This is a genomic window from Staphylococcus saccharolyticus, assembly GCF_900458815.1.
GTDB lineage: Bacteria > Bacillota > Bacilli > Staphylococcales > Staphylococcaceae > Staphylococcus > Staphylococcus saccharolyticus.
Window position 1 is genome coordinate 403699 of sequence record NZ_UHDZ01000001.1, and the last position, 115343, is coordinate 519041.

Genomic DNA, 115343 nt, shown 5'->3' on the forward strand with positions numbered 1-115343 from the left:
TTTTTTCATTAAACTATTCTCTAAATTTAAAACGATGACGACTTATATGCTTTATACTATTCAATTTATTATATTACATAGGAGAGTAGGTTCTTTTTCCATTATTCTACTTATCTTACATCTTATATTAGTTATCTTTTTTGTAGTTATTTTTCTTAATTCGTGGCGACATGCACATTTTTCAACGTCTGTAGAATGGAAGGGACGTTCGTTTAAAATAAATTAAAACTGAATGTCTATTTAAAGAGAGGGGTATAACATGGTGGCTATTAAAGAAAGCTTTGACTACTGTCAACAAATCATGAAAAAACATTCAAAAAGCTTTTCTTATGCATTTGATTTCTTGCCTGAACAAGAACGGAAGGCAGTGTGGGTGATTTATTCTGCGTGTCGTATTATCGATGATAGTATTGATGTTTATGAAAATCCACAAATGCTAAAAGATACTTACGATGATATTTTATTAGTAGAGAATGCTTCAGACCATGATTGCTTAGAGTTTAACAGTAATCAACATATTATGGCCGCATTGGTACACGTATCGAAGCACTTTCAAGTAGGGTATCAATCTTTTTACAATCTCATTAACACAGTATATCAAGACCAAAATTTTGAAATATTCGATACAGATGATGCATTGTTTGATTACTGTTATGGCGTAGCAGGAACAGTTGGTGAATTATTAACTCCGATACTTGCGAGTACTCCAAACGACAAAACATATCATGTTGCTCGTACATTAAGTGAAGCGTTACAACTTACAAATATCTTACGTGATGTGGGAGAAGACTTTGAAAACGGTAGAATTTATTTTAGTCGTAATCATTTAGAAGATTTTAATGTCTCGATTGAGTATCAATATCATGAAGGTGTGGCTCATAATTATATAGAATTGTGGGAAGATTACGCCACGATAGCAGAGAACCATTGTGAAAGTGCGCTTTCGCATATAGATGTCTTTAATAAAGAAGCACAACCCATTGTAGAATTGGCTGCAATTATCTACAGGGAAATTCTTAATGAAGTTCGACAAGCATCTTATACATTGCATCGACGTGTATATGTATCGAAGTTTAATAAAGCCAAGTTGTATAAGTCAATTAAAAAGAAATATCAATTATAGGTGGAATGCTAAATGGATATTGCTATTATAGGAGCAGGGGTTACTGGTTTAGCGTCAGCGGCAAGGCTTGCTTCACAAGGAAATCATGTCACAATTTTTGAAAAGAATAATTGACTAGGTGGACGGTATGAGTCAACTTAAGAAAGATGGCTTTACATTTGATATGGGTCCTTCAATTGTAATGATTCCAGAAGTTTACAAGGCTGTATTTGAGGATTGTGGTAAAAATTTTGAAAAATGAACCAGCTTCGATATATTTATGATGTTTATTTTGGAAAGAATGATAAAATGCGTGTACCTATGGATTTAGCTGAATTACAACAAATTCTTGAAAGTATAGAGCTTGGTACTACGCACGGATTTATGTCGTTTCTAACGGATGTGTACAAACATTATGAAATAACACGTTATTATTTTTTAGAAAGAACTTACAGAAAGCCTTCTGATTTTTTTAATTTCACTTCACTTATTCAAGGCGCGAAATTAAAGACGTTAAATAACGCTGATTATTTAATAGATAGTTATGTAGATAACGAACGAATACAGAAATTATTAGCATTTCAAATGTTGTATATTGGCATTAATCCAAAACGTGGACCGTCGCTTTGTTCAATTATTCCTATGATTGAAATGATGTTTGGGGTGCATTTCATTAAGGGAGGCATGTATGGTATGACACAAGGACTTGCTGACTTAAATAAAGATTTAGGTGTCGATATACACTTAAATTCAACTATTGATGAAATCATTATTGATCCTAAATATAAACGTGCAGATGGCATCAAAGTTAATGGTCTTGTACATCGATTTGATAAAGTGCTATGTACAGCTGATTTTCCATATGCTGCAGAGCGATTAATGCCAGCACATGCACCTATTAAGAAATATAAACCGCATAAAATTGAACAGTTAGACTATTCTTGTTCTGCATTTTTAATGTATGTTGGAATTGATAAAGATGTGACCAACGAGATGATGCTCCATAATGTTATTTTTTCTCAACATTTTAGACGAAATATAGATGAAATTTTTGGCGGTAAATTTTCTGAAGATCCATCTATTTATATTTATGTACCTGCAGTGGGAAATCGAAATTTAGCTCCAGAAGGGTAAACAGGATTATATGTACTTATGCCTACGCCTGAACTAAAGACAGGTCAAATGAATTGGAAAGATCAAGCAATTATTGACAAGGTAAAACGTACGATTTATCAGCAAATGGAAACAATTAATGCGCTTGAAAATGTAGAAGAACATGTGATATCTGAAACGTTATTTACCCCCATTGATTTTGAAAAGGAGTATAATGCTAAATTTGGTACAGCTTTTGGTTTAATGCCTACATTAGCACAAAGCAATTATTATAGACCTCCAAATGTTTCGCGGGATTATAAAGATTTATACTTTGCTGGTGCAAGTACGCACCCTGGAGCGGGCGTGCCGATTGTATTAACAAGTGCTAAAATCACAGCAAATGAGATTTTAAAAGATATTAGAGATGGAATTTAATCATTAATATGATGTTAGAGGAAGAAAGTGATTTTAAGGAATGGTAGCGTTTTAGTTGTATCATTTCTTAAGCATCATTCTCATATTTTGCGGTAATTATTTCAGAATATTAGCAATATTGACATAATTCAACGCATTGATAAAATGGTAGTTAACAAGATTATAATGCTGAGTTGGAGGGGAGTATGATGATTTCTGATAGACTTGCAGCAATTCCAGATAGTTATTTTGGTAAGATGATGGGGCGTAAGGTAGAACATGGACCATTGCCATTGATTAATATGGCTGTCGGAATTCCAGATGGAGAAACACCACAGGGCATCATTAATCATTTTGCTGAAGCACTTCGTTTACCTGAGAATCAAAAGTATGGAGCTTTTAATGGTAAAGCATCGTTTAAGGAAGCAATTGTGAATTTCTATCAAAGACATTATGGTGTTGTATTAGACAAAGATGAAGAAGTGTGTATTTTATATGGAACTAAAAATGGTTTAGTAGCATTATCTACTTGTATCGTTAATCCAGGTGAAAATGTTCTTTTGCCAGATCCAGGTTATATAGATTATTTAGCAGGTGTCATGTTAGCCGATGCAAATCCAATCTCTTTGCAACTTCATCTGCCTGATTATTTACCAGATTGGAATGCTGTAGATACCCAAATTTTAAAAAATACAAAGTTAATTTACTTAACATATCCTAATAATCCAACTGGTTCTACGGCAACTCAAGATGTATTCGGTGATGCAATTAAAAGATTTAAAAGGAACTCAAACTAAAATTGTTCATGACTTTGCCTAAGAGCGTTTGGTTTTGATTCAAAAAATCCAAGTATTCTCGCTTCAAAGAATGGAAAAGATGTTGCTATAGAGATATTTTCTTTATCTAAGGGATACAATATGTCAGGTTTTCGTGTTGGTTTTGCAGTTGGAAATAAAGGTATGATTCAAGCACTGAAAAATTATCAAACGCATACAAATGCAGGAATGTTTGGTGCAGTACAAGATGCTGCTACTTTTGCACTTAATCATTATGATGACTTTTTAGAACAACAAAATGATACCTTTAAGCAAAGACGAAATACTTTTGAAGCGAAGCTTGCTAAAGCCAATTTATCTTATATTCATTCAAAGGGTGGTATTTATTCATGGTTACAAACACCGACTGGGTTTGATAGTGAATCATTTGAACAATTTTTATTAAAGGAAAAGTCTATTTTAGTTGCGCCTGGTATACCTTTTGGTGAGAACGGTAAGGATTATGTCAGAATATCACTGGCTTTAGAGGACAAACAGCTTGAAGAAGCAGCACAAAGATTAATAGAACTTAAATATTTATATCAGGAGAAATGTGGTTTAGAAGGATATATAAGTTATGACTAAAATTAAATTAATGAGTGTCAGAGAAGAAGATTTACCTTATATTGAGGCTTGGGCACAACAACATCAGGTGGAAGATGACTTCTCTCGCGAGCAATTGACTGAAAACTACGTAGAGTCAGTTAAAGATTGTGATGGATTATCATTATCACAAACGCTACCCATTTCCGAGGAAATTTATAAGAAGTTAGAAAGTTACGGCATTAAACAAATAGCTCAAAGAAGTGCTGGATTTGATGATTTTGATTTAGATCTTGCTACATAATACAATATAATCATCTCTAATGTACCTTCATATTCTCCACGCAGTATTGCAGAATTTAAAGTTACCCAAGCTATCAATGTACTGAGAAATTATAATAGTATACGACGTAAGATGCGATTATATGATTTTAGATGGGAACCGTCAATTCTATCCCAATCACTCAGTGATTTGAAAGTTGCTGTTATAGGAACTGGTCATACTTGGAAGTATAATTGCACAAATTTTATCGGAAGGATATCGCTGTGATGTTGTTGCATATGATCCCTTTCCAAATGAGGTTATCAAGTTATATGTGACAAATCGATATTGCAAGAAGCTATTAGCGATGCTGATATTGTAACGATACATATACCAGCAACAAAGTATAATCATCACCTATTTGATGATAACGTGTTTAAAAGTTTTAAAAGTGGAGTTATATTTGTGAATTGTGCTAGAGGACGTTTAGTTGATACAAAAGCGTTACTTTCAGCAATAGACCAAAGAGGCAAAAATATTAATGATCCATACTTGGATGCTTTGATTGAGAGAGACGATGCTATTTTTACACCTCACATAGCTTTTATACAGAAGTGGCAGTTCGAAAATTAATTTATGATGGCCCTTGATGCTACATTAGAAGTTATAAAGACAGGGATATGAGATTAAGAGTAAATTAAAAAAGGCATAAAGCTTAACGATGATATCTGCTAAGCTTTATGCCTTTTTATTCATTTATTTTACATCATAACCTTGATCTTCGATGGCTTCTTTCATGCGTTCAATATTGGCTTTTGAGTCATTATACTCTACACGTACATTATTTTTAGCTAAATTAACTTCCGCACTTGAAACGCCGTTTAATTTAGCTAATGCTGATTCCACCGCATTTTTACAATGTTCACAACTCATTCCTTCAACTTGAATGATTTCTTGTGTCATATTTATTCACCCCTTCGTTAACAACGTTTAACTTTTTTAAAGTTTTAAATAATAATTTTTAGAAAATTACTATTTTTGTAAAATTTAAAATACAATAATGTTACCTATAATTTCATCTTTTTAAGTCTTAATGCATTTGTAACAACACTAACTGAACTTAAAGCCATAGCTAAACCAGCAATCCAAGGTGCTAGTAAACCACATGCAGCAATAGGAATACCTGCTACATTGTAGCCGAAAGCCCAAAATAAGTTTTGACGAATATTCCTTATAGTAGCTTTACTTGCTTTAATGGCTTTAGGTAGAAGTAGTAAATCGCCACCTAGAATAGTGATATCAGCTACTTCAATAGCAACCTCTGTACCTGTCCCGATAGCAATACCAATATTAGCTTTAACAAGAGCAGGTGCATCATTGATACCATCTCCAACCATAGCGACGTTGTTACCGTCGTTTTGTAATCGAGATATTTGTTCTGCTTTTTGTTCAGGTAACACTTCTGCAATGACACGGTTAATACCTACTTGTTGAGCAATTGCTTGGGCTGTCCGTTTATTATCACCAGTAAGCATCACTACATTTATATTCATGTCATGCAACGCTCTGATTGCGTTTTTCGCAGAGTCTTTAACAGTATCTGCAACTGCAATGACGCCTTTAAGCACACCATCAACGGCTGTCATCATTGCTGTTTGACCTTGTTGTTCATAATGATTTAACTTTTCATCTAAGTCTGTATTCACGGTAACATGTAAGTCATGCATTAGCTTTCTATTTCCAATTAAGACTTGTTGTTGTTGAATCATTGCTGCTATACCACGCCCTGGTATAGCATTAAATGAATCATTATCTAGTAAAGTAAGGTTTTTTGATTGGGCATAAGATACAATCGCTTCCGCCAGTGGATGTTCTGATGCTTTCTCAGCACTTGCTAAAAGTTGTAGCGTATTCTGATCACCTACATAATCTATAACGATAGGTTTCCCATTAGTGATGGTTCCAGTTTTATCAAACACGATAGTATCAATTTGATGTGTACGTTCTACATATTCTCCACCTTTAAAAAGTATGCCATTTTCAGCAGCACGCCCTGTACCAACCATGATTGAGGTTGGTGTAGCTAACCCTAGTGCACAAGGACATGCAATCACTAATACAGAAATTGCAGCAATTAGTGCAGGTTCGAATTGACTAGGATACACAAACATAATCCAAATTAAAAATGTGAATAATGCGATTACCACTACAATGGGAACAAAATATCCGGAAATAATATCGGCTAAACGTTGAATCGGTGCTTTAGAACTTTGCGCTTCCTCGACGACTTTTATGATATTAGATAATGCTGTATCATTACCGACTTTGGTAGCTTTCATAGTTATAGAGCCATTTTTATTGAGTGTTGAACCGATAAGGGTACTTCCAACACTTTTTTCAACAGGAATAGATTCGCCAGTTAACATAGATTCATCTATAGAAGTCTCTCCTTTAAAAACTTCACCATCTACTGGAATCTTTTCTCCAGGTTTAATAATTAAGTAATCACCTAATTTGACATGATTTAGTGGGACCATTATTTCTTGATTGTCTTTCAGTAAGCGTGCTTCTTTAGCTTGTAAACTCAATAATTCTCCAAGTGCATTTGTTGTTTGAGATTTTGCACGTGCTTCTAAATACTTACCGAAGAGGATTAATGTAATTAAAATTGCACTTGTTTCAAAATAAAGGTGTGGTTGATGCACACGATGTATTAACCACAAAATCAGCTCATAAATACTATAAAAGTATGCTGCGCTTGTTCCGACAGCGACTAGAACGTCCATGTTTGCAGAACCATTACGCAAATTCTTAAAAGCACCTACGTAAAATTGCCATCCAATTAGAAATTGGACAGCCGTTGGTAAGCTTAACTGTACCCATGGGTTCACTAATATAGCAGGAACATTTACAGGTAATAAATGTACGAACATTACAAATAGCGACGGTGCTGATAATATTGCAGAAATAATTAATTTCGTACGCTTATGTTTAAGCTCATGTTCTTTGCGCGACGTTTGATTGTCATTGTCTGACTTAAGTTCAGCATCGTAGCCTAATTTTTGAATGCGCTGAATTACTTCATCAGTAGTAAGATCACTCGGATAAAATTCTACAAGTGCTTGTTCAGTAGTTAAATTGACTGTAGCTTGTTGAACGCCATGCAGTTTATTTAAAACTTTTTCAATACGATTGGAACATGCCGCACATGTCATTCCTGTGATATCTAATGTTGTAGTTTTAGTTGTCATGCCGTTCACCTCCATTTCTTTTCACATGTTCAATGTACCCCCTGTAGGTATATATGTCAATTGCTTTGTTTATGTCATTGAAAATTAAAAAGGAGTGAGACAGAATTCATATCGAATTCATTGCCTCACCCCGGTAACGAACCCTAACTTGCTTTGTCTATTGAATTTCTGGATGAAATTCTCTTTATTAGGGCTCCCAGATTCACACCTAGTCTATATTAAAGAAATTGAGTAGACAATCATGAACGTCAATGGATGGAAAAATGTTGATCATTGGATTAATAGCTTACTTTGAATATTTGGATAGATTGTTACATCAATTTCGGATTATAAAAGAATGTTAAGAAAGATTTAAAAAAAGTCAGAAGGATTTAATTTTTCTAAATCAATATTTTTTAAATTATTAAAATCAAAATTTGTAATGTCTTGTACAAGCTGACCAGTTTTAGCATGATTATAATAATAACTTGCTTCATTTAAGATGTCGTGGCCTTGGAACGTTTTGATAAGGCCTAAAATAATAAGTGTCACATTCCTTGAGTATCTTTTTCATCAATGAAAGACTCCTTTATCTATTGGATAAATACAGTATACGTAATTTAAAATAAAAAACATGCGTCCATAGTACCGAAAATTTATTGTTCTATAGAAGTACTAGGATTTTTAATCCGTTAAAGAAGTTCTGTTTACTATGAAAGCTAGTACTTCTTATTTAAATGGTAAAGCATTTAAGTTCCGAAAGAAAAAGATAAAGTCTACTGTGAAACCCTTTTGATTGTTTGATTTATAACTTTTACGGGAATTTTAACTTAAAACAAGAGGATAGGTGATATAAAGTGACTTTATTAGATTTTCATAAAAAAATAAAAGGTTATACTCAAAATAGACAACCAGGTATCGAGGCAGAGATGAATACAAAACCAGTTGCAGAATTAGAGGAATATAAAGCTGCTGGTAAATTAGAAGGCAAAGTAGCGGTAATAACTGGGGGAGATTCTGACATTGGACGTGCTGTTGCAATTTTATATGCTAAAGAAGGGGCAAATGTTGCGATTGGATATTATGACGAACATCAAGATGCGCAAGACACAGTGAAACGTCTTCAAGAAATTGGCGTTAAAGCTAAATCTTATGCTCATGATTTGAAAGATGCCAAACAATCTCAAAAGTTAATTAGCGATGTAGTAAATGACTTTGGTACATTGAATATTTTAGTAAATAATGGTGGAGTACAATTCCCAAGAGATCACTTTGAAGATATTACACCTGAACAAGTGAAAGAAACATTTATGACAAATATTTTCGGTATGATGTTCTTATCTCAAGCAGCGGTTCCATATTTATCTGAAGGGGATACAATTATTAATACTACTAGTGTTACAGCTTATAGAGGTTCTGGACATCTCATTGATTATTCTGCTACAAAAGGAGCAATTGTGTCATTTACACGTTCACTTGCCACAACATTAATGGAAAAAAGTATTAGCGTTAATGCTGTAGCACCTGGGCCAATTTATACAACATTAATCCCTGCTAGCTTTGATGAACAATAGGTTGAGTATCAAGGAGGAGAAACACCAATGGGGCGACGTGGTCAACCAGCTGAACTAGCACCATCGTATGTCTTTTTAGCAACACATGCGGATAGTTCTTATGTAACTGGGCAGGTCGTTCATGTTAATGGTGGAGATTTTATAACTTCATAATACATGTTAATATCGCTACTCAGAGATTTATCAAAGACGCTCTGAGTAACTTTTTTATCCATAAATCAAAAAATTAAGAAATAGAGGGAAAATAATGACTGAAAAAGAGAAAATGTTAGCACATGAATGGTTTGATGCAAATTTTGATGAAGAATTAAAAAGTAATCGATTAAAAGCTAAAGATTTATGTTTCGCCTATAACTATACTCGTCCAAGTGAAAAAGCAACAAGACAAAAAATTTTAACTGAGTTATTTGGTTATCAAATCACTAATGTGAGTATTTCTATACCTCTCGATACTGATTATGGTTGGAATGTTAAATTTGGAAAAAATGTATCTTTAAATACTAATTGTTATTTAATGGATGGTGGAGGTATTCAATTTGGAGATGATGTCTTTGTCGGTCCTAATTGTGGCTTTTATACTGCAACACATCCTTTAGATTATGAAACGCGTAATAAAGGATTAGAATTAGCAGAACCTATAGTAGTGGGAAGTAATACTTGTTTTGGTGGACATGTTTCAGTGTTTTCAGGAGTAACAATCGTTGAAGGTAGTGTGATTGGCGCGGGGAGTGTAGTAACTAAAGATATCCCGCCGAACAGTTTAGCAGTTGGTAATTCATGTAAGGTAATTAGACAATTAAACAAAGAATAATTTCAAAAAGAAAACAGTCATTTATAGATTTTAGTAAGAAGAAAATAAATGTTTTAAGAGTTATAGTTTTAACACTTTAATGAAAGCGATTGCAAAAACTAGAAGCTACATAGTAAAATGAAACAAAGGTTATGACAAATACTTATGATTAGTATGTTGGTTATTCACTGAAAGACTTGGTCATACCTCAATAAACAAAGGATGCTAGAAATTTTAATAATTCGTAGGGGGTAATTAACAATGGTAGTACCTTTTAAGAATGAACCTGGTATTGATTTTTCAGTACAAACAAACGTTAATCAATTCAATAGTGAATTAAAGAAAGTAAAAGCACAATTTGGGCAAGACATACCATTAGTTATTAATGGAGAGAAAGTTTATAAAGACGATAAATTTGAATCAATTAATCCTGAAGATACATCTCAATTGATTGCGAAAGTATCTAAAGCCACAAAAGAGGATGTGGAAGAAGCATTTAAAGTAACTAATGAAGCCTATCAATCATGGAAGAAGTGGTATCATAAAGATCGTGCTGAATTGATGTTACGTGTCGCAGCAATCATTCGTCGACGTAAGGAATAAATTTCTGCTGTGATGGTCTATGAAGCTGGTAAACCATGGAATGAAGCGGTTGGCGATGCTGCTGAAGGTATTTGACTTTATCGAATATTATGCACGTTCGATGATGGAATTAGCTGATGGTAAATCTGTGCTAGATCGTGAAGGAGAACATAATAGATACTTCTATAAACCAATCGGTACAGGTGTTACAGTTCCTCCATGGAACTTCCCATTTGCAATTATGGCTGGAACTACTTTAGCACCTGTAGTAGCAGGTAATACCGTACTATTAAAGCCAGCTGAAGATACAGTATTAACAGCATATAAATTAATTGAAATTCTTGAAGAAGCAGGCTTATCTAAAGGTGTAGTTAACTTTATTCCTGGAGATCCTAAAGAAATTGGAGATTACTTAGTCGACCATAAAAATACACACTTTATTACATTTACTGGGTCTCGTGCTACTGATACACGCATTTATGAACGTAGTGCAGTTGTTCAAGAAGGTCAACAGTTCTTAAAACGTGTCATTGCTGAAATGGGTGGTAAAGATGCCATCGTTGTTGATGAGAACGTTGATAAAGATTTAGCAGCTGAAGCAATTGTAAAGTCTGTATTTGGATTTTCAGGTCAAAAGTGTTCAGCATGCTCTCGCGCAATCATTCATAAAGATGTGCACAGTGAAATTCTTGAAAAAGCTGTAAAATTAACTAAAGATTTGACTTTAGGTAATACAGTAAACAATACGTTCATGGGACCAGTAATTAATCAAAAGCAATTTGATAAAATTAAAAATTATATCGAAATTGGTAAAGAAGAAGGTAAGTTAGAGCAAGGTGGAGGAACTGATGACTCTACAGGTTACTTTGTTGAACCGACAATTTTTTCAGGTCTTAAGTCAACAGACCGTATTATGCAAGAAGAGATTTTTGGACCGGTAGTAGGTTTTATTAAAGTAAATGACTTCGATGAAGCAATAGCAATAGAAGTAGCAAATGATACTGACTATGGATTAACAGGTGCAGTAATTACAAACAACCGTAAACACTGGATTAAAGCTGTTAATGAATTCGATGTAGGTAATTTATACTTAAATCGTGGTTGTACAGCAGCAGTGGTAGGTTATCACCCATTTGGTGGGTTCAAGATGTCTGGTACGGATGCTAAAACAGGTAGCACTGATTATCTACTTAATTTCTTAGAACAAAAAGTTGTTTCTGAAATGTTTTAGTTTGAATTTCAAGTATTTCTTACTTGAAGCGTTTTGTCAATGCTTAGATAATGTCGTTGCAATGAATTAAGCCTGAGACACAAATTATTGTTTCAGGCATTTTTATGTATATTCAATAGATAACTGAATTGAAAATACACTTATATCAAGCATTTTTTAACTATGGTAAGACCCCAACAAAGAGAATTTCATATAGAAATTCAACAGACAAAGCAAGTTGGGGTTACACTTGTACGGGACAACGAATTCTATCCTACTACCCAAATTCTAACGGCTTTTTTCAGTTTAAAGCTTATGCATACCTCATAATATAATAGGTAAGATATTCAGGATTTGAACAATCTTCTGTGTGAATAGGTATATATTATTATATTAACTTTCGTTATTTTAAATTCTCTCATTATATATACTCATTTATCTAAATTATTTTCATTACATATGAGTTTGATAAATGATTAAGAAAATCTAAAAATTTAAACAGTTCACAAAATAGACATAATCAATCTTGTTTAGTTATTGTAAAACGAAGAAGATAGTAATATTCTTTTCTTAAATGATAATGGTTATTAATTAGAAGTAGAAAGTGTGAATATATTGATTAGTATTAACAATGGGGAAAAAAATAAAAAGTATAGAGTTAAGCATATAGGTATTACTAATAAAAATATGTTATATCGTTTAGGAGCATTTGGTTTAAACATTGGAAGTGAAATTAGTATCAAACAAAAATGTTTGTTAAATGGTCCAAGTGTCGTTGAGGTGAATGGACAGTATCTCAGTTTGCGACAAAGTGATGCACGACTCATAGCATTAGAGGAGTAGTATTATGACTGAAAGTTACTGTATTTTAGGGAATCCTAATGTAGGTAAGACATCTTTATTTAACGCTTTAACTGGTTCCTATGAGTATATTGGAAACTGGAGTGGGGTTACAGTTGAAAAGAAAATAGGAAAATTAAAGGAAAACATTGGTGACTTAGTTGATTTACCAGGAATATATGATTTGTCACCTATCTCTAAAGATGAAACTGTCGTTACAGATTATTTAATGTCAATCCCTTTTACAGGCATGATTAATATTATTGATGCGTGTCAATTGAAAAGAAATTTAAATCTTACTATACAACTTCTGGAACTAAATCGACCAATGATAATTGGGTTAAATATGATTGATGTAGCTACACAAAGAGGTATTAAAATTAGACACGATGTATTAATGAGAAAGTTAAAGGTACCTATGTTTCCAATTGTGGCGAGAAAAGCGAAAGGTACAAACCTTTTACTTGGTGAATTAAAATTTTTAAAACCTCAAGAACGTCAATTATTCAAAATCAATTATGGCCTGAAAATTGAAGAAGCAATTAAACAAATGAGTACCATCATTGAGCAACATGAAAGTTTTCCTTCTGAAAGATTACGTTTTATAGCTATACAATATTTATTGGATAATGTTCAAATATATCAAGAGCTTAATACTATAACATTGGAGCAATTAGAACCTATTAAAAATGGATTAAACAATGGTTCAGACCAAACTATACGTCAGCAAATCGAAGCGATACGTAATGATTATATCGATCGTTTATTAGAGGGAGTCGTAGAATACCCCGAAGAGGACAAGCAATTTTTTACTTCGAAAGTGGACAGATTATTATTAAATAAATATTTAGGCATCCCAATTTTCTTAGGTATTATGTGGCTGATTTTTCAAACGACATTTACTTGGGTCGGAACGCCATTATCAGATCAATTAGACGCATTCTTTAGCGGACCATTATCTGATTGGGTAAAAACGGGGATGAATGCACTGCATGTTATGCTATTTCTTCAAGATTTAATTACTGATGGAATTATAGCAGGCGTAGGTTCAGTACTTGTTTTTGTACCACAGATTGTCGTACTATTTTTCTTTATTTCTTTACTAGAAGACTCAGGTTATATGGCTAGAATAGCTGTGCTGATGGATAAAACGATGGAGTCTATCGGTTTAAGTGGTAAGTCTTTTATACCTATGATAATAGGATTTGGATGTAATGTACCAAGTATTATGGCAGCGCGGAGTATTGAAAATGAAAAAGAACGGCTCATTACTATTTTGATTGCACCTTTTATGTCATGTTCAGCACGTTTACCTGTATATGCGCTTTTCGTAGGTGCATTTTTCTCAGCTTATCAATCTCTAGTTGTTCTTAGCTTATATGTTTTAGGTATTATTGTCGCACTATTAGTAAGTACAATATTAAATAAATTAATTTTGAAGGACGATCAATCAGTCTTTATTGTTGAGTTACCTACTTATCGAGTGCCTTCTTTTAAAACATTGTGGCGTAGTACTTGGGAAAAAGCGAAAGGATTTGTAAAAAAAGCAGGGACATTTATTTTTGGTGGATCAGTTGTGATTTGGACCCTTACTTATATTGGTCCTCATGGTGTCAATGTGAAGATTGATCAAAGTTTTATGCACATGATAGGGCAAGGATTTGCGCATCTTATTGCTCCATTAGGGTTTGGATCTTGGCAAGCAGGTGCTACGTTAATTCCTGGATTCTTAGCTAAAGAGGTTATCATTAGTTCAATGGCAATTTTGTATTCCTCTAGTGAGAATGGTTTAGCACACGTGATTCAACAACAATTTACACCATTATCAGCATATGCATTTATGATATTTATTTTACTTTATGTTCCATGTATTTCTACAGTGGCGACAATTCGTAAAGAAACAAGTTCATGGAAATGGACGTTAATTGCCGTTGTTTATCCTATCTTAACGGCGTATGTATTAACATTAGTATTTTATCAAGCAAGTCAATTATTTATATAAAGGATGAATAGATATGTTCATATTAGTGAATACAATATTATTTATGGCTATTTTTGGTTACACAGCTATGACATTAGTTAAGTTTTTCAAACGTTCAAAACAAGGTAAATGTGGGGGATGTAAAACAGGTTGTGATTGCAATACAATCCCAACTTCAAATAAGAATCAATTAAATATTCCACATATTAAATCATAGATATTAAGTAGTAACATTAAATCTCTTTATTTACGAAAGTATTTTGTGAGATAAAGAGGTTTATTTATTAAGGAGACATTGAGGTATTATTAATTTTTGAAAATAATGATTAAAAATTTTAAAAGGTGATATATTATATGTATTATGTCAAAGTATGATACAAAGATTATTTTAATGGAGGTTCGGACTTATGAAGGGAAGCAAAAAATTAGATAGCTTATTAGATGATAATAATAAAAAACTGAAAAAATTATTCAAATATGATAAAAAAGAAGCATTATCTTTTACTAAAGAAGACAGAGAAAAAGTCAAAGATAAATTTGGGGTTTATGTTATCTTTGATGGTAAAAAACCAGTATTCGTAGGTCAAACTGGCGGTTATTCTGCGACTTACAAACCAATTAAAAAGGATTTATTTACAAAATTAGGTCAATATAACGCACACTCAGATGCTGGTACAACAAAATTTAGAAAAGGTTATGCACAAAGTAAAGAATTAAATTTGGATAATTTAAAAAGATCACTGCGTTAGAACACGGTTTAACTTTCCAATATATTAAAGTAAAAGATGAGCCTGCATTTATCAATATTTTAGAAATTTTAGCTTTAGAATATGCTAAGGCTAAAGGATATGTACTTTATAATTTTGAATAATTAATCAAAATATAATAATGTTGTAATTCCTCTTATAGGACCCATTAATGTGTATTCATTATATAACGCATTAATTGGTTTTTTCTTGAGAAAGAGGTGGTTGAAGTTATAAGATGTTTCCAAGGAGATGAGATAAGCATGTATCAAACGATATATGAATCACCACTAGGTGCATTGCAATTAATAACCCAAGATGGCGTATCATTATCACATATTTTATATCCCAATCAACATATGGAGAATATAAGTTCTTATAATCAACTTGCTATTTTTAAAGATACCAGATACTGGTTAGATGAATATTTTAAAGGTCATCAACCATCTATTAACTTTGCTATATCACCAACAGGAAGTGAGTTTCAACGTACTGTATGGCGAGAGCTAGAACATATAGATTATGGGGAACTTAAAACATATGGGGATATTGCCAAACGTGTAGGTAACGTTCTAGGTAAACCTAAGATGTCAGCCCAAGCTGTTGGGGGCGCAGTTGGCAGTAACCCAATCTCTATTATTATCCCTTGCCATCGTGTTGTTGGTAAAGATGGAAGTTTAACTGGTTACGGCGGAACAGTTGATAATAAAATCAAATTGCTAGAACTTGAGAAAGTCGATATGACGCATTTGTATAGGCCTAAAAAGAGCACTAAGCCATAGATAAGTATGCTTTAACCATTTATCATGGTATCTTAATCAATCTGTAGTCAGAAATAGTAAGACTAAATTTATAAATTGTGTCATTTGAGTTGCGATGCTTATTGTGTTTAAATGATATCTCATTCATTTGTATTTAATAAAATTTATAAAATCAAATGTAATAATCAGTATTGAATATAAAATAAAACCTGAGACATCAAGCATTGTCTCAGGAATTTTTTACATATTGGCAGGCGAAGACTAAATTGAAAATTCGCTTATATCAAGCTTTTTCAACTGAGCCCAACAAAGAGAATTTCACACAGAAATTCAACACACAAGGCAAGTTGGGATTCGAGGCCGGGTTGGAACAACGAATTCAATATGAATGCTGTTTCACTACCACTATGTTAGGAATGAAATACAATTTAGTTTTATGATGATTATTTAGCAATATGATATTTACGAATGTTATCATTAATTTCTTTTAAATAGAAGATATCTTTATCCTCTGCAGATTGCTCAAGTTCATGATTGAATTCTAAGTTATCAAAACGTTCAAAGAAACTTTCATACTCATCTACTGAAACTTCTATACGATTGTTCAATAATGATTGATGACTTTCAATATCTAAATGATCTTTGAAACCGTCTACTAATGTGGCACTAAAGAATTCACCTACTGAACCTGAACCGTAACTAAAGAGACCAATAGTTTGACCTTCTTTAAGATCTCGAGTTTCAAGTAATGAGATAAGACTTAAGTATAGAGAACCTGTGTATATGTTGCCCACATAACGATTATAATAAACAGCATCTTGGTAGCTTGATTTAAGACGTTTTTGAGTTGTGTCATCGGCATAATCAATGATTGAGTCTAAAGCTTTTTGACCCATCTTTGTGAAAGGGACGTGGAAACATAATGATTCGAAGTCAGCAAGAGATTTATCTTGACGACGCGCATATTCATTCCAACTTTCTTGGAATGATTTAATATAAGCATCTTTAGACAGTGCACCAGCAACTAGAGGATATTTATGACCAGTTGGACGCCAGAAATCGTAAACATCTTCTGTACATGCCACAGCATCATCATTAAGTTTTAAAATACTAGGCTCATGTGAAATAATCATTGCTACAGCACCAGCACCTTGAGTAGGTTCACCACCTGAGTTGATGCCATAACGTGCAGTATCACTTGCAATCACAAGTACTTTTTCGTTAGGATGTTGTGCGAGGTAATCTTTAGCAAGTTGTATAGCAGGAGTTGCTGCATAACAAGCTTCTTTCATTTCGAAACATCTTGCAAATGGTTGAATGCCTAAAAGGTTGTGAATTTGCACTGCTGCTGCTTTTGCGTTATCAATTGCAGATTCAGTTGCTACAATTACCATACCAATATTCTTTTTATCTTCTTCTGTTATAATATCTTTAGCAGCATTTGCTCCCATAGATACAATATCCTGGTGGACTGGACTGACAGCCATTTCTGTCTGACCAATGCCAATTAAAAATTTATTTGGATCAACATGGCGCGCTTCAGCTAATTTGGCCATATCTACATAATATTTGGGCACATAAAAGTTGATTTTATCGATACCTATATTCATATGATGTTACATCCTTTCTATTTTAGAAGTAGCACTAGTATCATACCAGAGAAAAATCATTTTATACAATGAAATATAACAGAATCTTTAACTAAAGTATATAAGTTGTGTAAGCGATTCACGCAACATTTTGCAAAGTTAAGTTAATAATTTATGCAACATAAATTGAAATATAAATCTAAGGATGATTAGAGCAATTTAAAATAAATATAGTTACGTATAAAAGGAGTTTATCAATGAAAAGTTTAGATAAGGGTTTTAGACATTTAGCCCGAAAGGATAAGTTAAAGAAACTTGTTGATTACGGTTGGTTAAAAACAGATAACTATGATGTACTACTTAACCAACCACTTATCAATGAAGAAGTAGCAATTAGTCTAATTGAAAACGTAATTGGTCAAGGTTCATTACCGGTGGGATTATTACCTAGAATTATTGTAGATGATAAAGAGTATGTTGTACCAATGATGGTGGAAGAACCTTCAGTTGTTGCAGCAGCAAGTTATGGTGCTAAACTGGTAAATCAAAGTGGAGGGTTTAAGACAGTTTCGAGCGAGAGGCTTATGATAGGTCAGATTGTCTTTGACGAAGTGAATGATACGGAGCAATTGGCTTTAAATATTGAACAACTAGAGTCAAACATTCATAAAATCGCTGATGCTGCTTATCCATCTATAAAAGCACGAGGTGGTGGCTATCGTCGAATTGAAATTGATACTTTCCCTGAACAGCATTTATTATCTTTAAAAATTTATGTTGATACGAAAGATGCTATGGGTGCTAATATGTTAAACACTATTTTAGAAGTTATCACAGCACACCTAAAAATTGAGTTTCCACATTATAATGTCTTAATGAGTATTTTATCTAATCACGCGACAGCATCAGTTGTCAAAGTACAAGGTGAAATAGACGTTAAGGATTTAAATAGAGGAGAAAGGAGTGGCGAGGAAGTTGCATATCGCATGGAACGAGCTTCAGTGCTTGCACAAATAGATATTCATCGTGCAGCGACTCATAATAAAGGGGTAATGAATGGTATACATTCAGTAGTGCTCGCGACAGGTAATGATACTCGAGGTGCTGAGGCAAGTGCACACGCCTATGCGAGTCGAGATGGTCATTATAGAGGTATTGCAACTTGGAACTATGATAAAGCAAGAGGTAAATTAGTAGGGACGATTGAAGTGCCAATGACATTAGCTATCGTTGGAGGTGGTACAAATGTATTACCAATCGCAAAGGCGTCTCTTGATCTTTTAAATGTTGAGAGTGCTCAAGAACTTGGCCATGTAGTGGCAGCTGTAGGTCTAGCTCAAAACTTCTCCGCATGTCGTGCATTAGTATCTGAAGGTATCCAACAAGGTCATATGAGTTTACAATATAAATCATTGGCAATTGTTGTAGGTGCACAAGGCGAAGAAATTGAACAAGTAGCGGATGCAATTAAACATGAAACACAAGCTAACACAGCAAAAGCTAAAGAAATTTTAGAAAATATTCGCCATTCATAACTAAAAAACCATCAAACGGGTATATCCAGTTATACGAAACAAAATAGGATTAACCTGTTTGATGGTTTTTATTATTACATTAATAAATGTAGTTATAGTTGTGAGCAGATGATTTACTTAAGACACGAGTGCCATAACCTAATGGCACATTATAGTTATATTCAGAAACTTTAATGCTTCCACTTTTATATACTTTTTCGACGATGGCAACATGACCATAGTAACCTGAAGTAGATTGCATGATTGCATATTTTTTTGGTCTATGACCTGTTTTATAACCAGTGCGACGTGCTTTATAATACCAATTTTTGGCGTTGCCCCATTGATTAGATACAGGTTTTCCTAATTGAACACGACGTTTAAATGCCCACCAAGTACACTGTTTTTTATTATAGTAATTGTATGAAGCAGCATGTGATACGTGTGTTTGTTCTAAAGTTTGATATGTTAAAGTTCCAGTGAACATAATTACAGTAGCGATAATCATACGTGATAATAATTTTTTAAGTTCCATTTCTTTCTCCCAAAAAATTTATTTTTTAATAACCGTATTTATAATAATCTTTAAAAATACGTAATACAACATAAGAAATGGATTAAAAAACTAAATGTAACGTCACTGAAATATTTACATAGATTTTGTAATATAGTTAATATTGTATAAAACTTATAAATAAAAAATGACGCCCGAATGGACGCCGTACGAGATGATAAACTCCATGTATATAAGTATGCGTTAATGTTAAAATCATGTAATAACACTAATTTATACGTTGGTGAATTGGTTGAAAACGGATAGTGCGCGTTTAATACTCGCTACTTGTATGTTTTCAGGACATGGATGATTTCGAAAATATGTCAATATTTCATTTTGGCTCTTCACTTCTCTAGGAAAATTGATATCTTGATTAATCCAAGCAACCAATTCACCTAATGGTGTGTCATCACCAAGGAAATTTTGCATAAATTCGTAAAAGCTCACTCTCTCACCTCAAAATTTTTATGAGCTGAAAATTATTGTAACATATTTTCAATTTTTAAAATACTTGTAAATGCAGAAAAAATAAATTATATTCTAAAAATTTATTAATCGTAAAAAGGTCAATCTTATTGTATAATTAAATATACTTTAACGATAACTATGACACAAATTGGGAGGGATATGCATGGATATTAAACATATGAAATACTTTGTTGAGGTTGTAAAACAAGGTGGTATGACAAATGCTTCTAAGTCTTTGTATATAGCACAACCTACAATTAGTAAAGCAATTAAAGATATTGAAGCAGAAATGGCTGTCTCTTTATTCGATCGAAGTAAAAGAAATTTAGTTCTTACGGATGCTGGGAAAATCTTTTTTAATAAGTGTAAAGAAATTATTGCACTTTATGGTAATTTACCTACCGAAATCAATAGTCTTTACGGTTTAGAAACGGGTCATATTAACATTAGTATGTCAGCAGTGATGAGTATGAGTAAATTTATAGGAGTATTAGGTGATTTCCATAAACTTTATCCAAATATTACGTATAACCTTATTGAGAGTGGCGGTAAAACAACAGAAAACCTTATTTTAAATGATGAAGTTGATATAGGTGTGACTACATTGCCTGTCGACCATCAGCAATTTGAATGTATATCATTAAATAAAGAAGAACTTATTGTTGTTTTAAACCAGGAGCATCCACTTGCAAAAAAATCTTCTGTTAAAATGGAAGAATTGGCCGATGAAAACTTCATTTTATTCAATGAAGATTTTTATCTTAATGATAAAATTATTGAAAATGCCAAAAATGCTGGTTTCGTTCCCAATATGGTATCTCAAATTTCGCAATGGAACGTTATTGAGAACCTCATCAGTAATCAATTAGGTGTGTCTATATTGCCAACTACTATTGCACAATTATTAAATGAAGATGTGAAAATCGTGCGTTTAGAGAACACACACACAACGTGGGAGCTTGGAGTGGTTTGGAAAAAAGATAAACGTCTTAGTTATGCTACGAATAAATGGATAGAGTTTCTTAAAGAAAGATTATTTAAAGAACAATAAGATTTAAGAAACTGATTGATAAAGTTAACTGAAAAAACTCTTTTCGGGTTTATAACTTCCCATTTTTTAGCTTTCGGATAAAGCATCTTTAGATTGTGCTAAGTTTAAATAATTTTTCAAAAAGTTTAACATGTAGTTAAAATAGTTTGTGTAAACTGTTGATTGTCTGATGACGATTAACAGTTTTTTTAGTTTAAATTGTTAACGTTTACATAGATATAAGTAATAGAAAATATTCTGAATAAATATTTTTAATATATAATAGCGAAAATTATAATGGAAAGTATAACTGAAAAAATTAGTAACAATTTGGACACATTTTCTAGAAAGGGATGATGTTGATGGAGAAAGTTAAATTTATAATCAAACTCATACTTCAACTTGCACTTATTATGCTAATCACTTTTATAGGTACAGAAGTGCAGAAGATACTACACATCCCATTAGCGGGGAGCATTGTTGGTTTAATTCTATTCTTCCTACTTTTACAGTTTAAGATTATTCCAGAAAAATGGATTAATGTTGGTGCAGACTTCTTACTTAAAACAATGGTATTTTTCTTTATTCCATCTGTTGTAGGAATCATGGATGTCGTTTCTAATATCACTTTAAATTACATTCTATTTTTTATTGTCATTATTATAGGTACATGCTTAGTTGCACTATCATCTGGATTTATTGCTGAAAAAATGGTAGGAAAAAGTAATTCTAATAAAGGAACTGATCAATCATGAACGAATATTTACAAGCAGTTCTAATGATTTTATTAACAGTCGTACTATATTATGTTTCTAAGAAACTTCAAGATAAATATAACAATCCACTATTAAATCCAGCGCTTATTGCTTCGGTTGGAATTATTATCGTTTTATTGGTTTGCGGAGTCAGTTATAAGGGGTATATGAAAGGTGGCACTTGGATTAATCACGTATTAAACGCGACTGTCGTATGTCTTGCATATCCTTTATATGAGAATAAAAAGAAAATAAAGAAATATCTCTCTGTAATTTTTGCAAGCGTGTTGACTGGTGTAGTACTTAATTTTGTGTTAGTATTTACAACGTTGAAAATCTTTGGTTATTCTAAAGACACGATTGTTACCCTGTTACCAAGATCAATTACAGCAGCAGTAGGAATAGAAGTTTCTCAAAAATTGGGAGGAACAGACACAATTACTGTGCTCTTTATCATAACTACAGGATTGATCGGCAGTATTCTAGGTTCTATGCTTTTACGTATGGGAGGATTTAAATCTTCTATTGCGAGGGGACTAACTTATGGGAACGCGTCTCACGCTTTTGGTACTGCTAAAGCATTAGAACTAGATATAGAATCAGGAGCGTTTAGTTCAATTGGTATGATTTTAACAGCAGTGATTAGCTCTGTCCTTATACCAATACTGATTTTATTGTTTTACTAAAGGGAAAGATTTACTCATATTAATAGAAAGGGAGGCTATTTGTTAAAATGGCACAAATTAAAGCAAACGAAGCATTAGTTAAAGCACTACAAGCTTGGGATATCGATCATTTATATGGTATTCCTGGTGACTCAGTAGATGCTGTTGTTGATAGCTTACGTACTGTAAGAGATCAATTTAAGTTTTATCATGTACGTCACGAAGAAGTGGCAAGTTTAGCTGCTGCTAGTTATACTAAGATGACAGGTAAAATTGGGGTTGCATTAAGTATCGGAGGTCCTGGTATTGTACACTTATTAAATGGTATGTATGATGCTAAAATGGATAATGTTCCTCAACTTATCATTGCTGGTCAAACAAATAGTACTTTATTAGGCATTAAATTCTTCCAAGAAACGAATATATCTAAAATGGTTGATGATGTAGCTGTATATCGCCACCAAGTTCAAAAAGGTGATAATGTATTTGAAATTACTAATGAAGCTATTCGTACTGCATATGAGAAAAAAGGTGTCTCAGTAATCATTTGTCCAAATGATTTATTAACTCAAAAAATTAAAGACACTACAAAACGTGCAGTAGATACAACTAAACCAAAACCAGCTTCACCTAAGTTCAAAAGTATTAAAAAAGCAGCTAAATTAATCGATAAAGCTAAGAAGCCAGTAATGCTAATTGGTTTAGGTACACAAAATGCTAAAGATGAATTGCGTGAATTTATTGAAGCGGCTAAAATTCCAGTTATTCACACGTTACCAGCAAAAACAATCTTACCAGATGATCATCCTTATAATATTGGTAATCTAGGTAAAATTGGTACTAAGACATCTTACCAAACAATTCAAGATGCGGATCTGTTAATTATGGCAGGTACAAACTACCCTTATGTCAACTATTTACCTAAGAAGAATATTAAAGCTATCCAAATGGATACTAATGAAGAAAATATTGGTGCACGTTTTAAAATCAATGTTGGCATTTTGGGAGATAGTAAAGTTGCCTTCCATCAACTAACTGAAAATATTAAACATGTAGCGAAACGTCCATTCTTAGATAAAACGTTAGAACGTAAAGCTGTTTGGGATAAATGGATGACACAAGATTTAAATAATAATAAATCACCATTACGTCCAGAACGTTTGATGAAAGCAATCAATGATAACTTGAAAGATGACGCTATTATCTCTGCAGATGTAGGTACATCTACAGTTTGGTCTACACGCTATCTTAACCTTTCAGTTAATAATAAGTTTATTATTTCAAGCTGGTTAGGTACAATGGGCTGTGGTTTACCAGGTGCAATGGCAGCTAAAATTGCATATCCTAAACGTCAGGCTGTGGCAATCACAGGTGACGGTGCATTCCAAATGGTAATGCAAGATTTCGCAACAGCTGTACAATATGATTTACCAATGACCATCTTTGTGTTAAATAATAAACAGTTATCATTCATTAAATATGAACAACAAGCCGCTGGTGAATTAGAATACGCAATTGATTTCTCTGATATGGATCACGCTAAATTCGCTGAAGCTGTTGGTGGTAAAGGTTATGTTGTTAGAGACGCTAGTCGTCTAGATGACATTGTTGAAGAAGCTATGGCTCAAGATGTACCAACAATTGTAGATGTACATGTAGATCCAAACGCTGCACCATTACCAGGTAAAATCGTTAATGAAGAAGCATTTGGCTATAGTAAATGGGCTTATAGATCAATCACTGAAGATAAAAATTTAGACTTTGATCAGATCCCACCAATCTCTGTAGCTGCAAAACGCTTCTTATAATAGGTGCTTTCTTTAAGAATTCGATTAAAATGTCGAGTTCTTTTTTGAAATTGTTCTTGTAAACGCTTTATTAAACATGTATACTATATGTGAATCAAATAGATTGCGTGTTACTGATTATGCAGGCATGAGCAAATAAGAATTACCAATCTTTCTTGTAATGAAAGCAGTGGTCTTATTTGTTCATGTCTTTTTCTATAACAACATGCATGAATTTTAGTTAGAGAGGATTGAATTGATATGTTTAAGAAGCTATTTGGTCAATTGCAACGTATTGGTAAAGCATTGATGTTACCCGTTGCGATTTTACCAGCAGCTGGTTTACTTTTAGCAATTGGGACAGCTTTCCAAGGTGAATCGTTGCAGCATTATTTACCATTTATTAAAAATGATGTCGTTCAACAAGTCGCTAACATGATGACAGGTGCAGGTGGAATTATCTTTGATAACTTACCTATCATCTTTGCATTAGGTGTAGCAATAGGACTTGCTGGTGGGGATGGCGTTGCAGCAATTGCAGCTTTTGTCGGCTTTATTATTTTAAATAAAACGATGGGAGCATTTTTACACGTAACTCCTGGACAATTATCAGATCCATCTAAGGGATATGCTAAAGTTCTTGGTATATCGACACTACAAACTGGTGTCTTTGGCGGTATTATTATCGGGGCTCTCGCCGCCTGGTGTTATAACAAGTTTTACAACATTTCTCTACCATCATACTTAGGTTTTTTCGCAGGTAAACGATTTGTACCGATTATGATGGCGACAACTTCGTTCATTTTAGCTTTCCCGATGGCAATCATCTGGCCATTTATTCAAAATGGATTAAATGCATTTAGTGAAGGATTATTAGACTCTAATACAGGTTTAGCGGTATTTTCATTCGGCTTTATTAAACGTCTATTAATACCATTTGGCTTACATCATATTTTCCATGCACCATTCTGGTTTGAGTTTGGTTCTTGGAAAAGTGCAGCAGGAGAAATTATTCGTGGTGACCAACGTATCTTTATCGAACAAATACGTGAAGGTGCACATTTAACATCTGGTAAATTCATGCAAGGTGAGTTTCCTGTCATGATGTTCGGTTTACCTGCAGCAGCATTAGCAATTTATCATACTGCTAAACCTGAAAATAAAAAAGTAGTTGCGGGTTTAATGCTTTCTGCAGCATTAACATCATTTTTAACTGGTATTACTGAACCTTTAGAATTCTCATTTTTATTCGTAGCACCATTACTATTCTTTATCCACGCTATACTTGATGGTTTATCATTCTTAACATTGTATTTATTGCATGTACATCTAGGTTATACTTTCTCAGGTGGATTCATAGATTATGTCCTATTGGGTATTTTACCGAATAAGACATCATGGTGGCTGGTCATTCCAGTAGGTTTAGTTTACGCGGTAATCTATTACTTTGCTTTCAGATACCTTATTGTTAAATTTAACTTTAAGACTCCAGGACGTGAAGATAAGCAGGCGACAGTTACCAACACGTCTGCGAGTCAATTACCATTCGATGTGTTAAAAGCAATGGGCGGCAAAGAAAATATCAAACATTTAGATGCATGTATTACACGCTTAAGAGTGGAAGTGAATGAAAAATCTAAAGTAGATGTCGCAGGACTTAAAGCTTTAGGTGCTTCAGGAGTACTTGAAGTTGGAAATAATATGCAAGCCATCTTTGGACCTAAATCTGATCAAATTAAGCATGATATGGCTAAAATTATGAGTGGTGAAATAACTAAACCAAGCGAAACAACCGTTACTGAAGAAACTTCAGATGCGCCTGTACATGTTGAAGATATTATTGAAACTGAAATCTACGCACCAGGTACTGGAGAAATTATTCCACTATCAGATGTTCCAGATAAAGTATTTTCTGAAAAAATGATAGGTGATGGTGTAGGATTTATACCTGAAACTGGTGAAATCGTAGCACCATTTGATGGTACAGTTAAAACGATATTCCCAACTAAACATGCTATTGGTTTAGAATCAGATACGGGAGTCGAAGTTTTAATTCATATTGGTATTGATACAGTTAAACTAAATGGGGAAGGTTTCGAAAGTTTAGTTAATGCTGATGAACCTGTAACCCAAGGTCAACCATTAATGAAGGTTGATTTAGCTTACTTGAAAGAGAACGCTCCAAGTGTAATTACCCCAGTCATTATTACAAATCTAGGAGATAAAATTTTAACGATTGAAGATGTTAAACAAGTGGATCTTGAAAAATCTATTATGAAAATTAAATAACGATTTAAATCAAAGCATTTAAATTAATCTTGAATGGAGATGTTTATTAGTGATGGTAAATTATCTCCATTTTTATTATACATATGAGATTTTGTTGTGAAAGAAGATGACTGTTGAGTTGACAATAAAGTTAATTATCGGCAATGTTGATGTTAGAATAAATATCTTAGAGTAGGAGGGGCAATGAGGTAATATGGATAACTTGAAGCAAGATAAACGTTCTAGAAGAAGGGCTAAAGGTAACAAATTTTTAAATATATTGATGTTTATCGGTATGATTGTATTGATACAAATACCCCTTGCCATTTCACTTTTAGCATTGTCTTTTTCAACTCAATTAAGGAACTTAACAACCATTGCGGTAAGTATGTTGATATTAGGGATAGTATTATTAATTATTTGGCTCGTTAGAGGTTACTATTTAAATCATACATATGAAGATCCACATCAAAGAATAAGAGGTAAAGATATTTTAATTAATATAGGGTTTTTCTTATTAGCAACTGCTTTTAGTATTGGGGGTAGTATTTTAATGCTCACATTTACTGGAAGTGATAGTACTGCAAATGAGAAGAATATTGATGAAAGCTTAAGTGTATTCATGCAAAAAGATCATTTACCACATATCTCAATCGCTATCACAGTTGTTTTAATGATATGCGTTATTGGACCTTATCTTGAGGAGCTACTCTTCCGAGGTATATTTAAAGAAACCTTATTTATGAAATGCCGATTCTGGTTACCATTGATTCTTTCGTCTCTGGTTTTTAGTTCTCAACATTTATCAACAAATATTTTTTCATATGCATTATACTTTTTCATGGGATGTGCATTATATCTAGCTTATGATAGGAGACGGAATATTAAAGATAGTATGATGGTTCATATGCTCAACAACTCTGTTTCAACACTTCCGGTATTTATAGGATATTTGTGGTTATATTTTAGATAATATATTTAAATATTAAATATGAAGACCTGATTGGAAGACAATAGTCTTTTCAATCAGGTCATTTTTTATATTAAACTGTAATATCGTTTTCGATGATTAATTTGATGGCCTTGTGATCCGTAGCATTTCTAAATAAATCATAAGCATTTTCTATGTCGCTTAGTTTACTATAATGTGTAACGAGCTGTTCAGGTTGGATGATTTTACTTTTAAGTGCTTCAAGTAACTCTTCAGTTGTATTAGCAGACACTAAACCAGTAGTTACATTAATGTTTTTAATCCATAGTTTGTCGATATCAAATTGCACTGGTAATCCATGTACACCAACATTTGCAATGGTACCATCTACACCGATTAAGTTTTGACATAAATCAAATGTTTGCGGAATACCTACAGCTTCAATTGCAACATCGACACCGCGATGATTTAATTCTTTGACTTTTTGGATGGCTACTTCAGGATTTTTAGAATTAACAACATGTGTTGCTCCAAGTTCTTTGGCATTTTTTAGGCGATTATTATCTAAATCAATCATAATAATTTTTGAAGGTGAATAAAATTGAGCTGTTAATAACGCCGCTAAACCAACTGGACCAGCACCTACGATGGCAACAGTACATCCAGGTTTAACTTTACCTTTCAATACTCCAATTTCATAACCAGTTGGAAGTATATCTGACAGCATCACAAGGGCATCATCTTGTAAGCTAGATGGAGCGTGATATAAGGAATTATCGGCAAATGGTACTTTTACATACTCTGCTTGTGTTCCATTAATGAGGTGACCTAATATCCAACCGCCACCGTTTTCACAGTGTGCATAAATACCTTTTTTACAATAATAGCATTTGCCACATGATGAGATACAAGATACGATAACTTTGTCACCAACTTTAAAATTATTGACGTTATCACCAACTTCTTCTACAATACCGATACCCTCATGACCTAAAGTTGTGTGTTCTTTAACTTCTGGAGTGTCACCTTTAATAATGTGTAAATCTGTGCCACATATTGTTGTTTTAACCATTCGAATGACGACATCTGTACTATCAACAATTGTTGGTTTCTCTTTGTCCGTTAATTGAGCATAACCAGGCTTTAAATATTCATAAGCTTTCATATCAATACCTCCGTAACACATTGTGATTTATTTAGCAATAATTATATCACGTTTTCTTCCTGACAGATTAATTTTATTTATGACAGAAATTGAAACTTTTTAAGAAAATTTTACACGATAAGTAGAGTTATTATTTGACATTCAATATCATATAGAAAATGGTTAACTTTTATCAAACACTAGTTTTTCAAATATAAACAAAATAGGATATGATTAAAGTAATTAAACTCATATTTTATTGAATCATTGAATAGATAAAGAATGGTGGGTGATGGTAATGTATGAAAATATTCAAAGTATTGAACAATATCATGATTTTATTAACTCTAATCTATTAACAGTTATACATGTAATGAGGAATCATTGTAGTGTATGTCACGCGGTATTACCTCAAATACAAGATTTATTGGAGGAATACCCTAAAGTGAAATTTGGTGTGATTAATCAATCAGAATTAAAAGATATTGCTGGGGAACTTTGCATTTTTACTGTGCCGGTTGAATTAATATTTATGAATGGTAAAGAAATGCATCGACAAGGTCGATTTATTGATATGCAAACATTTGAACATCAACTTAATAAGATGTATGGTGTAGTTGAATAAATTAAAAATTTTTTATTCATTGGGCTGTTTGATTATTCATGTTATGATTAACGACGCACCATTATCTTAAATTGCATACGATATGCTTATAGATGAAGGAGGCTCAAATGAATAACAAACAAAGAAAAGAACATTTCATTAATATACTTTTATGTCTCGTTGGTACACTTATTATTGCTATAGGAGTGAATAGTTTCGTCATACCTGGTAACTTAGGCGAAGGTGGTTCTATCGGTCTTTCTTTAATCTTGAATTATACATTAGGTATTTCACCTATACTTAGTTCCTTCATCATTAATGCGATTTTGATTGCTGTAGGTTGGAAATTTTTAAGTCGAACAACAGCAATTTATACCACTATTATAATTATTGCAAATTCAATCTTTCTTGATTTAACAAAATCATTTGGATTAGGTATTCATGATAATTTTATTAGTTCAATATTTGCTGGGCTTATACTAGGAATTGGCTCTGGTTTAGTTCTTACCGCACAAAGTACAGTGGGGTGGGTGGTACATCAGTGATTGCTCGCATTATGGGTAAATATAATGAAATTAAGACATCTCAAGCGTTACTTATTTTAGATGCAGTGATTGTATTATCTTTCTTACTCGTTCTACCTATTACAAATGTACTTTACACAATCGTTATGCTTTTCATTATCGAAAAGGCAATGTCACTTGTAGTAGAAGGTTTTAATCCTAAAAAGGCAGTTACAGTTATTTCCAAACATAATAAGGAAATCAGTTCAGATATTTACGAGATGACAGGTAGAGGGGCTACGCTACTCAGTGGTAAAGGTGTATATCAAAAAAGTAATACTGAAATTCTTTATGCAGTTGTTTCTCAAAGTCAGATTAGAGCTGTAAAAAAATTGTAAATTCTCATGATGAACATGTCTTTCTTGTTATTCATGATGTCCGTGATGTTTTAGGTAAAGGCTTTATAAATATTAAGTAAATGAAAATATTTAAGCCGATGATTCTATGTTTAGTGCATGATGGGTTAAATTAGATACTAAACGAGGAGATTGGTAAAATCATGTTTAAAAAGTTAGCAGCAATTTTAGGCTCTACGATCTTTGGAACAGTTTTGTTTGCGAAAAGTAAAAGAGAAAAGAAGCTATAAAAGTTTTTTACAGGAAAAAATGATTAGAATGTCGAGTATGAAAAAGACATTTGAAAATGTTGAAGATGCCAAGGTAGCATTGGAGGAAACAAAATACCAAACGGCTGATAAATATAACGGCACGACTTATGAATTTAGTCATAAAGTTAAAATTAGAGATTATTATGGCTCACTTGTATATGTTGTTAATGATCAAGGCCTACCAGATCAATGCACAGTTCTCTATATCCATGGTGGTGCATGGTTCCAAGATCCTCTAAATTATCACTTTGAATATACCGATTTATTGGCTGATACGCTAAACGCTAAAGTTGTGATGCCGATTTATCCTAAAGTACCTCACAGAGATTATCGTACTACATTTGAGTTATTATCTAAAATTTATAATCGTTTACTAACTCAAGTGGACGATGCAAAGCAATTAGTTATTATGGGAGATTCAGCAGGTGGTCAAATTGCATTAGCATTTGCCCAAAAATTACAAAAAGAGCAGGTATCTCAACCAGGTCATATCGTTCTTATTTCACCTGTACTAGATGCAACTTTTGATAATTCTGAAGCAAGAAAATATGAAAAAGAAGATCCGATACTAGGAATAGAAGGAAGCAAATACTTTGTTAAACTTTGGGCTGGTGATTTACCATTAGATGATTATAAAATGTCGCCCATTAACGGTAATCTTGAAGGGTTAGGCCATATCACGATGACAATTGGAACAAAAGAAACATTATATCCAGATGTAGTTAAATTTTCACATATGCTTAATGAAAAGGGAATTAAGCATGAATTCATACTTGGTTATAGTCTGTTTCATATTTATCCTATATTCCCTATACCAGAGCGCAACGTTTCTTAGAGCAACTTAAACGAATTATTGAAGGGTAAAGTATCCATTTGAACATGAACCTTAAAATAAAGCATAGATGAATTTAATAACCATCACTATCATAAAAAAATGCGGATTCTTGTTATCAATACTCTTGATAACTCGAATTCGCATCTTTTATATAATCATCATTTTGATTTTTAGTTTTATTTAAATCTACGGCTTTATAGTTTGAATTTGCAAAAGAGTGGGAATGAGAAGAATTTGATTTTGCATCACTCGATGATGTTGTTACATCTTCATCACTGTTTCTTGAGGTGTTATTAATATAAGAATGATCGCTATCTAAAACTGAGTTACTCATATCTTTACCTTGTAAGCTACCTACAAGAATAAATGCTAAGTAACAACTACAAACAGCTAAAATAATTGCAAGATAGATGCCAACAGCGAGCTTAACTGATTTCTCCATCTATATCCTCCTAAGGTCGTAGTATCTTACATCTTTAATTTAACATCCCTTCTTTAATCTAATGTAAATTGAGGGTAAAATTCTTATTACTTTACAAAATGTATATAATTTCAGTTAAGACACCCACAATTTATTATTCAAATACAGATTTTAGGTAAATAAAAAGTGTTACATATAAGCAATTAATTTACATAAATTTACATTATTTTAATATCCAATTAAAATATTTAAAACTGAGTCAATACCAAAATGATAGTCTACTACTAGTTAGAGGAAGATAATTTTTGCAATAAATTTTGATAAATTGTATAGATATTATTGATTGTTGATTAAATTTTCATTTAGAATTTAGTTATATTCCAATGTTTTGATTTTTTATAAACGTTCATTCAATTAATTGGAAATGTTAATGATAGATTACTGACAATTTAATAATACATAAGAAAAGAGAGGTAAGACGGATTGATTCTCATTATGGTGTGTGTCGTGTTGATTCTCTGGCTAGGAATTAAAGAAAAAAATCGTCATGCGAATCGACTAAAGAAAATCCCTTTGCGAATTAACATTAATGGAATTCGAGGGAAATCGACAATTACTCGAATGGCTTTTAGTGTTCTTCGTGAAGATCATTATAAAGTAATTGGTAAAACGACAGGAACCGATGCAAGAATGATGTACTGGTTCACTGAAAAAGAATATCCGGTTATTAGAAAACCTCAAGGTGCTAATATCGGTGAACAGCGTGATATTATTCGAAAGGTTGTTAAGCAAAAGGCAAACGCACTTGTTAATGAGTGTATGGCCGTAAACCCTGACTACCAAATTACATTTCAAAAAGATTTAGTAAAAGCAAATATAGGCGTTATTGTTAATGTGATGGAAGATCATATGGATGTTTTAGGTCCAACACTTAAAGATGTAGCACAGGCTTTTACTGCGACGATTCCATACAATGGGAAACTCGTTGTCATGAAAGATGAATATACAAAATTCTTTGCAAAAGAAGCAAAAAAACGAAATTCGGAATTAATCGTTGTAGACAAAGATGAAATCCCCGAATCATACTTAAGAGAATTTGATTATTTGGTATTTCCAGATAATGTAGCTATTGTTTTAGGCATCGCGCAAGCTATAGGTGTAGATTATGAAACTGCTCTACAAGGTATGTTAAATGCGCCAGCCGATCCAGGTGCTGTGAGAATTAAGTATTTCCATGCAAATAACACAAAAAATGTATTTGTTAATGCATTCGCAGCTAATGAACCACAATCAACTAAAGCTATTTTAAATAAGGTTGAATCATACAATTATCCTTATCGTAAGAAAATAGTTATTCTAAATTGTCGTTCAGATAGGGTTGATCGAACACAATTATTTGTTGAAAACTTTTTAGAAGACGTCGATTACGATGTTTTAATTTGTACTGGTAAAAGTACGCAAATGGTTTCTAATTTGATGGAAACTATGTCAGAAAAGAAATATTTAAATTTTGAAGGACAAGACTTTTCAGAAATTGAAAAAGGAATTCTACATGAAGCAGACAATGCGCTTGTCTTTTGTGTAGGCAACATCCACGGCCCGGGTGGAAGAATAGCGGAATTCATAGAAGGGATAGAATAAAATGATAGGTTCAGAGTTATATTTCTCCTTATTCGTAGGTGTGGTTCTCAGTTTAATATTTGCTGAGAAGTTTGGTATTAACCCAGCAGGACTAGTTGTACCAGGTTATTTAGCTTTAATTTTTGATCAACCAGTGATGCTATTATCAGTATTGATTATTAGCTGTTTAACATTTTTTATTGTTAATAATGGTATTAGTAAATGGGTAATCTTATACGGAAGAAGAAAATTCGCAGCAATGATTTTAACAGGGATGGTACTAAAGTTTATCTTTGATCTCCTTTATCCGTTAACACCATTTGAAATGGTTGAAGTATCAGGTATAGGTGTTGTTATTCCAGGAATCATTGCCAATACGATTCAAAAACAGGGTGTAGTGATTACACTTTCAACTACAATGTTATTAACGTGTATTACTTATGTCATCTTGTTTTTATATAGTTTCATCAACTAATCACGAACAAGGAGCGCGTAATAATGAAAAAGAATAAACGATTATCGCCCAGGGAGTGGTTACTTAAACAGTCGAAAAGGCATAAAAGAAGAAATACACTTTCTACGGCAATCGTGCTTTTAATAGCTTTAATTTTATTGATATTTGCAGTTAGGGCAATACATGTCGATCCTGTTAAAAGTGATGCCAAAAGTGGAAATAGTATTCGACTTACGTATTTAGGCGATATTACTTTAAACAAACATATTCGTCAAAATAACTTAAATGAAGTATTTAAAGGAGTTCGAGATGCTTTAGATCATAGTGATTTCTCTACTGGTTCACTTATAGTTAATGAATTTTCAAAGAATCAAAAGGAAGATATGAATAAGAATTTAGAAAATATTATGTTTTTACGCAAGCATAATATTAAAAGTGTAAACTTGATTAATGAATCAATTGATAACATTCAAGCTACAGCTTTAATGAGAAAGGTTGATTCTCAAGCAGGCTATAACTTTTTAACAGGTAACGGTTCAAACCCAATCAATAGTAAAACGGTTCAACAAAATGTTAAAGGAAAGAAAATAGCGAATGTCTCATTTACGGATATTGAGTCTAATTATACAAAATCTTTAAAGAATACGACTTCAATTAGCCTAGATCCAGATATTTTCTATCCTTTAATCAAAAAATTAAAGGAAAACAACAACTATGTCGTTGTAAATGTTGATTGGGGTATTCCTAACGAACGAAATGTGACGACAAGACAAAAAGAATATGCCCATGCATTAGCTGATGCAGGTGCAGATGTAATTATTGGTCATAATTCGGTTGTACAAAGAGTAGAAAAATACAAACACACACCCATCTTTTATAGTTTAGGTAATACGACATCAGATGATTTCTTATCTAAAAATCAAAAAGGAATGGTCGTGCAACAAGATTGGAACGGAGCGCATAACAAATTCCATATCACACCAATTCAATCAAAAGATGGAAAAATCTCTAAAGATGATATGAACAAGATGGATCACGTACGATTCAAGAATAATATCAAAGATAAATCTATTGACCTAAAATCTGATAATAGTGGAGGTTATACGTTTGAATATTAAAAAGCACTGGTTACCAATAGTTGTTGTTATTGTCGTAATTGTTATCTTTTTATTAGTAACTTTTGCAAGAGCAAATGAAGGCTTAGATACTTATGAACAACATGAATTGAAAACTGGAGAACAGCAATATCTTTCAAAAGGGGCAAGCTAAGTATGAATATATATAATAAAGTGACCTTAAGTGTCATTTTAGTTATAACCATTGTCATTTCGTTCCTTTTTTATTTCTTTACAACAGAAAAAAAAGTGGACAAAGACACACTATATGAAAATAAAATCATCAATCATAAACAATCAGGCAATCAGAAGAATTACGGTGTAGCCTCTAATAATAAAATCGCTATGAAAGTCGGTAACAAAATTATTGAAGATGGAGGTAATGCTGTCGATGCCGCTGAAGGTGTAGCATATGCTTTAGCTGTAACTGAACCACATTCATCTGGATTAGGCGGTGGTGGTGCTACACTAACGTATAATGGTAAAGATGGTGAAACACCTAAAGCTTACGAATATAAAACGATGTCTTCTTATAATTATAAGCAAGGCGATAAAATTGGTGTTCCAGGTCTTGTTAGAGGAATGCATGATATGCATGAAAAAGAAGGAAAAATGGATGAAAAGAAAATCTTTAACTATGTTATTCCTTTAGCTGAGGATGGTTTTGAAGTAGATTCAGAATTAGAAAGAAGTTTAAAATTATATGGAAGAAAAATAGATCATAATTCTCCATTCTACAAAGGATCTAAAAGTGTACGTGAAGGGGATATTGTTAAACAAGATCACCTTGCAGATACATTGAAAAAGATTCGTGATAAAGGACCTGATTACTTCTACAAAGATGTAGGCAAGAGTATATCGAAACAACTAGATAATAAATTAACGGAAAAAGACTTTACAACATTCAGAACAGAACAAAAAGAACCAGTCAGTGTTGACTATAAAAATAATAAAGTATACTCTGCACCTAATCCATTGAGTGGTACATTAATGCTTCAAGGTTTAAAAATAGATGAAAAAGAAAATCAAGATATCTCAGATCGAAATAACTTTATTACTGCAATGATTAAATCTCGTGATTTAATGTATCAAAATAGAGATATAGTTAGTGGTTCTGAACCAAGCAATGAACAATATCTTTCAGATGATTATTTACTAGGACAGTTAAATAAAGTTAATGTTGGCGGTAATACAGATAATGGCAGTGATTTTAATCAAATCAGAACAGATAATACTAGTACGACGCACTTTGTTGTGATTGATAAACAAGGTAAGCTTGTAAGTACAACTAATACACTATCAAGTTATTTTGGTTCAGGGGACTATGTTAAAGAAGGATTTTACATGAATAACTCACTAGGGGATTTTTCTAAGAATGCTGCAAGTCCTAACTATGGAGAGCCTCATAAAGCACCAAGATCATTTATTTCACCATCTATTATTGTTGGTCCCAATTTCTATATGGGTATAGGTACACCTGGTGGTAACAAAATCCCAACAATCTTGAATGAAGTGATTGTTGACTATGTGAATGGTAATGGCACACTTCAAGAGTCAATCAATAAACCTAGATTTTACAATGATGGTGGTACTATCTTTTATGAAAATGCGATGAATGATGAAGATATCAATATTTTTAAAGGTCTCGGTTATGGTGTTCAAGAAAAGCATAATGACCCTAACTTTGGTAGTGTCCAAGGCGCAGTCTATGATAAAAATAAGAAATCTGTTGACGTTGGTCATGATGTTGGTAACCGATAAAAATTCAATATCAAGATAGGACAAGCACATTAAGAGTTAAATGAAGATAACTTTTAATGTGCTTTTTAAAATGAAGTGGTTAAAATATCCAACTTTAAATTGGAAGTTACATATTTTCAATTTTTAGATGTTTTTTTAAATAAAAAATGAGCTATTTTAAGAAAATTATATGATATATGTTGTAAGCGTATACAGGTAAAAGGATTAGTAGTATGATGATTGAGTGAAAGTTTTAGATACATATTATAAAAATTTAGAGGTGGCATATGGACTTTATAGCAATTTTAATAGGATTAGGACCTCTTTTAGGTTGGGGACTTTTCCCTACAATCGCTTCAAAATTTGGGGGACGACCAGTCAATCAAATCTTTGGTGCAACGGTAGGTACGCTAATCTTTGCAATCATCTTAGCCTTGTTTAAAGGTATTGGGTTACCTGGAGGTATGGCTTTAGTATTCTCACTTATCTCAGGTGCTGGTTGGGCATTTGGTCAAATTATTACGTTTGAAGCATTTGAGTTGGTCGGCTCTTCAAGAGCAATGTCAATTACTACGGCATTTCAATTGCTAGGTGCTTCATTATGGGGCGTTTTCGCTTTAGGTAATTGGCCTGGTATAGCAAATAAAATTGTCGGTTTCTTAGCATTAGTTGTTATTTTAATTGGAGCACGTATGACTGTGTGGACTGAAACAAAAGAACAAGAATTTAGTAAAAATCTTAGAAGTGCGGTCATTTTATTATTAATAGGTGAAATTGGTTACTGGATTTATTCATCTGCTCCACAAGCAACGGATATTGGTGGATTTAAGGCGTTTTTACCTCAAGCAATTGGCATGGTCATTGTGGCAGTTATTTATGGCTTTGTGAATATGTCAAAAGGTAATGTATTTAAGGAAGTAGTAAGTTGGAAGCAAGTAATCTCAGGATTTTTCTTTGCATTTGCTGCTTTAACATATTTAATTTCAGCACAACCTAATATGAATGGTTTAGCAACAGGATTTGTATTATCGCAAACATCTGTGGTTCTTGCTACTTTAACTGGGATTTTCTTTTTAAATCAAAAGAAAACATCAAAAGAATTAATGATTACTATTGTGGGGTTAGTCTTAATATTAGTAGCAGCATCAATAACAGTATTTATAAAATAATAGAGTGAAAGGTTGAAATTTATGAAAAAGACAACAGTATTAAATAGCCATGTTTCACAAGCAATCTCAACATTAGGTCACTTTGATTTATTAACTATCAATGATGCGGGCATGCCCATTCCTAACGATAGTCATCGTATTGATTTAGCAGTGACGAAAGAACTACCACGCTTTATTGGTGTGCTAGAAAATGTGCTTACTGAAATGAAAATACAGAAAATGTACTTAGCTGAAGAAATTAAAACGCATAATGCGAGTCAGTTAAAAGCGATTAAGCAACTCATCTCTGAAAATGTTGAAATTGAATTTATTGCACATTCAGAGATGAAAGCCATGCTAAAGTCACCATTAAATAAAGGAAATATACGTACCGGAGAAATTACACTGTATTCAAATATTGTATTAGAATCGAACGTAACATTCTAATTAAAATGATTTTTTAAAGCCAAATTAAAGAAGGTGTTATGACAATGAACAAGAATAAAGTCATAGTCGTAGGTTCAACAAATGTAGATAAATTTCTTAATGTTAAACGTTTTCCAAAGCCTGGAGAAACGTTACATATTAATCAAGCTCAACGTGAATTTGGTGGAGGAAAAGGTGCCAATCAAGCGATTGCAGCTGGTCGATTAGCAGCGGATACTACGTTTATTAGTAAAGTTGGTACAGATGGCAATGCACAGTTTATCATTGAAGATTTTGCAAAGGCTCAAATCAATACAAATTATATATTAATCTCAGAAGATGAAGAGACTGGACAAGCATTTATTACTGTCAATGAGGAAGGACAAAATACGATACTTGTTTATGGTGGTGCGAATATGACTTTAAGTGCTACTGATGTTGATAAGAACAAGGAAGCGTTTAGTGATGCAGATTACGTGGTTGCCCAACTAGAAATACCAATTGAAGCCATTGAACAGGCTTTTAAAATTGCACGTGAGCATAAAGTGACTACCGTATTAAATCCAGCTCCAGCGGTTGAATTGCCTAAGTCTTTACTATCATTGACTGATATCATTATTCCTAATGAAACAGAAGCGGAATTGTTATCTGGTATCTCAATTCATAGTGAAAAAAATATGCATCAAACTGTAGCGTATTTTCTTAATTTAGGCATATCAACTGTCTTAATTACACTAGGTGAACAAGGAACGTACTATGCGACTAAAAATGAAGCTAAAATGATTCCTGCATGTAGCGTTAAAGCAGTGGATACTACAGCAGCAGGGGATACTTTTATTGGCGCACTTGTAAGTGAATTAAAACCGGATCTTAGCAACATTAAAGAAGCAATTATATTTGCTAATCAAGCATCATCACTCACAGTTCAAAGAAAAGGTGCTCAAGTTTCGATTCCAACACGGCTAGAAGTACAAGAAGCATATCATTAAATTGTTAACTATAAAGGTGGGGCATAATTACATGTCCTAGCTTTGTTACGTATTTCATTTCATAAATATTCATTGTTTAGTGGGAGTTATATTGTAAACGTACTATTATAAATGTTAGGCGTTTAAAGGTTGAATTAGCTGTTAAACCATATATGATATAGATATACATAGAGAATAAATTGTAGATCATTAAATAAAGGGGGAACAAAGGTGAAAGAAGTTGTTTTAGGAATTGACTTAGGGACGAGCACCATAAAAATAATTGCTGTCGATCAACAAGGGGAAGTGATAAGTTCGGTAAGTAAGCCTTTAGAATTATTCCAAGAGAGTCCAGGACATAGTGAACAAGATCCAAATGCTTGGTTCACGGCTACTAAAAATGGAATTAAAACATTAATTCAAGTAGATGAGATGTCAGATAAAATCATTAAAGGTCTGTCATCTTCAGGACAAATGCATGGCTTGGTTATTCTTGATAAGAATGGTATGCTATTAAGAAGAGCTATATTATGGAATGATACAAGGAATTCTGAGCAATTCAGTAGGATTAAAGGTGTATATGGTGAAAGGTTGAATTATAATCCAATTCTAGAAGGATTTACTTTACCAAAGATGCTATGGGTTCAGCAACATGAACCTGAGATATGGAAACGTGTCAGTGTGTTGATGTTACCTAAAGATTATTTGCGTTATTGTTTAACCCGAGACATTCATATGGAATATAGTGATGCATGTAGCACGTTACTTTTTAATCCGAAAACAAATGAGTGGACAAGAGAAGTCGGTGAGTCGTTTAACTTGGGAGATAATTTACCCACCCTTGGTGCAATCATATGATTATGTAGGAAAGGTAGAGCCATCCCTTGCTCAAGAGCTTGGATTTACAGATGAAGTTACAGTTTTTGCAGGTGGAGGTGACAATGCTTGTGGTGCAATTGGAGCAGGTGTTATACAAGATAAAAGTGCATTATGTAGTATTGGTACATCAGGTGTAGTGTTAAATGTAGAGTTTGATCATGTTACATCGTATGATAGCAATTTACATTTCTTTAATCACAGCATTCCTCATACATATTATGCGATGAGTGTAACTTTAGCAGCTGGCTACAGTCTCAATTGGTTGAAGAGAACATTCTTTGACGATGATTCCTTCGAAACCATTATGCGTCAAGCTGAAACATCTAAAATAGGATCGGACTATTATTTGCGCCTTATTTAGCAAGGGAGAGAGCACCTCATGGCGATGCTCAAATTCGTGGTAGTCGTGGTAGTTTTATAGGAATCAGCGGTCAGCATAATAAAGCTGATTTTGCTAGAGCGGTTATCGAAGGTATCGCATATTCCTTATATGATTCAATAAAAATAATGAGGTCAGCTGGACATGAAATGCTATCTATCACTTCGATTGGTGGTGGGGCTAAAAGTAAGTTTTGGTTGCAACTTCAAGCAGATGTATTTAATGTACAAATCAAGAAACTGAAACATGAAGAAGGGCCGAGTATGGGTGCAGCTATTTTGGCAGCTTATGGACTAGGTTGGTTTAAAACTATACAAGAATGTGTTGAATCATTCATCAAAGTTGATAAAGTTTTCGAACCTAATCAAGACAATCACGCTAAATATGAACAGTTTCACTCAATATATCAAGACATCTACAATCAAACGCAACAACTTTTGAAAGTTTCTAAATGATTTAAAAAGAGGTTGGGACATCAATCATTGTTCAGGTATTTTTCGCATATTGGCAGTCGATGACTGAGTTGAAAATGCGCTTATATCAAGCCTTTTTCAACACTAGTCTGGGGTCCTAGCAAAGTTAATTTCATCTAGAAATTCATCAGACAAAGCAAGTTGGGGGTCGTTGCTGGAGTGAGACAATGAATTCTGTCTCACTCTCTTTTTATTTTCTGTTTTTTATTTTAATAAAAATTGAAAAATTTAATTGATTATGACCCGGAGAAGTTAATTATTGAAAAAGTTGTAAGTAATAAATGAAAAAGTGTAAGAACTGAAAATATAAAAAATGTATAATACAGGAAATGAATATTGACATAGTTTAAAATAAAACGTTTAATAAATATAGAATTTTACATCTTTAAATACTCAATGATTAATACAACAACGAGAGGATGACACGATGTTAACATCAAAACAAGAATATATGAATCGTTACAGCGAATGACTCCTTAAAACCTTTGCCTATGTGAATGAAGTTGATTATCATGATTTACTTTTGTCACTAGAAGCACATCGTATTAAAATTCCACCTTCCAATCAACTCGGTAGATTGATTCAACAAGCCCCAATTCAATCTTTTAGTCAACGAGATAACCAATACTTCATACAATTTTATCCTAAGTTTCAAGCACTTCATATACTAGATGCTTATTCAAGAATAATGAACTTGAGGATTAAGCCTAGAATTACCCTCTTAAAGCTAACATTTCCACTGGATGAACAAACTTATCATCAATGACTTAAACTTACCTAAAACATCAAATCATAAAGATATATTGGCCTTTCTTTATATCCTTCAAAAGCTTCTACTCGAATTCAAAAAATGTGATCTAGCATTTTCTTTAAAAAATAATCAATTAAATATACGATGTCCTAATCATATCATCAAATTGAGTTTCCATTTTTCTCAAGATGAAGCCATTGTTTATCCATTACAACTTTTTATAAGTGCACATCATAGAGATATGAATTTTATCGAACAAACACAAACATTATCCATTTATTCTGCTAATGACTTTCTTTCAAAGATTGAAACATTGTTTTTACTTATCTTTCAATTACCTGTAATACTGACGCAAAAGGAATATTCACTTAGTCAACCTTATGATTAATCATGAGATGATTATATGATGATGTATCTTTTATACTACATTTTGGGAATTAGGGGACCGCCACATCTATTTTATTTCACAAAGTATAAGTAAACGATTACAATAAATGGTAAAATTCACTTGTTTAATAAATAAGTCATTAAAAAATAATTAATATAAACATTCATATTAACAGCCTCTTGCAAACTGCATTGTAAGAGGTTTGTTTTATTGTGAATAATTTTTACAAACTGAGATTTAGCGTTAGAATGTTTGAGTCATCTTACAGAAAATAGGTATTGATTCAATTGAGTTGCATAACATTAGAGAAAGAGTAAATAGTAACGAAAGTGTTGGTATTAATATTAATTGAATAGATTCTTAAACTTAAAAATATTTTCAAATTATTAAAAGTCAACCTGTTTAAATCTATTAAAAAGTGTATTAATATATAATTGTGAATCAATTCACAATATAGACTAAATTATTGTACATAAATTATTGAAATCGCTTTCTTAAGGGTGTACGATAACTATGGCCTAAAAATAAAGAAAGAAGGTTTTGGGGAAATGAATATTATATTAGGAGTAGGGACTTTAGTACTTGTACTTATCATTATGACGCTATTCTTAAATTTCGCGCCATATGGTAAACAAGGTTTGCAAGCTTTATCAGGGGCAGCTTGTGCTACATTTTTACCACAGGCATTTTTAAGTTATGCGATTGGTGGCGTATTCCATGTTAAGTTTTTCCAAGAAATTGGTGATTTAGTAGGGAGTTTAAGTGGTGTAGCAGTAGGGATATTGACTTGTTTAAAGTTAGATGTATCTCCTGTATTCGCAGTTATTGTGGGCTTAGTACTACATGATTCAAAATTATTACCAGCATTTATCGCGGCTTATCTCGTTGCATTTGGTATTAAATTTATTGAGAAAAAAGTTCCGGAAGGTCTAGATTTAATTGTTGTAATTTTATTGGCTCCAGCAGTTACATTTGGTCTTGCGAACTTAATTTCACCAGGGGTTATCGCAGTACTTAAACAAATTGGTAGTGCAGTAACTTCAGTAGGTGATAGCAATCCATATGCATTAGCAGTCATTCTTGGACTTGTTATTCCGGTAACAGGAATGACACCACTAAGTTCAATGGTATTAACAAGTTTACTTGGTTTAACAGGTATTCCAATGGCAATTGGTGCATTAACATGTACAGGTTCTTCATTTGTAAATGGCATTTTATTCAGCAGACTTAAAATCGGTAAAAAAGCTAACGCATTTGCTGTATTTGTAGAACCATTAACACAAATAGACTTAATTGCTAAATATCCATTGCAACTTTATGGAACGAACGCTCTTATCGGGGTAGTCAACGCTTGTATTGTGACATTTAGCGGATTAGTAATTAATATTAAAGGTATGGCAACACCAATTGCTGGTGCGATTGTACTATTTGGTTTCAATAACCCTGTCACATCTGCCATCACAATTGCGGCAGTAGCAATTGCAAGTGTGGTCTTAGCATTTATTACCAGTACTATTATTAAAAGATTTAACTTAATGGACGTTAGCTTCAAGTTACCACGAAGAAAAAGCCAAGTTGAGGAGAGTGTTTAATAATGGCTAAAAGCTATGATTATCAAAGTGCTTTCGATATTATTGGACCAGTGATGATGGGACCTTCTAGTTCTCATACTGCTGGTGCGGTAAAGATTGGTAATTCAGCAAGAGCTGTTTTAGGAGACGCGCCTAAGAGTTTAGAAATTCATTACTATGAATCTTTTGCTAAAACTCATCAAGGTCATGGTACAGACGTTGCTATTGTTGGTGGTGCTATGGGCTACAGCACTTTCGACAATCGAATTAAATCATCCTTAGACATTGCAAAACAAGAAAATATTAAAGTTGATATCTTTGAAGAAGATGGAGAAAGTATTGGTCAACATCCGAACTGTGCGTTTATTAAAGCAGATACAGAGGATGGACGCCATATAGAAGTCATTGGTATTTCTATTGGTGGAGGTACAATTAAACTTAAAGGTATCAATGTCAATGGTTTAGAAGTGGAACTTAATAATGGGCTCCCATTATTAGAAATAGATGGAGAAATAGACAAAGCGCAAATTAATCATTTAATTAATGATTTTTCAGATATGAACATTGATTTTGGTGATGAAATTGCCAAAATAAGTGATTATAATGGTTTAGTCGTATTTCCTTTAAATAAAGCAATCTCAGAGTCATCATTAAATAAAATAAATGATAAATACAGTGATTTAAACGTTTCCTATATCAAATAGAGGGGGATTAACATGTTTGATTCAATTAGAGAGACAATAGATTATTCAGTTGAAAATAACATAAGTTTCGCTGATATGATGATCAATGAAGAAATGGGAAGAGAAGGCAAGTCACGTGAAGAAGTGCGTGACCTAATGAAACAGAATTTAAACGTGATGCGTGACGCTGTTGAAAAGGGAACTACTGGAGATGGCGTAGAAAGTGTTACAGGTTATACTGGCCATGATGCAGCTAAACTTCGTGATTATAATGAGAATAATCATGCATTATCAGGACGCGAGATGGTAGAAGCTGTTACAGGTGCTGTTGCTACGAATGAAGTCAATGCAGCGATGGGAATTATTTGTGCTACTCCGACAGCTGGCTCCTCGGGAACGATTCCCGGTGTTATCTTTAAATTAGAAAAAACACATGACCTTACTGAAGATCAAATGATAGATTTCTTATTTACTTCAGCATTATTTGGTCGAGTTGTTGCAAACAATGCGAGTGTTGCAGGTGCTACCGGAGGTTGTCAAGCCGAAGTCGGTTCAGCATCAGCGATGGCTGCGGCGGCTGCAGTATCTATATTTAATGGAACACCAGAGCAATCTGGTCATGCAATGGCTTTAGCAATTAGTAACTTATTAGGTTTAGTGTGTGATCCAGTTGCAGGTTTAGTTGAGATTCCATGTGTAATGAGAAATGCTATAGGGTCTGGAAATGCATTGATTTCGGCAGACCTTGCATTAGCTGGTGTTGAAAGTCAAATTCCAGTTGATGAAGTTATTAGCGCAATGGATAGAGTTGGTCGTAATTTACCAGCCTCACTTAGAGAAACAGGATTAGGTGGTTTAGCAGGTACACCAACTGGCGAAGAAATCAAACGTAAAATTTTCGGTGAAGCCGATAATATGGTTAAAAATAATTAATTCAATATAATACGGAAGCACTTAAGTTTTGTTGGATACAAAGTTTAAGTGCTTTTTTTGTGATTGTAAGAGTATATAAAATAGCTCTAACTTTCAAAGCAAGTATTTAATTAGAGATTACAATGGATTGCTGTCCAATGTATTAAGTATGCCATAAAATTATAAATTTGCGAATAAAGGATTACAAAAGTCAATTGTGTCTTGCATAAGTAGTACTAGCTTTCAAAGAAAGCAGTGCTACTTTATATATTGCAAATTTTCTGACATCAATCTAAAATAGCTTAAAAGAGGTTGATGTAATGCTTAGATTATTTCTTATCTTTCTGGCATTCATCATTAACACAACTATAACTTATTTATGGACGGCTGAGGGGACATGGCCAAATTTGTTGTTTAATTTATTATCATTGAGCATGATTTTAGTATTTATGTTCTATTATATTCGTTTTGTTATTGAGAATAAAAAATAAGACTGTTGAGAAATCTTCACTTTATTCATTGAATCATTCGTGTAAGATGATGATATTGTAATCATACCTATGAAATGTAAATAGATTTCACTCAGTCCTTTTATAATTTCTGATATAAATCTAATTGATAAAACGAAAGGTCTAACCACCTTTCAAATTTATACCTCACTTTCTTAACTGTACCTGCATATGTGAAGTTGAATTTTTCATGTAACTTAATACTTTCTTTATTAGTTGCATCAATCCCTGCCACGATTGTTCGATAGCCTTCATTTTTAGCGTAGTAGATAAGAATATTAAGTAGTTGGGAAGCAATACCTTGACCTCTATAGTTTATATCTACATAAATAAAATGCTCAATTGTATAGAGATAAGCTGGCCAGTCTCTAAAAGAGACAAATGTCGCATATCCTACTACTCGATTATTTATTTCATAAACCCATATTGGTTCATTTGAATTAAATTTAGAGTTAAACCATTGTTCTCGTTCTTCTAAAGTTTTAGCTTCATAAGTATAAACTGCAGTTGTATTTAAAATAGCATCATTATATATTTTTAGTATATCTAGTAAGTCTTCTTTTTTTTTGTAAATCTTATCATAAACATCCCTCATTTTTATTTTATTTATAAACCTAATTGTTCTTGCTAGCAACTTTTTGTAAAGTTATTTAACATTTTTAACCAGTGCTCATTCTACGACAGTGCCTAGTGTTGTATCTTTCATTTAATGCTATACTAAAAATAAAATTATACATACTGTGAATACATACTTAAAGGAGTTACTGACATGAGAAAATGGACAAGTAAACTAATGACTCTAGTTGGAGTATTGTTAATCATTTTAGCGATTTATTTTTTTGCGAAGCCCTATATAGATAATTATCTTCATGAAAAGGATAATGATAATAAAATTGAGAATTATAATAAAGCTGAGAAAAAACAGTCAACCTCACCTAAAGAAAGCCCTCAAATACCTAAAGATAAAGCTAAAATGGCAGGATATATTGAAATTCCTGATGCACAAATTAAAGAGCCTGTTTATCCAGGTCCTGCTACACCACAACAATTGAACCGTGGTGTTAGCTTTGCAGAGGGTGATGAGTCACTTAATCAACAAAATATTTCTATAGCAGGGCATACATTTACTGATCGTCCGCATTACCAATTTACAAATTTAAAAGCTGCAAAAAAGGGAAGTAAAGTTTACTTCAAGGTGGGGAATCAAACAAGAAAGTATAAGATAACTAAAATTCATGATGTTAAACCGACTGAGGTAAAGGTTCTAGATGAACATCCTAGTAAAAAAAATCAACTTACATTAATTACATGCGATGATTATAATGAACAAACTGGCGTATGGGAGACACGTAAAATTTTCGTTGCGACACAAATGAATTAATTGACTGAGAGTCTGGTGCATATAATATGTTTAGGTTCTTAAACGTTTTCGCAGTGGCTGACTTAATTGAAACGCGCTTATATCAAGTTCTTTTCAAGACTAGTCCCGGGCCCCAACAAAGAGAATTTCATATAGAAATTCGACAGACAAAGCAAGTTGGGGTTAGGGGTGGGACTACGAATTTATTATAAATTCTGTCCCATCCTTTTTTATATTTTGAAATAACTTTCAAATAGTGAATATAGTTTCAGTATCAAAGATTTATCTTCATTCATCTCATATGTATCTCTATAATTAAAGTAAAGTAACGTAAACAAAAGGGGTTAAATATAAAATGATTAAAGCAATTGCGGTAGATATGGATGGTACATTTCTTGATACGAATAAACAATTTGATCAATCACGTTTTGAAGAGATTTTTAAGAAATTGAAAGACAAGGGGATTGTATTTATAGCTGTAAGTGGTAATCAATATGCTAAATTGAAGTCTATTTTTGGTGTTAGAGATATGTTTTTTATTTCAGAAAATGGAGCAGTTATCTATAAAGGTAATGAAATGTATAGTTATCGTAGTTTTAATCGATATATTTTCCAAAGTGTAGTGGATGATTTAAATATCAACAATAAAATAGATCAATTAATTATTTGTGATGTGAAAAGTGCCTATATTTTAAAGAATACAAGTGAGAATTTTAAAGAAGACGCGCGTCTTTATTATCATCAACTTGAAGAGATTGATTCATTACAAGCTTTACCTGATAATGACTATGTGAAAATTGCATTTAATATTAATCGTGAAACACATCCTAGATTATACAAGGAGTTAGGTGAAATTTTCAAAGATTCAATAAAATTAGTGTCTAGTGGGCGTGACAGTATTGATATCATTATGCCTAATATGCCTAGGGACAAGCATTGACTAGACTTTTAAATGAGTGGAATATGTCGCCAGATGATTTAATGGCTTTTGGTGATGCTAATAATGATAAAGATATGTTAGAACTTGCTAAACACAGTTATGTAATGACAAATAGTGAAGATGCATCACTATTTGATATTGCGAGTGGTGTTGTACCTTCAAATGATGAACAAGGGGTTCTTACGACGATTGAAAAGGTAGTTCTTGGATATTCATAGTAATTAGAAAAAGGGAGTGACACTAGTCACTCCCTCAATCTTTGAATTAAAAAATAACTTTTTCAATAAGCTAAAAGAGTGATGAATGACACTCCCAAAAATTTATTAATTTAAGCGTGTTTCACATGTACCAGTGTTAATGACTGACAATGCAGCATTTAAGTCAACTAAGTTTTGTACTGCTTCATCGGAGAAGAAAGCGATATGAGGTGTAACTAAAATATTCTCATGTCTAATTAGTTCTAATAATGTTGGATCGTCAATTGTTTGATTACTCCAATCGAATGTGAAATAATCTGCTTCGTTTTCGTAAGTATCAATCGCTGCTCCAGATAATGTGCCATCATTGACAACGTCAATTAAATCAATTGTATTAACGACAGCGCCACGTGTGGCATTTACTAATACAGCACCTTTTTTAACTTTTGCAAACATATTTTTATTAAATAAATGGTAGCTATCTTTATTGGTTGGGACATGTAATGAAATGATATCTGCATCTTGAATTGCTGTTTCCACAGAATCTTTATATTCTAAGAAATCTAATGAAGCATTTGGATAAGCATCATAACCTACAACTTTAGCACAGAAACCGTCATAGATTTTACCTGAAGCTTCACCGATGCGACCTGTTCCAATAATTGCTACGGTCATATTTTTTACAGGTCGAGACATAATGGGTGCTGCTCACGTAAAGTTATGTGCTTGAACTCGTGTTTCTATAGCTGGAAACTTACGTACTAATTGTAATGCAATCGAAACAGAATATTCAGCAATTGTCTCAGGAGAGTAACTCGGAATGTTTGAAATAACAATCCCATGTTTTTTAGCTAGTTCTAAATCATACATATCAAATCCAGCTGTACGTTGAGCAATTTGTTTAATACCATATGCTTCTAAATTTAGGATAAACTTCATCTTCTAATTTTCCAAATTGCATAGTAGTTACGCCATCGTAATCTTTTAATTGATCTACTGTGTCTTTAGATAAAAGTTCTGTAGACGTCGTCACTTCTATATTATTTTACTCTCCCCATCGAAGTGCCATGTCTTTCTCATATGCTCTAGTACCGAAAAACATAATTTTTGTCATTAAAATTACCCCATTTCTAGAATCTAGTAATAACAAGTTATAAAAAAGTTAATAAGTAGGTAAGCGTAACTTGCGGATATATATTATATTTTGTAACAATTCACAAAACAAGTTATAATATTGGTCTTTTGAATTTCTAAATAATGCAATGAAAATAAATATGTGACTTTGCCTGAATTCAATTACTTTTGTCATACTCCAAAATCCTTTATACTTTGTATGACAATAAGATTATCCTGGAAAGGAGAAATATTAGAATGAGTAATATGAATCAAACAATTATTGAAGCATTTGATTTTAGACACGCCACAAAAAAATTTAATTCAAATAAAAAGATTAGTGAAGAAGATTTTGATACTATTTTAGAATCTGGTAGATTATCCCCGAGTTCTCTAGGCTTAGAACCATGGCGATTCGTTGTGATACAAAATAAAAAGTTAAGAGATAAATTAAAACCTTATAGCTGGGGTGCTCAAAAACAATTAGATACGGCTAGTCATTTCGTATTAATTTTTGCGCGTAAAAATGTTACAGCGCATTCAAACTATGTTCAACATTTAATTCGCGGTATCAAAGAATACGAAGATAGTACCATTCCGGCAGTAGAAGAGAAATTTGATAATTTCCAAGCAAGTTTCCATATTGCTGATAATGATCGCACATTGTATGACTGGGCAAGTAAACAAACGTATATTGCTCTAGGGAATATGATGACAAGTGCAGCGTTATTAGGAATAGATTCATGTCCAATGGAAGGTTTTGATTTGGATAAAGTGACTGAAATTTTATCTGAAGAAGGTATATTAGATACAGAACACTTTGGAATTTCTGTGATGGTGGCCTTTGGATACAGAGCACAAGAACCAGCTCATGGTAAGATTCGCCAAAGTAAAGAAGATGTCATTAGTTGGATTGAATAATCACTATGAGTACATTAATTAGAGTCTGAAACATCAATCATTGTTCTGGTATTTTTCTCATTTTGACAGTCGATGATTGAATTGAAAATGTGCTTATATCAAGCTTTTTTCAACTATAGTCTGTGGACCTAACAAAGAGAATTTCATCCAGAAATTCAACAGACAAAGCAAGCTGGGGTTCGTTGCCGGGGTGAGACCACGAATTCAATATGAATTCTGTCCCACTCCCTTTCTTACGTTTAGCCAAGTAATAATTAAAAAATTAACGCATATTTAAATATACCGTTCAATTTTTTTGTTTATTTCAAATAGAAACTTTATACGTTGAATAACATCTTTTTAAGCGGGTATTTAACACTTGTGACTTCTTTTTGAAAAAATTGTAAACAGATAGTTTTGCTAAATCTGTAAAAGAGGTTACAATAAGTGTTACGAAAGTAAACGCTTACATTAAAAGAATTAAGTTAAGCATAATGCTTTTAAATATCACTAAAAAGGATGGGTTACAATGGCAAATATTAACGTAAGAGATTTTATAGATGAAAGTTATGGCTTGTTTATTAATAACGAATTCCAAGCAAGTGATAGTGGAGACACTTTAACAGTTTCTAATCCTGCGAATGGAGAAACGTTAACTCAAGTTGCTCGCGCAGGTCAAAAAGATGTTGATAAAGCAGTAAAAGCTGCACAAGATGCATTTGATGGTTGGAGCAAGATTTCTAAAGCTGAGCGTATTGACTATTTATTAGAAATTAGCCGTCGTATTAACGAAAAAGTTGAACATTTAGCTACTATTGAGTCACTACAAAATGGTAAACCTTATCGTGAGACATCTATCATTGATGTACCTCAAGCAGCAAACCAATTTAAATATTTCGCTAGTGTATTAACTACTGATGAAGGAGCAGTTAATGAAATTGACGAAAATACAATGAGTTTAGTAGTTAATGAACCGGTTGGTGTTGTTGGAGCAGTTGTAGCTTGGAATTTCCCAATTTTACTTGCTTCATGGAAATTAGGTCCAGCATTAGCAGCGGGTAACACAGTGGTTATTCAACCATCATCTTCTACGCCGTTAACATTAATTGAACTTGCGAAAATTTTCCAAGAAGTTTTACCTAAAGGTGTTGTGAATGTTTTAACAGGTAAAGGTTCTGAATCAGGCGATGCTATTTTCCATCACAAAGGTGTGGATAAACTATCATTTACAGGTTCTACTGATGTAGGTTATGGTGTAGCACAAGCAGGTGCTGAACGTATTGTACCTACAACATTAGAATTAGGTGGTAAAAGTGCCAATATTATCTTCGATGATGCAAACTTAGAACAAGTTGTTGAAGGTGTTCAATTAGGTATTTTATTCAATCAAGGTGAGGTTTGTAGTGCAGGTTCAAGATTACTCGTACAATCATCAATTTATGATGAATTATTACCAAAATTAAAAGAAGCCTTTGAAAATATTAAAGTTGGTGATCCATTTGACGAAGATGTCAAAATGAGTGCCCAAACAGGTCCAGAACAATTAGACAAAATTGAAAGCTACATTAAAATTGCGCAAGAAGATGACAAAGCTAATATTTTAACTGGTGGTCATTGTATTACAGATAATGACTTAGATAAAGGTTATTTCTTTAAACCAACAATTATTGAAATTAGTGATAATCAACATCAACTCGCACAAGAAGAAATTTTCGGTCCAGTAGTAGTAGTTGAAAAATTCGACGATGAACAACAAGCGATTGATATTGCTAATGACTCTGAATATGGTTTAGCAGGCGGTATCTTTACTACAAATATTAACCGTGCACTAAATGTAGCTAAAGCGATGAGAACAGGCCGTATCTGGGTTAACACATATAACCAAATCCCTGCAGGTACGCCATTTGGTGGTTACAAAAAATCAGGGATCGGACGAGAAGTATACAAAGATGCGATTAAAAACTATCAACAAGTCAAAAATATCTTTATCGATACAAGTAACCAAACTAAAGGTATATATTAATTGATATTATCAAAATAAATATGCAAATTTAATTTTTATAATACGAGAGTCTGGGACATAAATCCTAAATAAATAGCCAGTAAATGAGTTATTATAAATTCATTTACTGACTTCTTTGAACTTTATGTCCCAGACTCTTTGCTTTTTATACAATAAATTTTAAAAACATAGTCTTAAGGTTGATTTCATAATAATTTATCCTAAATAAACATCTTGTGCGTGGTCATCTTTTTCTAAAACATTTTTAGCAAAAGGGCATGATGCGATGATTTTTAAGTTATTATCGCGTGCATGTTCAATCACACTATTTACTAATTTTTTACCTAATCCTTGTCCACCGAGTTCATCTGAAACACCAGTATAATCAATATTAATCTCATTATTATCCACTTTTTTAAATGTGATGACTGCTTGTGGATTATTTTCATCTTCTCCCACATAAAATTTATGATCGCCTTGTTTAATTTCTTCAGCCATATATGCTCACTCCTTTAAAATGTATATAGTTATATTTATCACTTTTTGACAAATTAAAACATCATAAAGGTTATATCACTTACTTGCTTAAAGTTATTGCTTTTTAACACTGTAACCGCTATAGTGATAAACGACATTACTGCACAGAATAGGGAGGCTTATTTTGAAAAAACAGATATATTTAATGATAGCTTTATCAATAACTTTAATTTTAAGTGGATGTAATCAAGTTACAAGTAATAAGAAACAAGATCATGTGACCAGTCAACAAAAAATAAAAATATATACGACAGTTTTTGCATTCCAAAGTTTTACTCAACAAATTGGTGGCAAATATGTGGACGTAAAAACAATATATCCTCCAGGTGCTGATTTACATTCTTATAAGCCTACTCAAAAAGACATGATTAATATTGCCAAAAGTGATTTATTTATCTATTTAAGTGATCGTTTAGACCCAGTTTCCTCAAAAATTACGCAATCCATGGAGAACAATAATATGAAACTCCCATTAGCGGATGGATTGAGTCAAAATGATTTTATCAAATCTGATAATCACGATGAAGAACATGAACATCATAGCCATCATGAATCATCTAATCAAGACCCACATGTCTGGCTAGATCCTGTACTTGATAAAAACTTGCGATAAAAATTAAAAATAAATTAATTGAAAAAGACCCTAAACATCAAGGTTATTATATGAAAAATTATAAAAAATTAGATAAGGATATTGCAGATATTAATCAGCAAATGAAAGAAATTACAAAAGATACTAAAAGAGATAAAATCATAATTTCACATGACTCTTTAGGATATCTGGCACATCGTTATGGATTTAAGCAAGAAGGAATTAACGGTATGAATGATGAAGAACCAAATCAGAAAAAGCTATTAAGTATTGTAAGAAACATTAAAGATACGCATTCACCATATATTTTATATGAACAGAATATCTCTTCTAAGATCACTGATGTTATTAAAAAAGAAACGCATGCTAAGCCTTTGAGTTTTCATAATTTAGCAGTTTTAACTAAAAAAGAAGAACATGATGAGAATACGACATATCAATCATTAATGAAAAAGAATATTGGGGCTTTAAATCAAGCGCTTAATTAGTAAAAATGCAATTGGGATAATTTTATATCCAAATTGCATTTTTTTACTCTCTACACTGACTTTAATATCTAATATAACTTACAGTAGTATTGTAGTATTCTTCAAAGCCATGAATTCCATCAGCACCACCTGAACCTGATTCGCGCCAGCCTGCATGATAACCATTAACAACTTCTTCAGCTTCGCAATTGGCGTAAACTTCACCAAATTTAAGACGTTCGTTTGCAGTCATTACTTCTTGTAAATTTTCAGAGAAGATATATGAAGAAAGGCCTGCATTTGTATCATTAGCATCTTTAATAACTTGGTAAAAATCACAATAAGTGGTAATTGCAAGGACTGGACCGAAAATTTCTTCTTTAAAGACACGATCATCTTTTTTTACATGGTCTAAAATTGTTGGTTCATAGAAGTATCCTTCACGATCTAACTTATTCCCACCAATCACTAGCGTAGCACCATTATTCACAGCTACTTTAACTTTATCATGGATACTATCTAGTTGCTTCTGATTGATGATAGTACCATAATCTGTGTCATCATTAAATGGGTCGCCCACAGACAAGTTTGTCATTTTATGAGTCACTTTTTCTAAAAATGCATCATGTACATTTTCATGAACAAAGATACGTTCAGGACATGTGCAAACTTGACCAGCGTTGTTGATACGAGCTTCTACAATGTAATTGACAGCTTTATCTAAATCGGCATACGGAGTAATAAGAACAGGAGCATTGCCTCCAAGTTCTAAATTAACTTTCTTAACTGTTTGAGCAGCGTGTTCGTATACAGATTTACCTGCACGCATGCTACCAGTTAATGAGATAAGTTGAATATCTTTGTGAGTTGCTAATTGAGTACCAACAGTTTCTCCCGTGCCAGGAACAATTTGAATTAAGCCTGCTGGAATCGTTGAGGCACGGAATAGTTCAGCTAAACGTAATGTTAGTAAAGTTGTTTCTTCACTTGGCTTAATAACAATAGAGCAACCTGTAACTATGGCAGGAATGACTTTACGCATTAATACTAAAATAGGAGCATTCCATGGTACAATTCCGGCTGTAACACCAATAGGTTTTTTCGTAATTTGAATAGTTTCATTTTTTACACTATTCTGTAAGACGCTACCTTTATCGCTCATACTTAAACTTGTCATATAATCAATAAAGGTAATAGATTTATCAATTTCTCCATAAGCTTGAGCTAACGTTTTACCTTGTTCTTTCACATATAGTTGGGCAATATCTTCACGATTTTTTTCAAGTAAAGGTATCAATAATTTAACATGCTCAGCACGCGTTGGTTGCGGAACGCGTTCCCACTCAAGTTGCGCGTGTTTAGACTTTTCAATCGCTTCATTTACTTCATTTACTTCTTCTTTAGTAGCAAATGTAATGGTATCAAATGCTTTACCTGTAGCTGGATTGATAATATCCATCGTTTCTGTAGATTTACTTTCTATAAATTCATTGTTAATAAATAATTGATTTGTCATGTTAACACACCTCCACATGTTGTATTCCCCAAATTTATTTTCCTAATTTTAAAAATAATACCCAACTGTTTTAAAGATATTTTGAACAATAGTATCAAAAAAAGTCAGGCATAGTATTTGAACTTGCCTGACTAAAATATTATTTACGTGTCAATCCTTTATAAAATACAGGGATAAGTAGAATAAATCCAAATAAGCCCATTATTGGAAAGACTTTTCTGATGAGTGAAATAAATCCTATAAATGTACAAATAAAGGTAATGATGGTCATTAGAATAATCAATGTGTAATAGTGTTGAGTAAATGGTTGACTAAAACGAGAGGCGAGGGCATACATCAAACCTACCACCGTATTATAGATAACTAAAACCATAATGACAGACATAATCATACCAATAGATGGTGATATTTGTTTAGCTAAAAGTAACGAAGGTAGAGCTACATGTTTAATTTGATTAAATTCAGTAATCAATCCAAGATTAATCATTAATAATAAGAAAGTAATAATAAGTCCGCCTATCAGACCGCTATAAACGGTTGCTTTCTGATATTTTAATTTACCGCCCATTACAGTTAAAAAACTAAATGCAGCAGCTATCTGTAAACTCGCATAATTGATTGCATCAAACCACCAACCTGGAGAGATGGATTTATTATGATTTGAATAGTCATTTGCGGTACTAAAATTAACATCACCTGTTATAAAGTAGTATATTGCAATCATTACAACAACAGATACTAAGAAGGGGGTAACACCACCCAAAACTGCAATCAGTCGATCGAATTTTAAAAATAAAGTTAATAAAATAAGAATTACTAAAATCAGTGAGCTCAACCAGAATGGCAATCCAAAGCTCTCATTTATTGTAGATGCACCGCCAGCAGTCATTATAATAGCTAGCGAGAATAGAAATATCGTTAGTATAATATCAAATAATTTGGCTATCATTGGATGCAAATAGTAATGTATGGATTCGGAGTGATTTTGAGATTTAAGACGGTAGCCAGTATTCAAAACAAAAATTCCGCCTAATGTAATGATGAGCCCAGTAACGAGAATGCCACCAATACTATAGATACCATTACTTGTGAAAAATTGGAAAATTTCCTGACCTGTCGCAAATCCTGCTCCTACTACAACGCCAACAAAGGCGAAGGCAACAATGATGGATTCTTTAACAGTGTTCATTTAACATACAAATCCCTTCAAAAGCTATCAAATTTTATATATTTGACTTTCAAAAAGTTCAAAAATTACATTAATCTATTGTAGATGATATGAGAGAAAAAATAAATAGCAAAGTTCATTACAAGTGTACTATTGTATAAATAGGATGTACTCGAATTAGCATGAAGTTGATTGAATGACTGTAGTATCTGTAAAAGATATGATAAGGTTAACTATAATTTGAAACATTGTATGTCGTTAGAAAATTTACAAAACTTTTAAGCAAATCATAATGTATTGGTACATCATTTTTGATAGTATAGGTCAATATTCAATATAAAATGGAAGTAAAAATTATAAGAAGGTGTTCGTATGTCATTGGACTTACCAGTGATGCTAACGATTGTTTTATTTTTAGCATTAGGAATCTTTAGTCAATGGTTAGCGGCTAGAATTAAATGGCCATCCATTGTTGTCATGGCAATAGTAGGTTTACTTGTGGGTCCTATTTTGGGAATCGCAAACCCTAAGGAGGCTCTGGGTTCAGATGTCTTTAGCCCAATTGTTTCATTAGCAGTTGCGATTATATTATTTGAAGGTAGCAGTAACTTAGACTTTAGAGAGCTTAAAGGTATCTCTAAAGCGGTGGTTAGAATTATCACAGTTGGTGCAGGTATTGCATGGATATTAGGCACAATTGCACTACATACGATATTAGATTTTCCACTATCCGTATCATTTGTTATGGGTGGATTGTTCTTAATTACAGGTCCAACAGTCATTCAACCATTGTTAAAACAAGCGAAAGTGAAGCGTAATGTTGACTCTGTATTAAGATGGGAAAGTATCATTTTAGATCCAATTGGACCTATGTTAGCTTTAACTGCATTTTACATTTTCCAAATCCTTGAACAAGGGATTAGCTTTATAGTCATTGTTCTCTTTATTCTAAAAATGATTGCAGTGGTACTTATTGGCTTTGGAGCATCATATTTATTTAATTGGTTGATACGTAGAGATAAGATACCACAAAGTTTGATGCCTCCCATTCAATTCGTATTTATATTATTAACATTTAGTACTTGTGACGAAATATTATCAGAATCCGGATTATTAGCAGTAACAATTTTTGGATTAATGATGGTACGTCAAAAACGTCATGATTTAATCTTTAAAGAATCTGATCATTTTATTGATAATGCTTCTTCTATACTTGTAAGTACAGTGTTTATTTTAATTACATCCTCTTTAACAAAAGATGTATTATTAAATGTCCTTTCATGGCAGTTAATTATCTTTAGTATAGTCATGATTGTACTCGTTAGACCTATTTCAGTATTTGTTTCTACGTTTGGTACTGAAATTACTAAAAAGGAACGTGCAATTGTTGCTATGATGGCACCAAGAGGGATTGTTGTATTAACTGTAGCGCAATTCTTCTCAAGTTTATTTATGGATGATCATATTGTGATGGCTAAATATATTACACCAGTTACATTTGGTTTAGTATTCATTACGGTAGTTATCTATGGCTTTAGTTTTACACCTCTAAGTAAATTATTAAGCGTCGCAAGCAACGAGCCACCGGGTGTTATCATTGTAGGGGAAAGTGAGTTCTCATTCCACCTTGGTGTGAATTTGAGAGACCATGGCATACCAGTCATGATGTTTAATCTATTTGAAAATACTTCTGAAAAGGCACATGAAGCAGGATTTGAAGTATTCAACGGTAATTTATTATCTAGCAGTGACAGAATTTATTCAGACTTATTGCGTTATAATAAATGTATTTTGATGACGCAATCCTTTATTTTTAATAGTTTAGCATTTAATGAGCTCGTGCCAGAATTTGGCTTGAATAATGTGGACATGATGCCGGTATCATTTAATGATGAACAGGCACGAAATAATTTAAATGGGCCTATCAGAAACCATATATTATTTGATGAGAATCATACACCACGCTGGTTTAATAGCTATATTACACAACACAATATTGTTGAAGTGCCAGCAGAAGAGTACCACGAGCTTACCGATAAAGATATGCTGATTTATTATATTAGTGAAGATAAAGAGGTAACATTCAAACGTAGTAATAGAGAAATGCCTGGACATGAATCAGGTGTTTATGGTATCTTAAGAAATGCTTATGATGCATAAAAAAGAGGCTGGGATTTCATGTTCCTGCCTCTTTTTGTATTAGATAAAGACTATTTAAATCATTAGTATTATTTTAAGTATCTATCATGCATAAGTATTTTTAGAATATCAATTTGATCTTGCAATTGTTTACCGACATTTGTATCTCTTATTTTTTTGCGTTGCAATTCTTCATCTACAACACGTTTGACTGATAATTCATCGGCACCTACAGCTAATACTTTTTCCTTAGTATTAAATTCTTGATGAGCTACGAGTTGCATACCAAATGAATTATAGAGTAGGGTATATCCGGCGATACCTGTAGTTGATTGATAAGCTTTAGAGAAACCACCATCAATGACTAACATTTTACCATCTGCTTTTATTGGGTCTTCGCCATCAATCTCTTTGACTGGTGTATGTCCATTAATGATACGTCCTTCATCAGGATTCAAACCAAAGTCTTTGAGCATCTTACGAATCATATCTACATCTTCACGAAGGTGATAGTAAGGATTTTTAATCTCTTTATGAGATGCTTTATCTTCAATAAAGTAACGTTCAAATGTTGTCATTGCACGTTTACCGAATAAAGATGAATATTTGCCTGTCCATAGGTACCACACTAAGTCCGTTGAAATATCATCCGTAGACTCTTTATGGTCAAAGGCTTCTCTGACATGATGTTCAAAGACATCTAAAAGTTCACGCCCACTTAATCGTTCGCCTTCTATCTCAAATGCTTCCATTTCCCCATTCTCATCAACTGGAATACATCCGTGAATAAGAAGGTTACCATTATAAGGTAGGTAAAGCTTTCCTTCACGCATTAAGAATGACATATGACGTCGTAATTTCTCAGATTGTTGGAATGAGAGTAATAATTTATCTACGACTTCTTGCTCTTCAGGCAATAGTTTTGCAGGATCTTTAGGGTCGACAGTTTGGAAACATGTATCTTTAAGTGGATATGTTTTACCATAAACTGTAATTTCATTTTTATCATAATCAATTTTTTCTAAGACTAAACGTTCTTCCATTTCAAAAGAAGGTCGACGTTTAATAATAGTCATTTCTAGTTTAAATTGAATCATCGCAATAGCTTGATGTATTTTTGTTATTTGGCTTTCTTCGCGTTTAGTTAAGCTCACTTCTTTATCTGGTCGTTTCTTAGGTTTGAAGGCAGGATTGTTTGTGTCATAATATTTTTCAGCAAGGGTGAGTAAAGGACGTAAATTGATTCCATATGCATCCTCGATAATATCTAAATTATCATAGCGCGCACAAATACGTAGAAGGTTAGCTAGACACACTTTTGAACCTGCGAAAGCCCCAATCCATAGTACATCATGGTTACCCCATTGAATATCTACTGAGTGGTAGTTAATCAATGTATCCATAATCTTATCTGGCTTTGGTCCACGATCATAAATATCACCTACCACGTGTAAATGGTCTACGACTAAACGTTGTACAGTATACGACAAACCGATGATTAAGTCGTCAGATTGTTCTAATTCTATAATTTGATTGACCAGTGTTTCATAATAAGGTTTCTTGTTATGAAACTCATTACTTTTATAAAGGAGTTCTTCGATGATATAGACAAATTGTTCAGGTAAAGCTTTGCGTAGTTTTGAACGTGTATATTTTGATGAGCAGTATGTAATTAAATCAATTAAACGTTCGATGGTAGTGATGTACCATTCATTTAATTTGCCAATGGAATCAAAGTTATTTTTGACTAATTTTAATTTTTCTTCTGGATAGTAAACTAAAGCTGCTAAGTCATTAATTTCTTGTTGAGAAAGTTTGTCTTTAAATATGTCATTAATTTTAGCGCGGACGTTACCTGAACCATTTCTTAACACATGTTGGAATGATTCATATTCGCCGTGAAGATCACTGACAAAATGTTCGGTTCCTTTTGGTAATTCTAAGATAGACTCTAAGTTGATAATTTCAGTAGCTAGTTTTTCTGCACTATCAAACTTTTGTGAGAGTAAATCTAAATATTTTCGTTTCATTTCACTTTCTGTAATATGGGTCATGCTTAGTCACCTCTGATTATTATTTCCGACCGTATGTACATATACATTATGAATAATGCGCTTACATAAATTATCTTGAAAAAGTACTTATTTTTCAATGATTGCGTACTAAAAATTTAAATTTATTAAAAAAAGCTAAGTAAACCATTCAATTGATGGATAACTTAGCTTAAGATTTATTTTACTCTTTTGCGACGTTTCATGAAGTAGCGGATAATGAAGTAGATAATTGCAACAATAATGAGTACATACATAATTCGTGAATATGTATGTATACCATTCATTAAAGCGCCAAAGCTATCGCTTAATAATCTACCAAGTAATATTAAAGCAAAATTCCAAATCGTTGTACCAATTAACGATAACACAGTAAATTGAACGACATTCATACGATTGACACCTGCAGGGATAGTGATTAACACACGAAGTACTGGCACAAATCTACATAATAAAACTGCCCAAGCACCGTATTTTTTAAACCAATCGTTCGCTCGCTTTAAATCTTTACTCTTTAGCTTCATCCATTTACCATGACGATCTACAAAGCGATATAATCTTTCCTCTGAAATTAATCTACAGATGTAGTATAAGATTAGTAAACCGATGAATGAAGCGATGGTCGTAATAATTAATAATGTCCAAATAGATAAGTGTGACTTTACAGAAAGTAGTCCGGCAAACGTTAAAATAATCTCAGAGGGAACGACAGGTAAGACGTTCTCAAGTAAGATTAGTATGAAGATTGCTGTGTAATCCCACTTACTTATAAAATCAGTAATGATTTGTTCCATATAAACTTTGTTTCTCCTTTTATATTTAACATTATGCCGTTTTGATTATGCTCATTATAAATATATTAACAAGAAACGTTTTAAAAAGGCAACAAAAATACTCGGATTAACGTAAAGACTTTAATAAAGTGTGATACAAACCATGTGCTTCTTCTTCACTATGAATTCCATAGGCATTCATTCGTCCATCTTTAAAGAGTGTAAACTCATATGAAGCATAATGAATTAATTTAGCAAATGAAGTTGATTTAACAATATTTCCAGGAAAATATTCCGCATGCTCAAACGCTTGTTGAGGAAATCTAAAAAGACATGCATTACCACACATAGACTCAATATTGCTTTCTTGTTTAGTCTCAAGCAATTTATAATGTTCTTTTTCACACACCGGGCAGTCTTTATTTTTAAGAATATCGATGTTTAGCGCTTTATATTTGAAATTAAATGCATCTATATAGTGATTAACTGTTTAGAAAATCCTTTTCCAGAAAGATAACGGACGGCTTCTGCTACTTCATAACTCACAACTATTGAAATAATAGGGGGGCAAGACACCATTGATAGCGCAACTTCCCCCAGTATTTGGAATACTTTGCATTAAACATTTTAAACAATGTCCTTGATGATCAATGCCATAAACTGAACCTTTACTTCTAACAGCGGCACCGTATATCCAAGGAATTTGATATTTATGACTGACTTCATTGATTAAAAAGCGAACTTTAAAATTATCCATACCATCAATGATGATATCTGGTTGTGTATCTTCGATGAGTGTTTCAATATTAGAAGAAGTGACTTCCTTATCAAAGGTGGTAATATCAATCTCAGAGTTAATTTGATGAACTTTTTTCTTAATGGCTTCAACCTTTGAAGTAAGTGTATAAGCATCTGATTCATCAAATAATGTTTGACGATGTAAATTTGATATTTCTACGATATCCATATCAACTACTGCAAAATGGTGAGCACCCATACGTGCTAATTGGTCAATGATATGGCTACCTAAAGCACCGGCACCGAAGACGAGTATGCGAGAAGAAGACAGGCATCTTTGCCCATCCGTTCCAAGTGATTTAAACCTTATTTGTCTTTCATAACGTGACATATTATAAAAATCCTAAACCTTCAGATGGACTAGATGCTTGAGCAGTATATTTCACAGGTATACGTCCAGCTTCATAAGAAAGTCTACCGGCATGGATTCCAAGTTTCATTGCTTCTACCATTTTCACTGGGTCTTTGGCAGCAGAAATGGCTGTGTTTAGCAAGCACCTAATTCCATAGTATGACAAGCATCTTTAGGTGATCCGATGCCAGCATCTACAATGACTGGTACATTGGCATTTTCAATAATATAACTTAAATTTAACGGATTATTAATGCCTCTTCCAGTACCAATCGGTGAAGCGAGTGGCATGACAGCATGAATGCCTAATTCTTCTAGACGTTTTGCTAAAACGAGGTCATTTGAAATATATGTGCAGACTATATAACCTTTTTCTAATAAGACTTTACAAGCTTCATAAGTTTCAAAAGGATCTGGTAATAAAGTTACATCATCACCGATGACTTCGACTTTAATCATGTCACATACACCTGCATGATTAGCAATTTCTGCAATACGAATTGCTTCTTGAGCCGTTTTAGAACCAGCAGTATTTGGGAATGTAATAAAATCTTTTAGATTTACATTCGCAAATGGGTTAGGTAAGGTGCGATCGTATAAGTTCATACGGCGCACCGCAAAAGTAAGCACATTTGTTTCTGATGCTTCAATCGCTTTTGATTGAATATCTTCATTGTCAAATTTATCTGTACCTAAAAGTAATCGAGATTGTAATTCTAAATTTCCTATTTTAAACATCTTATCCACCTCCAACAATTTCTAATAATTCTAAACGGTCATCTTCTCTAACCGTATGTTCTGTGTAATTATCTTGCTTAATGAGTTCTTTATTCATTTCAACAATGACGCGTTTTGGGTCTAAGTCGAGTGACAGTAAGACATCTTGTATCGACTGTTCTCGTTCAAAAGTAAATGAATCGCCATTAATGATACACTTCATGATTATTCCTCCTTGACACACTAAAGCTTGAATAACGTGGTGGGTATAATACCAGAGAGTAACCAATTCGCGATATCCCGACCAATGATAGGTGACAGAGGGATACCATTACGATAGTGCCCACTTATTATATATAAACCATCGTCGATTTGATCCATGATTGGAATTTCTTTCTTGGTATAAGGTCTGACACCAGACCATTTTTTTAGGATTCGGCTGTTTTCTAGTTCGGGGACACGTGCACATGCGTGATTTAAGAGCCAGTTCGAACCTAGTTCAGTCGTACCTACAGAGTAATTATTAAAATCACTTGTTGCACCAATTAAAAATCGATTTGGTTGCTTTGGTACGATGTAACAACCGTTTGTCGTAAACAGCGTCTCAGAAAGTTGCAGTTTACCACTTTCTAATAAAATGACTTCACCTTTAACGCCAATTACTTGCCTTTGAAGTTGATAATCATGACCATGCGCCACCAGCTACAATCACTTTATGAGCTTCTATTGGAGATGATTCACTTGTTAAAATCGTATAATAGCCGTTATTTCTTTTAATTGAATAAACCTCAGTAGAATAATAACGCGTACTATGTCTTTACTTAATTGATTCTAACAAGGCATTAGTATAATTATGGGCATTAATTTGACCATCGTGAGGAATATGAATTGCTGCATATGATGGTTCTACTGCACCTTGAGTTAAGTGAATTAACGCTTCATTATTAAGTTGTTTAACACTAGAATCTTTGCCAGTTAAAAAGTGATATTGATGTTCAAGGGACGCCACATCACTTTCTTGATTCGCTATTTTAATCAATCCGGAATTATGAAATTGTATATCTATACTTGTTTCATTTAGTAATGATTCGCTAAGTTGTGGAAACATTGACCGAGATTCAATGGCTAATTGAAATAAGTCACTATCATGTGTGAATTCATTTTGAGCACCAAGCATACCGCCTACTTTATATGAAGCATGTTTGCCTGGAACATCTCTATCTATTAACACAACACAACATCTAATTGTGTTTCGCTAAGTTGTCTAGCAATCGACATGCCTATGACACCAGAACCAATGATTAATACATCATGCATGTTGAGACCACTCCTTTCTTAAGTGTTGAATCTCTTCTAACGTTGCAGTTATAAAATATGAGATTGCACATATTCCTGAAAAGTCTTTTGGAATTTGTTTGATTGTATTGTTATTTATACCGCCAATGGCATAAGTAGTGATAGGAATATGTAAGACATCTTGAATCTCTTTGGTCGTCCGTGGTGGCGTATCTGGATGTGACATAGTAGGGAAAAGATGACCGAAAAAGACATAGTCTAGCCTTTTTTTCTACATAAGTTAACCGTTGCGACATCGTGCGTCGACATGCTAACAATGATATTTGGATGTGATGCTTTATAAGAAAATGTCGTTGTATCGTTATTTTTAAAATGGATACGAGAAAGATTTAGTTCTTCTAAAAGTGTAATATCACTGTGAATAATGATTTTATCTTTCTCAAAACCGTGTTGAGTCAACTGAATGATTTTGTCTTTTAATTCGTCATAATTCATTGACATACGAAATAAAAGACCGTCAATCTTTTTTCAATGGTCATAAAATGCTGTAAATCTTCGTCAGTAATTTGTTTATCGTAAGTGATTGCGATAAATATATGTATCACCCCAAATTTAAAAATAAAAACGCTATCTCCCTGAAGAAGGGAAATAGCGTGTCGTTTATGTTAGACTTCATGAATTTAACGGTGCCACTTCCCTACGCCAGTATGAACTGGATCAGGTTATAGGAATTATAAAGTCATTTCTTTATTCTCAGCCTTAAACAAAGGCACTTCCAGTGGTTTAATATGAAATTATTAATCAAAATGTGAAAACGTTTTATTTAACATCATTTTACTATCTTTAATCATATACATCAAATTTCCTTTAACAATAAGTTCAACAAGAGATGACAAAATATTATTATCTTTTTTGTATAAATGTGCATTTATAACTCCTATAATGTATATTTAACTATTATAAATATATTTTAACACGCTCATTTTTATTCGAGAAAAAGTTGCGCGAGACTTATATTTAAGGCTATATTGAAATTGATAGAAAAGTGTAATTTGACCACAAAAATATACGTAAATTATACATTTTTAAAAATTTTACAAAAACTATTGTAACCGTTTTCACTACGTGCTATATTAATAAAAAATTGTAGCGCTACAACTTAATACAGTTGTTTTAAAAAGTGAAGGTTGAACAGTCATCAAAGGGGATTTCTGAAACATAACGACATCATAATTAGAAACAACACAATTCAAATGGAAGTAGGAAACAATATGAAAGAAAAACGCAGTAATGTACGTTGGTATTTTGCAATAGGATTTTTCCTCATTGGTGTTATCGCATATATGGATAGATCAAATATTTCATATATCGCAGTACCGATGATGAAAGATTTGGGATTAACAAAGACACAATTTGGTTTATTAGCTTTATTCTTCTCACTGGGTTATGCATTGATGCAAGTACCATCTGGAATGTTAGCAGAGAAATTTGGACCTCGTAAGATGATTACTATCGCCTTAGTTTGATGGAGTACATTTACAATTTTAACTGGAATGATTAAACATCATGGTTTACTTTACTTCATTAGATTCTTATTTGGTGTTGGGGAAGCTCCGATGTATCCATCTAATGCCGTATTTAACTCATTATGGTTTGCTAAAAATGAAAAAGGTAAAGCATCTAGTGCTCTTTTAGCGGGTTCTTATTTTGATCCTGTACTTGCACCAATTATTACTATTGCAATCGTTAACGCCTTTAACTGGCAAGCCGTATTTTATATTTTTGGTGCTGTAGGTATTTTAATGGCGGTATTATGGGCAATTATCGCTAAAGATTTACCTGAGCATCACAAAATGGTCAATTATGCAGAGAAAAAATTTATTACTGAAAATCGTGATATTGTTGCGACAGAAAAATCTTTACCACCTTGGAAACGATTCTTAAGTCACTTTAGCTTTTACGCAATCGCACTTCAGTATTTCGTAGTTCAATTTGTGATTGCAGTATTCTTAATTTGGTTACCTACATATTTAACAGAACAATATCATGTGGATTTTAAACATATGCCTATTAGTGCGTTACCATGGTTATTCATGTTCTTCTTAATTTTATTTGCAGGAGCTATTTCAGATAAAATTTTAAACACTGGACAAACACGGTTCGTTGCTCGTGGTGTCATTGCGATTGCAGGGTTTATCGTATTTTCAGTATCTATTTTCTTAGCAGTACATACTGATAATTTATACATGACAATTATTTGGTTATCACTTTGTCTAGGTGGCGTTGGTATCTCAATGGGTATGAGTTGGGCGGCCGCTACTGATTTAGGTCGTAACTTCTCAGGAACAGTTTCAGGGTGGATGAATTTATGGGGAAACATTGGTGCATTAGCCCTCTACTCGCGGGTATTGTTGTTGATCAATTAGGCTGGTCGATGACATTACAATTATTAATCGTTCCAGCTGTGATTGCAGCAATATTATGGTTCTTCGTTAAACCAGATAAACCATTAGTTGTTAATGAAGCGCCTAAAAATAAATAATAATTTAAACACATTAGATGATTAATAAGTCATTCTAGTGTGTTTATTTTTTATTCATTATGGTAATAAATGGTATCTTTTTCTCTTTACTTAAAAATGTGAATTCTTATGATTGTTAAACGCTTAATAAACTCGCTATACTAAGAGGTGAAATATCCTAAGGAGTTGACGGTAATTATTATTATTAATGCAAAATTAAAAATTGATGTGAACAAACGTGAAGGTTACTTAAAGATGATGGATGAACTCGTTAAAAGTTCTAGAAAAGAAGAAGGAAATTTATTCTATCATCACTACGAAGATGTGACTGAAAAAAACGTATTTGTAGTTGTAGAAAATTATAAAGATGACAAAGCTGTTCAAGCGCACAATAACTCTGAACATTTTAAGGTTTTTAGCCAACATATTGGTGACTTTGTTATTGAAGAACCAGAAATCGATGTAAGTCAACCCATTGAAAAATGACTTTGATACTTCCAACCATGAGCGTATCAGTGTTATAATAAAATAATTAAATATTACATGTAATCTTCAATAAGATTAACGACGAGTGGGACAATTAAAATATCATTTCAGTTGTTCCGCTCTTTTTATTTAAGTCTTGGGATGTTATAGAAAGGAAGATAAACATGCAACAAATATTTGCTTCTTTGATTCATTTTGATCAATCAAAGATTAATATTGTGAAAGGAATGCGACAAGGATTATTAATGATTATACCTGTTCTTATAGGTTACCTTTGTGGCTTTCCTAGTTTTGGGCTTTTAATATCTACTGGTACACTCGCACATGTTTATGTATTCAAAGGTTCTCCTCAGTCTATGCTTAGGACGGTTATCATATGTTCTTTATCGTTTACAATTTGTATGATATTAGGGACTTTAACAGTGTCACAGCCAATACTGTTTGGACTATTATTATTAATTGTAGTTACAGTACCGTATTATACATTTAATGCGCTTAAACTCGCAGGCCCATCATCTACTTTCTTTTTAGTAACATTTTGTTTATCAATTAACTTACCAACAGCTCCTGATCAAGCATTGATTCGTGGTTTTGCTATCTTTATTGGTGGTGTTCTCGCTACTATCACTGTCTTATTAACGATTATTTTCACGAAAGAAAAAGTAGAAGACCGAGTGATTAAAGCCGATTTTAAGACGTTGCATAATTTATTACATCATTTTAATGATGCTGACGACTTTAAAGCCTATGCCAGAAATGCAGTGACTGAATTTCGAAATTCAGAAAAGCTATTGATTACATCAACTTCAGGTGGTAATGAACAATTAAGTAAAAGATTCCAAAAGTTAATTTTATTACATACATCAGCACAAGGTATTTATGCTGAATTATTAGAGCTCAATGAAAATAATATTCGTCCATTACCTAAAGATTTAGTTGAGATGATGGATCATATTATTAACAGCGTGGCAACCTCAACAATTCCGGCCATGGACAAAAGTTGTCGATGTGGCACCAGAATTTAAAAATTTAATGGACCATATTTTAAAAATTGACGAAATGATTCACGCTAATGATAATCAGATTGAATATGAGGCAGATATTCGAAAGCCGCTGTATAGTAAACGCATTTATCAAAACTTAACATTTGATTCAATTGTGTTTAGAAATACTTTACAGTATTCGGTAATTATGGCAGTTGCTATTTTTATAGCACTTGCATTTAATATTCAAAGAGCATATTGGGTACCTTTATCGGCACATACAATTATATTGGGGAATGTAACAACGATACGTACATTAGACCGTTCGCTAGCAAGAGGATTAGGAACTATAGTAGGTACAATTGTATTGTCAGGTATATTGGCATTTCATATTAATCCAATCATTGCCATATTTATCATGGGCTTTTCAGCAATGATGATAGAAGCATTTGTTGCTTCTAATTACGCATTCGCGGTCATTTTTATCACAACACAAGTCATTATGTTAAATGGTTTGGCATCACAAAATTTAAATATTGAGAATGCATATACGCGAATTATTGATGTACTCACAGGTATGGTATTGCCATTGCAGTGATTGGCATCTTTATTCTTGCACGAAAAACGGCGTCATCGATGTTGTCTGATGCGATTGCTGAACTTGTACGTAAAGAAAGTGTGTTATTTCATTATTTATTTTCAAAAAATAAACAAGAAACTGATGAGCGTGATAGAGTAGAAAGTCTTAATTTGTCAGTTAAAATTAGTAATGTGACTCAAATCTATAATTCAGCAAATGGTGAGTTATTTAATAATAAAGAAGCCATAAGATATTATTATCCAAGTATCTTCGCGCTAGAAGAGATTAGTTTTATGTTAGAACGTGCAATGAATAATAAACATCGTCAAACTATTACCGATGATCAAATGGGAGAATATTTAGTTGTGTTTGAAAATATTGCTAAGCATTTTCAATTTCAATCAGATTTAAACGTTAGAAATATGAGTCATTTACCACAATATAATTATATGCGCGCGTCATTAATGAATATTCAACGTAACTGTGCCGAACAACGTAAAGATATTAATTATACTGGCAAGAATACATTTTAAATTGAAGACTTCAATCGTTTCAAATGATAGATTTGGTGGTAATGTTTATTAAATGATTGAGGAGGTTAGACTATGCCTTGGACAATGAAAGATTATCCTCAAAGTTGGAAGAACTTTGCAGAACTTGAACGTAAGAAAGCGATTGATATTGGTAATGCGATGTTAAAAGATGGTTATAAAGAATCTGATGTTATTCCAATTGCTACACAACAGGCAGAAAAATGGTATCAAGATGCATCTAAGGACGACTTAGAAGAATTGAAAAATAAACATATTACTCAACATCAGAAAGACCCATCAGCTAATCCTAAATTAAATGATGAAAACGTGCATGTGTACTTTGAAGATGAAGAATGGAAAGTGAAGACAACAGATGCTAAGCAAGCTTCAGATACGTTTGGTACCAAAGCTGAAGCTATCAAACGAGCAAAAGAAATTGCTGATAATAAAGGTACAAAAGTTGTTGAACATAACAAAAATGAATAGATGATTAGTAACCGTGTAAGCTTTGTGCTTATGCGGTTTTCTTATCGTAAAAAAGCCTTAAGACGAATGTAATATGAGCTAACATTTAATTATCAAATTAAATTTCGATATAATGGTGATGAATAGAAAACGGAGGTTGAGAAATATGTACGTAGAAAGAAAGCCTTCACTTTATATCGAAGAACTAAAAAATGAGTTTAAAAATAGTTTAAGTAACTTTAAAAATAATGATGAAGCGTTTGATACTTTAGTGGGCTTTGTTGAATTAGATCATATTTATTCTTCAGCACTTAAAGAAATAAGTACGAAATTAAGTATATTAGATGATAACTTCAACCATCGATTTAAGCATAATCCTATTCATCATATGGAACGACGTGTAAAAGAAATGCATAGTTTAGTTAAAAAGCTAAATCGTAAAGGTCTTGAAGTAAGTGCACAGAGCGCTAAAGAAAATATTACGGATATTGCTGGAATTCGAGTGGTATGTAATTACCTTGATGATATATATGTGATTGAGAGAATGTTATTAAGACAAGAAGATGTAAAGTTATTGAAGCGGAAGGATTATATTGAACATCCTAAAGAAAATGGCTATCGCAGTTTGCATATCGTTGTTTCAATTCCTGTATTTTTAGCAGATTCTGTAGAAGTAACACCTGTAGAAATTCAAATACGCACTATTGGAATGGACATGTGGGCAAGTCTAGAACATAAAATTCGTTATAAAAATGACGCTGACACTGAGAAATACAAAGGTCTATTAGAACAATGTGCGTCTGATATTACAAATGTTGAAAGTAAAATGCAGCGCATTCATTCAGAAATCTCAGAAAGTGAAAGCTAAGCTACTATGTTAAAGTTTAGATGTATATAAATTGGTAAAATTGAATAACAAATATTGAAAAGGAACCGTAGATGTACTAAAATCTACGGTTCCTTTGACTTCAGTTTAGCTAGTTTCTTATTGATTGTGATTCATCAGCGAATCTATATTGGCAGTGACTTTATTAATCATGAAATCTGCGAAAATCATAAGTAAGAACATGATGAATAAACTCATTGTTACATCACTAGTGAAATGTGCACCTATACGAATTCGGCTTATTGCCATTAAAATGCCATATGTCATACCAATTCCAAACATTACTTTTTGTGATGATAATTTTCTAAAGTAAAACGCTAAGAACATTAAGAATGCACCATTTCCGGTATGTCCAGATGGGAAAGAACTATGTCCTGTATTACCATTAATTGTGAGCCAATTTGTAAACTGACCACCTTTTAAACCTATTTCATAGGGTCTAACACGGCCCCATAGTTCCTTCATACTATCCACTAATTCTAAACCAATGAATAGGACGATAAAGCTAATGAGTGATACTTTGAATAAGCGACATAATTCAAAGTTATCCACTTTTTTTAACCAAAATTGATAACATATAAAAGTAATAACAACAAGAATAATCAGTGAGATAAAAAAACTTACACCTAGTGATAGAGCATGGCCTGCGTTACCTTCATTGTTAGCCATACCCATAGGTTTATGTTTTTTAATATTGTCTGATGTAGACATAATATATTGTGCAGTCTCTGAAACAAGTACATTTGTTTTAATCAGCGTAAACACAAAAGAAATAAGAATAATTATCGTTTTGGAAAATTTATTTTCTAAAGTAGAAAAGATATAAAAATTAAAAGTAATCATCGAGATGATAAGTACGAGCGTTGGTGGAAATAGACCGTAATTTTGGAATATCGTACCAAATAAAGAATCTTGATTCATCAAATGATTTGATATTGTTTGATCCATCATCAATGAAATCATAAGTATTAGTGCAAGAATACCTAAAGTAATAAATGTTAATTTTTTTGAAATAATCATAAAGAGCCTCCTAGGTGATATGATGTGTAAACCAAGTATCAATTAAACATTAATTTAAAGTAAAACTTTGCTCCTTAGTTAAAGAGTAGTAGTCATTTTTTAATTAAATGTTATGTTAGTGTTAATTTTATATTAATTATTGGAAGGGTTTGTACTCAATGTCTTTTCAATTTTAAATGATTTTAGTCATGTAGTTGTAAAAACTATATGAAAATCAATCATATGATAATATTATAATAATCAATATATTAGAAATATGAGTATGTATATGATTAAGCGAAATTTTACAACAAAAGTTTATTCACTTAAAAAATTTAAAGATGAATATAGTGAAGTTGCCTTTGCAGGAGACTGTCATTCTAATGATGTTATTGTGTTTATTCACGGTGCATTGTTAACTTATAAAATTATGACTATGTTTGAACCTTACTTTAGAGAATTCAAATTGATATTTGTTAATTGTCCTAGTAGAGGCAAAAGTTCAGAATTAGACCGTAATACGTATACGTTAGATGATTATGCTGAGCGTATTTATAATGTGTTAACACAAATTGTTGAAGAACAACATATTAAAGAACTTAGTATCGTAGGGTATTCAATGGGAGGAATGATTGCTACTAGATTACTTAAATACAATACATTACCAGTATCACACTTAATTTATTTACATAGTGCTGCTAAAATTACGCCAGATGCTAGTATGCTAGCACGTTTATTTACTAGTGAGAATAAGAGGGGTATATTAAAAGATGAAATGAAAGCAGTAAAAAACTTACCTCAATATATACTAGATAAAACCATTTACGCGAAAAAAGAAAATGCACTAGATTTAATTCAGTTTGTCGCACCAATTAAAACAATTATCACGGATATGCTTTATACCATTAACACAGATTATCTACCAGATATTGAAAAAATAAATCAATTTCCGAAATACTCTTTATGTTAGGTAAAGAAGATCAAATTATTCCCTATACCGATTCAAAAGCAACTTTAGAACGCTTTAAAGAACTAGGTGGTGAAACGAAAGAAATTGTTTATCCTGGTATCGGTTACATTGATTTTCCTAGTATATTAGAAACACAGTCAGATGACCAAATTGGTGTTGTTGACCATATTAAAGATAGGATTTCTAAATAATTAAGACGGTAGGGAGTCTTAATTATTAAAAAAAGGGTTGCTCGTGACGTAACGTCATTGGTTAAGGTGTAGATAGGAGGTGAACATCTATGTCCATATATTCTACTGGAGATATAGCAAAAGCTTGTAATGCATCAGTACGTACAGTGCAATATTATGATAATCAAGGAATTCTAAGTCCGCATCAAGTATCTGATTCAAACAGGTGTCTTTACACAGATGAAGAAGTTGAAAAGCTTGAACTTATTATTGTTCTTAAAGAATTGGGATGTTCAATTAAAGAAGTTAAAACACTATTAAAGAATGAGGAAACATTAAAAACACTTAATGCAATACTTGAAATCAAAGAAGAAGAATTACGTAAATCGATTCGTACAAAAGAAAGTATGATTAATAAAATTACAAGTATTCGCAATTATATTAATACAACGTCATTATCTCCTATTCATCATTTGCGTGACATAGATTATATTATGAAAGAATCACACAATCTTAAAAACTTTAGAAAAACGTTAGGATAAGCACTGGAATCATTGGTTCAATTCAATATGCTAGATTAATTGCGACAATGGTCACTAAAAGTAAGACACCTGTAGTATCAACTATCTCCATCTCAATCTTCTATGCCATTGGACTCACACATTACTATAAAAGTAAGGTTTCATATTTATGTCTCAATTGTCAAAATGTATTTAATCTTACAACATTTGAATTTATTAAGGCACAGCATACTCCTAAAACTCGAAAGTTTATATGTCCTAAATGTCACGAAACACACTTTTGTGTGGAGATAGCTAAACATTAAGTTTCACTCGTGTCTATCATCCCTAGTTATATCAATGACTGGGGTTTTTTAAGTCTCAAAAGAAAGCGTTTGTGAAATATTTTATGTATATTACTATACTTGTATACAAGATAAAACGTTAAACAATGGGGGTGGAAAAGTGACTTATGGATATCCTACAAAATGGTTAGAGAGCCTAACAAGAGGAGAAGTGATTGCTGCTGAACTACGTTTAGGTATTGTAAGTGGTGATATTGAAGCCGAAACATTACTCTCTGAGAATCAAGTGGCGCAACAGTTTAATGTGAGTCGCTCGCCAGTACGTGATGCATTTAAATTACTTCAAACTGATCAGCTTATTCAACTTGAACGAATGGGTGCTCGTGTTCTTTCTTTTGGTGAAAATGAGAAGAAAGAAATGTATGATTTACGCTTGATGCTTGAATCATTCGCATTTTCAAGATTAAAAGGTGAGGATACGTATAATATTGTTAAAGAAATGAAGAAACAATTAGAAATGATGAAAGTTGCAGTTCAATTTGGAGATGCTGAATCATTTACACAACACGATCTCGAATTCCATGAAGTTATGATATCTGCTGCAAATCATCAATATCTCAAAATATTTTGGAGCCATTTAAAACCAGTGATGGAGTTACTTATATTATTATCTATGAGACATCGTATGAATACTCACCCACATGATTTCGACAGAATACATCGAAACCATCAAGTATTTATTGATGCAATTGAATATTATGATGTAGATAAATTAAAAGAAGCGTTTCATTTAAACTTCGATGATGTAGGTAAAGATATCTAAGGATTTTGGTTACGTTAATTTGAAAGAAAAGAGGAATCAATAATGAAATATATGATTGATGTAGACATTGGTACAACGAGCACTAAATCAGTACTTTATAATGAACATGGTCAGTTTGTAATGAAACATAATATAGGTTACGACTTACATACACCAAACGTAGATGTATCTGAAGAGAATCCAGATGAAATATTTGATGCAGTATTAATGACAGTCAAATATATTGTTAGAGAATCAGGCGTTGCTAAGGAAGATATCAAATTGATTTCATTCAGCGCTCAAATGCATAGTTTAGTTGCGATGGACGCACAGTATCAACGTTTAACTGAGAATATCACATGGGCAGATAATCGTGCGAATCGTTTTGCTAATTTAATTGAGAACGAACACAATGGTTTTGAATTGTATCAACGAACAGGCACACCGATTCATCCCATGTCACCATTGTCAAAAGTTTTTTGGATGAAGCATGAAGAACCTGAAATATTTAAACAAACATCTATGTTCGCTGATATTAAAACATATATCTTTTATCAATTGTATGAGCAATTTGTTATTGATTATTCAATGGCTTCAGCGACAGGCATGTTTAACTTAGAACAATTAACCTGGGATGATGAGGCGCTCAAATTATTAGGTATCAATAATTCACAATTACCAAATCCTGTTCCAACAACACACATTTTAAAAGGTATGAAAAAACGTTATGCAACGCTAATGGGTATTGATGAAAACACACCAGTTGTAGTTGGAGCCAGTGATGATGTGTTATCAAATTTGGGTGTGAATAGTTATCATCTAGGCGAAGTTGCAGTGACTATAGGAACATCAGGTGCGATACGTACAGTTATCGATAAGCCGAGAACTGATGACAAAGGGCGAATCTTTTGTTACGTCCTTGATGAAGAACATTATGTAATCGGAGGTCCAGTTAATAACGGTGGTGTAATCTTAAGATGGCTTAGAGATGAAATTTTAGCGAGTGAAGTTGAAACAGCCAAACGTTTAGGTGTTGATCCATATGATGTATTAACGCAAATTGCTAGCAGAGTGAAACCAGGTGCAGAGGGTCTTATTTTTCATCCTTATCTAGCTGGCGAACGTGCACCATTATGGAATGCTGATGCTAGAGGATCATTCTTCGGTTTAACTTTATCTCATAAAAAGGAACACATGATTCGAGCAGCGTTGGAAGGCGTACTATACAATTTATATACTGTTTACCTCGCGTTCATTGAAGTCATGAATGAAACGCCCAATACGATTAAAGCAACTGGTGGTTTTGCAAAAAGTGAAATATGGAGACAAATGATGGCAGATATCTTTGATACAGATTTAATTGTACCTGAAAGTTATGAAAGCTCATGTATAGGTGCATGTGTGCTTGGACTTAAAGCATTAGGAGAAATTGAAGATGTTTCAATAATTAAAGATATGGTTGGTACAACACATGTTCATCAACCTAATAAAGATATGGTAGCCATTTATCAAAAATTAGTCAAAATCTTTATTAATATTAGTCGCTCTATGACTGACAATTATAATGATATTGCTCAGTTTCAACGTCAACATATAAGTGATTAACTATGAATTTAACCTAATTACTTTACAACTAGATACTTAAAAGAGAAAGAAGGGGAATGTTATGTTTGGAGAAATTTGGCCACTCATAAGCGTTGTATTAGGCATTGTTATTTTACTTACTTTAATTATTTTCATAAAGATTAATACGTTTATTTCATTAATTATTACTTCCATTATCACAGCTTTGCTCCTAGGTATGCCATTAAATAAAATTATGGAAACCGTAGAAAAAGGTATGGGAAGTACGCTAGGTCATATTGCGCTAATCTTTGGACTGGGTGCGATTTTAGGAAAGCTATTAGCTGACGGTGGAGGTGCCACTCGAATTGCTGATACCCTCATAGCTAAATTTGGAAAAAAACATGTGCAGTGGGCGATGCTTGTCGCTGCATTTATTGTTGGCATCGCGCTATTCTTTGAAGTAGGGTTAGTATTATTAATACCACTTGTCTTTACAGTAGCAAAACGTGCAAATGTTTCAATCTTAAAATTAGGGCTCCCCATGGTTACAGCACTATCAGTGACGCATGGCTTGTTACCACCACATCCAGGACCGGTAGTGATAGCCAAAGAATTAAAGGCCAATATTGGTGAAGTATTATTGTACGGAATGATTATCACTATACCAGTTACATTAATTGCTGGACCATTCTTTAATAAGTTTGCACAAAAGATTGCACCTTCTGCTTATACAAGAGAAGGAGATATTTCATCACTAGGTACACAAAAGGAATTTAAAGAAGAAGACATGCCAAGTTTCGGTTTAAGCTTATTAACGGCTATTTTACCAGTTATCTTGATGTTAATTTCTACATTGGTTCAACTTATTACTGGACATGAAAAAGCTAAAAGTTGGTTTGAACAAATCATTTACTTGATTGGTCCAGCTGGTACTGCAATGCTTATAGCAGTTGTCTTCGCGATTTTTTCTATGGGTGTAATGAGACGACGCAAAATGGAATATATTATGGAGTCTGTTACCAATGCAATTTATCCCATTGGTATGATGCTACTCATCATCGGTGGTGGTGGTACGTTTAAACAAGTACTCATTGATGGAGGTGTAGGTGATACAATTGCTAAAATGTTTGAAGGTTCAAACATGTCACCGATTTTACTTGCTTGGATTGTTGCTGCGGTGTTACGCATCGCACTAGGTTCAGCTACTGTTGCAGCAGTTTCCACAACGGGTATTCTTTTACCATTATTGCAACATTCTGATGCCAATGTTGCATTAGTAGTACTTGCTATTGGTGCAGGTAGTATCATTCTATCTCATGTGAATAATGCTGGTTTCTGGATGTTCAGAGAGTACTTCGGATTGACAGTTAAAGAAACCTTCCTAACATGGTCATTACTTGAAACTATTATTTCAGTTTCAGGGATTATATTCATCTTATTTATCAGTTTATTTGTTTAAAGATTGTGAAAAAATATATCAATGCGTCAACACCTGGGACATCATTCATTGTCTCAGGTGTTTTTATGTATTGGTAGTCAGATGATTGAATTGAAAATATTCTTAAAGCAAGCGTTTTCAATATAGTCCGGAGCCACAACAAAGATAACGTTATTCAGATATTCAAAGACAAAACAAATTTAGATTTGGGGTGGGACAATAAATTCTGTCCTACTCCAAATATTTTAATAATACTTTATTGAATATTATATGATTGAATTGAGAAAAAATCTTGAAATTCACTAATTATACACTGTTACAATTACTATGAAAGCATTTTAAATAATGATACACTTTAAGTTGAATTGATAAACAACGTAGGTAAAGGGGCATACATATTGAAACAAATAAAGAAAGCAATTATACCAGCTGCTGGATTAGGTACAAGATTCTTGCCGGCAACTAAAGCGATGCCGAAAGAAATGTTACCAATATTAGATAAACCAACAATTCAATATATTGTAGAAGAAGCTTCAAGAGCAGGTATAGAAGATATTATTATTGTTACAGGTAAACATAAACGTGCCATTGAAGATCATTTTGACAACCAAAAAGAATTAGAAATGGTACTTGAGGATAAAGGTAAGACAGAATTATTAGAAAAGGTTCAATATTCAACTGAACTGGCAAACATCTTTTATGTTAGACAGAAAGAACAAAAAGGTCTTGGACATGCGATTTATTCGGCAAGACAATTTATTGGCAATGAGCCTTTTGCGGTGCTATTAGGTGATGACATCGTAGAATCAGACATACCAGCAATTAAACAATTGATGGATGTATATGAAGAAACTGGTAATTCTGTCATTGGTGTACAAGAAGTACCAGAAACAGATACACACCGCTATGGTATTATTGATCCTCTTTCAAAAGAAGAGCGTCGCTATGAGGTTCAAAAGTTTGTTGAGAAACCTAAACAAGGTACAGCACCATCGAATTTGGCAATTATGGGACGCTATGTACTAACACCAGAAATTTTTGATTACATAAAGACTCAAAAAAAAGGTGCCGGCAATGAAATCCAGCTGACTGATGCTATAGAACGAATGAACAATGATTATCAAGTCTTTGCATATGACTTTATTGGTAATCGTTACGATGTTGGTGAAAAATTAGGATTTGTTAAAACAACTATTGAATATGCATTGAAAGATGACAGTATGAAAGATGAGCTCAAACGCTTTATTAAAGAACTAAATATTGATTAAAAGTAAACAGAGGCACGCAGATGATATATAGTTTCTGCATGCCTTCTATGATATCAGTGTAAAACCTTCACGAATTGTTTATTAGCAGTGACAAAGTATCCATCAACTGTTTTGAGACGAGGTGTTTGATTTCTAGTATAACTAATATCCATGATATTAAGTTCGTCATTAGGTTTTAAAGTTTGAATAGGGTCATTTTTAAATGACACATCACTATATAATTTACATTTCTTTATAATTTTAATTCTTTTTGGAACTTTAGAAATATAACCATCTTTTTTCTCTAACTTCATAGGCATTACAAAGTCTTTATTTGCGGTAATGTAATGTTGATCTTGTGTAATTAATCTTGGTGTGCCTTTAGATGAATATCCCATGTCCGAAATAGTAACAAGACTTCCTGCTTGAATAGATCCATGTTCAATTTTAAAGTTGGCATCAGTATATGTTTTGATTGTTTTCGTTGTTACCACATGCTTTGGCTTTTCAGTTAAATACTTAGTGTCAGCAGAAGTAATTTGTTTCTCAACTTTATGCTTGTCTTTATTTGGAGCTATAAATTCTAATTTAAAATTTTGACGTTTTAATTTGACGTTATCGTTATAGTTAGGGTAAGTTGCAAATACTAATTCTGCGTGATATTTATCGAATTATACTGCAATATTATAATCATTTTTCTCAAATTTTAAATCTTCAGTTTTAATATAAATAAAGTTATCTTTAGTTAGATAGTTAATATCTTTTAGCATAGAAGCATCATGAAGTTTAGCTAATTTAACAGCATTAATTTCAATATGAGGTTGTTTAAAGAGCTGAATCATTTCATATAAAGTACCATCTATCATTGTTGTGCCGTTATAAACCGGAATACATTTAGATTGAAGTGTAATAAGATAGTTAAATTTGTCTGGAAATTTAAAAGTAATAACATGCTCTTTAATAAATTTATGTTTATGTGAATCATATATTAAAAAGTGAATATACTTTCGCATCATTTCTTTATCAGAGTGGAACAGCTGATAGATATTTTTATATTTATCTGTGATAAGTAATGAAGATAAGTCATAGCCAACTTCATTTATCATACTTTCAACTTTGTTAAATTGATTATAGAAAAAGTCTTTATTTTCGGATTTTAAGAATGTCTTAGTTACTAAGAAACGAATATAATCCATTTCGATGATACGACTTAATAAGCGCATCATTGCAGAGGTTGGAATATCTAATTGAAGAATGAGTTGTAATACATTTAAATTGATTTTAGATTTCTCAATTACATCAGTCTATTTCACTAAAGATACATTATCTGAATAACGATTCACATGATAAGTAGCATAAGGAGACATGGATGTACGATGACTTTTACTTATCAGTTCTGCGAAAAAAAGTTTATCTTCGCCAAATTTCATTTGTTCAAATTGAATATTGTTGTCAATGACAGTCGAACGTTTAAATACTTTATCTGGCGGACCGACTGCTCGGAAAATTTTAGGATTTCATATGGTATTAAATTGTTAGCTTCTTCAAAAGAAGAAAAACGTGCAATTTTTTTAATATTATGATCAGTATGTTTATAACACTGACCGAAACCAATATCAGATTGATGTTCGATCATTTGATAGATGAGTTTAGGTACCCCTTGTGGATCTAACCAATCATCTGCATCGAGCAAAGTAATATATTCTCCTTGAGCCTTTGCAATACCTATATTTTTTGGTATAGCTGGATCACCGGTATTCTTATTAAGTGGAGTACATTTTATAAAGTTATACTCTTGAGCATAGTTTTGAATAATTGTATATGAATTATCAGTTGACACATCATCAATAAATATTGCCTCAAACTGTGAATAATCCATATCTAAATCTATGAGAGATTGCATACATCTCTCAATAAAAGATTCTTTGTTATACACAGGTATAACAACAGTAACTAATTTACTAATTTTAATCTCCCTCACAAAAACGACTTTTTAAAATAGTATTACAATATTATACTATAAATTATATATTTTTTAAAAGTAGAATATTTGAATATTTTTGTTAAAATCAAGATAAGATAAACTAAAAATAGAAGATGATTTGATTGAAAAAAGAGATTAATGTAGTAGGAGCTATAATTTTTTCAGATAATAAAATCTTATGTGCTCGAAGAAGTGAAAAAATGAGTTTACCGCTCAAGTGGGAATTCCCTGGTGGGAAGATTGAGAGAGGGGAAACGGAAAAAGAGGCGCTAATAAGAGAAATTAAAGAAGAAGTGAAATGTGATCTAATTGTTGGAGAAAAAGTAACAACCACTTCATATGAATATGACTTTGGTATAGTAAATTTAACTACATACAAATGTAAGTTAAATGAGATGCAACCTACATTAACAGAACATAAAGAGATTAAATGGTTAAAAGTAGAAGAATTGAAGAGTATAGAATGGGCGCCAGCAGATGTGCCAGCTGTTAATATAATTACAGGAGAGAATTAGATTGAATCAACTAATCAAAGATTTTAAACAATCATTGTACAAAGGATTTATAGACAAAAGCGTTCCCTATAGGGGAAATTTTACTCCTAAATTACTAGTCAATAACAAAGAAGAAAATATACTTTCAACTATTATAGATCAATTACATAAATGTGAGTCTTTTTGTATATCTGTAGCTTTTATTACAGAGAGTGGTTTAGCTAGTTTAAAGTCACATTTACTTGATCTGAATAAAAAGGAAGTTAAAGGCAAGATAATCACATCTAATCATTTAGGGTTTAATAGTCCTAAAATGTATGAAGAGCTATTAAAGTTAGAAAATGTTGAAGTTAAGTTAACTGATGTTGAAGGGTTTCATGCTAAAGGCTATATTTTTGAACATAAAGATTATATTTCTTTGATAATTGGAAGTTCCAATTTAACTTCTAATTCTTTAACAATAAATTACGAATATAATTTATTGTTGTCCACACATAAGAATGGAGATTTGGTGCATAATGTCAAAAATAACTTTGATCAATTATGGAAAACAGTTTCTCATTAATTAAAGAATGGATTAAAAATTATAAAGAATCATTTGTGTATTAATCATTAGAAAAACTTTTCAAAGAGCAAAAGATACAAAACTCTATAATTGAAAATTTTGATGGAAATAGAGACATTAAACCAAATTTGATGCAAGAACATGCATTAAAATCATTAGATTCATTAAGAAATAAAGATGAAAACAAAGGTTTAATTATATTCGCAACCGGTACTGGTAAAACTATTTTGTGCGCTTTAGATGTAAGGTCCTTTTCACCTAAACAGTTTTTATTTATCGTTCATAATGAAGAGATATTAAATAGAGCTAAAGAAGAATTCCAAAAAGTATTTCCTGATGAAGATAAAAGTAAATTTGGTTTATTTACAGGAAAGAATAAAGATATGGACGCCAAATATGTTTTTGCAACAATTCAAACTTTATCCAACAATGATAATTACAAAAGATTTAAAGAAAATCATTTTGATTACATAGTTTTTGATGAAACACATCGATCAGCTGCAAAAACATATCAAAAAGTATTTAATTATTTTGAACCTAAGTTTTTATTAGGTATGACTGCACCCCCTGAAAGAACAGATGAGTTAATATTTTTGAATTGTTTAATTTCAATATCGCATATGAGATAAGATTACGAGAAGCTTTAGATAATGAGATACTATGTCCGTTTCACTTTTTTGGAGTAACTGACTATATTCAAAACGGTATAATTGATGAGGATGCATTCAAATTAAAGTATTTAGCTTCGAATGAGCGATTGATAAAACTTATTACTATGGTTACTCAGGAGAGGAGTTAAAAGGTTTAATATTTGTTAGTAGGAGAGAAGAAGCTTAAAGTAAATCAAGTTGTGATGTTAAGGCCGACACAATCAAGTATTATATTTATTCAACAGCTGGGAAGAGAGTTAAGAAAAAGCGAAAATAAGGATTTTTTAACAGTTATAGATTTTATTGGCAACTATAAAACAAATTATATGATCCCTATAGCGCTTTCAGGTGATGCATCACAGAATAAAGATAAGTATAGGAAATTTTTAACTGATAATACAGTTTTAAATGGCGTTTCAACTATTAATTTTGAAGAGGTAGCAAAAAAGAAAATCTATGATTCTTTAGATGCAGTTAAGTTAAATCAACCTAAATTAATAAGAGAGGCATATAATCAATTACTTGAACGTTTGGTTAGAATTCCTTTGTTAATGGATTTCATAGAACAGAATTTGATCGATCCAAGTGTAATATTCTCTAAATATAAAAACTATTACGAATTTTTAGTGAAAAATAAATTTGTTAATAACGAATTGACTGTCAATGAATTTAAAAATTTAACTTTTTTATCTAGACAGATAACTCCTGGATTGAAAAAAGTAGATATCGATGTTTTAAAAGAAGTAATAAAACAAGATATATATTATGATAAATTAATTGAAAAGATGCTTTCTATTAATGAGGATATAACTGAAAAAGATGTTAAAACTTCATTAAAAATATTGGATTTCACCTTTTTTAAAAAACTATTGGTGATACATATGGTATGACTTTAATAAAAATTTAGTTTATTTAAATGAAGAATTTAAAAAATCCTTAAGTAAACCTCTATTTAAAAGTCTTTTTTACGATCTCGTAGAACTTTCACAATACAGTAATGATAAATATCAAGATAAAAAAATAGTTTAATTCTTTATAATAAGTATTCAAGAGAAGATTTTGTTAAATTATTAAATTGGGAAAAAGATGAATCTGGTACAATTGATATCGAATGAAACATCAAACTATTCCTTTGTTTATTACTTATGATAAGCATGAAGATGAATTTTTAAATCAAGATGAGTTAAAGTGGTATACACGTTCCAATCGAAAGTTAAGTTTCCCAGAAGTAAAAAAATATTTAAACATGAGAAAAATAATGTAGATATGTTTGTTTTCGTAAAAAAAGAGACGATGAAGGAAAATATTTTTATCATTTAGGTAAAGTTAAATTTATTGATGGTTCTGAGAAACAAGATTTTATGCCTAACGGTAGTAGTGTAGTTACCATGCGTTTATCCATGCAAACATCTGTACGTGATGATATCTACAGATATATTACATAAATATATAGTTGAAAACTTAAATTTATTATAAAATTAATATGTTTAATATTTTACTTTAAGAAGTAAAATTTTTAGAAATTAACCTAATAGGAAAAATAAGTGATATTTTTGTGAAAATTCTCACAAAATACTTTAAATTTACATGAAAAAGAGTAGTATGTGAAGTGTAAGGAATTGAGTAATAAATATTGGAGTGATGACTATGAGAAATGTGATTGAAGATTTAATCTTCTCTGATGCAAGTAGTTATGACATCTATGTAAACACTGGCGTTAATCAGGGGTTGGTAGGAGATATGAAAGACGGCTATTTAACTGTTGACTCTATTCCTTATATTGATGCAGAAAGATTGTATTATTACAGTCTAGAACGTAAATCCCTTGTTACTAGTTGACCAATGTTTTAACGAACTCCCAAAATGATGAACGAACTTGCTCTCAAAGAGAAATTGAGGGCAACAATGACACTCTATATACCCCTAAAATCTAGAATAATGTGTTAGAAGACCACATCTTACTTCCCCGGTAAGATGTGGTCTTCGTTATACAAGATTGGTGAGTTAGTATACAACTACAAATCAATTTGTGAAAGGTTTGCAATTGATGACTTTCCATTCTATCTATTTCTACCTCTAGAATTGCCTTTTTGTTCATTTTGCTTAAAGTTGGCTTTGATACCGTTATAAGTATACGTCACATTAAATAATTTGTTCTTTACGCGATTTAGACTTGCATATGGTATGCGTATATCATCCATTTTTTCAATGTCGTGTCTAAATGTCTTTTCTTGTTGTTGGCGTTCTTTAAGAGACATATTTAACCATTCTTCTTCTGAGAACAGGTCTTCAAAGCGAAATTCAAATGTTGGACGATGCTTATCCACTCTTAATTGTAGTACTCGATCATTATATGACATTCTCGTATCTCCCCTTTAACCGTCAATTTCATAAATAATTTTATACTTTAACTTTATATCATTCTTAAAGAAACACAAAATAATTGTTCTATTTATAACATTAATCTCAAGTACATACATGCTTCTATCAATACTAAGGTAGAAACACTTCAATTTCTTAATAGCTACAAAAACGTTAAGATTGAAATATTCTTATTAAAATCTATTTTAAAGGAAAAGGAGAAAAGAGATATGGCAGAGTTAAAGCGTAAAGTAGCAGTAATTACAGTATCTGGAAGTGAAATAGGTGAAGCAATAGCTAAAGCTTTAAGCGATTATAGGGTGAGTATTGCTTTAGTGGGTCGCAATGATAATAAATTAAATGTTGTAGCAAAGCAGTTGAACACAGAGACTAAAGTTATACCCACAGACGTCACTCAAAAAGATAGTGTCGATGAGATGTTACAAACTGTGAAAGAACACTTTGGTCATGTAGATATTGTAGTTAATAGTGCCGGCAAAAGTTTATCTTCTAAAATAACTGATTACGATGTCGACCAATGGCATTCTATTATTGATGTCAATATTAAAGGTACATTACATGTACTACAAGCAGCATTACCTTACTTATTAAACCAGTCTAGTGGTCATATTATTAATCTCGCATCAGTATCTGGATTCGAAGTCACTAAAACCAATGCTGTCTATGGGGCAACGAAGGTAGCCATTCATGCGATTACCCAAAGTCTTGAAAAGGAACTCGCATGTACTGGTGTCAAAGTGACAAGTATTTCTCCTGGTATGGTTGATACACCAATGACCGAGGATTTCGATTTTGGGGAACGTAAGAAATTAGATGCACAAAACATTGCTGATGCTGTCATCTATGCGTTGACACAACCTAGTCATGTCAATGAAGTTACCGTAAGACCTGTCTAAGTGAAACACAGTTCCAATATTAAAATATGATAGTAGGTTTCATGTTACACTTGAAATGTTAACCTTTTAAATCACATATTTTACAAAAGGATGAGATGAAAATTGGATCAACGACAATATGAATTATTAAATATGCTAGTGAGTTACAATACGGAAAGCCCGCCAGGTCGTAATACTGACCCGTTGCAAGATGAAATCGAGTCGTTATTAGAGCAATTAGGATTTTCAATTCAACGAGAACAACTATACGAGAATGATAGTGTCATTGTAGCGACATTAAAAGGAGAAGATTCACAAGCGCCTAAGTTAATACTTAATGGACATGTCGATGTGGCCTCTGTAGATGATGATCAATATTGGCAGTATCCTCCTTTTCAACTTACAGAAAAGGGGCACTGGCTCTACGGTAGAGGCGTTAGTGACATGAAAGGTGGCATGTCATCATTATTCTATGTTCTAGAGCAACTGAATCAAGATAGTCAACGTCCTAAGGGGGACATTATCGTGCAATCAGTAGTAGGAGAAGAAGTAGGTGAAGCTGGCACAAAACATGCTTGTGAAATTGGACCTAAAGGCGACTTAGCATTAGTCTTAGATACTAGTGAAAATCAAGCGTTAGGTCAAGGTGGTGTCATCACTGGATGGGTTACTGTCAAAAGTAAGAATACCATTCACGATGGCGCTCGTAGTCAGACAATCCATGCGGGTGGGAGACTGTTTGGCGCTAGCGCTATTGAAAAAATGACAAAAGTGATTCAATCACTCAATGAACTTGAACGTCATTGGGCTGTTATGAAAAAGAGTCCTGGTATGCCACCGGGTGCCAATACCATTAATCCTGCAGTCATTGAAGGCGGTCGTCATCCAGCATTTATTGCAGATGAATGTCGTCTATGGATTACCGTTCATTATTTACCTAATGAAAGTTATGAAGGAGTGATTGCTGAAATTGAGGACTACTTAAATAAAGTTGCAGAAGCAGATATTTGGTTGAGAGATAATCCACTCGCTTTTGAATGGGGTGGTAAATCTATGATTGAAGATAAAGGAGAAATTTTCCCGAGTTTTACTGTACCTACCGAGCATCCAGGATTTAAACAATTGGAGCACGCACATGAGCAAATTCGTGGTAAGAAACTGCTACATGGTATGAGTACGACTGTGACGGATGGTGGTTGGATAGCACATTTTGGTATTCCTACAATATTGTACGGACCAGGAAGTTTAGAAGAAGCACATAGCGTAGATGAAAAGATTGAAACGAGAGAGTTAGCTCGATATAGTGACGTTTTATATGCTTTTTTAAAAGAATGGTATAATCATCCACAACGTTAGAAAAGATATACAAATAAGAGGTACAGAAAACAATGTTAATTTTTAATAAATAAGTGTTAACTTGTTATTCTGTAACTCTTTATATTAAATGATTGTTTAAAATAACTTTATATATTTTGATAAAAATATGTTATGTGATAGTTACATACAAAACGTTCAAATACTTTGTTAATTTATCGTTTGAAGGTCTTTCTTAATTTACTCATCCAACTTTCACCACGTTTTGAGCGAACGGGTTGACCTGCAGGTTGGACTGTTCGACTTCTAAGTTCTTGTCCATATTTTATCGCTTCTTGCATTAAATAAGCTTGTGAGTTTAAAGGTGAAAGATTATTTCTTACATAGTGATATACACCATGATCGTCTTGGTATCTACCTTTTTCATTATCAGAAAGTTGTAAATTCATATAGTTAACTAAACGTTTACCAATATCTTTGTATTCAACAGGGAAGAGAATTTCCACACGTTTAATCATATTACGTGTCATCACATCTGCTGAAGATAAGTAGATACGTTCGTCTCCATTATTATGGAAATAGTAAATACGAGAATGTTCAAGTAAGCGTCCAACAATGCTGACAACTTCTATGTTTTCACTAATACCAGGGATGCCTGGTTTGAGACAACAAATCCCTCGAATGATAAGTTGGATCTTTACACCAGCCTGAGAAGCTTCAAAGAGCTTTTCAATAATAGCTTTATCAGTAAGTGAATTCATCTTCATCATAATTTTACCATTACCATATTGTAAGTGATTGTTGATTTCTTTATCAATACGGTCGATAAATACGTCACGAATATCATACGGTGCAACAATCAACTTATTGTATTCTGGTTTAGTTGAGTAGCCACTAAGATAATTAAAGAAGTTAATGGCATCTTCAGCTATTTCTTTATTCGTAGTGATGACACCCATATCAGTATATAGTTTAGCCGTTTTATCATTATAGTTGCCTGTTCCTAAATGAACGAAAGATGTTAATTCGTTACCGACACGTTTAACGACTAAAGCAATTTTACTGTGTGTTTTTAGATGGGTCATACCATATATAACGTGGCATCCTGCATCTTCCAACATACGAGCCCAGTGAACGTTGTTTTCTTCATCGAAACGTGCTTTTAATTCGACAAGCACTGTGACTTGCTTGCCATTTTCAGCTGCTTCTTTCAGGCTATTAATAATTGGAGAATCTTTACTTACACGGTATAATGTTTGTTTAATCGCGATTGTATTTGGATCATCTGCAGCTTCACGTATAAAGTCTACAATAGGTTCAAATGACTCGTAGGGATGATGGAAAAAGATATCTCTCTCAAGAGCTAATTTATATATATTATTATTACCCAGTGATCTTGGGATTTGTGGCGTATATTTCTCATAAGTAAGATACTTTAACTTATGAGATAAATGATCAACAAGTCCAAATAAGAAAGTTAAATCAAGCGGACCGTTTAAAAAGTAAATATCATTTTCTTCGATTTCTAATTGGTCAATCAGCCACTCTATATTTTCGTTTTCAGCTGTGCGACCATCAACTTCTAAACGAACGGCTGAACCACTTTTTCTCTCTTTTAAGAAGCGTTCTATCTCTATGAGTAAATCTTCAGCACCATCTTCATGTATAGATAAATCTGCATTTCGAGTAATTCGGAACGTAAATGTATTTAAAACTTCATATCCTGTGAATAGGTAATTGATAAAGTAAGTAATGACATCTTCAACCATTACTACATATTGTTTGGACTCTTCATTTAACGTTAAAAAGCGAGGAATTAACGATGGAATTTGTACAATCGCAGAATTAATTGCATCTTCAGTGTCTATATCGACAAAAATATTTAAGCTTTTATTATTTAATTTAGGAAATGGATGGTAGGCGTCTATACCTAACGGCGTGAGCGTAGGTAAGATGCTCAACTTGAACTCTTTTTCTAATTTTTCAATGAGTGACTCTGACAATGCCTCAGGCTTGACCATATCAATATCGTAATTTTTTAGTTCGTGAATGAGCTCATTATAACGTTCATATTGTGTCTGGACATAGTCAGTATTCTTAATTTTTATCGCATCAAGTTGCTCTTTAGGTGTCATTTGAGCCTTATTTTCAGGCTTATCATATCCCATTTTGACTTGATCCTTTAGTCCGGCTACTCGAACCATAAAGAATTCATCTAAATTCGAACTGAAAATTGAGATAAAATTTAATTTCTCAAGTAGTGGATTACTTTTATCATATGCTTCTTGCAATACTCTGTAATTAAAATCTAACCAACTTAGCTCCCGATTATTATAATACTGTGGCAAATTAATATCCTTTTCTCCCAATTGAGTTTGCATACTCTACATACACCTCGTTAATTAGTCTTTATTCATGTGCTTGTTTAAAATATCATACGAATTTTAAGATTTTGTAAAGATAATAGAGACCTTGCCTTTTAAAATCTTTTCAATGTGCTTTTTCTGTCTATTCGCTTGGTATTCTTCAGCAATGGGTTCCCCTTTGTAGTAAACATAAAGTTCGTATTTGTCATCTTTTTTTTCTTTAAGTTTAACTTCTTCAACAAAACTAGTATATGAGATATTTAACGCATTCACAAATTTAATAATACCTCCTAAAGCTTGAAGCGTATCTACTTCTTTACTTGTAAACCATTCAGTTTCTTTACAATAAAATTTGAGTAAAGATTTATTTTTAAAACTTGCTAAAAGCGCTAATTTCACACGATCTTTATGAGAGAATCCATTAATCATGGAATTTGCAATAAGATAATACGTATGTGGTGAACTTGAATCTGAATCAATAAAGCTTCCTAAATAATAGATATAGGCACCCTCTGAAAATAAGTTCTTTTCATTATCTGTGATTTTCAAATCACTTTCTTTAAGTAATTGGTTTAATAAAGATTGCGCCAATTTTAAACGACGGTTCGCACTATCTTCTTCGATGTGGTATTCCTTAGCTAAGTGTCTAAGTGCGTCTTGGCGAACATTCTCTTTTTTAAATTCATCCGGATGGCGTTGACGTATGAGATTCATTACGTAGCCTTCGCGTATGCCTTTTCTAGAAAACGTAAACTGTGTGGCATCTATTTTTTTGAAAAGTGTCTTAAAAACAGATACTGCTGGAAGAATAATGTCTATGCGGTCACGACTTAAACCATCAAGGTTCGTTAAATCATCTCGTGAACTTTTACGAATCGTATTGTAAACTTCATCGATGTCTTTAAGTGACATAGTATAATTATGAACGCCACCAATAGGGTAGGAATGACTAGATTGATGTATTCGAGCCACGTTACGTGCTGAACCTCCAACCCCAACCAGTGCAATCTCTTGATCATTTAACCAATCTAATTGACTAAATTGTTCTGATAAAAACTTTTCCATACTTTTAATGGATGATTTATCGTTATGATCTTTTTCTCCAAAAAATTGGCGTTTTAACGTAACTACTCCAAAAGGGAAACTATGTGCTTTTTTAAGCTTTTTATCTTTAAATAATGTAACTTCAGTAGAGCCACCACCGATATCAACTGATATACCATCTTCAATATCTGTTGTATGAGAAATAGCGTAGTATCCGTAGAAAGCTTCATCTTCTTCTGGGACGACTTGAATTTCAATATTGATATCTTTTTTTAGTTGTTTTATGAGGTCATCGCGGTTTTCAGATTGACGTATCGCAGCCGTTGCGATAGGATGTAACTCTTTGACTTTAAATTTTGTTGCCACTTTTTTGAAACTGCTTAATGTTTCTTTTAACACATGTATACCTTCATCATTCATTTTATTCTCACTCATTAAATATTGACTTAGACGAGCAGGGGTCTTGATATTAAGAATTTCATTCAGACCTGTATCTTTATTAAAGCTAAATATTACCAGTCGTATTGTATTGGAACCAATATCTATTAAACCAATTCTTTCTTCCATCTTTGCCTCCTGTGATTCATACGGTAAGTTCAGAAATATTAACCTTATTTAATTTTATTTTACATGATATAAATGAATTGAGAAGATTTTTCGGACACTTTTTCTTAAAGATTTCTAGTAATTTGAAAATAATTTTATATTTTAAGCAATTCGAATATATTTAAAAGAGAGAAAGTTAAATACATGAATGATTGTAATAAATAGGGTGGGACAACGAAATCTGTTTTACTCCCACCATCATAATAAAATGGAAGTTTAATAAAAATTAATATGTGGAATGACAACTAATAAATAGAGATAAGTTTACATGTTTGAATGATACATTTTAGGAGAGTGACTAAACATGAAACGTTTAGAAAATAAAATTGCAGTTGTTACTGGAGCAAGTACGGGTATCGGTCAAGGATCTGCAAAAGTGTTAGCCAAGGAAGGTGCACATGTTTTGGCTTTAGATATTTCTGATGAATTAGAGAAAACAGTGCAATCAATTATTGATGGTGGTGGCAAAGCAGCGACTGCATATAAAGTAGATATTTCTGATGATCAACAAGTGCAAGATTTTGTTGAAGAAGTAAAGAAAACATATGGACGTGTTGACGTTATTTTTAACAATGCAGGGGTAGATAATGCTGCGGGTAGAATACATGAATATCCTGTAGAAGTCTTCGATAAAATTATGGCAGTTGATATGAGAGGAACATTCCTCGTAACTAAATTCTTATTACCGTTAATGATGGATAATGGTGGCTCAATTATCAATACTGCATCATTCTCAGGGCAAGCTGCAGATTTATATCGTTCTGGATATAATGCGGCGAAAGGTGGCGTAATTAACTTTACAAAATCTATAGCTATTGAGTATGGACGTGAAAATATTCGCGCCAATGCCATTGCACCAGGAACAATTGAAACACCTCTTGTTGATAATTTAGCTGGGACATCAGAAGATGAAGCGGGTAAAACATTCCGCGGTAATCAAAAATGGGTTACTCCATTAGGTCGTTTAGGCACACCAGATGAAGTAGGAAAGCTGGTTTCATTCCTTGCTTCTGATGATAGTTCATTTATAACAGGAGAATCAATTCGCATTGATGGTGGTGTCATGGCTTATACATGGCCAGGTGAAATGCTAGGTGATGATAGATGGAAACATTCAACTAAATAAAATAGTCTTAATAAGACACAACAACACTCTAAAGTGATTAAAGACAATCATTTTTAGAGCGTTGCTACGTTATACTTATTGTTTGGAACATGCTTCACAATATTTAAATTAGGAAGCTGTCCAACTTGATAATAATGTATAGCCTGTTAAATCTTTGGTATTTATTTTAATTGTAATGTTTTCATCCTTATTAAGTTCTTTACCACATTTGGCGCATGTCATGGTACCAAAAAGACTTTTCTTTGAACTATTATTGTTAGAAAACAATGTTCTCCTCCTTTATCTACCACATTAATGATTGATAACTGTCGTCATTCAATGATCGAACAATTTCAGTAATTAAACGCACTGAGTTTTCATAATCAACTTTGTGTATTACAGATACATTTGAATGCATATATCTCAATGCTACGCCAATTGTAGTGGTTGGAATACCTTTATTTGCTACGTGAATACTGCCTGCATCCGTACCACCACCAGGAGTAGTAGCCCATTGTACAGGAATATCATATTGTTCAGCGACTGATTTAATATGTTTACGAAAGCCATTGTGCGCAATATTAGTTGCATCCATCATGATAGCTAACGGACCATCGCCAAGTTTACCTTCATTCTTTTCATTCATCATCCCTGGGACATCATAAGCCACTCCAACGTTTACCGCGATTGCTAAATCAGGTTGAATTAATTGAGCAGCCACTTTGGCACCGCGTAAACCAACTTCTTCTTGTACTGTGGCTCCTGCATAGAGATTAATGCCAATTTCCTCGTCTTTTAATTGTTGTAAAATATCCACAGCGAGTGTGCAACCATAGCGGTTGTCAAAGGCTTTAGTAGTAAAATATTTATCATTGGCTAGCGTTTCGAACTCACTATATGGTGTAATCATGTTGCCTAATTCAATGCCATCTTGTTCGGCATCTTCTTTACTACTTACACCATTATCAATATACATATTTTTAATTTCAACTGGTTTCTTACGTTCTTCTGGTGAAAGGGAGTAAGGAGGTTTTGAACCAATAATCCCTCTGATTTCACAACCATCGTCAGTTGTAATGGTAACTTTCTGAGATAACATCACTTGATTCCACCAACCACCGATATGAGTGAAATAAATATATCCATAATCATCAATATGGTAACTATGAACCCAATTTCGTCTAAATGACCAGAAATCATTATAGATTTAGAACCATGTGTTGCATTCGCCGAAAATGCCACCCAGATTATCTTCAATGATGTCATCACTCACAGGTATAAGATAATTTTTCATCAATGTTTTTACTTTCATTTCATGTCCAGCAATACCATTAACATTAGTTAATGACTTGAGTAATTCTTTAGAGTCTGGCATCGTATTTTCCTCCAATAATAAGTATTTAAATGTAGTATAACATTAGATGTTGCTTTCGTTTGACTTGGTTTTGATTTTTTGAATTTTCTAAATAAAAAAGCAAGTAAGGTATAATTTAAGTAACAAAATCGAATTAAAGGTGGTATAATTTATATAAAAAATCGACGAGAGAAGGCGACTTAAATGAAAAAAGTGATTTTGCTTTTAGTAGTATTAGTCTTAAGTACTGTCGCGCTTACGGCATGTAGCAAGGAACGTACCAAGACGTATGAAGGTGATGTGAATGGTAAAGAAGTCATTACGTCATTAACTTATAAAGATGATGAAGTGCTTCAACAATCTACGCTTGCGACAATTAAGTATGATGATTTAGGAATTGATCAGTCTCAAGCTAAAGAAATGTTTAAAAATGATGAAAATGCATTTAAAGGAATTAAAGGCGTGACTTATAAAGTGGATTACAAAGACCAGAAAGCTGTAGAGCATATTGATATTGACTATAAAGATGCAGATATTGATAAGCTAAAGAAAAACTTAGGGTTTATTTCATCTGATACTAAAAAGGGTGAACATGTAAGTATGGACAGAGTAGTTAAACAATTCAAACGTAACGGTTTAAAAGAAAAAAGTAAAATGAATGATGATAATTAAAAATAAAGTCCTGAACAGCTGATGAGTTCGGGACTTTATGTATAAATGATAGTTTTTGTCTTTCTATGAAATTAATTTAAGTTTATAGTCTTTGATTTTCTTTGTAGATCCGTCCAGTTCTCTATAGATAATATGGTCTGAAGTGATCTCTGTAGGACTATTTACACCCACCGCTGCTGCAATGTTAAATAAACCTTCGTGTATGCTTGTGACATAATTCGTAACACGATATTGCTTTTCATCAACAATTAATCCTTTTTCTTTCTTGGGATCAGTTGTTGCAACACCAACTGGACATGTATTTAAGTGACATTGTTGGCTCATAATACACCCAACACTAATCATCATACCTCTTGCAATATTCACTAAGTCTGCACCCAGTCCAAGGGCAATTGCTATTTTATCAGGAGTTATTAGCTTACCTGAAGCGAAAATTTTAACTTTATCTCTAACACCATATTTTTCTAACATACTTGATACGATAGGTAGTGCCGTGAATAATGGTAATCCAACGCCATCCTCAAGCTCTTGGAACGTAGTCCCTGTGCCACCTTCACCGCCATCAACTGTAACAAAGCTTTTGGATAAGTATCCATATCTATCATCGTTTTAACAAGCGCCTCAATGTCCTCATTTTTGCTGACTACAATTTTAAAGCCTACAGGTTTTTGACCTAATGTCTGTATTTTATTAACGAATGTTAGTAAATCTTTAGGATTTTTTATAAAATCAAATCGGTTAGGTGAATTAATGGTTTCATGTGGTTTAACATTTCTAATTTTGGCAATTTCCTCTGTCACTTTATTACCTTCCATATGACCGCCACGTGTTTTTGCGCCTTGAGCCAATTTTAATTCAAAGGCACGAATATTTGAACGTTCTGCAAGCTCAATAAACATCTCATTATTGAAATTGCCTTCTTTATCTCGTACGCCAAATAATCCTGGTCCAATTTGGAAAATGATATCGCCGTCACCTTTAAGATGGTATTCGGAAAGACCACCTTCACCTGTATTCATCCAAGTTCCCGCTTTAGCTAAACCTTTAGAAAGAGAAGTAATAGCATTTTTACCTAAGGCTCTATAACTCATTCCTGATTGACCAACAAGACGTTTGACTTTGTATGGATATTTTAAATCAGAACCTAAAACAACAGCATGTTCATCTGCTAAAAAGAAAGGATTAACTTCAGTACTTTTTCTATGTTCTTCACGACTAAATAAACGTTCATTTTTTATTTTATATATAAATGTTGAAATGAGCCCTGAATTATCTACGTGTAATTCAGTCGCTTGCAAAGGAAACATTGTGTTTTGAATGTAAAAACCTTCTTTATATTCAGTTTCAGTTCCAAAACTTGTCATCCTAGAGTTATATTTACCTGCTAAGACGATATTTTTATAGTCACTTCTTGAAAATGGCTTTCCTTCATTATCATTTGCAAAGAAATATTGTCTTAATTCTGGACCAATTTTTTCAGAAATATAACGTATACGTCCCAAAACTGGAAAGTTTCTTAAGACGCTATGTTGATTTTGACCCTTGTCTTTAAATAACCATATGAGCCCTAAAATCATAATGGTTAATAATACAATCATGATGATAATATTGACTATGAATTGCATAATAGTCAAAACTGACATAAAAATTACCCCCTAAAATATTTCTCACACTCAATAATACAACAATGTATGCGTTTTACAATGAAAGTGTAGAAAAAATGAATTAAACTAATTGTACTACTATATTAAAAAGAGGTAGTGATTTTGATTGAGAAGAGGTGGCTTATGAATAATGATGATGCAATAAGACAAACACATTGTTAAAAGAGACTTTATTCTTATACCTTTATACATACTTTTTCAGAGCATTCTACCTATTATCATTGTATTTGACACTTTGGGTATCACTGCTATAATAACTCAGCAATCACCATCTGATTGGCTATATCACTTTTCTTTAAGTCTCAGTTTTGTTTTGGCACAAGGTTCCGTACTATTCATATTCTATTTAATGCATAAAGGAACACTCACGAACGTAGTTCAACGACAATTTAATCAAAGTACAGAATACATCTGGCGACTATTTAAAATAGTTATTGTTGTTAGTCTATTGCTGATAGTAGTCCAATGGCTAATTCATAGCACATCAATCAAATTATATGGAGCTCATACACAATATGAGCAACGTGTATTAGGATTATTTAAATTGCCTATTTCATTGCTATTTACATTTATTTCTATGGTTATTTTACGCCCTATGATTGAACAATTGCTTTATCGACATCTCATTATTCATGAATTAGGTAAGGTATGGAATAAAACAGTAGTGGTTCTTTTGTCGATAGCTATTGAAACAATAGTACATGTATACGATATGTTTTCAATTTTTGAAATGGTACCGTATTTAATTATTGCGTGTGGTACAACATACCTTTATATCAAAACACATCATAATATAGTTATCGCTTACCTATTTCAAGTCAGTATACAATTCATTTTCTTCATAGAGACTTTATGTAAAATTTATGTATTTTAAATTTATTTTATTAAAACCTATGAAATAGGGAATGTAACTTCTAAAAGGTTATATAGAAGGAGGCGTCCGTCTTGCTAATCAAAGTTGAACATCTTACTTATCGCGCGGATCAACGTACAATACTTGATGACATCAACCTTAATATTGAAGCAGGGGATACTATCGCCGTAATAGGACCATCTGGAAGCGGTAAAAGTACATTGCTTAAACAACTTAATCATTTAATTAGTCCTACAAATGGAACGATATATTTACATAATCAGCCATATGAGGATTACAAACCAGAAGAGTTGAGATCACGAGTGAGTTATTTAATGCAACAAAGTGAATTAATTGGAACGACAATAGAGCAAAATATGAAATTTCCATCGGTGGCACGAAGAGAGGATTTTAATCGAGAAAAAGCAAAGCATCTTCTAGAAGAAGTAGGTCTAGGTGATTATGATTTAGATGCAGAAATTAAAAATATGTCTGGAGGAGAACGTCAGCGTATTACTATAGCACGTCAGTTGATGTATCAACCAGAGGTGTTACTTCTTGATGAATCTACAAGTGCGTTAGATACGCGTAATAAAAAGAATATCGAAAATATTATTTTTAAACTTGCTGATGAGGGAGTTGCGATTCTGTGGGTGACACATAGTGATGATCAGAGTAAGAGTCATTTTAAACGTAGAGTCACTATAACAAATGGTCAAATTTCAAATGATGAGGAGTTGAATAACGATGAGTAATACTGCGTTATGTCTTACAGCTCTCCTATTGTTAATCCCTATTTTTATTTCATATAAAGAAGGATTACATATTATTAAAGACTTGATGATTGCTACAGTTAGAGCATCTGTACAATTAATCATCTTAGGTTTCTTACTGCACTATATTTTTAAAATTAACGACAAATGGTTACTTATGATTTGTGTGCTTGTGATTATTATTAATGCATCATGGAATACGATTAGTCGTGCTTCACCAGTGATGCATCATGTCTTTTGGATTTCATTTGTATCGATATTTATTGGTACTGCATTACCATTAGCAGGCACAATTGCAACAGGAGCGATTCATTTTACAGCTAATGAGGTCATACCTATCGGTGGGATGTTAGCAAATAATGGTTTGATTGCGATTAATCTAGCTTATCAAAATTTAGATCGTGCATTTGTCCAAGACATTTCGGATATTGAATCTAAACTCACATTGGCTGCTACACCAAAGTTAGCATCAAAATCTTCTATTAGAGAAAGTATATGTTTAGCCATCGTCCCAACCATAGATTCTGTTAAAACATATGGATTAGTCTCTATACCTGGTATGATGACTGGATTAATTATTGGCGGGGTTGAGCCATTGCAAGCAATTAAATTTCAATTGCTGGTTGTATTTATACATACAACAGCAACGATTATGTCGGCTTTAATTGCTACTTATATGAGTTATGGACAATTCTTTAATACGCGTCATCAATTGATAGCTCGCGCTAATGATGTCAAACAAAGTGAATAGATATTGGTTTTATTCTACACAATTCCTAATTTAATATTATATAATGAAACAGTTATGAACGTATCAAAGGTTTGTAGCTGTTTTCTTTTTGGGGCTAAATCTTTTGAATAATAATTTTTTAAGAAAGGAGTCACAATATGACGGTTATTCGTACAGCTACGCTTATTTTAAGTGTCTTTATCGTGGGAATGGTTGAGATGATGGTAGCTGGTATCATGAATTTGATGAGTCAAGATCTTCATGTATTTGAAGCGATGATAGGTCAATTGGTGACGATGTATGCACTGACATTTGCGATATGTGGTCATATATTAGTGAAATTAGCAAACCGCTTTGCAACACGCTCAGTTTTAATATGGACATTAGTCGTTTTTATTATTGGTAATGGCATGATTGCGATAGCCCCTTATTTTACGATACTAGTTATTGGTCGTATTCTATCTTCAAGAAGCGGAACTTTTGCATGGTAGTGAAGCGAACCGTTCCCAAGACATGCGTACTCAAGTTCAATCGCTTATCTTAAGGCCTAAAGAAATCATCAAATATTTGATTATCACGTTTTTAATACTTGTCGCTAATTCTGCTACATTTATATTTATTAATCCATTAATTTTATCAAGTGGTCATGAATTGTCTTTTGTCTCAATAGCATTATTAATTAATGGCGTTGCAGGTGTTATAGGTACATCACTAGGTGGTATCTTCGCTGATAAGTTAACAAGTAAACGTTGGTTAATCATTGCAATTTCAGTGTTTATTATGATGATGGTCATATTAAATTTTGTATTGAGTGGGACGGTCGTTTTACTTATAGGACTATTTGTTTGAAATTTGGTACAATGGAGTACCAATCCAGCTATACAAAGTGGCATCATTGAACATGTTGAGGGTGATACAAGCCAAGTAATGAGCTGGAATATGTCGAGTCTTAATGCAGGTATAGGTTTTGGCGGTATTGTAGGCGGACTTGTGATGTCTCACTTATCTGTCAATATGTGACGTACACGAGTGCAATCATTGGTTTATTAAGTTTGATTGTTGTTTTAACTTTGAAAAATATTCATTATGCTAAAAATTAAGACCTGAAAAAGGTTGAAAGTAAAAGTATTTAAGATAAAAATCTAATCTCGCATTGATGACAATGTGTTACGGAGGTGATACAAGGGTGAATATTAATGTCGAGTTTAGTCCTATACTATAAATGCATTATAACTTTACCTTTTTCGGGTTTTATTTATATATATGTTTGTATGGGTGATGAAGCCTATATTGTTTCCAAGGCATCCGACCATAAGTAGCAAAATACGCTAAATCATTAATCATTTGTCGACTCAAGTTGGTTTCATGTTGTGTAATAGGAAAATCATTTTCAGATAAAATAGCTAAATTTCCAAACCAAAATGCAACATCTAAAATGTGATAAGCACTTTTAAAATGAAGACTATCAGATTGACACCAATCAAAACGTGCAAGCCATTTATGATGAGCATTGAGTTGATTTAACGTGTTGATAGCAGGAAGTTTAAAATAATATTGCGTGATAGTTTGTCGTTGTTGATGTGCGGTCTTCACATCATTTTTTGTAATATTTACTTTATTTGTGTGCATGATTTCGACAAAGCGAGCTGGTGGAAGTTTACGAGAATCCTCTTTTATATAAATATCTCCTTCATCATGTGTATAACTGATGAATACAGGCATCGGGAAATCAGAAATTGCTCGCATCATATGAGAATCCTCAATAGGCTGATAAATAAGGTCAAGTCCACGTGATTTACCTCGGTCTAATTTCTGTGTGTCCATTAAATGTTAAGAGGTCATGGGAAGTGAGTTCGGCGACTGATTGTTGAGAATAGTGGGTGTTTACTAATTCCGAGAAATGTTGGGCTTTAAGACGTGCAATCTCTTGAGTGTGCCGCTTAATAACATGACTTTATGATAATATGTATCGAGTTCAGGCATCTGTATTAATGCCATAATACTCATGCTCCCTGCAGATTGGCCCATTAATGTGATGTTTTCAGGGTCTCCACCAAAGCTTTCGATATTAAGATGCACCCATTTCAATACATTAATTTGATCAGATAAACCATTGTTATAATCAAAGTTTTCATTAAAATATGACCAATCTAAAAATCCTAAAGTACCTAAGCGATAGTTGAAAGTGACGACAATGATATCTTCCTGTTTCACTACTAATTGTGGATAACTGTGCGGTTCCATGTCCTTGAGTAAATCCACCTCCATAAAAGTAAATAATAACCGGTTTTTTATGATGGTGGTTTGCTTGTCTCCAAATATTTAAATATAAACAATTGTCAAGTTGTTTAAAGTCGTTGAAGTGATGATGTTGAAATGAAAAGAAGTTTTCTAATGCATTATAAGGTTGCGGTGGAATAGGTTGTGTGCATGTAGCATCAATATCTGAGTGGGCAGTATGAAACAATTGAGAATGTTGAAAACGTGAGATTTTGTTTAAGGGTTGTGCATATGGAATGACAAGAAATGTATCAATACCAATCTGACGGATTCCTTTAACAACTTGTTGTCCATGTACTTCTACCTTGACCATTGAAGACATCTCCCTTTTCAATATTGTTCTTACTATAACATGAATTTTAAGTTTTTAATGAATGTTGACACTTTGATGTATAAAAAACTACCAACAAAGATAAAATATCTTCATTGGTAGTTAAAACATGTATTTAGTTTTCTTAATCTTGATGGTCACGTTCTTTCCAATCTTTATGTCTTGCTTTTTTACGTGTTTTTCTTAGTTTATCTCCCATTTTTTTATTTAATTTGTTAGCACGTTTAAAGTAAATACTTTCAAAATAACTTGTCGTACCTAATTGATAGAAGATTAAAGCGACAATTGCGATGACTAAGAAATCCCATGGGTAGTGGATCCAGTTTAAGCCTTTAAATTCTTTACTTCCTATAAATGATAAGAAAGCGAGAATAATAAGGTAAATAATAATCCATAAACTACCGCCTATTTGTTTTCTAGTATTTTTCCAATTCATTTTATATTCATAGAAGAAATAAATTGGTAAACCTAAAATAATAATTAAAATAACTTCAGCAGTAGTAGGCCACATTGCCCAATAAATTGCTAAAGATGCAAGTACAAACGATAACGGTGCCATAAATTTTAAAATATTAGCTTTAAATGGACGCGTCATTTTGGGTGCCATTTTACGTAATGAGATAACTGTTGTAGGACCTGTTAAGTAAGCAACTAAAGTTGCTGTAGAAATAACGGCTGCAAGTGTACCCCAATTACGGAATAGCGTTACCATAATCATACTTATAACTGCGTTAAAACCAATCGCTACACGTGGTATGTTATATTTTTCGTTCATTTTACCTAAGAATTTAGGAATATGACCATTTTTTTCCATTGCATGAAGTACACGACCAGTGACGGCCACGAAGGATACGCCTGTACCAAATGGCGAAACTACAGCTTCAACATAAAGTAAAATCGCTAACCAGTTAATGCCTAATAAAATAGCCATATCAGCAAATGGAGAGTTAAAATTAATACCACTCCAGCCATGACTATGAATCATAGAACTTGGCATTGATGTAATAAACGTACTTTGTAATACGATGTAAAGCACAGCACTTAATGTAAGTGAAATGGCAATACCACGTGCAATATTTTTCTCAGGATTTTTGATTTCTGATCCCATGTTAATGATGGTTTGGAAAGCATTAAATGAGAAGATAATCCCTGATGTTGTTGTTGCAGCAAAGATGGGCGCACTTCCATACGGCATAAACGTGCTAGCGGAATGACCGTAATTACCTGTATCAAACCCTGAAATCATTAACATGATGATTGTTAATAAAGGAACGCCTAATTTAAATACTGAAATTAAGCTTGTGAAAGATGTTAATAATTTAACTGACCAGTAGTTAAATAAAGAAAAGATTGTGATAATAATATACACGGCAAACAATCCATATGTACTGATTGAACCATCTTTCATTAAAGCGCCCATTGGTTTAGCCCAATCCCAAGGCCATGAGCTCATATATTGTACAGCGGAAACGGCTTCAATTGGTATGATTGTCACAAGTGACACCCAGTTTGCCCACGCTGCTATGAATCCAAGTAGTGAGCCGTGAGTATACTGTGCATAGTTACTCATGCCGCCTGATTGCGGGAACATTGTCCCAATTTCGACGTAATTATAGGCTATAGTTCCGATTACTATGAAACCTATAATCCAGGAAATAATAGCGGCTGGACCGGCAATAGAAGATGCCTCCCATGCTCCAAATAGCCAGCCTGATCCAATTAATGATCCTAGACCAAGTAAGACGAGTTGTGAGAGGTTAATCTTACTACTTTTTGATTTATTTTTATTTTCCATAAATACTCCTTTATGTATGTTGACATATTCAACAAAAATTATACGCTAGTTCTAATAATAGTCAAATTATGTTTTTGTAAAATTCCAATTAATATTGTTTGATTAGATTTCTATAAAAAATAATAATATAATTTAGAGAAATATCGCAAGTTTGATAAAAGGTGTGAGAGTCAGTGGATAAACAAAAAAATGAGCAAGTGGAACAATTTTTAGCTAAAGAAAGTCAATGTCAAGATTGTTATCAATTTTTAAGACATTTAATTTTTAATGAAACTGAACTTGAAGAGAATTATAAATGGGTGCATCCATGTTATACCATCAATAATAAGAATGTTGTGCTGATACACGGATTTAAAGATTATGTAGCTTTACTTTTTCAAAAAGGTGCAATACTGGAAGATAAATACGAAACATTGATACAACAAACTAAAAGAGTACAAGCAGCGCGACAATTGCGTTTTAATTGTTTAGACGAGATAAAAAAGCGACAAGATGAAATAAAATATTATTTAATTGAGGCGATTAAAGCTGAAAAAGCTGGTAAAAAAGTAGTCATGAAAAAGAATGATGATGAAGTACCTGAAGAGCTACAACGAAAATTTGAAAAATTTCCACATTTAAAAGATGCGTTTTACCAATTAACGCCAGGACGTCAACATCAATACTTGTATTATTTTTCACAGGCTAAACGTAGTCAAATAGGTCACAATCGCATTGAAAAATATATTGATTCTATTTTAAATGGTAAGGGTATGAATGATAAATAGATAAAGTAAAAAAGGTTGGAGATGAGCCCAACCTCTTTTTATTTCACTCTATATTTTGTAAAGAATTATTTTTGATTGCCATTCAAACGCACTAAAATTTTAGCTTGAGATTTATCATTTACAAGTTGATTGAAGCCACTTTCAACAATATTGTCCAATTCGATTTCATCAGTTACAACATCTTTGACATTTAAACTACCGTTAGCGATTAAGTCGATAGTTTGTTGGAATGTAGTACCAACGCCTGCAACTTCAAATGATACGTCTATACCATTTTCTGTGTTATCATATACTGCTTGTACAGGATCAACTTTATCTGAGTTAAAAGTATGTGTTGCACCTACGCTTTTAGCTTTCTCTAAGCGTTCTTCAGATAAGTCGAAGACAAAGATTTTACTTGCGCCCGCTGTTTTCGCTGCAATTACAGTAAGTAGGCCAATTGGATCAGCACCAAAAACTGCTACAGTATCTCCAAATAATAATTCGCCTTCTTTTACTGCTTGAACTGCAACGGCCCGTTGGTTCAACAAGTGCACCTTCACGTGCTGAAACGTTGTCAGGTAAATGATAGACGTTTGTTTCAGGTGCATTTGTAAATTCTGCAAATCCTCCATCAGAACCTAAACCAATGAAAGAGTATCCATCATATAAGTCGATATTTTCTTCTTTCTCTCTTTTAGATACAGTTGGGTTAACAGCAACGCGATCGCCTTTTTTAAAGCGTGTGACATCTTTACCTACGTTTTCAACAATACCAGAGAATTCGTGACCTATTGTCACTAGTGCTTTTTGACCTAATAGCGGGTCTGGTTTATCTGTCGAAATGAAGATTGGACCTTCTAAGTATTCATGCAAATCTGTACCACAAATGCCTGTCCATGATACTTTTACTTGAACTTCATTATCTTTTAATTCTTTTGGCTCACGATCCTCTACACGTACATCTTTTTTCCCGTACCATACTGCAGCTTTCATATTTAAAAACCCCGTAATAGTAAATTTTGACCTCTAATCTACATCTTCAGTCGATGATTTGGTGTAATAATTCTTATTACACTTTGAGAATAATACTAATGTGATAGGTTTTCAATAGATATTTTGAATTTTATGTGAAATAATTCACATTTTGTAATTATTGACTTGCTTTTTAAAGAAAAATAACCTTGAAAGTACTATAATTACTTATATTAATGCATTTTATAATTATTTTAACTTAGAAAAAATGCAGAAAAATACTTTTATTAAGGTTTACAGAATAAATAATAGGTATATAATACTAACTGTCTAAAATTCCATGTCGCTGTTTATAAAATTTTTAACATAGCAAGTTTCTAAATAGACGACTTAAATTTTTACAATTTTAAAAGCAAAGGCCTCTGTACTTTTGTTTAACTTATGCACCTATTTGTTTAACAATCGCGCTAGAGGTCTTTTTTTATAACAATGGAGTTTGACACTTTAATTTCAGGAAGGGGAAAGTAACTATGTTAAGTATCAAAAACTTAACCAAAATTTATTCAGGGAATAAAAAAGCGGTAGATAATATTTCTTTGGATATTGAATCTGGGGAATTTATCGCTTTTATTGGGACAAGTGGTAGTGGTAAAACAACTGCATTACGTATGATTAATCGTATGATTGAGGCAACTGAAGGTCAAATCACTATGAATGGGAAAGATGTCCGTAATATGAACCCTGTTGAATTACGTAGAAGTATTGGGTATGTCATTCAACAAATTGGTTTAATGCCTCATATGAATATTCGAGAAAATATTGTTTTAGTACCTAAACTTTTAAAGTGGTCTAAAGAAAATAAAGATGCGAAGGCTAAGGAACTTATTAAACTGGTAGATTTACCGGAGGAATATCTTGATCGTTATCCAGCTGAATTATCAGGTGGTCAGCAACAACGTATTGGAGTTGTTCGTGCTTTAGCAGCAGAACAAGATATTATTTTAATGGATGAACCGTTTGGGGCATTGGATCCGATTACACGTGATACATTACAAGATTTAGTTAAAGAATTACAACAAAAATTAGGTAAAACTTTCATATTTGTTACACATGATATGGATGAAGCAATCAAATTAGCAGATAAAATTTGTATTATATCAAAAGGGCAAGTTGTACAATTTGACACACCCGATAATATTTTACGTCATCCTGCAAATGATTTTGTTATTGATTTTATTGGTCAGAACCGTCTTATCCAAGATCGTCCGAATATGAAAACTGTAGAAGGTGCAATGATTAAACCTGTAACTGTTAAAGCAGATGATTCACTCAATGACACAGTCAATATTATGAGACAAAAACGTGTAGATACAATATTTGTGGTTAATAATCATAATAAATTACTAGGATTCTTAGATATTGAAGATATTAACCAAGGATTAAGAGCTGGTAAAGAGTTAATCGATACAATGCAACGTGATATTTATAAAGTTCATATTGATACAAAGTTACAAGATTCAGTACGTACAATTTTAAAACGTAATGTAAGAAATGTACCGGTTGTCGATGATTCAGATAGACTCATTGGCTTAATTACACGCGCCAATTTAGTTGATATTGTTTACGATTCTATATGGGGTGAAGAAGAAAACAATAATAATGAACATGATCAAAGTGATGAACCTAACCGTGTTCAAGAAGAACAAGCGAAAAACATAAAACAACAAGTGCAAAAGGAAGTGAATGAGGCTGAGGGTTTTCAACAAAGGGGAGTTGAACATTAATGAAAGCATTTCTTCAAGAATACGGAGGTCAACTTGTTTCGAAAACAATAGAACATTTTTATATTTCGATGATTGCTTTATTGATTGCTATTGTAGTTGCAGTACCTCTAGGTATTCTATTATCGAAAATGAAACGTACAGCTAATGTGGTATTAACGATTGCTGGTGTATTACAAACAATACCAACCTTAGCAGCGTTAGCAATTATGATTCCAATATTTGGAGTAGGAAAGACACCAGCGATTGTCGCCTTATTTATATATGTATTATTGCCAATTTTAAATAATACAGTATTAGGCGTACAGAATATTGATCGAAACGTTATACAAGCTGGTCAAAGTATGGGAATGACAAAGATGCAATTAATGAAAGATGTGGAATTACCTTTGGCCTTGCCACTTATAATTAGTGGTATTCGCTTATCAAGTGTTTATGTTATTAGTTGGACTACACTTGCAAGTTATGTCGGTGCAGGAGGATTAGGAGATCTTGTATTCAATGGTCTGAATCTCTATCAACCACCGATGATTATTAGCGCTGCAATTTTAGTTACTCTTTTAGCCTTGGTGATTGATTTTATTCTTTCTTTAGTTGAAAAGTGGGTTGTCCCCAAAGGCCTAAAAGTATCTAGATAAAAGAAAAGGTAGGAATAGTCATTGAAGAAACATTTCAAATATACAGTCATTCTCATTGTATTGTCCCTCGTCGTATTATCTGGATGTAGTCTACCCGGCTTAGGCGATGGCAACGCAAAAGATGATGTCAAAATTACTACAACCGAAACAAGTGAAACAAAGATTATCGGCAATATGGAAAAATTAATGATTGAACATGAAACAAACGGTAAGATTAAACCAACCTTAATTGGAAATTTAGGATCTAGCATTATTCAACATAATGCCTTACAACGTGGTGATGTCAATATGTCAGCAGTACGTTATACTGGAACTGAATTAACGAGTGTTCTTGCAGCTAAACCTACTAAAGATCCTAAAAAAGCAATGTCAGAAACGCAACGACTGTTTAAAAAGAAATATAATCAAAAATATTATAATTCGTTAGGATTTGCGAATACTTATGCATTTATGGTGACGAAAGAAACTGCTGTAAAATATCATTTAAAGAAAGTTTCAGATTTAGAGAAATATAAAGATAAGCTTCGTTTAGGCATGGATACTCAATGGATGAATCGTGCTGGTGATGGTTATCCTGCATTCGTCAAAGATTATGGCTTTAAGTTTGCCAGTGCACGCCCAATGCAAATTGGCCTTGTTTATGATGCTTTAAAAAATAAAAAATTAGATGTTGCTGTTGGGTACTCTACTGATGGACGTATCGCAGCATATGATTTAAAAATATTAAAAGACGATTGCAAGTTTTTCCCACCATATGATGGTAGCCCATTAGCGACTGAAAAATTAATTAAAGATAATCCTAAAATAGATAAGGCATTGAAGAAATTAGAAGGGAAGATTTCTACCAAAGAAATGCAAAAGTTAAATTATGAAGCAGATGGTAAAGGCAAGGAACCAGCAGTAATTGCAGAAGAATATTTAAAAGAACATCACTATTTCGATAATGAGAAAGGTGGTCAAGAATAATGAAGGACAATTTATTGCATTCAATCATCGAGTATTACTCACTCAACTGGGCCTTTCTTTTAGAATTATTTTTTAAACACTTATTAATGTCAATATATGGCGTGCTATTCGCATGTATCATTGGTATTCCAATTGGAATTTTGATAGCAAAGTATAAGCGTTTATCATGGCCAGTAATTACAGTTGCTAATATTATTCAAACTGTTCCAGCGATTGCGATGCTAGCTATTCTAATGTTAGCGATGGGGCTGGGACCTACAACTGTCGTAGTCACCGTGTTTCTTTATTCTTTATTACCAATTATCAAGAATACATATACAGGTATTGTTGAAGTAGATGATAATATCAAAGATGCCGGTAAAGGTATGGGTATGACAAGAAACCAAGTGTTACGTATGATAGAGTTACCATTGTCATTGTCAGTTATAATTGGCGGTATAAGAATCGCGCTTGTAGTAGCAATAGGTATTGTTGCGATTGGCTCATTTATAGGAGCTCCAACACTAGGAGACATTATTATTAGAGGTACTAATTCTACAGATGGTACAGCGTTTATACTTGCAGGCGCAATTCCAATTGCGTTAATCGCTATCATCATTGATATAGGTTTACGTTTCTTAGAAAAACGTTTAGATCCTACACGTAAAAATAAGAAAGATCAATCACAGGAACATCAAATTCAAAAATTAAGTTAAAATCAACCATTGATGTATGACGTTTAAGTGCAAAACAAAACATAGGCGTAAAATGACAGGGGTAATGAAGTCATTTTACGCCTATGTGTTTTGTTTAATTACAGAAATGATTTTACATTTTATAACAATATGGGTGCTAGAATAAGAACAACAGCTACGACGATAACTCCTACAATAACAACAGCGATACTTCCCATTGACTCTTCTGTTTCTCCTAGTTCTTTAGCAGCAGCTACACCAAGTGTATGTCCACTTGTACCTAGTGCTAAACCTCTTGCTATGGGATTAGAAATTTTAAAGAGCTTAACAATTTTTGTACCTAATGCTGATACGACAACTGCATTAAGAATAACAGCTAATGATGTTAATTCTTTAACACCACCGATACCTTGAGAGACAAGTAATGCAATAGCTGTAGTGGCTGCTTGAGGTAACATTGATGCAGTAATTTGATTACCAAATTGGAATGTTTTAGCAACTAAATAAGTTAAAATTAACGCAACAATTGTACCAATTGCGATGCCACCAATAATTTGGAGCCAGTACTTTTTTAATACTTCTCGTTTTCTATACAAAGGAATCGCGAAACTAATTGTGGTTGGCTCTAAAAAGAAATTAATGATGTCGCCACCAATTTTATAGTTTTGATAACTAATTCCTGTTAATTTTAAAAATGCAATTCCCACTACCATGCTGACAAATAACGGTGCTAACAAGAAAAAGCCATTTGTCTTTTTATAAAAGTATGTCGCAATGACGAAAGGAATTAAAGATACTAAAATCCCGAAATATGGTGTGTTTATTCCTAAGTGTTCAATCATTGATTACCCTCCTATATGACTTGTTTCTTCATTTTTTCTTTAGAAGGGAAAAGTGATTTCGTCACCAATAATTGTGAAGCAAAGTCTGTGCATACTAATAATAAAATTGTAGAAGTAATAATAAGTAAGATGATTAAAATAGGGCTTTGACTTAATATAGGTAAGGAGTTAATGACAGATATACCTGCTGGAACGAATAAGAATCCAATGTTATTTGTTAATGCTGTTCCTACCGTTTCAACTTGTCCCAATTTCACTACTATACCAGTACATAATGCTATGAAAAGTAAGACTAAACCGATAACTATTGGTATAGGTATAAATGATTCTATAATTTTAGAAATAAGTAAAATAATTGCTAAAGTTAACGCTTGTTGAAATACATTGTATTTCTTTGACTTCTTGTTGTCAGCCGTTTGCTTTGTGACTGTATGTGATTGTACCAAAGTTACCATTCCCCTCTGTAATAAGCTTGTTTGCATTATATTATGAAGGCGGTTACTTTTGGTGTTTTGTAATCTCACTTACAAATATTTATAGTTGAAATGCACCAATTGGGCGGTGAGAATCAGAGACACTTTTAAGATTTCAATTATTGAATTCCCAATTGTTGTTTAAATGCTTTCATGTAAGATTGACTGATTTGATATTTTAAATCCTGAGTTAGAGTTAATTGAAAAGTGTAGTTAAACCAATGTTCGATAGTTTGGATATGTTGTTTATTAACAATTGTTGAGCGATGAATCTTTATAAAAACATTTGAGGGTAGTTTCTTTTCATAGGTAATTGAGCGTTTCGGTTGTTTCGAATTGCTGTTTGACAGTATTAATTGTTGTAATGCCATTATTAACTGACAGAGCGATAATATTAGCAAAGTTTAATATATATACGTTCATCAACGTTTATCGGTAGTACTTATGTTTGATGAAGGTCGTCGGTTTTTGTACTGTCTAACTGTTGATTGATTGGTTGAGTGGGTTCATCATTTTGCAGTTTATTAGCAGAATAAACTTTATTGACAGCTTGATTGATTCGTTCTTTGTCAAAAGGCTTTAGAATATAATCAAGTGGCGTTTAATTCAAATGCTCTTACCGCAAAATTTTCATGAGCTATAGCAAAAATAATGTGTGGGGCATGCTTCAATTTATTAACTTTTTAGGCAAGGTCTATTCCACTTTCATCCATTAAGTTTATATCTAAAAATATTAAATCAAATGTCTCATACATAGTTTTTCTAAAGTTTCTTCTATATTTTCAGCTTCTTCAATTAAATGAATCACTTCATTTAAGTCTAAAAGATAATGCAGTTCATTTCTTGCTAAAGGTTCGTCATCAACGATGAGCGTTTTCATTTATGTCTGCCTCCTCTAAATATTTATATGGAATAACACAACTTACAATCGTACCATCATTTGATGACCGAATATCAAGGCTTGATTTTGCACCAAATGAACCTATGAGTCTTTTGTTGAGATTGACTAAGGCGTTTCCAGTTCCAGTCTTAGATGACACAGCACTATAACCTAATGGGTTTAATTTCTCATGAGGTATGCCACGTCCATTATCATTTACCGAAATTCTTAAATAATCTTCATTTAAACTCACGATAACATCAATGTGGTTATTGAATTTACGATTTTTAAATGCATGTTTGATTGAATTTTCTACTAAAATTTGAATGATAAAAGGTGGAATAAGTGCATTTGTGCAATTGTCATCAATATCTTAATGAATATTAAACCTGTTTGGATAACGTGCTTACTCTAATGAAAAGTAAGCTTCGACTTGTTGTAATTCTTTTTTAAGTGTAATGTTATTATTACGAGCATCATTAAGGTTTGAACGGAAAAATTGACTCAGCTGTATAAGTAGTCGACGTGCTTTTTCACTATCTATCCTAACTAGAGCTGAAATTGTGTTGACAGCATTAAAGAAAAAATGTGGATTAACTTGGGCTTGTAATGATTTAATTTCAGCTTCTCCTAGTTCAAGTTGACTTGAAAAGATTTTTGTCAGACCTTGAGCCAGTTGTTGATCAAAAGTGGAAATATGATTTTGTTCTGTTTTGTTCTGTAAAATAAAATTTAAGTGTACCTGCTACTTCATTATGAGTATATAGAAGTACAACGATGGCAGACTCAAGGGGACAATTTGGATGATGGCATCATATTTCCTCTCTTGAGTGCGCAACTTTAAGATGACCAGATTGAATCACTTCTTTAGATAAATCAGTGATGATTTCTTTACTTGTTACATAATGATCGCTTCCTGCACCAATATGCGTTAAAATATCTTTTTTTTTAGTGATGGCTACAGCTAAAACTTGCATTAATCTTAAAATAATTTCAGCAGTTTGTTTCGCGGATTTCTCGTTGAGCCCAGAGCGAAAGTAGGGGAGCGTTTCATTAGCAAGTTGTAATACATCGTGAGTTTGTACTGCGCGCATTTGTTCTTCTTGTTTAATTGTAGATAGGATAATCGTTAAGAAGATAGCTGTCTCCAAACTATTAATGATTATCATCGGAAGAGCGATAAAACTTACTAGAATAACAGCATGATGAATATCATTAGATAATAATAAGATACAACCCATTTGAATGATTTCGGTAATAGCACCTATCATTGCTCTTTTGGTAATAGAAGGATACGTATTTTGTTTGATGGCTTGGTGTCCGAAGTAACCAGAAATAATAGCAATGACTTAGAGGAAATTAAATAAGTATAAGCGTCAGCACCACCAATGAACAAACGACATAAACCAGAAATGATACCTATTATGATAGCTACCCAAGGTCCTCCTATAAGTCCAGATACTCCAATAGTTAAGACACGTGTATTAGCCATTGAGTCATCCGAATTTAAATGATAATAAATATTGCCAGACACGATGTGAACTTGTTCTATTTCAACTCCTGTGAAATTTGATATCATGGCGAATATTCCAAATATAATGATAAGTTGACACTTAGAACGCCATTGGTCTCTTTGACTCATCATTGTCTTAAAATGATTAATATTCATTAAAATATAGGCAAGTAAAATAATTAATCCAACTCGTTCTAGTAATAAAATAAATAAGTTAAACATAACGTCAATCCCCATTAAATTTCTTTCGACGAACTACAAAAAAATTTATTTTTACATTTAAATAAAGCACTTACATTAGCATCATCTATACATTTTTTGTTTGAGTCATATATTGATAATATCAATTATAGTATGGAAAATTAAAAGTAGATAGTGTAGAATATGTTTCTATATTTACAAATTTTCTAAAAATTACAAAAAATTGATTGTAAAATCAAGATAACACTTATAATAATCTTATATTTGAACATTCATTACGTTATGTTTATATCATTTAAAAAGTTATTACAAGTGTGATAAAGTTTCTTAATGTAAAACTTTAAAAGGTAGAGAACAACTTAGAGATTTGTGAGGTCAGATGTATCGTTTTATTTAAGGTTTCTAATTTAAGTAGAAGGAGTAAGTGATTGATGGATACTTCAAAAAATTTTAGGGGAGATAATCGTCTATTATTGGGGATTATTTTAGGGGTTATTACATTTTGGTTATTCGCACAGTCACTTGTTAATTTGGTTGTTCCTTTACAATCATCATATAACAGTGATATAGGTACCATAAATATTGCCGTCAGTCTGTCAGCGTTATTTTCAGGGTTATTTATAGTAGGCGCAGGGGATATTGCAGATAAATTCGGACGAGTAAAACTTACATATGTTGGCTTGATTCTCAATATTATTGGTTCAGTTTTAATCATTATCACACCTTTACCAAGTTTGTTGATTATTGGTCGTGCTGTTCAAGGTCTATCTGCAGCATGCATTATGCCAGCTACGTTGGCAATCATCAATAAATATTATATTGGGACTGCAAGACAACGAGCGTTAAGTTATTGGTCAATAGGTTCATGGGGGGGGAGTGGTGTTTGTACACTGTTTGGAGGATTAATGGCAACAAATTTAGGTTGGCGTTCAATCTTCATAGTATCAATTATATTGACGATTCTATCAATGTTTTTAATCAAACATACGCCAGAAACAAAAGCTGAACCTATAGGAGATAAACCGTTAGAAACGAAGAAGTTTGATGTGATTAGCTTAATTATTTTAGTCGTTTGCATGTTAAGTATTAATGTTATCATTACACAAGCGTCTAACTTAGGTTTGTTTTCTCCAATCATTTTAGGACTTATCGTGTTATTTGTTGTTTCTTTGATTGGCTTTGTTATCTATGAAAATAAAATCAAGCATCCTCTTGTTGATTTTGATATTTTTAAAAACAAAGGATATACAGGAGCAACAGTTTCTAATTTCATGCTTAATGGTGTTGCAGGGGGGACATTAATCGTTGTAAATACATACTATCAACAGCAATTAGATTTTAACTCTCAACAAACAGGATATATTTCACTTACGTACTTAGTTGCAGTATTAATAATGATACGTGTGGGTGAAATGATTCTGCAAGCACTAGGACCTAAACGTCCATTATTACTGGGAAGTGGATTAACACTATTAGGCTTAATCTTACTGTCTTTAACGTTCTTACCTAATACATGGTATATTGTTGCTAGTGTTGTAGGATATTTGTTATTTGGTGCAGGATTAGGTATTTATGCAACGCCATCCACAGATACTGCAGTTGCACAAGCACCAGATGATAAGGTTGGTGTTGCTTCAGGTGTGTACAAAATGGCCTCATCCTTAGGGAATGCCTTTGGTGTTGCCATTTCAAGTACAGTATATAGTGTGTTAGCGTCTCAACTTAATTTAACGCTAGGTGGGTTCACGGGTGTGATATTTAATGCACTTGTTGCATTTTTAGCGTTAGTTTCAATATTATTCTTAGTTCCGAAAAAGCAATCGAATGTTTAAATATAATCATTTAGAGGCATCACGGCACATGTCGTGTGCCCTAATTTTTAAATGACAATTAACAGAAAATTGAAATATTATCATAGTGTGTTATTGACTAGTCATTACTGAAGTAGTATTTTTAAAACAATATTATTAACTAAGGGGATGACATAAATGAAAATTGCAATTGCAGGTTCAGGAGCGTTAGGTTCTGGTTTCGGTGCAAAGCTATTTCAACATGGTTATGACGTCACGCTTATCGATGGATAGGACCCACAAATTACAAAGATACAACAAGAAGGTTTGCACATTGACATTAATGGTGAGTCACATCACTTTAATATACCTATGCATCGTCTAACAGAAATTCCCTCAGATGCATTATATGATGTCGTATTTTTATTTCCAAAATCAATGCAACTCGAAGAAATTCTCAAATATATTCATCCTCATCTTCATGAAACAATGATTGTTGTATGTACCATGAATGGCTTGAAACATGAATGTATCATCCAAAAATATGTTTCAGTAGACAGAATAGTGTGCGGTGTAACAACCTGGACTGCTGGAATTGAGCAACCAGGACATACTCATCTAATGGGCCAGGTCCAGTAGAAATTGGTCATCTTAAACCAGAAGGCAAGAAGAATGTCAATGTCATTGTTGATATATTACAAAAATCTGAATTAAATAATGTAATCTAGCGATGTTAAATGATAGCACTTATGCTCAGAATTTAATATACAAGATAACTCAAGAAATTGTTCACGTTGCCACTTCAGATTATGTCTATCTTAATGTTGACGAAGTATTTGACTATTTAATTGATTTAAACGAAAAAGTAGGGCCACACTATCAGTCAATGTATCAAGATTTAATTAATGATAATCGTAAAACTGAAATCGATTATATTAATGGTGCAGTTTCACAATTAGG

Annotated in this window: 79 protein-coding genes, 30 pseudogenes and 1 riboswitch (2 of these 110 only partly in view); of the genes and pseudogenes, 73 read left to right on the forward strand and 36 right to left on the reverse strand. The window is 32.8% G+C overall.

Going from position 1 to position 115343, the window contains the following annotated elements:
- The 5 genes and pseudogenes from DYE57_RS01745 to DYE57_RS01765 all read left to right on the forward strand — a co-directional run.
- A pseudogene (locus DYE57_RS01745) lies at window positions 1-226 on the forward strand (glycosyltransferase family A protein); it begins 881 nt to the left of the window's first position.
- A gap of 33 nt (window positions 227-259) precedes the next feature.
- Window positions 260-1123: a phytoene/squalene synthase family protein gene (locus tag DYE57_RS01750; RefSeq protein WP_115312640.1), complete on the forward strand. Its 864-nt coding sequence runs from the start codon at window positions 260-262 to the stop codon at window positions 1121-1123.
- 12 nt (window positions 1124-1135) lie between these two features.
- Window positions 1136-2632: pseudogene (locus DYE57_RS01755) on the forward strand (phytoene desaturase family protein).
- A 281-nt stretch (window positions 2633-2913) separates the two neighbouring features.
- Window positions 2914-4011: pseudogene (locus DYE57_RS01760) on the forward strand (aminotransferase class I/II-fold pyridoxal phosphate-dependent enzyme).
- Window positions 4004-4932 (forward strand): annotated as a pseudogene (locus DYE57_RS01765) (D-lactate dehydrogenase). Before DYE57_RS01760 ends, DYE57_RS01765 begins: the two co-directional pseudogenes overlap by 8 nt.
- A gap of 55 nt (window positions 4933-4987) precedes the next feature.
- On the opposite strand, the gene copZ reads toward DYE57_RS01765, so the two are convergent.
- The 3 genes and pseudogenes from copZ to DYE57_RS01780 form a co-directional block, all read right to left on the reverse strand.
- A complete protein-coding gene (gene copZ / locus DYE57_RS01770) occupies window positions 4988-5194 on the reverse strand; it encodes a copper chaperone CopZ (RefSeq protein WP_115312641.1) in 207 nt (68 codons plus the stop codon).
- 104 nt (window positions 5195-5298) lie between these two features.
- Window positions 5299-7461 (reverse strand): annotated as a pseudogene (locus tag DYE57_RS01775) (heavy metal translocating P-type ATPase); the annotation flags it as partial.
- A gap of 372 nt (window positions 7462-7833) precedes the next feature.
- Window positions 7834-8013 (reverse strand): hypothetical protein, encoded by a 180-nt coding sequence (locus tag DYE57_RS01780; RefSeq protein WP_115312643.1) that lies wholly within the window; start codon window positions 8011-8013, stop codon window positions 7834-7836.
- A 305-nt stretch (window positions 8014-8318) separates the two neighbouring features.
- On the opposite strand from DYE57_RS01780, the pseudogene DYE57_RS01785 reads away from it, so the two are divergent.
- The 8 genes and pseudogenes from DYE57_RS01785 (at window position 8319) to DYE57_RS01825 (ending at window position 15966) form a co-directional block, all read left to right on the forward strand.
- Window positions 8319-9188 (forward strand): annotated as a pseudogene (locus DYE57_RS01785) (SDR family oxidoreductase).
- A gap of 94 nt (window positions 9189-9282) precedes the next feature.
- The gene (locus DYE57_RS01790) at window positions 9283-9846 is read left to right on the forward strand and encodes a sugar O-acetyltransferase (RefSeq protein ID WP_115312644.1); all 564 of its coding nucleotides are present in this window, start codon (window positions 9283-9285) and stop codon (window positions 9844-9846) included.
- Window positions 9847-10086: 240 nt separating this feature from the next.
- Window positions 10087-11638, forward strand: a pseudogene (gene pruA / locus DYE57_RS01795) (L-glutamate gamma-semialdehyde dehydrogenase).
- 594 nt (window positions 11639-12232) lie between these two features.
- A complete protein-coding gene (locus DYE57_RS01805) occupies window positions 12233-12460 on the forward strand; it encodes a FeoA family protein (RefSeq protein WP_115314109.1) in 228 nt (75 codons plus the stop codon).
- A 4-nt stretch (window positions 12461-12464) separates the two neighbouring features.
- Window positions 12465-14459, forward strand: a complete 1995-nt coding sequence (gene feoB, locus DYE57_RS01810; protein ID WP_115312646.1) for a ferrous iron transport protein B — start codon at window positions 12465-12467, stop codon at window positions 14457-14459.
- 13 nt (window positions 14460-14472) lie between these two features.
- Window positions 14473-14655, forward strand: coding sequence for a FeoB-associated Cys-rich membrane protein (locus DYE57_RS01815; protein WP_115312647.1), 183 nt, complete (start codon window positions 14473-14475; stop codon window positions 14653-14655).
- Between the two features lie 190 nt (window positions 14656-14845).
- Window positions 14846-15309: pseudogene (locus DYE57_RS01820) on the forward strand (hypothetical protein).
- Between the two features lie 138 nt (window positions 15310-15447).
- Window positions 15448-15966 (forward strand): methylated-DNA--[protein]-cysteine S-methyltransferase, encoded by a 519-nt coding sequence (locus tag DYE57_RS01825; protein ID WP_115312648.1) that lies wholly within the window; start codon window positions 15448-15450, stop codon window positions 15964-15966.
- Window positions 15967-16388: 422 nt separating this feature from the next.
- On the opposite strand, the gene DYE57_RS01835 is transcribed toward DYE57_RS01825, so the two are convergent.
- Entirely contained in the window at window positions 16389-17555 is a 1167-nt protein-coding gene (locus tag DYE57_RS01835) for a hydroxymethylglutaryl-CoA synthase (RefSeq protein ID WP_115312649.1), read from the reverse strand.
- A gap of 236 nt (window positions 17556-17791) precedes the next feature.
- On the opposite strand from DYE57_RS01835, the gene DYE57_RS01840 reads away from it, so the two are divergent.
- Window positions 17792-19069 (forward strand): hydroxymethylglutaryl-CoA reductase, degradative, encoded by a 1278-nt coding sequence (locus DYE57_RS01840; protein ID WP_115312650.1) that lies wholly within the window; start codon window positions 17792-17794, stop codon window positions 19067-19069.
- A gap of 79 nt (window positions 19070-19148) precedes the next feature.
- Here the strand turns inward: DYE57_RS01840 and DYE57_RS01845 are convergent, their stop codons facing one another.
- On the reverse strand, window positions 19149-19583 hold the full coding sequence (locus DYE57_RS01845; RefSeq protein WP_115312651.1) for a CHAP domain-containing protein: 435 nt from the start codon (window positions 19581-19583) through the stop codon (window positions 19149-19151).
- Between the two features lie 252 nt (window positions 19584-19835).
- On the reverse strand, window positions 19836-20051 hold the full coding sequence (locus DYE57_RS01850) for a sterile alpha motif-like domain-containing protein (protein WP_115312652.1): 216 nt from the start codon (window positions 20049-20051) through the stop codon (window positions 19836-19838).
- 184 nt (window positions 20052-20235) lie between these two features.
- Here DYE57_RS01850 and cidR point away from each other — a divergent pair, with 184 nt between their 5' ends.
- The 6 genes from cidR to DYE57_RS01880 all read left to right on the forward strand — a co-directional run bounded on the left by cidR (window position 20236) and on the right by DYE57_RS01880 (window position 27550).
- On the forward strand, window positions 20236-21123 hold the full coding sequence (gene cidR, locus DYE57_RS01855; protein WP_115312653.1) for a cidABC operon transcriptional activator CidR: 888 nt from the start codon (window positions 20236-20238) through the stop codon (window positions 21121-21123).
- Between the two features lie 341 nt (window positions 21124-21464).
- On the forward strand, window positions 21465-21857 hold the full coding sequence (locus DYE57_RS01860) for a CidA/LrgA family protein (RefSeq protein WP_115312654.1): 393 nt from the start codon (window positions 21465-21467) through the stop codon (window positions 21855-21857).
- Window positions 21854-22543, forward strand: a complete 690-nt coding sequence (locus tag DYE57_RS01865; RefSeq protein WP_115312655.1) for an LrgB family protein — start codon at window positions 21854-21856, stop codon at window positions 22541-22543. The genes DYE57_RS01860 and DYE57_RS01865 overlap by 4 nt, the downstream gene beginning before the upstream one ends.
- A gap of 47 nt (window positions 22544-22590) precedes the next feature.
- On the forward strand, window positions 22591-24330 hold the full coding sequence (locus tag DYE57_RS01870; protein ID WP_115312656.1) for a pyruvate oxidase: 1740 nt from the start codon (window positions 22591-22593) through the stop codon (window positions 24328-24330).
- A 240-nt stretch (window positions 24331-24570) separates the two neighbouring features.
- Window positions 24571-26598 (forward strand): glucose-specific PTS transporter subunit IIBC, encoded by a 2028-nt coding sequence (gene ptsG, locus DYE57_RS01875; protein ID WP_115312657.1) that lies wholly within the window; start codon window positions 24571-24573, stop codon window positions 26596-26598.
- A 193-nt stretch (window positions 26599-26791) separates the two neighbouring features.
- The gene (locus DYE57_RS01880) at window positions 26792-27550 is read left to right on the forward strand and encodes a CPBP family intramembrane glutamic endopeptidase (protein WP_115312658.1); all 759 of its coding nucleotides are present in this window, start codon (window positions 26792-26794) and stop codon (window positions 27548-27550) included.
- 70 nt (window positions 27551-27620) lie between these two features.
- Here DYE57_RS01880 and DYE57_RS01885 read toward each other — a convergent pair whose 3' ends face one another.
- Window positions 27621-28673: a zinc-dependent alcohol dehydrogenase family protein gene (locus DYE57_RS01885; RefSeq protein WP_115312659.1), complete on the reverse strand. Its 1053-nt coding sequence runs from the start codon at window positions 28671-28673 to the stop codon at window positions 27621-27623.
- A gap of 277 nt (window positions 28674-28950) precedes the next feature.
- Here DYE57_RS01885 and DYE57_RS01890 point away from each other — a divergent pair, with 277 nt between their 5' ends.
- The 3 genes and pseudogenes from DYE57_RS01890 (at window position 28951) to DYE57_RS01900 (ending at window position 31290) form a co-directional block, all read left to right on the forward strand.
- Window positions 28951-29277, forward strand: a complete 327-nt coding sequence (locus DYE57_RS01890) for a thioredoxin family protein (RefSeq protein WP_115312660.1) — start codon at window positions 28951-28953, stop codon at window positions 29275-29277.
- 107 nt (window positions 29278-29384) lie between these two features.
- Window positions 29385-30237, forward strand: a pseudogene (locus DYE57_RS01895) (YitT family protein).
- An 81-nt stretch (window positions 30238-30318) separates the two neighbouring features.
- Window positions 30319-31290, forward strand: a pseudogene (locus DYE57_RS01900) (alpha/beta hydrolase fold domain-containing protein).
- 86 nt (window positions 31291-31376) lie between these two features.
- On the opposite strand, the gene DYE57_RS01905 reads toward DYE57_RS01900, so the two are convergent.
- The gene (locus DYE57_RS01905; RefSeq protein WP_115312661.1) at window positions 31377-31703 is read right to left on the reverse strand and encodes a hypothetical protein; all 327 of its coding nucleotides are present in this window, start codon (window positions 31701-31703) and stop codon (window positions 31377-31379) included.
- Between the two features lie 462 nt (window positions 31704-32165).
- On the opposite strand from DYE57_RS01905, the gene pgsB reads away from it, so the two are divergent.
- The 15 genes and pseudogenes from pgsB (at window position 32166) to DYE57_RS01980 (ending at window position 45680) form a co-directional block, all read left to right on the forward strand.
- Complete coding sequence (gene pgsB, locus DYE57_RS01910) at window positions 32166-33323, forward strand: poly-gamma-glutamate synthase PgsB (protein ID WP_115312662.1); 1158 nt, start codon at window positions 32166-32168, stop codon at window positions 33321-33323.
- Between the two features lies 1 nt (window position 33324).
- Entirely contained in the window at window positions 33325-33777 is a 453-nt protein-coding gene (pgsC, locus tag DYE57_RS01915; RefSeq protein WP_115312663.1) for a poly-gamma-glutamate biosynthesis protein PgsC, read from the forward strand.
- Window positions 33778-33800: 23 nt separating this feature from the next.
- Entirely contained in the window at window positions 33801-34874 is a 1074-nt protein-coding gene (locus DYE57_RS01920; protein ID WP_115312664.1) for a CapA family protein, read from the forward strand.
- Window positions 34864-35025 carry a hypothetical protein gene (locus DYE57_RS01925; protein WP_165417832.1) on the forward strand — a complete coding sequence of 54 codons (162 nt, stop codon included), beginning with the start codon at window positions 34864-34866 and terminating at the stop codon, window positions 35023-35025. The genes DYE57_RS01920 and DYE57_RS01925 overlap by 11 nt, the downstream gene beginning before the upstream one ends.
- A 2-nt stretch (window positions 35026-35027) precedes the next feature.
- Entirely contained in the window at window positions 35028-36632 is a 1605-nt protein-coding gene (locus tag DYE57_RS01930; protein WP_115312666.1) for a gamma-glutamyltransferase, read from the forward strand.
- Window positions 36633-36898: 266 nt separating this feature from the next.
- Window positions 36899-37780 carry a ribose/proton symporter RbsU gene (gene rbsU, locus DYE57_RS01935; RefSeq protein ID WP_115312667.1) on the forward strand — a complete coding sequence of 294 codons (882 nt, stop codon included), beginning with the start codon at window positions 36899-36901 and terminating at the stop codon, window positions 37778-37780.
- Between the two features lie 21 nt (window positions 37781-37801).
- Window positions 37802-38206, forward strand: a complete 405-nt coding sequence (rbsD, locus tag DYE57_RS01940; protein WP_115312668.1) for a D-ribose pyranase — start codon at window positions 37802-37804, stop codon at window positions 38204-38206.
- Window positions 38207-38250: 44 nt separating this feature from the next.
- Window positions 38251-39174: a ribokinase gene (gene rbsK / locus DYE57_RS01945; protein ID WP_115312669.1), complete on the forward strand. Its 924-nt coding sequence runs from the start codon at window positions 38251-38253 to the stop codon at window positions 39172-39174.
- 210 nt (window positions 39175-39384) lie between these two features.
- Window positions 39385-40866, forward strand: a pseudogene (gene xylB, locus DYE57_RS01950) (xylulokinase).
- Between the two features lie 511 nt (window positions 40867-41377).
- Entirely contained in the window at window positions 41378-41650 is a 273-nt protein-coding gene (locus tag DYE57_RS01955) for a hypothetical protein (protein WP_115312670.1), read from the forward strand.
- Window positions 41628-42023, forward strand: coding sequence for a hypothetical protein (locus DYE57_RS11800; RefSeq protein ID WP_115312671.1), 396 nt, complete (start codon window positions 41628-41630; stop codon window positions 42021-42023). Before DYE57_RS01955 ends, DYE57_RS11800 begins: the two co-directional genes overlap by 23 nt.
- Window positions 42024-42571: 548 nt before the next feature.
- On the forward strand, window positions 42572-43615 hold the full coding sequence (locus DYE57_RS01965) for a PTS sugar transporter subunit IIC (protein ID WP_115312672.1): 1044 nt from the start codon (window positions 42572-42574) through the stop codon (window positions 43613-43615).
- A gap of 2 nt (window positions 43616-43617) precedes the next feature.
- On the forward strand, window positions 43618-44298 hold the full coding sequence (sdaAB, locus tag DYE57_RS01970) for an L-serine ammonia-lyase, iron-sulfur-dependent subunit beta (protein ID WP_115312673.1): 681 nt from the start codon (window positions 43618-43620) through the stop codon (window positions 44296-44298).
- A gap of 12 nt (window positions 44299-44310) precedes the next feature.
- Window positions 44311-45210 (forward strand): L-serine ammonia-lyase, iron-sulfur-dependent, subunit alpha, encoded by a 900-nt coding sequence (gene sdaAA / locus DYE57_RS01975; RefSeq protein ID WP_115312674.1) that lies wholly within the window; start codon window positions 44311-44313, stop codon window positions 45208-45210.
- A 299-nt stretch (window positions 45211-45509) separates the two neighbouring features.
- A complete protein-coding gene (locus DYE57_RS01980) occupies window positions 45510-45680 on the forward strand; it encodes a hypothetical protein (protein ID WP_115312675.1) in 171 nt (56 codons plus the stop codon).
- Between the two features lie 100 nt (window positions 45681-45780).
- Here the strand turns inward: DYE57_RS01980 and DYE57_RS01985 are convergent, their stop codons facing one another.
- The gene (locus DYE57_RS01985) at window positions 45781-46293 is read right to left on the reverse strand and encodes a GNAT family N-acetyltransferase (RefSeq protein ID WP_115314110.1); all 513 of its coding nucleotides are present in this window, start codon (window positions 46291-46293) and stop codon (window positions 45781-45783) included.
- Between the two features lie 174 nt (window positions 46294-46467).
- On the opposite strand from DYE57_RS01985, the gene srtA reads away from it, so the two are divergent.
- Both srtA and DYE57_RS01995 read left to right on the forward strand, forming a co-directional pair.
- On the forward strand, window positions 46468-47079 hold the full coding sequence (srtA, locus tag DYE57_RS01990) for a class A sortase SrtA (RefSeq protein ID WP_115312676.1): 612 nt from the start codon (window positions 46468-46470) through the stop codon (window positions 47077-47079).
- 334 nt (window positions 47080-47413) lie between these two features.
- Window positions 47414-48216, forward strand: a pseudogene (locus DYE57_RS01995) (Cof-type HAD-IIB family hydrolase).
- 105 nt (window positions 48217-48321) lie between these two features.
- Here DYE57_RS01995 and DYE57_RS02000 read toward each other — a convergent pair.
- Window positions 48322-49309, reverse strand: a pseudogene (locus tag DYE57_RS02000) (D-lactate dehydrogenase).
- A 257-nt stretch (window positions 49310-49566) separates the two neighbouring features.
- Here DYE57_RS02000 and DYE57_RS02005 point away from each other — a divergent pair.
- Window positions 49567-50229: an NAD(P)H-dependent oxidoreductase gene (locus DYE57_RS02005; RefSeq protein ID WP_115312677.1), complete on the forward strand. Its 663-nt coding sequence runs from the start codon at window positions 49567-49569 to the stop codon at window positions 50227-50229.
- 508 nt (window positions 50230-50737) lie between these two features.
- Window positions 50738-52231 carry an aldehyde dehydrogenase family protein gene (locus DYE57_RS02010; protein ID WP_115312678.1) on the forward strand — a complete coding sequence of 498 codons (1494 nt, stop codon included), beginning with the start codon at window positions 50738-50740 and terminating at the stop codon, window positions 52229-52231.
- A 195-nt stretch (window positions 52232-52426) separates the two neighbouring features.
- Here the strand turns inward: DYE57_RS02010 and DYE57_RS02015 are convergent, their stop codons facing one another.
- A complete protein-coding gene (locus DYE57_RS02015; protein WP_115312679.1) occupies window positions 52427-52708 on the reverse strand; it encodes a GNAT family N-acetyltransferase in 282 nt (93 codons plus the stop codon).
- Window positions 52709-52871: 163 nt separating this feature from the next.
- On the opposite strand from DYE57_RS02015, the pseudogene DYE57_RS02020 reads away from it, so the two are divergent.
- A pseudogene (locus DYE57_RS02020) lies at window positions 52872-53827 on the forward strand (metal ABC transporter solute-binding protein, Zn/Mn family).
- Window positions 53828-53888: 61 nt separating this feature from the next.
- Here DYE57_RS02020 and DYE57_RS02025 read toward each other — a convergent pair.
- Entirely contained in the window at window positions 53889-55322 is a 1434-nt protein-coding gene (locus DYE57_RS02025; protein ID WP_115312680.1) for an aldehyde dehydrogenase, read from the reverse strand.
- A gap of 139 nt (window positions 55323-55461) precedes the next feature.
- Window positions 55462-56511, reverse strand: coding sequence for a YkvI family membrane protein (locus tag DYE57_RS02030; RefSeq protein WP_115312681.1), 1050 nt, complete (start codon window positions 56509-56511; stop codon window positions 55462-55464).
- A gap of 351 nt (window positions 56512-56862) precedes the next feature.
- Here DYE57_RS02030 and DYE57_RS02035 point away from each other — a divergent pair, with 351 nt between their 5' ends.
- Window positions 56863-58650, forward strand: a complete 1788-nt coding sequence (locus tag DYE57_RS02035) for a cation:proton antiporter (RefSeq protein WP_115312682.1) — start codon at window positions 56863-56865, stop codon at window positions 58648-58650.
- Window positions 58651-58718: 68 nt separating this feature from the next.
- Here DYE57_RS02035 and DYE57_RS02040 read toward each other — a convergent pair whose 3' ends face one another.
- From DYE57_RS02040 to DYE57_RS02070, 7 genes and pseudogenes are all read right to left on the reverse strand, one after another.
- Window positions 58719-60683 (reverse strand): fructose-1,6-bisphosphatase, encoded by a 1965-nt coding sequence (locus DYE57_RS02040; RefSeq protein ID WP_115312683.1) that lies wholly within the window; start codon window positions 60681-60683, stop codon window positions 58719-58721.
- A 176-nt stretch (window positions 60684-60859) separates the two neighbouring features.
- Entirely contained in the window at window positions 60860-61474 is a 615-nt protein-coding gene (uptA, locus tag DYE57_RS02045; RefSeq protein ID WP_115312684.1) for an undecaprenyl phosphate transporter UptA, read from the reverse strand.
- A 106-nt stretch (window positions 61475-61580) separates the two neighbouring features.
- Window positions 61581-62582, reverse strand: a pseudogene (locus DYE57_RS02050) (thiazole biosynthesis adenylyltransferase ThiF).
- Window position 62583: 1 nt separating this feature from the next.
- A pseudogene (locus DYE57_RS02055) lies at window positions 62584-63341 on the reverse strand (thiazole synthase).
- A 1-nt stretch (window position 63342) separates the two neighbouring features.
- Entirely contained in the window at window positions 63343-63543 is a 201-nt protein-coding gene (gene thiS, locus DYE57_RS02060; protein WP_115312685.1) for a sulfur carrier protein ThiS, read from the reverse strand.
- Window positions 63527-64637 (reverse strand): annotated as a pseudogene (locus tag DYE57_RS02065) (NAD(P)/FAD-dependent oxidoreductase). Before DYE57_RS02065 ends, thiS begins: the two are co-directional and overlap by 17 nt.
- Window positions 64630-65218: pseudogene (locus DYE57_RS02070) on the reverse strand (thiamine phosphate synthase). The pseudogenes DYE57_RS02065 and DYE57_RS02070 overlap by 8 nt, the downstream one beginning before the upstream one ends.
- Before the next feature lie 75 nt (window positions 65219-65293).
- Window positions 65294-65403, reverse strand: a riboswitch (TPP riboswitch).
- Window positions 65404-65887: 484 nt separating this feature from the next.
- Between DYE57_RS02070 and DYE57_RS02075 the strand changes: the two are divergent.
- From DYE57_RS02075 to DYE57_RS02095, 5 genes and pseudogenes are all read left to right on the forward strand, one after another.
- Window positions 65888-67158, forward strand: a pseudogene (locus DYE57_RS02075) (pyruvate MFS transporter).
- A 174-nt stretch (window positions 67159-67332) separates the two neighbouring features.
- Entirely contained in the window at window positions 67333-67623 is a 291-nt protein-coding gene (locus DYE57_RS02080; protein ID WP_115314111.1) for a putative quinol monooxygenase, read from the forward strand.
- A 164-nt stretch (window positions 67624-67787) separates the two neighbouring features.
- A pseudogene (locus DYE57_RS02085) lies at window positions 67788-69719 on the forward strand (FUSC family protein).
- A gap of 72 nt (window positions 69720-69791) precedes the next feature.
- Window positions 69792-70205 (forward strand): DUF2188 domain-containing protein, encoded by a 414-nt coding sequence (locus DYE57_RS02090; protein ID WP_115312686.1) that lies wholly within the window; start codon window positions 69792-69794, stop codon window positions 70203-70205.
- Window positions 70206-70350: 145 nt separating this feature from the next.
- Window positions 70351-71052, forward strand: coding sequence for a GTP pyrophosphokinase (locus DYE57_RS02095; protein WP_115312687.1), 702 nt, complete (start codon window positions 70351-70353; stop codon window positions 71050-71052).
- Between the two features lie 117 nt (window positions 71053-71169).
- On the opposite strand, the gene DYE57_RS02100 is transcribed toward DYE57_RS02095, so the two are convergent.
- A complete protein-coding gene (locus tag DYE57_RS02100; RefSeq protein ID WP_115312688.1) occupies window positions 71170-72090 on the reverse strand; it encodes a phosphatase PAP2 family protein in 921 nt (306 codons plus the stop codon).
- Between the two features lie 268 nt (window positions 72091-72358).
- Between DYE57_RS02100 and DYE57_RS02105 the strand changes: the two are divergent.
- The 6 genes and pseudogenes from DYE57_RS02105 to galU all read left to right on the forward strand — a co-directional run bounded on the left by DYE57_RS02105 (window position 72359) and on the right by galU (window position 79088).
- Window positions 72359-73230: pseudogene (locus DYE57_RS02105) on the forward strand (alpha/beta hydrolase).
- Window positions 73231-73319: 89 nt separating this feature from the next.
- Window positions 73320-73751, forward strand: coding sequence for a MerR family transcriptional regulator (locus tag DYE57_RS12185; RefSeq protein WP_232619694.1), 432 nt, complete (start codon window positions 73320-73322; stop codon window positions 73749-73751).
- Window positions 73752-74174: 423 nt separating this feature from the next.
- Window positions 74175-74837 (forward strand): GntR family transcriptional regulator, encoded by a 663-nt coding sequence (locus tag DYE57_RS02115; RefSeq protein ID WP_115312689.1) that lies wholly within the window; start codon window positions 74175-74177, stop codon window positions 74835-74837.
- A 42-nt stretch (window positions 74838-74879) separates the two neighbouring features.
- Window positions 74880-76421, forward strand: a complete 1542-nt coding sequence (gene gntK, locus DYE57_RS02120; protein WP_115312690.1) for a gluconokinase — start codon at window positions 74880-74882, stop codon at window positions 76419-76421.
- A gap of 61 nt (window positions 76422-76482) precedes the next feature.
- On the forward strand, window positions 76483-77841 hold the full coding sequence (locus tag DYE57_RS02125; RefSeq protein ID WP_115312691.1) for a gluconate:H+ symporter: 1359 nt from the start codon (window positions 76483-76485) through the stop codon (window positions 77839-77841).
- A gap of 377 nt (window positions 77842-78218) precedes the next feature.
- Entirely contained in the window at window positions 78219-79088 is an 870-nt protein-coding gene (gene galU, locus DYE57_RS02130) for a UTP--glucose-1-phosphate uridylyltransferase GalU (protein ID WP_115312692.1), read from the forward strand.
- Between the two features lie 53 nt (window positions 79089-79141).
- On the opposite strand, the gene DYE57_RS12190 is transcribed toward galU, so the two are convergent.
- From DYE57_RS12190 to DYE57_RS12200, 3 genes are all read right to left on the reverse strand, one after another.
- Window positions 79142-79561 (reverse strand): DUF5776 domain-containing protein, encoded by a 420-nt coding sequence (locus DYE57_RS12190; protein WP_232619693.1) that lies wholly within the window; start codon window positions 79559-79561, stop codon window positions 79142-79144.
- A gap of 177 nt (window positions 79562-79738) precedes the next feature.
- Window positions 79739-80293 (reverse strand): hypothetical protein, encoded by a 555-nt coding sequence (locus tag DYE57_RS12195; RefSeq protein WP_232619692.1) that lies wholly within the window; start codon window positions 80291-80293, stop codon window positions 79739-79741.
- A gap of 200 nt (window positions 80294-80493) precedes the next feature.
- Window positions 80494-81048 (reverse strand): glycosyltransferase family 2 protein, encoded by a 555-nt coding sequence (locus DYE57_RS12200; protein WP_238994484.1) that lies wholly within the window; start codon window positions 81046-81048, stop codon window positions 80494-80496.
- Between the two features lie 125 nt (window positions 81049-81173).
- On the opposite strand from DYE57_RS12200, the gene DYE57_RS02140 reads away from it, so the two are divergent.
- From DYE57_RS02140 to DYE57_RS02155, 3 genes and pseudogenes are all read left to right on the forward strand, one after another.
- Window positions 81174-81566, forward strand: a complete 393-nt coding sequence (locus DYE57_RS02140) for a (deoxy)nucleoside triphosphate pyrophosphohydrolase (protein WP_115312693.1) — start codon at window positions 81174-81176, stop codon at window positions 81564-81566.
- 1 nt (window position 81567) lies between these two features.
- Window positions 81568-84205: pseudogene (locus tag DYE57_RS02145) on the forward strand (DEAD/DEAH box helicase).
- Window positions 84206-84407: 202 nt separating this feature from the next.
- Window positions 84408-84599, forward strand: a complete 192-nt coding sequence (locus DYE57_RS02155; protein WP_115312694.1) for a hypothetical protein — start codon at window positions 84408-84410, stop codon at window positions 84597-84599.
- Between the two features lie 221 nt (window positions 84600-84820).
- Here DYE57_RS02155 and DYE57_RS02160 read toward each other — a convergent pair whose 3' ends face one another.
- Complete coding sequence (locus DYE57_RS02160) at window positions 84821-85120, reverse strand: DUF1413 domain-containing protein (RefSeq protein ID WP_115312695.1); 300 nt, start codon at window positions 85118-85120, stop codon at window positions 84821-84823.
- Between the two features lie 231 nt (window positions 85121-85351).
- Here DYE57_RS02160 and DYE57_RS02165 point away from each other — a divergent pair, with 231 nt between their 5' ends.
- Both DYE57_RS02165 and DYE57_RS02170 read left to right on the forward strand, forming a co-directional pair.
- The gene (locus tag DYE57_RS02165) at window positions 85352-86038 is read left to right on the forward strand and encodes an SDR family oxidoreductase (RefSeq protein WP_115312696.1); all 687 of its coding nucleotides are present in this window, start codon (window positions 85352-85354) and stop codon (window positions 86036-86038) included.
- Window positions 86039-86140: 102 nt separating this feature from the next.
- Window positions 86141-87373, forward strand: a complete 1233-nt coding sequence (locus DYE57_RS02170) for an acetylornithine deacetylase (protein ID WP_115312697.1) — start codon at window positions 86141-86143, stop codon at window positions 87371-87373.
- A 173-nt stretch (window positions 87374-87546) separates the two neighbouring features.
- Here DYE57_RS02170 and DYE57_RS02175 read toward each other — a convergent pair whose 3' ends face one another.
- Together DYE57_RS02175 and ppx are read right to left on the reverse strand one after the other, a co-directional pair.
- The gene (locus tag DYE57_RS02175) at window positions 87547-89712 is read right to left on the reverse strand and encodes an RNA degradosome polyphosphate kinase (RefSeq protein ID WP_115312698.1); all 2166 of its coding nucleotides are present in this window, start codon (window positions 89710-89712) and stop codon (window positions 87547-87549) included.
- A 63-nt stretch (window positions 89713-89775) separates the two neighbouring features.
- Window positions 89776-91308: an exopolyphosphatase gene (gene ppx, locus DYE57_RS02180; RefSeq protein WP_115312699.1), complete on the reverse strand. Its 1533-nt coding sequence runs from the start codon at window positions 91306-91308 to the stop codon at window positions 89776-89778.
- A gap of 343 nt (window positions 91309-91651) precedes the next feature.
- Between ppx and DYE57_RS02185 the strand changes: the two genes are divergently transcribed.
- A complete protein-coding gene (locus DYE57_RS02185) occupies window positions 91652-92473 on the forward strand; it encodes an SDR family oxidoreductase (protein WP_115312700.1) in 822 nt (273 codons plus the stop codon).
- A 283-nt stretch (window positions 92474-92756) separates the two neighbouring features.
- On the opposite strand, the pseudogene DYE57_RS02190 reads toward DYE57_RS02185, so the two are convergent.
- A pseudogene (locus DYE57_RS02190) lies at window positions 92757-93827 on the reverse strand (M42 family metallopeptidase).
- A gap of 183 nt (window positions 93828-94010) precedes the next feature.
- Between DYE57_RS02190 and DYE57_RS02195 the strand changes: the two are divergent.
- On the forward strand, window positions 94011-94478 hold the full coding sequence (locus DYE57_RS02195; RefSeq protein ID WP_115312701.1) for a YehR family lipoprotein: 468 nt from the start codon (window positions 94011-94013) through the stop codon (window positions 94476-94478).
- 63 nt (window positions 94479-94541) lie between these two features.
- Here the strand turns inward: DYE57_RS02195 and DYE57_RS02200 are convergent.
- Window positions 94542-96121 (reverse strand): annotated as a pseudogene (locus tag DYE57_RS02200) (FMN-binding glutamate synthase family protein).
- Between the two features lie 175 nt (window positions 96122-96296).
- Here DYE57_RS02200 and lnsB point away from each other — a divergent pair.
- The 4 genes and pseudogenes from lnsB (at window position 96297) to DYE57_RS02220 (ending at window position 99598) form a co-directional block, all read left to right on the forward strand.
- On the forward strand, window positions 96297-97016 hold the full coding sequence (gene lnsB / locus DYE57_RS02205; RefSeq protein ID WP_115312702.1) for a CPBP family lipoprotein N-acylation protein LnsB: 720 nt from the start codon (window positions 96297-96299) through the stop codon (window positions 97014-97016).
- 71 nt (window positions 97017-97087) lie between these two features.
- Window positions 97088-97750, forward strand: coding sequence for an ABC transporter ATP-binding protein (locus DYE57_RS02210; RefSeq protein ID WP_115312703.1), 663 nt, complete (start codon window positions 97088-97090; stop codon window positions 97748-97750).
- The gene (locus DYE57_RS02215) at window positions 97743-98519 is read left to right on the forward strand and encodes an ABC transporter permease (protein WP_115312704.1); all 777 of its coding nucleotides are present in this window, start codon (window positions 97743-97745) and stop codon (window positions 98517-98519) included. Before DYE57_RS02210 ends, DYE57_RS02215 begins: the two co-directional genes overlap by 8 nt.
- 137 nt (window positions 98520-98656) lie before the next feature.
- Window positions 98657-99598, forward strand: a pseudogene (locus DYE57_RS02220) (MFS transporter).
- Window positions 99599-99749: 151 nt separating this feature from the next.
- Here DYE57_RS02220 and DYE57_RS02225 read toward each other — a convergent pair.
- Both DYE57_RS02225 and DYE57_RS02230 read right to left on the reverse strand, forming a co-directional pair.
- Window positions 99750-101091 (reverse strand): annotated as a pseudogene (locus DYE57_RS02225) (carboxylesterase family protein).
- 142 nt (window positions 101092-101233) lie between these two features.
- Window positions 101234-102904, reverse strand: coding sequence for an APC family permease (locus DYE57_RS02230; RefSeq protein WP_115312705.1), 1671 nt, complete (start codon window positions 102902-102904; stop codon window positions 101234-101236).
- Window positions 102905-103077: 173 nt separating this feature from the next.
- Here DYE57_RS02230 and DYE57_RS02235 point away from each other — a divergent pair, with 173 nt between their 5' ends.
- Window positions 103078-103671, forward strand: coding sequence for a YdeI/OmpD-associated family protein (locus DYE57_RS02235; protein WP_115312706.1), 594 nt, complete (start codon window positions 103078-103080; stop codon window positions 103669-103671).
- 65 nt (window positions 103672-103736) lie between these two features.
- Here DYE57_RS02235 and DYE57_RS02240 read toward each other — a convergent pair.
- Window positions 103737-104646, reverse strand: a pseudogene (locus DYE57_RS02240) (2,3-butanediol dehydrogenase).
- 509 nt (window positions 104647-105155) lie between these two features.
- Here DYE57_RS02240 and DYE57_RS02245 point away from each other — a divergent pair.
- Genes DYE57_RS02245 through DYE57_RS02260 form a run of 4 tightly spaced genes read left to right on the forward strand, consistent with a single transcriptional unit; the run spans window position 105156 to window position 108705 of the window.
- Entirely contained in the window at window positions 105156-106409 is a 1254-nt protein-coding gene (locus DYE57_RS02245) for a betaine/proline/choline family ABC transporter ATP-binding protein (RefSeq protein WP_115312707.1), read from the forward strand.
- Window positions 106409-107044: an ABC transporter permease gene (locus tag DYE57_RS02250; RefSeq protein WP_115312708.1), complete on the forward strand. Its 636-nt coding sequence runs from the start codon at window positions 106409-106411 to the stop codon at window positions 107042-107044. Before DYE57_RS02245 ends, DYE57_RS02250 begins: the two co-directional genes overlap by 1 nt.
- Window positions 107045-107065: 21 nt before the next feature.
- Window positions 107066-108010, forward strand: coding sequence for an osmoprotectant ABC transporter substrate-binding protein (locus DYE57_RS02255; protein WP_115312709.1), 945 nt, complete (start codon window positions 107066-107068; stop codon window positions 108008-108010).
- Window positions 108010-108705: an ABC transporter permease gene (locus tag DYE57_RS02260; protein ID WP_115312710.1), complete on the forward strand. Its 696-nt coding sequence runs from the start codon at window positions 108010-108012 to the stop codon at window positions 108703-108705. The genes DYE57_RS02255 and DYE57_RS02260 overlap by 1 nt, the downstream gene beginning before the upstream one ends.
- A gap of 119 nt (window positions 108706-108824) precedes the next feature.
- On the opposite strand, the gene lrgB is transcribed toward DYE57_RS02260, so the two are convergent.
- The 4 genes and pseudogenes from lrgB to DYE57_RS02280 all read right to left on the reverse strand — a co-directional run bounded on the left by lrgB (window position 108825) and on the right by DYE57_RS02280 (window position 112614).
- Window positions 108825-109526: an antiholin-like protein LrgB gene (lrgB, locus tag DYE57_RS02265; protein ID WP_115312711.1), complete on the reverse strand. Its 702-nt coding sequence runs from the start codon at window positions 109524-109526 to the stop codon at window positions 108825-108827.
- A gap of 11 nt (window positions 109527-109537) precedes the next feature.
- The gene (gene lrgA / locus DYE57_RS02270; protein ID WP_232619689.1) at window positions 109538-109972 is read right to left on the reverse strand and encodes an antiholin-like murein hydrolase modulator LrgA; all 435 of its coding nucleotides are present in this window, start codon (window positions 109970-109972) and stop codon (window positions 109538-109540) included.
- Window positions 109973-110118: 146 nt separating this feature from the next.
- Window positions 110119-110879, reverse strand: a pseudogene (locus tag DYE57_RS02275) (response regulator transcription factor LytR).
- A pseudogene (locus DYE57_RS02280) lies at window positions 110860-112614 on the reverse strand (LytS/YhcK type 5TM receptor domain-containing protein). The pseudogenes DYE57_RS02275 and DYE57_RS02280 overlap by 20 nt, the downstream one beginning before the upstream one ends.
- Window positions 112615-113024: 410 nt before the next feature.
- Between DYE57_RS02280 and DYE57_RS02285 the strand changes: the two are divergent.
- Window positions 113025-114425, forward strand: a complete 1401-nt coding sequence (locus DYE57_RS02285) for an MFS transporter (RefSeq protein ID WP_115312712.1) — start codon at window positions 113025-113027, stop codon at window positions 114423-114425.
- Between the two features lie 156 nt (window positions 114426-114581).
- Window positions 114582-115343 (forward strand): annotated as a pseudogene (locus DYE57_RS02290) (2-dehydropantoate 2-reductase) (it continues 85 nt past the right edge of the window).

Coding starts and splice junctions, on each gene's coding strand:
- DYE57_RS01750 (WP_115312640.1), top strand. CDS start 260: ATGGTGGCTATTAAAGAAAGCTTTGACTACTGTCAACAAATCATGAAA.
- copZ (WP_115312641.1), bottom strand. CDS start 5,194: ATGACACAAGAAATCATTCAAGTTGAAGGAATGAGTTGTGAACATTGT.
- DYE57_RS01790 (WP_115312644.1), top strand. CDS start 9,283: ATGACTGAAAAAGAGAAAATGTTAGCACATGAATGGTTTGATGCAAAT.
- feoB (WP_115312646.1), top strand. CDS start 12,465: ATGACTGAAAGTTACTGTATTTTAGGGAATCCTAATGTAGGTAAGACA.
- DYE57_RS01815 (WP_115312647.1), top strand. CDS start 14,473: ATGTTCATATTAGTGAATACAATATTATTTATGGCTATTTTTGGTTAC.
- DYE57_RS01825 (WP_115312648.1), top strand. CDS start 15,448: ATGTATCAAACGATATATGAATCACCACTAGGTGCATTGCAATTAATA.
- DYE57_RS01835 (WP_115312649.1), bottom strand. CDS start 17,555: ATGAATATAGGTATCGATAAAATCAACTTTTATGTGCCCAAATATTAT.
- DYE57_RS01840 (WP_115312650.1), top strand. CDS start 17,792: ATGAAAAGTTTAGATAAGGGTTTTAGACATTTAGCCCGAAAGGATAAG.
- DYE57_RS01845 (WP_115312651.1), bottom strand. CDS start 19,583: ATGGAACTTAAAAAATTATTATCACGTATGATTATCGCTACTGTAATT.
- cidR (WP_115312653.1), top strand. CDS start 20,236: ATGGATATTAAACATATGAAATACTTTGTTGAGGTTGTAAAACAAGGT.
- DYE57_RS01860 (WP_115312654.1), top strand. CDS start 21,465: ATGGAGAAAGTTAAATTTATAATCAAACTCATACTTCAACTTGCACTT.
- DYE57_RS01865 (WP_115312655.1), top strand. CDS start 21,854: ATGAACGAATATTTACAAGCAGTTCTAATGATTTTATTAACAGTCGTA.
- DYE57_RS01870 (WP_115312656.1), top strand. CDS start 22,591: ATGGCACAAATTAAAGCAAACGAAGCATTAGTTAAAGCACTACAAGCT.
- ptsG (WP_115312657.1), top strand. CDS start 24,571: ATGTTTAAGAAGCTATTTGGTCAATTGCAACGTATTGGTAAAGCATTG.
- DYE57_RS01880 (WP_115312658.1), top strand. CDS start 26,792: ATGGATAACTTGAAGCAAGATAAACGTTCTAGAAGAAGGGCTAAAGGT.
- DYE57_RS01885 (WP_115312659.1), bottom strand. CDS start 28,673: ATGAAAGCTTATGAATATTTAAAGCCTGGTTATGCTCAATTAACGGAC.
- DYE57_RS01890 (WP_115312660.1), top strand. CDS start 28,951: ATGTATGAAAATATTCAAAGTATTGAACAATATCATGATTTTATTAAC.
- DYE57_RS01905 (WP_115312661.1), bottom strand. CDS start 31,703: ATGGAGAAATCAGTTAAGCTCGCTGTTGGCATCTATCTTGCAATTATT.
- pgsC (WP_115312663.1), top strand. CDS start 33,325: ATGATAGGTTCAGAGTTATATTTCTCCTTATTCGTAGGTGTGGTTCTC.
- DYE57_RS01920 (WP_115312664.1), top strand. CDS start 33,801: ATGAAAAAGAATAAACGATTATCGCCCAGGGAGTGGTTACTTAAACAG.
- DYE57_RS01930 (WP_115312666.1), top strand. CDS start 35,028: ATGAATATATATAATAAAGTGACCTTAAGTGTCATTTTAGTTATAACC.
- rbsU (WP_115312667.1), top strand. CDS start 36,899: ATGGACTTTATAGCAATTTTAATAGGATTAGGACCTCTTTTAGGTTGG.
- rbsD (WP_115312668.1), top strand. CDS start 37,802: ATGAAAAAGACAACAGTATTAAATAGCCATGTTTCACAAGCAATCTCA.
- rbsK (WP_115312669.1), top strand. CDS start 38,251: ATGAACAAGAATAAAGTCATAGTCGTAGGTTCAACAAATGTAGATAAA.
- DYE57_RS11800 (WP_115312671.1), top strand. CDS start 41,628: ATGAACAAACTTATCATCAATGACTTAAACTTACCTAAAACATCAAAT.
- DYE57_RS01965 (WP_115312672.1), top strand. CDS start 42,572: ATGAATATTATATTAGGAGTAGGGACTTTAGTACTTGTACTTATCATT.
- sdaAB (WP_115312673.1), top strand. CDS start 43,618: ATGGCTAAAAGCTATGATTATCAAAGTGCTTTCGATATTATTGGACCA.
- sdaAA (WP_115312674.1), top strand. CDS start 44,311: ATGTTTGATTCAATTAGAGAGACAATAGATTATTCAGTTGAAAATAAC.
- DYE57_RS01980 (WP_115312675.1), top strand. CDS start 45,510: ATGCTTAGATTATTTCTTATCTTTCTGGCATTCATCATTAACACAACT.
- DYE57_RS01985 (WP_115314110.1), bottom strand. CDS start 46,293: ATGAGGGATGTTTATGATAAGATTTACAAAAAAAAAGAAGACTTACTA.
- srtA (WP_115312676.1), top strand. CDS start 46,468: ATGAGAAAATGGACAAGTAAACTAATGACTCTAGTTGGAGTATTGTTA.
- DYE57_RS02005 (WP_115312677.1), top strand. CDS start 49,567: ATGAGTAATATGAATCAAACAATTATTGAAGCATTTGATTTTAGACAC.
- DYE57_RS02010 (WP_115312678.1), top strand. CDS start 50,738: ATGGCAAATATTAACGTAAGAGATTTTATAGATGAAAGTTATGGCTTG.
- DYE57_RS02015 (WP_115312679.1), bottom strand. CDS start 52,708: ATGGCTGAAGAAATTAAACAAGGCGATCATAAATTTTATGTGGGAGAA.
- DYE57_RS02025 (WP_115312680.1), bottom strand. CDS start 55,322: ATGACAAATCAATTATTTATTAACAATGAATTTATAGAAAGTAAATCT.
- DYE57_RS02030 (WP_115312681.1), bottom strand. CDS start 56,511: ATGAACACTGTTAAAGAATCCATCATTGTTGCCTTCGCCTTTGTTGGC.
- DYE57_RS02035 (WP_115312682.1), top strand. CDS start 56,863: ATGTCATTGGACTTACCAGTGATGCTAACGATTGTTTTATTTTTAGCA.
- DYE57_RS02040 (WP_115312683.1), bottom strand. CDS start 60,683: ATGACCCATATTACAGAAAGTGAAATGAAACGAAAATATTTAGATTTA.
- uptA (WP_115312684.1), bottom strand. CDS start 61,474: ATGGAACAAATCATTACTGATTTTATAAGTAAGTGGGATTACACAGCA.
- thiS (WP_115312685.1), bottom strand. CDS start 63,543: ATGAAGTGTATCATTAATGGCGATTCATTTACTTTTGAACGAGAACAG.
- DYE57_RS02090 (WP_115312686.1), top strand. CDS start 69,792: ATGCCTTGGACAATGAAAGATTATCCTCAAAGTTGGAAGAACTTTGCA.
- DYE57_RS02095 (WP_115312687.1), top strand. CDS start 70,351: ATGTACGTAGAAAGAAAGCCTTCACTTTATATCGAAGAACTAAAAAAT.
- DYE57_RS02100 (WP_115312688.1), bottom strand. CDS start 72,090: ATGATTATTTCAAAAAAATTAACATTTATTACTTTAGGTATTCTTGCA.
- DYE57_RS12185 (WP_232619694.1), top strand. CDS start 73,320: ATGTCCATATATTCTACTGGAGATATAGCAAAAGCTTGTAATGCATCA.
- gntK (WP_115312690.1), top strand. CDS start 74,880: ATGAAATATATGATTGATGTAGACATTGGTACAACGAGCACTAAATCA.
- DYE57_RS02125 (WP_115312691.1), top strand. CDS start 76,483: ATGTTTGGAGAAATTTGGCCACTCATAAGCGTTGTATTAGGCATTGTT.
- DYE57_RS12195 (WP_232619692.1), bottom strand. CDS start 80,293: ATGATGCGCTTATTAAGTCGTATCATCGAAATGGATTATATTCGTTTC.
- DYE57_RS02155 (WP_115312694.1), top strand. CDS start 84,408: ATGAGAAATGTGATTGAAGATTTAATCTTCTCTGATGCAAGTAGTTAT.
- DYE57_RS02160 (WP_115312695.1), bottom strand. CDS start 85,120: ATGTCATATAATGATCGAGTACTACAATTAAGAGTGGATAAGCATCGT.
- DYE57_RS02165 (WP_115312696.1), top strand. CDS start 85,352: ATGGCAGAGTTAAAGCGTAAAGTAGCAGTAATTACAGTATCTGGAAGT.
- DYE57_RS02175 (WP_115312698.1), bottom strand. CDS start 89,712: ATGCAAACTCAATTGGGAGAAAAGGATATTAATTTGCCACAGTATTAT.
- ppx (WP_115312699.1), bottom strand. CDS start 91,308: ATGGAAGAAAGAATTGGTTTAATAGATATTGGTTCCAATACAATACGA.
- DYE57_RS02185 (WP_115312700.1), top strand. CDS start 91,652: ATGAAACGTTTAGAAAATAAAATTGCAGTTGTTACTGGAGCAAGTACG.
- DYE57_RS02195 (WP_115312701.1), top strand. CDS start 94,011: ATGAAAAAAGTGATTTTGCTTTTAGTAGTATTAGTCTTAAGTACTGTC.
- DYE57_RS02215 (WP_115312704.1), top strand. CDS start 97,743: ATGAGTAATACTGCGTTATGTCTTACAGCTCTCCTATTGTTAATCCCT.
- DYE57_RS02230 (WP_115312705.1), bottom strand. CDS start 102,904: ATGGAAAATAAAAATAAATCAAAAAGTAGTAAGATTAACCTCTCACAA.
- DYE57_RS02245 (WP_115312707.1), top strand. CDS start 105,156: ATGTTAAGTATCAAAAACTTAACCAAAATTTATTCAGGGAATAAAAAA.
- DYE57_RS02250 (WP_115312708.1), top strand. CDS start 106,409: ATGAAAGCATTTCTTCAAGAATACGGAGGTCAACTTGTTTCGAAAACA.
- DYE57_RS02260 (WP_115312710.1), top strand. CDS start 108,010: ATGAAGGACAATTTATTGCATTCAATCATCGAGTATTACTCACTCAAC.
- lrgB (WP_115312711.1), bottom strand. CDS start 109,526: ATGATTGAACACTTAGGAATAAACACACCATATTTCGGGATTTTAGTA.
- DYE57_RS02285 (WP_115312712.1), top strand. CDS start 113,025: ATGGATACTTCAAAAAATTTTAGGGGAGATAATCGTCTATTATTGGGG.